The following is a 115,343-nucleotide window of genomic DNA, read 5'->3' on the forward strand; positions in this document are numbered from 1 at the left end:
CGCCATGACCACGCCGCACTCCCCTCCCCCGCGCCCCATCCAGGAAGCGCCCTCGGGCGCCCCGGCCCTGGACCCCAACAGCCTCATCGCCATCCTGCACGCCATCGGCGCGGGCGCTGCGGCTGACGGTCAGCCCTGGCCCGAGCGCCATCACCTGCGCAGCCGGCAGATGCAGTTGTCCGACGCCGACTGCGCGCTCACCGGCCAGCGCATCGTGCAGGAAATCCTGCTGGCGGCCGAACGCACGCGCCAGAACGGCGAGCCCGAGCAGTACGTGGGCGACCGGGTGATGGAGGGGCTGGTGATGGCCGACCTGGCACTTACCGCTTTCATCCACGAGCGGGTTCGGCCACAGGACTGAGGACGCGCTTGTGGATGTGACGTTCTGCTTTTGTGCGGGGTGACGAATGAAGAAGCATGGCCTTGCCGCTGCGACGGTGTGTGCCTCGATCATGGGGGCGGTGTGGGTGGGATGGCCCGAGCCTGCGGGCGATCAGGTGTGGGCCTACCAGAAGCTGCAACCGGTCGATTACCGGTTGCTGCACAGTGATGCGCTGGGCTTCGTTACTGCGAAGGCGCAGGAAGGCTTTGAACTGCGCACGCGCTATGCCGGAACCACGTCCTTCGAGATCCGCTGCAAGGGCGTTGTGGTGCTGGACGTGGAGAACGCGCCCTCGCGCGTGCTGATCCGCATGCCTGCCGATGCCCGCTGGCGGGCGCCGGACATCGAGCGTCTACGTGCCAGCTTCGAGCGGTGGCTGGATCTGCACCAGAGTGAGGGCCGGTTGTTGGTGGAGCGTGCGGAGCCTTCGTGGGTCGAGGCACGGCTTGGGCGCCTTGACAGGTCGGTGCCTGATGACCAGCGATGCACGTTCAGGGACCCAGGCCGCCCTTGGCCGGAACCTCCCTCGTCATTCCGTCCGTCCAGCAGACCATTGCAGGCAGTGGAAGGAATGGCAGCATCATCCTCGGCATTGTTCCGACGTCCCCGAAGAATCGCGTGAATCACGTGCCGCCGGCACCGTTTCGGCGCAACTTGTGGCTGCGCTGAAGCCCCGCTAGCATCGGCTCAACGGCTTTTCCCGTTCTACCCCCGCATCCATGATGGAAGCCCCCGTGACCGAATCGACCGCCACCGAAGTTTCAGCCGAAGCCGCATCTCACAAGGGCGAATTCTTCCTGATTGACGCAGGCTTGCTGAGCAACGGCGGGGTTCCCGGTATAGAGATCGCCAACGAAGAGAAGCTGATCGATCCGGGGATGAATGTCATCTCGCGTCCTGATGGAACGCCAGGCCAGTATCCCGAGCGCCCCCACCTGGTTCATGTACCTGAGAAGGGCGGAATGCCACGCGATCTGGAAGAGCTCGCTGGCATCTGGATTGTGTCGGAGCCGTTGAAGCAGCTGTTTGAGCAGTTGGACGCCGCGGCGTTTGCCTTTGTGGCCTGCGACTTCAGCCTTGCCGACGGCAGCCCCGGCCCTCAGTACTACCTGGGCAATGTGCTGCGCAGGCTCGATGCCCTGGACGAAGCCGCTTCCCGCGTGAGGATCAAGCTCGACCACAACTATCAGACCGGCGAGGACGAGAAGCTTTACAGCCTTGTCGGCGGGGCGAGCCTGGTGTTTAAACAGGATGTTGTGGGGGATGCCCATATCTTCCGCCAGGAGCGCATGGGCGCACCGCCCATCTGCGACCGCGTGATGTTTGATGCGTTGAGTGCCACCAGCTTTTCCGGCGTACGGCTGCGCGATGTAGCCGATATTTAAGACGAGCTCTTTCAAACGGATTCTTGAATGAGGTGGTGCGCATGGCCGACACACCGGTTTTTCAGGGACACCATCTGATCGAACAGATTGCGTTCGAGCAAAGCCAGCTACTGAAGTCGCTTGCCAGGAGCGGTCATTTCGCGCTCCACGGACCCAACAACATTCTCAACCTGCCCGCGAACCCTGCGCTGGCGACCAGGTTGAGTATTTCGCCACACTCGGGCGGCCCGTTGAGTGCGTACTCGGATCAACTGAAGTTCGTTCTCGACGACCTCGCGGAAACATCCGATGGCCGAGCCTTGCTGTCGAAGGAGACCCCGCCGGATGTGCGGGCCGCCGCCGCCGAGCGTATGGGTGCCCGCATCCAGAACCTGGAATTCACGCTTCGCGCCGGCATCCTCAACGGCGACCTGGTCACCAACACGCCCGAGAACATGACCCCGGCGGAAGCCAACGCCAAGGTCCGCACCTTCTTCTCTGATCTGGACGGCTACCAGCGCACCCACGCCACGCAGATCGCGGAACTGAAGACGCTCAATCCGTCCGAGTTACGCTGGCGCGGCGTCACCCAGTCCGAGGCCAATGTGAGGTTGGCTCTGGATGCCATCGACGAACCCGGCAACTCCACCCTGAGCGAGCGCTGGGGTGGCCGCGCATCGTTGGGCACCGCCATTCAAGAGGCCAACCAGGGCGGCCGCCTGCCGTTGAGCGAGCAGACCGCCGCCCGGGTACGCACTGCGTTCAACCCGGAGATGCCACTGACCCTCGTGCGCCCTGGCCCGGCAACCACGGCTCCGGAACTGGCTGGCTCTGCTGGGCGAACGGGCGCTGCGGAAGGTGCCGCCGAAGCTGCCACCGGGCGCGGACAGATTACCGGCGCGCGCGTACTCGGTGCCGCTGGCGTCGCCGCTCTGGCCGTGGACTTCGCCATCACCGGCCACCGCGTGGCCGAGTTGCGCAGCGAGGGCAACGACGCCGGCGCAAAATCTGCTGCCACCCACTTCGTGGGGCGTACCGCGGGCGGCTTTGGCGGCGGCTTCCTGTTGGGCGCGGGGTACGGCCTGGTTACCGGCTCGTGGACCGGGCCAGGTGCGCTGGCTACCGGGCTGTTGGGCGGGGTGGCCGGTGGCTTTGCCGGTGAGTACTGGGCCCAGTACCAGGACAAGAAAGCCGTTTACACCCAGGTGGACCGCAACGGCAACGAATGGAGCCGCGATCCGGAAGATGCAAAGGGCACCTGGAGCCGCAGCGTGCGCACGCCGCAGCCCGACGGAAGCTACCGCGAGACCACCATGGTCGCCGGTGGCCGGCTGCTGGATGAACTGAACTACAAAGCCGCCAACGACTCCTATTCACTGGGCATGGCCAACCTGCCCAAGCCGCAGAACCCCTTCAAGCTCGATGCAGGCGGCGAGAGCACGCCGCCGCGCGAGCCGTTTGAAACCAACCGCCACTACGTGCGCAATCCGCACAACGGCGAATGGAACCTCTCCATCCACTCGATGATTGATGGGCGCGTCCCTTTCGACTACACCGTGCCCGTAAGCCCGGAAAAATCCGGCCAACTGGAACGGGAATCGCAGCGCATCATTGCCCAGAACGCCTTGAACACGCCGGAGGCGCTCGCCGCCCGTTACCAGGTGGCGTTCAACCAGTACAACTGGCACGAGTTCGCCACCATTGAGCCGGTACCGGAGGTGATCACGAACGCGCTGACCCAGGCGCAGCCCCTGCACGCTTCCAACGGCGAGAAGTACACGCAGGACGCCAACGGGCAGTGGCAAACGCCGGGTTGGGTGTACGGCACCAACCCGGCCGAGGGCAGCATCATCGAGGAGCTCAATCGTACGCGACAGAGCCAGCAGGCCGGCGTACAGGAGCTGACGTCCATGGCCGACATCGCCCGGGCCAACCCCACGCCAACCGAGTACAGCCTGCGCAGCCAGGTGGTGGACGCCTACCGTAGTGCCGGCATTGTGCACAGTGCCGAAGAGATTGATGACGCCGTAGCCGCCGTTGCACAGGATCACGCACGCGCCGTGCCCGACTTCGGCACGTTCACGCTGCAGGTACAGAAGGATGGCTCGCTGGCCACACTGGCTGGGAAAGATGACGAGCGCATGCAGATCGTTTGCATCACCACGCCAGAGGAGATTGCTCAGGCACACGTGCAGCACTCGACTGCCGAACAGCAGCCCGCGGATGCCTTGCCGCGCGCGCCAACTTCACCTGAGCCCGCACCGAATGCATCGCCGCCACACACCTCCAGGCCTGCCACGCAGCACGACGCTGACGTAGAACGGCACCACAGCACAGCCCTGCGCCCAGATGGCAGCGGGCTGCTGGAACAGCTGCGCTCGTCGGTAGCGATGCTGGATGAGAAGAACAACAAGCCGTGGGACCAGAGCAGCGACCGCCTGCTGGCCAGCGCCTACCGGCTTGCGGCAGACGCCGGGTTCAAGCCCGGCGACAAAGTAGACGCGGCATTGAGTGAAGCCACCGATACCCGTGCTGCGGGCACCACGCTGTTCGTGACACGCTCCGGACCGGGCGCGTCATCGGACCCCGCCGCCAACCGGGCGCAGATGCCAACACAGGACGCCCTGGCGGTCGCACCGGAGCAGCAGTATGCAGCGGCCAACCGGAGCCTCGGCGGCCAGGACCGGGAGCGGTCGCAGCAGCTGGCGCAAGCCCAGGAGCGGCAGCAGGAAGAGAGCCGGCCGGGGCCGCGGATGGGTTGATGGCAGCAGTTCTGGCTGATCAACGCCGATCCACTTGATACCGGGCGATCTCCGGCGCTCACGTTGTAGAGACGGGTTTCCGCACAGGAACAAGGCACGCTCCAGGCACCTGTCGGAATCCTCCTAGCTGCGCCACCAGCAAATCCCGATATCCCTGCGCAGAGCACCTGCCGCACGATCAAGCGCCTCTCTGCAGGAATCCACACATGAGCCTGGCACTGGTCCACAGCCGCGCCCGCGCCGGGGTCGATGCCCCGTTGGTGCGGGTGGAAGTGCATCTCTCTGGCGGCCTTCCTGTCACCCAGATCGTTGGCCTGGCCGAAACCAGCGTGCGTGAGTCCCGTGAGCGCGTGCGTGCTGCCCTTCTTTGCGCCCGCTTCGACTTTCCGCAGCGGCGCATCACCTTGAACCTCGCGCCTGCCGACTTGCCCAAGGAAGGTGGGCGCTACGACCTGGCCATCGCGCCGGGCATTCTGGCGGCCAATGGCCAGGTCGATCCGCAGTCGCTGCTGCAGTACGAATTCCTGGGCGAGCTTGGCCTGACCGGTGAACTGCGGCCGGTGGTGGGCGCACTGCCGGCCGCGATTGTGGCGGCCGAGGCCGGCGCAACCTGATGGATTGGACCCAAGACGATGGCGGCAGCCTCCACTCCGGGCACCACAGCGCCAGTGCGGCGGCGCCGGCGGCAAGTGGCAAGTGGCAAGTGGCAAGTGGAAATCCACCATGCAGACGCGCTTGTCACATTCCTCAATATGACCATGCTCTGAAACACCGCCTAACTGCTCTGCAAAGTCTATCCTGCCGGCGCACAAGGCCAGAGCTCGACACCTCTCAATCCTGCAGCTCTGATGGCGTTCGCTACTGTCGCACTCACAATCATTGCGTTCGCCGACTGATGCTCGACCCCGAAACGCTGCGAACTACGGAAGATCGGCACATCTGGAGGGTTCTTGATTGACGGGAAAAAGCCGCGGTCATGCCATTGGTAGCGTTCCCTGCCGCATTTCTCGCAACGAACTCCATCCAGCTCGCCCATACACAGCGGAACCACAGGCCCAAGATCGAGTTGAACAACCTCATCCAAGAGGCTTCCTTTGGTGTCCTCAACCGGAAGCACTCCGATACCCAGGGGGCGAAGATGTTCTGACCAAACGGAAGTCTGCATGAAGCAAGCTTCCTCTACCCAATTCAGCTTCAGAAAGGCATTCCGCCCCCACTTCAACGTCTTCTTGATCCGGAACGGCGCCACCTGAACTGCGCCTTCGCCACATTTTGGACATCGCGCGCTCAGGTCGTACGCCTGCTCAAGATACAGAAAATCTCTTTCTGGCTGTGGGTAGCCGCTGGCGTGGACAACCTGAAGCGCGCAGTGTGCGGCTTCCGAAATCTCCGCAGCAGTAAACTCCGTGGTCACAGAAGTTGCACCATTCCACGAGCGAATCAAGCTACAAGCTTCACTCCACCCTGGCGCACCTTCCAAAGCAAAGCTCACAGCAATACCACCGACTTCAGGACGAGGATCAGCCGGGGGCTGAACCTTCAAACCTAGAGCACGGAGCTGCAAAGCACGTGCCTCACTCCAAGTGAAAGCAAATCGATACTTGATCTTCATGTCACGATGCTATCAGAGTCCCAAAGATTTAAGGATGGCGGGATGATTGGCATAAATTGACCTTGCGGCGTCCATTATCTGGGCTTGGCTCGGTGGCGGCCTGCCATACGGAAACATCGATCGCCACTGATTGGTAAAGACCTGATGCTCCGTTCTAGTCACCACAACCGAAAGCATTTCACCCTCCTTCACTTGCATAACACCTGCAAACCGCTTCTCAATAAGATGGTGAACTTGTAACCCAGACCCTGTACCTACCATTCTCTTCAGAGAGTTGTAGGATGCAATGCCAAACTCACCCGCACGCGAGAGATTCCCAAAGCCTCTCGCTGCATTGCCCCCACGCAGCACTACCATGATGGAGGCGAGCTTGAGGCCACCAGCAGCCGTTGATCCCGTTGGAGAGTTCATCAACGGAACGACGATCGCCTCCGACACGGCATCGAAATCGGTCAAGCTCCCCTGTCCGATGAAGAAATTCCGTTCAGAAAAGTACTCCTCAATGGCACCCAGGCCTGTAGCCTTGACGGTCTCTGCAGGCGCGGGGGCGTTGGGATCGTGCTGGGGCACTCCGCCAGGTGTCGGCGACGGCGCACCGGTCAGGTTTGCCCCGGCGAACCAGCTGCCATTGCACATATGTGACCCGGTTGCCTGGTCACACGCGCCCGTGGGATCAGAGAATCGGAATGGGTTGTTGCTGGCGTACCGATAGCGATTGAAATTTGGCCCTCCGGAGGTGCTAGCAGCTAACGGATCGGGAGAAATGAACCTCGCCAGTTGTGGGTCGTAGTAGCGCCGCCCCATGTAGACCAGTCCCGTGTCGGGATCCGCAAGATGGCCTGAGTAGCCTGGAATCTTCGCAGCAGGCGCCGCGTCTGCCTCTCCATATGGTGACCAGAAGTGACGCGTCAGCACCTCTCCATTAGCCCTGCTCGTTGCCACAAGCGTATTGAGTGCATCGTGATGAAGATAGGTGAGCGTTGCCCCCGTGGCAGAGCTGGTGCGAATAGCCAGCAGTCTCTTGCCGAGGTAGATGTAGTCGGACGTTTCCCCACCTTGGGTGGATTCGATCAGCTCCCCACCCACGAGATACTGCCAGGAGCGATCCAGATCACTCGCCAAGAAACCAAGTTCACCGCCACCGCGCTCTGGAATGGATACATCCCAGTTGTGGCTACCCGTGATGGGCGCCTGGCCCAAGATGGGTGAATTTTCTGATGTCGGTGCCGACGTTGATGCTGTTGCGTAAGCACGCAGTCCGGCTCCGTCGTAGAAGTATTTCTGTACATCTCCGGCGGAACGGAGCTGGCCACCCATGTCGTAGGTGAACGTCTGGCCGTTACGCACCGCCAGATTGCCTGCCGCGTCGTAGGAGAACCCAGAGACGCCGTTACCGCTGGGGTCCCGCAGCAGTTCCAGGCGATTGCGGGTGTCGTAATGGAACGTGCGCTCCCGCTTCCCTGGCAATCGCATCGAGACGATGTTGTCCAACGTGTCATAGCCGAACGTGTACTGCCCATTCCCACCAAATGCCGGCGCGCGGGCCTGAATCAATCGATCAAGGCGATCGTAGCCCAAGCTGATCTTCCAGGAGTCGCCGCGTACGGCATCGCTGATCTGGCTGATGTTTCCCGTCGCGTCATAGCTGTAGTTCAGATCGACCATGCCACTGTCAACGATGCGGCTGGTCAACTGTCGCGCATTCTCGGTTACGCCACGTACGATGCCATTGCCGTAGGTCAGCGCGGCGGTTTCACCACTGGGGAAGTAGGCGATGTTGCTGGCGAGTACGGCGCCAGTGCCATCCTGTAGCCGCACGGGCTGGCCCAGAGCATTCAAGGATTGCTGGACGGAGTAGCCATCGGGGTAGTCCGTACGAACATGCTGACCCATGTGGTCATAGCCAAATGCCAGCGTTCGGGCGCCCGCGCTGCCTATGACACGGCTCTGACTGACCACCGACCCGAGAGAGTTGTAGGTACGGGTGGTCACCACTGGCACACGGTCCTGATTGAAGACCCTCTCAGTCTTCAGCTGGCCCGTAGGTGTGTACTCAAGCTGCTGATCACCCAGACCATCGGGATAGACCACCGTCTGCAGGCGATTGCTGGCATCGTAGTTGCGTGAAACGCGGCGCGCTGCAATCTGCGGCGCCTCACGGTTGCATTCGGTCAGGCTGGGCAACTCCAGCCCGCTCGCACTCCAGGCAAGATTGCCGGCCGCATCGTAGCCAAACACGGTCGCCCCGGTTTCTGGCTCGATGACCTTGCACAACCGAAGGTTGTCGTCGTAGACGTATCGCCGGGCCACGGTCGGGGCCGGATTGTCTGGATTGACTGGCAAGGTAGGAGCGGCTTTGGCAGTGGCCGCCGCCTGGGCAATTGCATCGCCGGCGACCGAAAGCGTGAATCGATTCGTGCCGGAGCCAATCGGCACCACGATGGAACCGCTCGCTCCGCTGCCGACCACAGAACCGCCATCACGCTTGAGTTCTGCACGGGAGTCCGTGGCCGACCAGGTCAGGGTGACGTTGCAGGTCTGCGCACCAGCTGCAATCTGGCACATCGCAGGGGACACAGACAGAGTGCCACTGGGCGCTGCGGGAACGACGAACGCACCGGAACCATCAATGGTGTTGTTGGGTTGTCCAACGGGAGAAATTCCATGGACATAGATCGGTTGCCCAGCCCGCTGGCGGCGCTGCTCGTTGCTCATTGGAAGCGAGAAGCGATGATTGCCTCCGGCCTTGCAGGACGTAGCTACGGCCGGCTCACTCGCCAAGTCGGCCTTACCGGTCAGGAAGATCGTCCCGCCACTGCCGGCGGCTCCACCGGTGTAGACATGAATGTCGATCGACGAATCAATGCCCGTCGAACACGCCCATCCTCGGATCTGACCGTCGCTGGTGACGCCATCGATATTGCCAATTACCTTGGACGGCGGCCCATTGACGGTGACCTGGACATTGTCACTTTCCCGACCAAACCACTCTTTGCCCTCTTCCAGCAATCGCCATTGGAAGCTGTAGACGCCCGGCAATGAAGGAGCTACCACATCGAATTCAAAGAACGCAGGCAGCTGTGGACTGACTTCATTCGGCATTGGAACCCGCGCCCTGCCCCACCGGACATTATCATTGGGATTCCAGGAACCCAATGCATAGCCCGCAGACGCCGACCACGTGGTATTGCCCGTATTGACGAACTTCAGCTTGACGCGATAGGTCCGCCCGGCCTCCATGCTGGTCGGAACCTCTTGCTCATACATGACGCCGCGATTGAGCCTTCCGGTCGTCTCAAAGGTCTGCTCGCTGCTGGTGCTACCAAAGCGAGCACCATTCCGGTTCATTTGCCATTGGAGCGTTGTCGGCCCGTTCTCACTGGCCGCTACTCCGTTGAACGTAAACGTCGCTGTGCCACCCGGAGCCACGTCATGAGGTACAGCAACCTCGGCAATTCCTAGCTTCGTAGCGCCGGAAACGTAGCGCTCGGCCTGCCCCAGTCGATAGCCTTCCACTGCTCGCCACGTTGTGTTGCCCGTGTTCCGGAAGGTGACGGTACCGCTGAATGGGGTTCCTCTATCGGCCGAGTTAGGCCAGCTTGCAGAGACGTACTCCGCGCCGTCGAAAGGGGTTGGCGGTGCCGCCACCGTGACCGTGATCGTGGGTGAGATTAGTTGTCGGGAAGACTCATTGCCGTTGAAGTTGCGCACGCCAAATGCCTTGTAGACATACTGATACGTGCCCGCCGACAGACCGTTCTCGGTATAGGTCCCGTTCGGAAGTCGGGAGATCACTTGGCCATTGCGCGTGAGCTGTATGTCTTCCAGATACTCCGCTTTGGGGCCGGTACTTGTGACGCCACTTTTGAGCTGCAACTGATAGGTTGCTGGTGCCGTGTAGGAGGTTTGGGCTGGCCCCGTAAGTTCAATCCAAGCGTCAGCGTGTGCCACTTGGCATAGGAAGATGATCATCAGCCCCAGCAGAACCGCCGCGGCCATGCGCAGTTTTTCAGCGTTCACGCTTGCCATCCTTGACATGCCTTTTAGTTGGCGGACTGGGCTACTTCGGTGGTAAGGCCAAAAGCATTTCGTTTGATGCTGACTTTGCTGCCATCGGCACGAATGATCTGCGCAGGCCTCCCGTAGTCCGGGCCTTCAAACGCATCGAATCGGGTGATGGTCTGATGGCCGAGTGGATCCACGACTGTGGTGGTGGCATTGCTGCTGTAGCCAATGGTTGTAATCAGCAGGCCCTGCTCGCTGTCCTGGGACGAAGAGGTCTTCCGCCCCAGCGCGTCGTACTCGGTCCAGGTACCGGTCGCCACCGTGCTATCGCTTGAAGGATAAGAGGTGAACGTCAGGCGACCTTCGCTGTCGTATGCGTTCCTGACCCACCGCTGCGTGCCGGCGACGTTGTTTGCATCGTATTCGCGCACCAGGAGCGGCTGCCAGAGTGCGTCGAGATAGGTTTCCTGGCGCCGTGCCCCTTGGGCGTTATCGACTCGCCAGTGCCCCGGCGAAAGGCCGTACTCATCGGCCGCGACCTGACGGAATGAGATGGTAGTCTTGGCCCACTGGTTCTCATCGACCGGCGGTTGGACTTCGCGCACGCGACCCATCGGATCGTGCAGATAGGAAGTAGTCCTTTGTAGCGCGTCCGTGGTGGAAGTGATCCACCCGTTTCCATCTGCCGACATGCGATTGGTGGTGCCATCGGGATTGATGACCAATCGCGGCACGCCGCGATACCAGTCCTGGATCTGCGTTTCGTTCCCCTTTCCATCGCGCACTGCACTGATCGTGCCATCCGCCGCATAAGTAACACTCTGCAGCAAAGCCCCGGCCCGATAGACGGCATTCGGCTTGGCCATACCGTCATAGGCATACTGTGTGGTGATCTTTCCCGACGCAGCCTCCTTGACACTCAGCACCTGATCCAAGACCCAAGGGCTGGCCGTATCCAGATGCTCTCGTATCTCAGCCTTGGTACCAGAAGGACCGGTATAGCTCACGCGTGCCGGACGGGCCTTGCGATCGAAATCGCTGTAGACCACGCGGTAGGTATCGCCATCTTGAGAGAATGTGCTTTCACTGAGAGCGCTCAGCATGCCCGCCAAGAACTGACCCGCTTGCACCCCGATGGAATGCCCGACCCGCGTACTGAACGGACCGGTCTCGGAACCGAACGTATAGGTGTAGAGCTCGTCACGCTCCACTTGGCCAGCTGCGTCCAGAACCTGCTTTTGCATGAGCTTTCGCTCGTTCAGAGCTGGATTGGCACCGTAGCGCTCGCGAATCTGCGTTCCATCCGGCTTGGTCAGGCTGGACCAGCGGCCGCTTCCCGGCAACTGCAGGTTGTAGCTTCGCGTAGTGACCATCGGAGACAGTCCGGGCCCGGTGATGGTGCGCTTCTTCAAAGACCACGCTTGGTAGTGCGAGGGTGTCAGTCCATTGCAAGGATCGGAGCGAATGAACAACTCCATTTCAAAGTCGAATATGCCTTGCGCACCCGAGGGGGCGACCACCGTCATCTGCGTAGGAGGGGGCTCACTACCGGCCCGTATTTCGCACCCGCCCTCATCGTCGGCTTTACGGATAGGGAAACTGGACTGGAGGCGTCCGCGATGACTGTAAGCCCACGCCGAGCCATCCGGAAGCGTGACCTGGGACAAGCCACCGTCGTTCCCGTCCGTGTCGCCAACATACGAATACCGCCATATGCGCCCATTGGCTTGCACGCTGGTCACCCGACCGTCGCCGTCATAGCTCAGGTCAATCCGGCGACCGTCGCTGGACTGAATGCTAGTGAGTTTGTCTCCGTTGTAACTATAGGACACCCAATTCCCATAACGGTCCTCCACACGCGACGCCAGAAGATAGACCCGCTTACGCCCCACCGAACGATTGGCAGCGCCATCACTGAACTGAGCTGTTGCATAGGGCCTTTCCACACCCCAGTCGAAGAAGTACTTCTTCCCATCCGGGGTGTGTCCAATAAACGCCTCGCCCGGATATCCGTTTCGTGTTGCAGCCAAACAGGTGAACCGTGCTCTCGAAGCCGTCATCCACTTGGGCGCCTCCAAGCCTGGTGCCGTGGCATGGGACGGATCGTCGGCAATCAGAAGCTCCTCGCCATTTCCGCCATGCCACTTCACGTCAATGCCGAAGCCGATATTGGTATAGCCCCAGGTCTCCAATAGGTAGGGCGCCTTATTGACCGAACAACGCTGTGTGGTCTGCGCCCCTGGATCGCCCGTAATCCATCCAGCCCCCTTGGTCCATACGCCCGACATGTGGGGAACGACGATTTCCCAATCGTCAAACAGCGTCAGCCCTTTGGCCTCGCTATAGCGAGATCCTCGGTTGACGGCCTCAACTCCAAAGCGGCGGGCGATGCTGACCGGAAGGTCGAAATTGCCAGGTATGGACACGTCTTCAACGAGGAACTCGGTGCTGCCGTCGAAGCCGGAAGTTCGATCCCCGAATACCTCATCTGCGGATATGGCGGCAAGCGACTGCGCGCTTTTTACCTTCTTCTCATACTCTTGGTAGTTGAAGAGTCCATCCTGGGCTGAGACGTGGAACCCGACTCCCAGCGCAAGTGCCAAGCCAACGATGAGCGAGCAAAGCGGCGAGCCCGGATAAACATTGCAGGGAGCATTTTCCCCCCGCCGGTCCTTGGCAGAAATCATGTCCGTTACATCCTTGGATGAAGGGCGACAAACGACTCAGCTTCCGTTCATGCGGATGATTACTCGAACTGAAGCATCCCTGTCAAGGCCTGATCTTCATGTTCGGACTTCCTCAGTTCAATCAGCAGTCGTCCTGTTGGGTAGCCAGCATGATCGATGCAGTCTGGCGAGTGCCGGATACCGAACGCGCGCGCATCAGCTTCGAGCGTTGGATGAACTCTCAGCGGAAACTGGGACGGTTGCTCTAGGAAGACGCAGAGCCACTGTTGGTCGAGGCGTGCTCTGGGTGCTCTGGCGAGTGTGCACCAGGCGAACACCGGCCAGAATCCTCCTAGCCACTTCACCAGCAATTCCCGATAGCTCCCCGCAGCGCACCTGCCGCACGATCAAGCGCCCCTCTGCAGGAAACCACACATGAGCCTGGCGCTGGTCCACAGCCGTGCCCGCGCCGGGGTCGATGCCCCGCTGGTGCGGGTGGAAGTGCATCTCTCTGGCGGCCTGCCTGTCACTCAGATCGTGGGCTTGGCCGAAACCAGCGTGCGCGAGTCCCGCGAACGCGTGCGTGCCGCCCTGCTCTGTGCACGCTTCGACTTTCCCCAGCGGCGCATCACGCTCAACCTCGCCCCCGCCGACCTGCCCAAGGAAGGTGGGCGCTACGACCTGGCCATCGCGCTGGGCATTCTGGCGGCCAGCGGCCAGGTCGATCCGCAGTCGCTGCTGCAGTATGAGTTTCTGGGCGAGCTTGGCCTGACCGGTGAGCTGCGGCCGGTAGCAGGTGCACTGCCCGCCGCAATTGCCGCCGCCGAGGCTGGGCGCATCCTAGTGGTGCCTCCGGGGAATGCCGCAGAGGCTGCGTTGGCCGAGCACGCCGATGTGCGAGTAGCGCGTACGTTGCTGGAATGCTGCGCCGGACTGGGCGATCCGCGCCTGTTGCCAACCGTGGAGCGCGCAGACACGACACCGTTGCCACTGCCCGATCTGGCCGACGTGCGCGGGCAGGCGCACGCACGGCGCGCGTTGGAAGTGGCCGCAGCGGGTGGGCACCATCTGTTGTTGATCGGCAGTCCTGGCTGCGGCAAGACACTTCTGGCCTCGCGTCTGCCCAGTCTGCTGCCGGATACCGAGGAAGCCGAAGCACTGCAGCTGGCCGCCATTGCATCGGTGAGTGGCGAAGGGCTGGACCCAAGACGATGGCGGCAGCGGCCCTTTCGGGCGCCACATCACAGTGCCAGTGCGGCGGCGCTGGTGGGCGGCGGCAACCCGCCCTGCCCCGGCGAAATCTCGCTGGCTCATCACGGCGTGCTGTTCCTGGACGAGCTTCCGGAATGGAACCGCAGTGCGTTGGAGACTCTGCGAGAGCCGCTGGAATCCGGTCACATCCGCATCGCCCGCGCGGCACGCAGCGTGCAGTATCCCGCGCGGTTCCAACTGGTGGCAGCGATGAACCCTTGCCCGTGTGGCTGGGCCGGTGACCGCAGCAACCGTTGCCTGTGCAGCGATGAACGGATCAACCGCTATCGTGCGCGCGTCTCTGGCCCACTGCTGGACCGTATTGACCTGCATATCAGCGTGGCGCGCATGGACGCGGTGGAGCTGCGGGAGAGCACGCCGCTGGGTGAACCGAGTGCTGCAGTACGTGCGCGGGTGGAAGCCGCCCATGCCCGGCAGCAGGCGCGTGGAGGGCTCAATGCGCATCTGCCGCCGGCAGCGCTGCGGGCGTGTACCCTACTGAGCGAGGGCGATCAGGACATGCTTGAACAGGCCATCGAGCGTCTGCAGCTTTCCGCACGGGCGATGCACCGGATTCTGCGCGTGGCGCGCACGATTGCGGATCTGGCGGGTTGCGAGGACATCCAGACCGCGCATCTGGCTGAGGCGATCGGGTACCGGCAGCTGGACCGGGGAAAGCCTTAGAAGCACCCGTTGGAGAGGACGTTGGTAGAGTCGACTGTTAGTCGACTCGCGCGCGAAGCGCAGATTTCCGCGGAGCCGATGAGTAGAGCAGTCGACTAACAGTCGACTCTACCCAGAGAAGGTCATGACAGCGGTTGGGACAATGCCATAGCAGGTCATGGCAGCGGATGGTGCGAGGGCGCCAGGGCGGTTCATGGCAATCCGGCGTCGCCAGGAGCATCCCTGCAAATCAAGCCGCAGTACCCATCCGCCCACGCCTCGCCAGCAGCGCCACCCGACGGCTGACCAGCGCGTGCAGCTCCGCCAGCTCCGACGCCCGGTCAGCCGTCATGTTCCCGCCAAACACCACCCTCGACAACGCCGCCTCGTCGCTGTCGTCCGGGTGCTGCCAACGGTCGCGATACACCTTCTGGCACACAAGCCAGGCCTTCCGCAGCCCACCGCCGGGCAGCGGGCGGACTACGCGTTCGTAGACGTGCCAGAACTGGTACTCGGCACGCAGGTCGATTTCAGGCGCTACGGACAGCGCCTGCCGGGGCCGTCCTGGGCCCCGGATGCCGAACAGCGGGGTTCGCGGGTTGTGCTGTGCCATGCCAACAGGATGACCCATCAACATTGTGGGAACCTTGCGTCGCCGCCAGAAAATCCCTGTTGATTGCGCAAGGGGGGGGTCTTGGCGGGTTTGGGTCAACTATCCACGCATGGCGTGGATCTACCTAGAAGGTTAGCGACGTGCTGAACATCAGCTGCCGGGGCGCACTCCGCTGCAGGGTCTGGTAATCCCCCGAGAACGACGAGCCGGCGATGGTGGCGGTGCCGATGTTGTGGCGGTTGAACAGGTTGCTCACGTCCAGCCGCAGCTCCAGCCCGGGTACTGCACTGTCCGCACGGAAACGATACGCCGCATAGGTATTGACCTGCCAGAACGTGGGCACGCGGATGTCGTTCTCGTAGGTGAAGGGCTGGCGCAGGTAGGAGGTGCTGGTGGCACCAAAGCGCCAGTCGCCGAAGTGGGCGGACAGGTCGCTGACCAGCGAGATCTGTGGGTAGCCCGGCTGGGCATTGCCCTTGATCGGGTACACCGTATCGCCCACCACGAAATCGCTGTCGTAGTACGAACGAGCCACGGCCACGCCCTGGTAGAACTGCAGGTGGTCGGTCAAGTCGGCGGTGATGCCGAGGTCGGCACCGATCACGTGCATCTTCGGCATCAGCCGCACGGTATTGATCTGCGTGAACTGGGTGCCGATGGCGGCCGACAGCAGGCGGTTGCGGATGTCGTTGTAGAACACATCACCGGTGATCGTCAGCCGGTCGAAGCGGTGTGATGCGCCCACGGTGAGGTTCCAGTTCTTCTCCGGGCGCAGCGTACCGGCCACGCGGTCGAACTCCTCCTGGTCGGTGATGGTCCATGCCGAGGCGGTGTAACCGATGTTGCCGCGCTGGGCCACGCGGTAGCCGTTCATGGTGTTGGCCAGGTCGATGAACGCATCGGTGGATTCAGTCGGGCTCCAGAACAGCGAGACATGTGGCAGGAAGTTGCTCTTCGCGCGCAGCGTGCCGCTCACCGGACGGTCCTTGGCATCACCGAGGCCGCCACCGCTGGTGCGGAAGTCCACGGCCTTGAAGCCGACACCCAGCTTCAGCGTGTCGTTCAGCACGATGTCGTCCTGCAGGTAGAACTGGCGCGAGCGGGTCACCCAGCTCGATGCGTTGTCGGTCTTGAACGCGGGGCCGTACACGTCGAACGGGCCGGTGGCCTTCAGCGGCGGGCCCTCGCCCAGCAGTGGCTGCTGGTACCACTCGGTCTTGGCCGCGGCCTTGCTCTTCTCCTGCCAGAAACCGGCAGTGAAGGTGTGCGCGCCGGTCTCGAACTGCAGGTTGACCATGCCGCCCAGGCGGTTGAGGCGCGGCGTCTGGACCTGTTCGGAGAACGGTGCGCCGTTGGGCGACGGTACGGTCGGGTCAGTCAGCGTGGCCTGGGTGTGGCTGTTGGCGTTGTACAGCTGCACGTTGCCACGCAGTGCCGGGGTGATCTGGAAGCGGTGGTTGATCGAGGACACGCGGTCGCGGGTGATCTGGCCGGTGTCGTACGGAATCAGTTCGGACAGCTCACCGCAGGTGTAGGCGCCGCAGGACTTGTCTGCGTTCTCCGGCGAGGCCACGTACCAGGCCCACGCGTAATCCGGGTAGAAGATGTCGGCCTTCCAGCCGAGCTTGCGGATCATGTCGAAGGAGATGTTGTTGTAGCCCCAGACCTTGGCCTTGCTGTCGGACAGGAACACGGTGACATCTCCCCAGGCGACGTCCTGCTGCAGCTTCAGGTCGCCGCGCAGGAAGTTCTGCGTGCCTTCGCCCTGGTACTTGTCGGCGGACACGCGCTGCAGGTCGACCAGCACTTTCGGGCCGTGCTCACCGAGCTGGCCGCTCTGCCCGGACACGGTGGTGACCAGCGTGCTGTTGCTGCCCACGCCCTGCTTCACGCGCAGGCTGGGCGTGTCCTGCAGCTCGCGCAGGCGGTATTCCAGGCTGCCGCCGTTGACGCTGCTGGAGAACACGCTGACCGGTGCGCCACCGGGACTGACCGTGATCGCGCCGATGCCATCGGGCACGCCCACGTTCACCACGCTGGTGCCCGTGAGCGAGAGGAAGCCGTTGTCGTTCAGCGGCACGCCCTCGAAGGTGATGCCCATTTCATTCATGCGGAAGCCACGCACGAACAGGCTGGTGGCCGAGATGTCCAGGCCCAGGCCGTCGGTGGCGGTGTAGCTGGCGCCGGGCACCTGCTTGAGCATGGCCAGGCCATTGTTGCCGCTGACCATCGCGTCGAGGTCTTCGGCCTTGATGATGTAGCGGTTCGGGCCAACCACCTGGGTCGGTGCAACGGCGGCGCCGCGCGGTGTGGCGATCACCTGCAGGGCATTCAAGGTGGTGGGCGTGTCGTGCGCGGTCTCGGCCGAGTCGGCGGCATACGCAGGGGCGGCAATGGCCGTGATGATCGCCAGGGCGAGGCGCGTCGTGGGCGGGGTGTTCATGAGCAGATCCAAGGTGCAGGGAGAGTGCGGCGCAGGCGCACGCCCAGCGCGTTGCAGCGCCGGTGTCGGCGCCTGGCTGGCGGTGCGATTGCGTTGAGGGTGTGACGGCGCTGTCCGCGCCGGTCAGTGGCAGAGGAAAACGATCCTCTGCCTCAGAATTCGATGGCGTGATTTCGACGTGCGAAAGTCTTGCATCGCACTGCCGCATCCGCCATTGCACCGTGGTACAGCGCCGATAGCGGTGGGGATGGGTGGGCTATACGCAGGTATAGACCCTGGTCGGCGCTTGACGTTTACGTGTGCCAACCAAGGTTGGCACCTACCAGAGCATGGGGACCCGCGGTTACTGCAGAACGAAGCGCTCAATCGCGCGCGCCACGCCTTCATCAGCATTGCTGCTGGTCTCGAACCGCGCCACCGCCTTCACCGCGTCGATGGCATTGCCCATTGCCACGCTGGTACCGGCGTACTGCAGCATGGTCAGGTCGTTCTCCTGGTCACCGATGGCCATCACGTTGGCGCGGTCGATGCCCAGGTGCTCGGCCAGCTTCTGCAGGCTCGGTCCCTTGCCTGCACGGTGGTCGAACACTTCCAGGAAGAACGGTGCGCTCTTCAGCACCGCGAAGCGCTCGGTCAGTTCGCCGGGCAGGCGCGCGATGGCGGCGTCCAGCACCTCGGGCTCGTCGATCATCATCAGCTTGATGAAGGACATCGACGGGTCCATGTCGGCCACGCGGCGGTACGACAGCGGCATCCGCGAAAGATGCGAGTCGGCCACGGTGTAGTAGCTGATGTCCTGGTGGGGTGTGTAGATGCGCTGGCTGTCCAGCGCCTGGAAGTGCACGCCCAGTTCGCGCGCCACCTGCTCGCAGAACAGGAAGTCGGCGAAGCTGAGCGGGTACTCGACCACGGTTTCACGGGTGCCGATGCGCTGCACCAGGCCGCCGTTGCAGGCGATGCAGTAGTCATCGTCGCCATCGATGCCGAGTTCGTGCAGGAATGGCGCCAGGCCCGGCACCGGGCGGCCGCTGGTCAGCACGATGTGCACGCCCAGCGCGCGTGCCTGCGCAATCGCCTGCGTGGCCCGGGCGGTGAGCCGATGGGCTGGGTCCAGCAGGGTGCCATCCATGTCGATGGCGACCAGTTCGATGGTCGATTGCCTGCGGCCCATATCCATTGCGTTCAACTCGTGCGGGGCACGCCAGTTTACCCCCTCATGCCCGGTTCACCTCTTTGCCCACGCTGGCCGGGATACTGCAGGAGCCTGTGCGTCCCCCACCGCAGGACGGCCCACTGACCGCCCTTCCCTGGAGAACCTTGCGACGCATGACCTACCGTGCCCCCGAAACCAACGACAGCGCGCCCCTGGCCCAGCAGATCGAGCAGATGATCGACGAGCTGCCCGGCGAACAGGTCAGCGTCGGTACCCTGCTCAGCGCGCTGGGCGATGAAGGCCTGCTGCTGATCGTGATCCTGCTCTCGGCCATCTTCATCATTCCCGTATCGATTCCCGGGCTGAGCACCGTGTTCGGCGCCTCGATCCTGCTGATCGGCCTGAGCCGGGTACGCAACCGCCCGCTGTGGGTGCCGCAGAAACTGGCGCGCCGCGAGATCGCCACCGACAAGCTGAAGGCCAACCTTGGCCGTGCACTGAAGTGGGTGCACCGCATGGAGCGGCTGTCGCGGCCGATGCGCCTGGCGGTGATGGTGCGTTCGAAGAAGATGATGCGCCTGAACAATCTGGCGCTGGTCGTGGCCACCCTGCTGCTGATGGCGCCGGCCGGCCCGATTCCCTTCAGCAACACGCTGCCCGCACTGGCACTGATGTCCTTCGCCATCGGCTTCATCCAGCGCGATGGCGCAGCGGTGGCGGCCGGTTACGCCTTCGTGGTGGCCACGATGGTGTATTTCGGCGTGCTGCTGGGTGGCGTCGGGTTTGCCGCCGAGTCGGTGTTCAGCGGGTTCCGCAGCGGTACTGCGGAACTGTAGAGCCGAGCCCATGCTCGGCTTACGCGCGCACCGCGCGGGTTTCCGTGCACCGAACGAAGAGCAGCCGAGCATGGGCTCGGCTCTACAGAACTACTTGGCCGACACCCGCCACACCACGTCACCCACGTCGTCGGCCACCAGCAGCGCGCCTTCGGCGTCCATCGCCATGCCCACCGGCGCGCCCATCAGGGTCTTCTCGTCCTTCGAGGCGAAGCCGCTGACCACGGTCTGCGGCCGTCCGGTCGGCTTGCCGTCCTTGAACGCTACGTAGACCACTTCATAGCCGCTCAGCGGCGAACGATCCCAGCTGCCGTGCTCGCCGATGAAGGCACCGCCGTGGTACTGCGCCGGCAGCGCCTGGCCGGTGTAGAAAAGCAGGCCCAGCGGTGCCACGTGCGAGCCGATGGCATAGTCCGGCACGATTGCCTTGGCCACCAGGTCCGGCCGCTGCGGCTGCACGCGTTCGTCCACGTGCTGCCCGTAGTAGCTGTAGGGCCAGCCGTAGAAGCCATCTTCCTTCACCGAGGTGAGGTAGTCCGGCACCAGGTCTGCACCGATCTCATCGCGTTCGTTCGCAACTGCCCACAGCTTGCCGGTGCTCGGCTCCCAGTCCAGCCCGGTCGGGTTGCGGATGCCCGACGCAAAGATGCGACTGCCACGGGTGGCCACGTCCACTTCCAGCACCACCGCACGGCGGTATTCGACGGCCAGGCCGTTCTCGGTGATGTTGCTGTTGGAGCCCACACCCACATACAGCTTGCGGCCATCGCGGCTGGCCAGCAGTTCCTTGGTCCAGTGGTGGTTGATGGTGCTGGGCAGATCGGTGAACTCGCGGCCCTTGTCGGACATGCGGGTTTCACCGGGTACGTAGTGGTACTGCATGATGTTGCCGGTGTTGGCCACGTACAGCGTGTCGCCGATCAGCTGGATGCCGAACGGCGAGTGCAGGCCCTCGATGTAGACGTGCTGGGTCCAGGTGTTCGTTCCCGGCGAGCGGCGCAGCAGGGTGACCCGGTTGCCGCCCTTGCCGGCCTTGCCCGAGCGCGCTTTGACCTTGCCGGCAATCCACTGCTTGGGCGTGGTGACCGGTTCTTCGCCGGGGCCGTTGCCTTCCACCACCAGTACATCGCCATTGGGCAGGGTCAGCAGCCGCCTCGGATGCTGCAGGTTGGCGGCGATGCGTTCGATCTTCAGGCCCTCTGCCACCGTGGGGGTCTGTCCATCAGCCCAGCCGACGCCCTTGGGCACCTGCATCGGCGGCATCAGGAAGTTCTTCGGCGCCGGCAGCGGCGGCTTTGCGCCGGACTGGTCGGCGGGATGGTATTCAGCCTTGCCGGCGCAGGCCGACAGGGTGACGGCCAGTGCCAGCGCGGCGACGGTGGGCAGGATGTGCTTAGCCATGACGACCTCCCTGCAGCACCGGCGGCTGCAACGACAGCAGGATCAGGCCCAGGGCGATCAGGGCCACGGTCAACGCCGACAGGATCGTGCCCGGCACCGCCACGGCATAGGCATCGCGGCTGTGCACGAAGGCGTTCCAGATGGCCAGCACCACCGCGACCAGGTTGAGGAAGAAGTCGATGCGGTCGATGCGGGTGGCGGTACCGCTGCGGCGCCAGACCGCGAACAGGTTGATCAGGCGCGGAATGATGGCGATCAGCAGGCCGAAGGTGATCAGCCAGGCGGCCGCCTTGCCCCACATCACCTCGGCGCTGTTGAGATAGATCGCGTCGAAGATCAGCGCGCCGACGAAGAAGCCGAAGGGTATCGGGTTCAACAGGCTGAACAGCGTGGTGCCGAGGCCGCGATGGGCCTGGGCGAGCGGATTGACCATCATCGTGCTCCGACGCGGAAGGGGTGCTCTGGGTTTAGTAGCACAGCGGGATGTGAAGCAGCGCGATGACACCACTTCTGTAGAGCCGAGTCATGCTCGGCTGATCGGACAGGCACATGTACAAAGCAGCCGAGCATGGCTCGGCTCTACAGAGCTCTATAGAAATGTGCAGTTGTCATTACCCCGCGGAATGAGTGTTTGTGACGCAATTGGCACATCTGCAGATTGGGTGTGTGAAGAGGTAGGGGGTTCTTCGTTGTGTCGCGTTTGGCTCGTTGCGATGGGGCAGTTCCGCCCCGCCGTCCTGCCATGCCGATTCACAACAGAAGGATTCGTGTATGAAGCGACACACGCAACGCAACGCGCCACCGCGCTCCGCGCGCCTGGCCCTCGCCACTGCCCTGGTACTGGGCAGCCTGGCCGCCACCGCCCACGCCCAGCAGGCCGATCCGCTGGCCGGACGGCAGTGGCATCTGCTCAACACCGGGCAGGCCGTACTGGGCGATACCCTGCCGGTGGCCGGCAACGATCTCAACGTGGATGGCCTGTTCCGCAATGGCATCCGTGGCCAGGGCGTCACCATCGCCATCGTCGATGACGGCCTGCAGATCGCCCACCCGGACCTGGCCGCCAACGTCGCGGCAGTCGCGGGCAAGAACTTCGCCAACCAGAGCAACAATCCTTCACCGTCCAATCCGGACCGCGACAATCACGGCACCATGGTCGGCGGCATCGCCGGTGCGGTGGGCGCCAACAACCTGGGCGTGCGCGGCGTTGCCTCGGCGGCCACACTCAAGGGCTTCAATTTCCTGGCATCCAATGCCCAGGGCAATTCGAACTCCAACATCGAGTACTCGTGGTGGGACGGCGCCGAAGTGGCCGACGTGGGGGTCTTCAACAACAGCTGGGGCTCCAGCCCGGGCAACCCCAACCTGCCGCTGGCCTACAGCCAGAACGACATCACCGCCTATGAGCAGGCCATGTCCGGCACCCGTGGCGGGCGCGGTGGCATCTACGTGAAAGCCGCCGGCAACAACCACAACAACGGCGCACGCTCGGATGGCACCGACATCTGCTCGGCAGACACCAAGAACCGCAACACCGGTTGCATTCCAGCCGGCCGCGATCCACGCAACAACCTGTTCAACGTGATCACCGTTGCCGCCGTGCGCGCCGATGGCGTGCGCTCGTCCTACTCGTCCACCGGCTCGGCGCTGTGGGTGTCCGGCTTCGGCGGCGAGAATGGCTGGCAGCGGCAGGTCGTGCCGGGGCAGCTGGCGATCCGCTACGATCCGGCCATTCTCACCACCGACGTCACCGGCTGCGCACAGGGCAGCAACAAGAACACGAGCCTGCGCAATACACTGGACGGCGATCAGTCCGCCATCGACAGCACCTGCAACTACACCGGCAAGATGAACGGTACCTCGGCGGCCACGCCGATGGTGTCGGGCGTGGCGGCACTGCTGCTGGAGACAAATCCGAACCTGTCCTACCGCGATGTGAAGTACATCCTGGCCACCACCGCCACCCGCAATGACCCGAACCGGGCGGCGGTCACGCACTCCGATGGCCGCGTGCTGGTGCCGGGTTGGACGGTGAATGCCGCCGGCCGCGCCTACAGCAACTGGTACGGCTTCGGCGTGGTCAACGCCGCCCGTGCAGTTGAGGTCGCCGAGAACTTCCAGTCGCTGGGTGCACTGGTGGACAGCGGCTGGCGCAACACGACACGCACCGTGGCTATCGGCAACACCTCGGCCGCCGCTGCACGCCTGACCTTCCAGCTGGCCAATGGCGCGCGCAACATCGAAAGCGTGCAGCTGGGCTTCCGGGTCAACCACAGCAACACCCGCCAGCTGCAGTTCGTGCTGGTCTCGCCCAGTGGCACGCGCAGCGTGGTGCAGCCGGCATTCACCGCGATCGGCTCTGGCCTCAATGGTGTCCAGCGCAACTTCACCAACTGGGACCTGCTGTCCAGCAATGCCTTCCTGGATGAGAACGCCACGGGCACCTGGACGCTGGAAGTCACCGACCTGGGGCAGGCCGCGAACGCTGCATCGCGTGGCAACCTCGAATTCTTCAAGATCCGCGTTCTGGGGCACTGATGATGAAGACGACCATTCTGTTGAGCACCCTCGCCCTCGCGGCGATGACCACCACCACCTGGGCACAGAGCTCGGGCCAGACACCTGCGGCGAAGACCTTGTCGACCGTAGACACGCAGCAGTTGAAGGCGGAGGCCACCGGCCGTTCGTTCAATGTGGGCGGCGCGCGCTTCCAGCTGGCGCCGTCGGCAACCGTGCAGCAGGCCAGCGGCGGCCAGTTCCGGATCACCACCGGGGCTGATGCCAGCGCGGCGGCCGTCGGCACCCGCAGCAAGCGGTCCACCGATGCGTCTACCGGTGTGGCCGCACGTGCGGATGCCGGTGCCAGCAAGTTTGCGGCCGCTGTCTCCAACGATGGTGCGCCAGTGGTGGCGACCTCGCGGGTCAAGGTGTTCTTCACCGATGCGGCCTCGGCCCAGCGTGCGGCCGCCGCCACCGGCGGCACCGTGGTGAAGGTGTCCAAGGCCTCGGGCCGCGCGATTGTGGAGTACCCGTCGGTGAACGCGGCGCTGGATGCGACCACCAAGCTGCTGTCGACCGCCGGCATCAAGGCGGCCGAGCCGGACGTGGTGCAGTGGGAAGAAACCAAGTAAGGCGTTGAGTGGTGCCCCCGGCCGGTTGGCTCTCCTGGCCGGCCGGGGGATTGGTGTGGGAGTGTGCCGACCAACGGTCGGCACTCACCGAGCGGCGAGCATGTAGAGCCGAGCCTATGCTCGGCTGCTGTTTGCAGGGTGCACGGTGAGCCCGGAGCCGAGCATCGGCTCGGCTCTACACCTGTGCCAACCAAGGTTGGCACACACCAGCGTCAGCGGGCGGCGAGCGTGTCGCTGTGCTTGAGGCTGCAGCTGGCCAGCGCGTCATTGCCCGCCGCCGGATGTGCCGGCTCCAGCAGCAGGCGCTGCACGTCGGAGAACAGCTTGTCCACCGGCATGCCGTAGGGCGCGAACAGGCGCAGGCGGCCCTGGCGGTCGAACACGTAGCCACCGGCGATGTGGCTCATCGTGTACGTGTCCGGCACCTGGCCGGGCTCTTTTTCGTAGAACGCCTTGAAGTCACTGGCCATCGTGGCCAGCTGCGCTTCGTTGCCAACCAGGGCGATCGCCTTGGGGTCGAAGGCTTCCACATAGGTGCGCGCAACCTCCGGCGTATCACGCGCCGGGTCGACGCTGACGAACACCACCTGCAGCTGGTCGGCATCCTTGCCCATCAGGTGCTTCACCTGGCTCAGTTCGACCATCGTGGTCGGGCACACATCCGGGCAGCTGGTGAAGCCGAAGAACAGGTAGGTCACCTGCCCCTGCAGGTGCTTCGGACCGCGCATGGTGCCGTGGCTGTCGGGCATCGACCAGTGCTGGCCGAGCTCTTCGCAGGCGATGTCCTTGGAATAGAAGTCCATGCGCGACTGCGCACTGCAGCCGGCCAGCAGGCCGGCAGCCAGGCCGGCCAGCAGCGGCAGGCGGAAACGGGGAGAGAGCAACGAACGGGCAACAATGGCAAGACGCATCACGGGTACCACCAACGCAGGCGCGGGCGGGGTCTCGGTCAGGCCTGCCCTTGTGGGGAAAAGAAGGCTGAGGTGCCGGGGTGATCGTGCGGTCCGTGCCGATCACCCCGGCCACGGTCAGTTGATCATCATGTGGTAGTGCATGCTCCAGATGATCCACACAGACAGCGCGACGATGATGAACAGGATCACCAGGGTGAACACGAAGCTGGCCAGGTTCCAGCCACCTTCGGACTTGCGGTCCATGTGCAGGAAATAGACCAGCTGCACCAGGATCTGCGCCACCGCGAAGCCGACCAGCAGGAACAGCGTGAGCGGCCGCGACAGCACCGGGTTCATCACCAGCGCGAACGGCACCACGGTCAGCAGCGCGCACAGCACGAAGCCGATCAGGTAGGACTTGGTGGAGCCGTGCGCATTGCCGGCGCGCGAGGTTTCGACGTGGGCCATGTCAGAAGGCTCCGATCAGGTAGACGAAGGTGAAGACGCAGATCCACACCAGGTCCAGGAAGTGCCAGAACAGGCTCAGGCATGACACGCGGGTGATGTTGGTCGGGGTCAGGCCACGGCGGTAGACCTGGTGCATCACCACGGCCATCCAGATCAGGCCACTGGCTACGTGCAGGCCGTGGGTGGCAACCAGGGCAAAGAACGCCGACAGGTAGGCACTGGTGCTCGGGCCGGCACCTTCGTGGATCAGGTGCGAGAACTCGTAGATCTCCATGCCGATGAACGAGGCACCGAGCACGAAGGTCACGCCCAGCCAGCGCAGCACCGCCGATGCATCGTGACGATGCATCGCCAGCACGGCCTGGCCGTAGGTGATGCTGGACACCAGCAGCAGGAAGGTCTCGGCCATCACGAACGGCAGCGAGAACAGGTCCTTGCCGGTGGGGCCGCCGGCGTAGGCGGTGCTGAGCACCGCATACGAGGCGAACAGCGAACCGAACAGCACCAGGTCGGACATGAGGTAGACCCACATGCCGAACACCTTCATGCCGCCCTGCTCGTGGCTGTGGTCGTGCTCGTGGTGGTCCTCGTGCGCCTGCGTGTCGCTGGCCAGCTCGGGGCGGGTCAACAGGTTCATGCGCGTACCTCCTTCAGCTTGGCCAGGTTGGCCGCTTCAGTGCGCGCCACCTCTTCGGAACTGACGTAGTAGTCCACGTCCTCGTCGTAGGACCGCACGATCAGGGTCACGATCATCGCAATGAAGCTGGCCGCGGCCATCCACCAGATGTGCCAGACCAGGGCGAAGCACAGCACCAGGATCCAGATGTTGAGGATCAGCGGCACGCCGGTGTTCTTCGGCATGTGGATCGGCGCGTACTTCTTCGGCGGCGGTGGCAGGCCACGCTTTTTCGCTTCGTGGAAGGCGTCCAGCTCATCAGCCTTGGGCACCACGGCGAAGTTGTAGAACGGCGGCGGCGACGGCGTGGCCCATTCCAGCGTGCGTGCGTTCCACGGGTCGCCGGTCAGGTCCAGGTTGCGCTTGCGGTCGCGCACGCTCACGTAGATCTGCACCAGCATCAGGATGATGCCCGCGAACACGAACAGCGCACCGATGAAGGCGGCGATCAGGTACGGCGTCCACGCCGGGTTGTCGTACTGGTTCATGCGGCGGGTCATGCCCATGAAGCCCAGCATGTACAGCGGCATGAAGGCCAGGTAGAAGCCGATCACCCAGCACGCGAACGACCACTTGCCCAGGCGCTCGTTGAGGGTGAATCCGAACACCTTCGGGAACCAGTAGGCGAAGCCGGCCAGGTAGCCGAACAGCGCGCCGCCGATGATGGTGTTATGGAAGTGCGCGACCAGGAACAGGCTGTTGTGCAGCAGGAAGTCCGCGCCCGGGATGGCCAGCAGCACGCCGGTCATGCCACCGATGGTGAAGGTGACCAGGAAGGCAATGGTCCACAGCATCGGCACGCTGAACTCGACGCGGCCGCCGTACATGGTGAACAGCCAGGTGAAGATCTTCACGCCTGTGGGAATGGCGATGATCATCGTCATGATGCCGAAGAAGGCATTGACGCTGGCACCGGAGCCCATGGTGAAGAAGTGGTGCAGCCAGACGATGAACGACAGGATGCCGATCGCCAGCGTGGCGCCGACCATCGACTTGTAGCCGAACAGCTTCTTGCGCGCGAACGTGGCGGTTACTTCGGAGAAGATGCCGAACGCCGGCAGCACCAGGATGTACACCTCCGGATGGCCCCAGGCCCACACCAGGTTCACGTACATCATCGGGTTGCCACCCAACGTGTTGGTGTAGAAGTTGAAGTCCAGGTAGCGGTCCAGGGTGAGCGCACCCAGCGCCACGGTCAGGATCGGGAAGGCGGCGATGATGATCACGCTGGTGACCAGCACGGTCCAGGTGAACACCGGCATCTTCATCAGGGTCATGCCCGGCGCACGCATGCGCAGGATGGTGATGAACAGGTTGACGCCGGTCAGCAAGGTGCCGATGCCGGAGGCCTGCAACGCCCAGATGTAGTAATCGACACCCACGCCTGGACTGAACTCGATGCCCGACAGCGGCGGATAAGCCACCCAGCCGGTCATGGCGAATTCGCCAACGCCCAGCGAGATCATCATCAGCGCGGCACCGACCACGAAGATCCAGAAGCTGAAGGCGTTGAGGAACGGGAACGCCATGTCGCGCGCGCCGATCTGCAGCGGCACGATGATGTTCATCAGGCCGACCACGAACGGGGTGGCCACGAAGAAGATCATGATCACGCCGTGCGCGGTGAAGATCTGGTCGTAGTGCTCGGGCGGCAGGAATCCGTCGCTGCCTGGGCCGGCCGCGGCCAGCTGCGCGCGCATCATCAGTGCATCGGCGAAGCCGCGCACCAGCATGACCAGCGCCACCACCACGTACATGATGCCGATCTTCTTGTGGTCCACGGTGGTGAACCAGTCACGCCACAGCGGGCCCCACAGCTTGAAGTACGTCACCGCGCCAAGCAGCGCGAGGCCACCCAGCACCATGGCCGCCAATGTGACCGCGACGATCGGCTCGTGCAGCGGCACGGCCTCCCACGTCAATTTACCCAACATGTTCGTTACTCCTGGGAAACCTGGGCACCGCCGGCAGCGCCCGCCGGGGTGGCGGCAGCGGTGTTTTCACCAACGCCGATGAACTGGTCGATGACCTTCTTGAACAGCAGTGGTTCAACACTGGAGAAGTGCTGCACCGGTGCGTTCTTCGACGGCGCGGCCAGCGCCTTGAACTGCGTGAAGCTGAGCGCGTCCGGCGCGCTGCGCACCTCGGCCACCCAGCGCTCGAAGTCTTCGTTGCTGCTGGCGGTGGCGATGAACTTCATGTTCGAGAAGCCATGCCCGCTGTAGTTGCCGGACATGCCACGGAACTGGCCGGGCTCGTTGGCGATCAGGTGCAGCTGCGTGCGCATGCCGGCCATCGCGTAGATCTGCCCACCCAGCTGCGGGATGAAGAAGGTATTCATCGTCGAGTTGGAGGTGATGTTGAATGCCAGCGGGCGGTTGGCCGGGAAGTTGAGCTGGTTGACCGTGGCGATGCCCAGGTCCGGATAGACGAACACCCACTTCCAGTCGGTGGCGATCACGTCCACGTGCAGCGGTTCGCCAGCCACGTCCAGCGGCTTGTACGGGTCGAGCTCGTGGGTGGACTTCCACACGATCACCGCCAGTACCGCGATGATGATCAGCGGCACGCCCCAGACCACGATTTCCACCTTGGTGGAGTGCGACCAGTCCGGCGTGTATTTCGCTTTGGTGTTGCCGGCGCGGTAGCGCCACGCGAACACGAAGGTCAGCACGATGGCCGGTATCACCACGATCAGCATCAGGCCGATGCAGATCAGGATCAGGTCGCGCTGGGCGAGCCCGACCATGCCCTTCGAATCCAGCAGCACCCAGTCACAGCCCGACAGGCCGACGCAGGCCAGGGCGACCAGCGCCAGGCGGATGCGGTTCCAGCAGATATTCATTGGAGGTCAACCCTGTTGAAGAAGCGCGCTTGACCGGCTCGCCTGCGCGCAGCGCCCGGGCGTGGAGCGGCTACACTGTGGGTACGAGGTCGCCTACAAGCAGGCGAACCACTCCAATCAAGCCCATACAAGATACAGCATTGTATGGACTTGTGCATCTGCACGTATGGAAAAATCTGACCGATGACGCCACCTGCCGCCGGCCGCCGCCTGAAACACCCCAATCGCACCTGGGTCCGCCCCTTCCGCGAGGGCGCCGGCCCGCTGTACCTGCAGATTGCCCAGCAGGTGCGCGAGGCAGTGGATGACGGCGTGCTGCGCCCGGGCGACCGCCTGCCGCCGCAGCGCGACCTGGCCCAGCAGGTGGGCGTGGACCTGACCACGGTCACCCGCGCCTTTGCCGAACTGCGCCAGGCCGGGCTGCTGGATGCACAGGGGGCCGGCGGCACCTTCATCGCGCTGTCGGCCGGCAACCGCAGCACCTCGGTCGACCTGAGCATGAACATCCCGCCGCTGCTGGGCAGCGCGCCGTTCGCGCAGGGCATGGAGGCCGGTTTCCAGCACGTGGGCCAGCAGCTGGGCCAGGGCGAACTGATGAGCTACCACGTCGGCGCAGGTACCCGCGAGGACCGCGCCGCCGCCGTACAGTGGCTGGCACCGATGCTGGGTACGGTCGGCGCCGACCAGGTAGTGATCTGCCCAGGTGCGCAGACCGCGCTGTGCGCATTGATCCTGGCCCGCACCCAGCCAGGCGAGCTGATCGCCGCCGAGCAGCTGACCTACCCGGGCCTGCTGGCCGCCGCGCGCGTGCTGCAGCGGGGCGTGGTGCCGGTGGCGATGGACGCCGAAGGCATGCTGCCCGAAGCTCTGGAAGAAGCCTGCCAGCTGCGCCGCCCGCGCCTGCTGTATCTGGTGCCGACCATCCAGAACCCCACCACGGCAACGATGTCGGCGCAGCGCCGGCAGGCCCTGCTGGATGTCGCCAAGCGCCACGATCTGACCGTGATCGAAGACGATCCCTACTGGTTGCTGGCCGGGGACGCCGCGCCGCCGCTGGCCGCGCATCGCGACGCCGGCTGCCCGGTCTACTACATCTCCACCCTGTCCAAGTGCCTGGCCCCGGGCCTGCGCACCGCCTACCTGGTGGTGCCGGCCGGCGAACCGATGGAACCGGTGCTGGACGCGCTGCGCGCGATCGCCCTGATGCCGACCCAGTCAATGGTGGCGGTGGCTTCGCAGTGGATCCGCAGTGGCCAGGCCCAGGACATGGTGCAGCGCTTCCAGCAGGAGCTGCGCGAGCGCCAGGCCATTGCCGCCCGGTATCTGCCCGCCCGTGCCCAGGCCCATCCGGCCGGCCTGCATGTGTGGCTGCCGTTGCCGCCACGGCTGGACCAGTACCGGCTGATCCAGGCCGCCCAGGAACAAGGGCTGGGCATCGCCAGCTCCGACGCCTTCAGCGTGGAGGAGCCGCCACCGGGCAACGCGATCCGCCTGTCGCTGGGCGGCGCGGTTGACCAGGGCGCGCTGGCCGGAGCGCTGGCGAAGCTGAATGAGATCCTGTCTGAAGCGCCCGAGGCCCGGCATAACGCCATCGTCTGAACCGGGTAGATGGCACTCCATCCATACAAGATGATATTTTGTATGCAATGTATGGATGAAGGAACGTGCATCGATGCGCGCCGAGAAACTGAAGTTCCACCTGGTGATGGCGGGGTGCGGTGGCTTTGTGGTGCTGATGCTGGCCGCACTGGCCTGGGTCTGCCTGCAGCCGCAGACCGTGGATGTGCAGGCCGCCGAACGCCACGCCATCGAGCAATGCGTGCAGCGCAGCGAGGATCCGTCACGTAGCGAGATCCAGCGCCGCGCGCAGGCAGATTCCTGCCGCGAGATGCGCAAGCAATATGTGCACAAGTTCGGCCGGGAAGACTCCTGATGGGCGCAGCCGCGCCGCGCCGCCGCTGGCTGCTGCCGACGATGATCGCCCTCGCCTGCCTGTTCATGGCAGGCGTGGCGGCTGCACTGTGGCAGTACTTCGGCTACAGCGCGCAATCCACGTTCACCGAACAGGCCATCGTCTTCGACGACTCGCAACTGCGCCTGCCAGCCGATCTGGCCGGTGATACCGGCCGCATCCGCGTGGTGCATTTCTGGGACCCGGCATGTGCGGTCTGCAACCGGGAGACCGGTGCACACCTGAGCTACCTGATCAGCATGTACCGCCGCGCCGGCATCGACTTCTACGCGATCCGCCGCCCTGGCACGCAGGGCGAACTGCCCGAGCCGCTGCGCAACAAGGTGATCAACCTGCCGACCATCGATGGCATCGAGCACATCCCGGCCAGCCCTGCGGTGGCGATCTGGGACCGGCAGGGCCATCTGGCCTACGCCGGGCCGTACAGCATCGGCATGGTCTGCAACTCGGCCAACAGCTTCGTCGAACCGCTGCTGGACAGACTGGTGCGCGGTGAAACCGTGCGCCCCAAAGGACTGCTTGCCGTGGGCTGCTACTGCCCGTGGCAGGCCAAGCGCTGAGGACGCGCAATGACATCACTGGCTCTGGGTGGCGCGACCGCCGCAAACAACAACGGCGGTCACCTGTCCGAACCGACCGATGGTTATGGACAGGCTCCCGCCGTTGGAAGCAACGATACGCCCCGACATGCTCCGTACATGCCGCGACCGGATGTCGCAGCGCGCGAGTGGGTGCAGGACGTGCTCGCGCACAGCGGGCCGATCTACCTGCGCATCGTCAACTCACTGGAACGCACGGTGCGTCGCGGTGGCCTCGCCCCCGGCCAGCGCCTGCCCTCGCAGCGTGCGTTGGCGCAGCAACTGGGCATTGACCTGACCACGGTCACCCGCGCCTTCGATGAAGCACGCAAGCGTGGCCTGATCGAAGCGCGCGGACCGCAGGGCAGCTTCATCGCACCGCCCAAGGCCGGCTTCGACCAGGTGGTGGACCTGAGCATGAACGTGCCGCCGGTGCCTGATGCCGACGCGCTGGCGGAGACGCTGCGCCGTGGTGCCGCCGCCGTGCTTGCGCGCAGCAACGCACCGAACCTGATGACCTATCACCTGGGTGGCGGCAACCCCACTGATCGCCATGCCGCGGCGCGCTGGCTGCAACCGATGCTCGGCACCGTGGATGACAACTGCCTGCTGCTGACCGAGGGCGCGCAGGTGGCGCTGGCCGCGATCCTGGTCAGCCAGGGCCGCGATGGCGATACGATACTGTGCGATGCGCTGGTCTATCCGGGGCTGCTGCAGGCCGCAGCGGCGCTGGGGCGTCGGCTGCTGCCGGTGGACGGCGACGAGCACGGCATGTGCCCTGAAGCGCTGGCGCGGCGGGCACGCGACAGCGGCGCGCGGCTGGTCTATCTCAACCCCACCTGCCAGAACCCGACCGCCCTGACACTGCCCTTGCAGCGGCGTGAGGCGCTGGTGCAGGTGCTGGAGCGCGAAGGCCTGCTGGCGATCGAGGATGATCCGTACTGGCACCTTGCCGAGGACGCGCCAACACCGCTGGCGACACTGGCGCCGCACCATGTGTTCTACGTGGCAACGCTGTCGAAGGTGATCAGCCCCGGCCTGCGCACCGCGTTCGTGCACTGCCCCAGTGCCGCACACGCCGAAGCGATGACAGCCGCGCTGCGGGCAACACGGTTGATGGGCCATCCGCTGGTGTCGGCGCTGGCCAGCCAGCTGCTGCTGGATGGCTCGGCGCAATCGTTGCTTGCGCAGGTGCGCAGCGAAGCACGCGAGCGCGTGCGCATGGCGCGCTATCTGCTGGCACCGTCGCTGCTGCAGCGTGCCGAGGGCCTGCATGCCTGGTGCCGGATACCGGCGCCGTGGACCGATGCCACCCTGGTGCGTACCGCGCAGCTGCAGGGGCTGGCGATCGCACCGTCATCGGCGTTCTGCCCGCCCGGGGTACAGCATCAGAACGGCGTGCGGCTGTCGCTGGGGCTGGCAGCGGACCGCCGGCAGCTGGAAGGCGCGTTGCGGCGGATTGACCGGCTGCTGTTGTCGGATGCGTTGCCGGCGATTGATCGGTAGGCGAAGAGCATCCACGCATGGCGTGGATCTACGGGACCCGCTTCGGTAGATGCCAACCTTGGTTGGCACCTACCAGCGCAGGGTCAGGCCAAGGCAGAGAGGGCCCGCGCCAGCGCATCCATCTGCTCCGGCCGGGTGAACACCGACGGCGTCACCCGTACACAGGCACCCGATTCCAGGCCATCGCGATACGTGGTGAGAATCCGATGTTCATCCAACAGGCGCTTCTGCAGTGCCTGGTTCTGTTCCACCGAGGTGTGGCCGCGCAGACGGAAACTGGCCAATGCACTGGCCAGCGCCGGGTCCGGCGAAGACAGCACTTCGATATGCGCCATCTGCCGCGCAGGTACCGTCCAGCGCTCGCGCAGGTAGCGCAGGCGCGCCTGCTTGTTGGCCACGCCGATGCGCTGGTGCAATGCGATCGCTTCCGGCAGCGCCAGGTATGCCGCGAAGTTGACCGTGCCGGTGTGCACGCGGCTGCCGACACGGCCATCGTCGGTCTCGCCCATGTAGGGATCCAGGTCCGCCACGCGCCCCTTGCGCACGTACAGCGCGCCGACACCGACCGGTGCGCCGATCCACTTGTGCAGGTTGATGCCGACGAAATCAGACTTCAGCTGCGGTACCGCATAGTCGATCTGGCCGAACCCGTGCGCGGCATCGACGATCACATCGATACCACGCACACGTGCACGCTCGGCAATCTCCGCCACCGGCAGCACCAGCCCGTGGCGATGGCTGACCTGGGTCAACAGCACCAGCTTCAGCTGCGGCAATCGCGCGAATGCAGTCTCGTAGGCCTGCACGATCTGTGCGTGGTCGGGCACCGATGGCAGCGCGATGCGCTCGACCTGCACGCCACGACGCTGCTGCAGCCAGCGCATCGCGCCGATCATGCTGTCGTAGTCGATGTCGGCATACAGCACCTGGTCGCCGGGCTGCAGGCGGTTGTAGCCGCCAATCAACGCCAGCATCGCCTCGGTGGCCCCCCTCGTCAGTGCGATCTCATCCGCACCCACACCCAGCAGCTCGGCCACCTGCCGCTGTACCGCCATGTACTGCGCCGGAAACGTGCGGCGCCCATACCAGGCATTGCCACGGTTCACCTCGGCGGTATGGCGCTGATAGCTGGCCAGCGTCTCACGCCCCATCGCGCCCCAGTAGCCGTTCTCCAGATGGTTCACTTCGTCGGTGATGTCGAAGTGGCTGGCCACGGCGGCCCAATGGTTTTCATCGCGGGCCAGTACTTCCGGCGCCACGGTCGTCGCGGGAATCTCCATCGGCGAAGCGTAACGCGCAGTGGCGCTGGCCGGCAGTGAAGGCAGCACCGCTGCGGCCGGCAGCAATGCACCGGCGCGCAGCAGGGAACGACGACGAGCGTCCATCAGAAGGTCAACCGGTATTGCGCGTACAGGTTGGCACCGTCGGTGTCGTACGGCGCGTTGCGCGAGTAGACCAGGCCACGGCTGGCCTGGAACGTGGCCTCATCCGGGTAGCGATCGAACACATTGTCGGCACCCACGCGCAGGCTGTGGTGCTCGTTGATGCGATACCCCACGGCCAGGTCGAGGAAGCTCATCGCACCGAAGCGCTGGTAGATGTCGCCCACCGCGTTGCCGCTGGAGTCGGTCCAGGCACCGTAGTAGCGCATGCGCGCCATCAGCGACCAGGCACCGATGTCCCAGCTGCCGGTCAGACTGCCCTTGTGCTCGGGCAGGCGGTCCTCGAACAGCACGCGCTGGGTTTCGTTGGTGGCCACCGAGGTGCTGCCGTTGTCCACGCGGGTGCGGTTGTAGTTGTAGGCCAGGGTCAGCGTCATGCGGCCGGCGCCGAGATCGCGCAGGTAGTTGCCGACCACGTCCACGCCGGTGGTGGTGGTATCGAAGTCGTTGGTGAAGTAGTTCACCGAGGTGTAGCCCAGTGGATTGGGCGTACCGGCCGGAATGGCGAAGCTGGCCGACTGGCTGAAGCGATCGGTGAGCTTGATCTGGTAGACGTCCACCGAGCCGGACAGGCCGAGGTCGGTGCGCCAGGTCAGGCCCAGCGAGGCGGTGCGCGATTCTTCAGGCTTCAACGGCTTGGCCCCAAGCAGCTGCGCCAGCGGATCGTTCGGCGACAGGCGGCCACTGGTGAAGATCTGCAGCGTGCGCGTGTCCAGGCCCTGGCTGGTGCTGGTGGTGTTGAGCTGCGCCGGCGTCGGTGCGCGGAAGCCGGTCGACACGGTGCCGCGCAGGGCCACGTCCGGGGTGATCGCAAAGCGCGCCGACAGCTTGCCATCCAGCGTGCTGCCGAAGCTGGAGAAGTCTTCGTAACGGCTGGCCGCGCCAATGCTCCAGCGCTCGCCCAGCGGCACTTCCATGTCCACGTAGGCGGCCTTGCTGCGCTGGGTCCACTGCCCGGCCTGACTGGCCGAGAAGCCCGGCGCGCCATTGGAATTGGCCTCCAGGCCCGCGGCCGCGCCCGGGCCCACCGCGTACGAGGCCGGATCACCGGCGCGGACCTGGTAGGTTTCCTGGCGGAACTCGCCACCAAAGGCGACGTTGATCGGCTTGGACAGCGCGGCCACGTCCCACTCGTAGTTGAAGTCGGCGTTGGCGTTCTTCTCGGTCTGGGTCAGGCGGCCGAGGTCGAACGCGGTCGGGCTGGCGGGACCCAGCGAGGCGTTGATCGAATTCTTCAAGCTGTAGTCGATGGCGTTGCGGCCATACGAGGCGCTGACATCCCAGCGCAGCTTGGGCGTGATCTCGCCGCGCAGGCCGCCGACCAGCTGCAGATCGTTCTGGACATTGCCGTACTGCGGGCTGAAGCCCACCGGATACAGCGAGCGCAGGTTCCAGCCGGGGAAAATGGTGGTGGTTCGGTAGGCACCGGTGGTGGTATCCGGGTTTCGCCAGTTGAAATCGCTGACGCCGTCGCTGTGGCTGTACAGGCCGAACGCATACAGCTCCAGTGTGTCGCTGGCGTTGGCCTTCACGTTGAAGCCGACGCGGCGGCTTTCCAGTTCCGGCTGGCCCCAGCGCTGCACCGGGTTGGGTACCACCAGCTCGGGATGTGCGGCCTGGAACGCGATGGCATCCGGGCGCTGGCGGGTGCGCGAGGTGGCATCGGAATTGGAGGATTCAGCGAACAGCACCAGGCTGCCATAGTCGCCCAGCGACCAGCCGGTGCGCGCACTGAAGTCGCGCGAGGCACCATCGCCCTGCGCATACTGCGAGTAACCGGCGGTGATCTCGGTGCCGGGGCCGTCTTCGAGAATGATGTTGATGACGCCGGCGATGGCATCCGAGCCGTACTGCGCCGAGGCACCATCACGCAGCACCTCGATGCGCTTGATCGCGCTGGTCGGAATCTGCGCCAGGTCGGCGGCCTGCGCGCCACGGTTGCCGAGCAGCGCACTGCGGTGGAAGCGGCGGCCGTTGACCAGCACCAGGGTCTGGTCCGGCGACAGCCCGCGCAGGGTGGCCGGGCGCACGAACACCTGGCCATCGGCCATCGGCAGGCGCTGCACCACGAACGACGGCACCAGCTGCGCCAGCACGTCCTTCAGGTCGGTGGATTCAACGGACGTGATGTCTTCCTTGGTGAACACATCCACCGGCGCCAGCGTTTCGAACTGGGTGCGGTTGGAGGCCCGGGTGCCGGTGACCAGCATCGCATCGAGCTGGGTGGGCACGGCGCGGCTGCCACTGCTGGCATCGACCGCATCGGCCTCCGCTGCGATCGCGCCTCCTGCGCTGGCCATGGAAAGGGCAAGGAGGATGGAACGCGAAAGCTTCGAACGATGCACGGCAGGGCTCCGGGAGGACGCGACAGGGCCAGCACCTGTTCGGAAACAACAGGGCTGGACAAGCCGCGCAGTCTCGGCGCGATCTGTGAAGGAGCCATGACGTCAGTGCGACAGCTTGATGCGGGGTCGCGCATCAATGCGAAAGGCATCCACGCATGGCGTGGATCTACTGGCAGGTCCCGCATGTGCCGACCCAGGCCGGAGTAGTAGATCCACGCCATGCGTGGATGAGCATTGGCGCCTCGCGGCGTGGGGGCTAGTCCGTGGTCTTGCCGCCGAAGCCAAGACGAGCCGGCCGTGCCGTCCGCAGTGGAAAGAACAGCATGCCAATGGACACCATCTGGAACGGTGTGAACAGGAACCAGATGTTGTCGGTGCCGACCGCCAGGAGGTTGAAGTCCAGATCGCCGATCCACTCCAACCGCAGCAACACCGTAACCACTCCTCCGACGGTCGGAACCGGCAGAACGCCGTGACCGGCCAGCATCAACGTCGGTGTCAGCAGCCCGGCCAGGAGCGCGAAGCCGGCGCGGTATACCCAGGCATTGCCCTTCCAGTACGGCGCGCAGCGCCACATCAGCAGTAGCAATGCGAGGGTCAACAGCCAGGGCAACAGCCACTGTGTAACCACCAAGTCCATCATCGGATCGGTTCCACCGGCCTGGCATCCCACGTCGTTGATCGCATCTCCCTGCCCCCCCAATACGTCCATGAAGCACGCATTGTTGCCGGTACGCGGGCAGACGCGAAGCCCCGGCAGCGCAAGAACTGCTAAACGCCGCGCCTGCCGATCCGCTACTGTGCCTGGCATCGGATTCGGGAACGGCAGGATGAGCGCGGCAGGCAAGGCGTTGTGGTACATCGAAACCCATGCGGACCAGCCATTGGCGCTGGCCGATATCGCCGCCGCAGCGGGGCTGTCGCCGTTCCATCTGTCACGCCTGTTCCAGGCCCGCACTGGCACCTCGGTGGTGCGCTATCTGCGGGGACGGCGCCTGACCGCTGCTGCGCAGCGGCTGGCCAACGGCGCCGGTGACATCCTGCAGGTCGCGCTGGGGGCCGGTTATTCCACCCATGCCGCGTTCACCCGTGCCTTCAGCGAGCAGTTCGGGCAGACACCCGAGCGGGTACGCGAACAGGGCACCGATGGCCTGGCGCTGGTACAGGCGATCCGCGTGGACGATGCGCCGGCGCCCTGCGGTGAAGCGCCACGACTGCTCGACACGCCCGCATTCCAGGTAGTGGGCATCGGCATGCGGCATACCCGCGATAGTGGCGGCGCGATACCCGGGCAGTGGGCGCAGCTCAATCGGGAATGGCCGACGCCGGCGCCGATCAGCTTCGGCGTGTGCTGCAACAGTGATGACGATGGCGGCTTCGATTACATTGCCGCACTGCCCGCCAACGCGCTGCCGACCGTGCCGGCGCACTGGCAACGGATGGACGTGCCGGCGCGCCGCTATCTTGTGGCCTGGCACGGCGGGCACATCTCGGCCATCCGCTCGACCTGGTTCTGGCTGCTGGACCATTACCTGCCAGGATCCGGCCTGAGCCTGGCCGAGGCACCGGACCTGGAACGCTACGACAGCCGCTTTGATGAGCACACCGGCAACGGCGGCGTGGAGATCTGGCTGCCAGTCGACGAGCACCCCAACTGACAAGGAATTGAAGATGCGCATGATGGCCGCTGTGCTGGGAATGATCCTCATGGTCTCCACTGCCATCGCCGAGGGCAGCGAGACGCAGGCGGCCGGCGAGCGCCACGGCGCCACCACCGTGGCCAGCGCAGCTGTACGCGATGCGCAGCACCACGATGGGCTGCGCTACACGGTCTGGTACCCAGCGGTGGCCGGCAGCCGGGAAACCGCCCTGACCATCGGCCCGCCCGACGCGCCGCTGTTCGAGGTCGGACGCGCAGCGATGGATGCTCGCGTCGCGGGGGCTCGCCTGCCGACGCTGCTGCTGTCGCACGGTAACGGCGGCAGCGCACGCATGATGGGCTGGTTGGGCACGGCGCTGGCGCGGGACGGCTATCTGGTGATCGCGGTGGATCATCCCGGCAACAACGGTGCCGACGAGATGACGCTGGCCGGCAGCATGCTGAGCTGGCTGCGCGCGGATGACCTGCGCGCTGCGCTGGCCGCCGTGCAGGCCGATCCGATCCTGGGCCCGCATGTCGATCCTGAACGGCTGGGCGTGGTCGGCTTCTCGGCCGGTGGCTACACCGCGCTGCTGGCCGCCGGTGCACGGCCCAGCCTGCAGCGACTGCTGGCCTTTTGCACCGCACACCCGGATGACGGCGTCTGCCAACCGCAACAGGAGGCGGCCACGCACACGATGCAGGCACGCCGGGCCGCTGCGGCTTCACCCGCGCTTGCCCCCTGGATCGCCGAGGCCGACGCACAGCGCACGATTCCCGGCGTGCGTGCCGTGTTCCTGCTGGCACCCGCCATCGTGCAGGCGTTCGCGCCCGCGCAGCTGTCCGCGTTGCGGCAGCCGGTGTCGATCATATTGGGGACCGCAGACGCTGTCGCGCCACCGGAGACCAATGGTGAGGCCGCACAGGCACAGATTCCGCGCGCAACGCTGCAACGCCTGCCGGACGTGGGTCACTACGACTTCCTGGCGGCCTGTACCGCTGTCGGCGGGCAGAGGCTGCCCGGGCTGTGCAACACGTTGGTCCCCAGGGCGAAAACCCACCAGGAAGCGGTGGATGAAGCGGTGCGGTTCTTCGCAGACGCGTTGCGCTAGTGGCCGCCAGGCACGGCCCGGAGCTACAGTGGTCGCGTCCACGGAGGAACGTTCATGCGCCTTTTGCACCTCACCCTGCCGGTCTCCGACGTCGGTGCCGTGGCCAGCTACTTCCACGATGTGCTGCAGCAGCGCGTGGTCGGCAATCATGTGCACATCGGCTGGAGCACGATCGAACTGCAGCCGGCGGGTGATCATCCGGTCGGGGGCGTGCACCTGGCCTTCAACGTACCGGACAACCGCTTCAGCGAGGCGATGACCTGGTTGCGTGAGCGGACGCCGCTGCAACGTAATCCGGCGGGACTGGACTACTTCGCGCTGGAGAGCAGCTGGCAGTCCCAGTCCGTGTACTTCACTGGCCCTGATGGCCTGATCCTGGAACTGATCGGCCGCCGCCGTTTGCCGGCCAGTCTGCATCAGGGCGCCTTCCACGGCAGCGAACTGACCTGCCTGAGCGAGGTCGGCCTGCCCAGTCACGATGTCGATGCCGTGCGCGAACAGTCCAGCCTGCGGTTCGGCCTGCAACCGATCAGCCCGCCTTCGGCGCAGTTCGCGCCGATGGGCGACGACGAAGGCCTGCTGATCGTGGTGGCGGCCGATCGCCGCTGGTTCCCGGAGCAGAAGGACCTCCCCAATGCGCAGGGACTGCAGGTGCGGGTCGGCGAGGTAGCCGGCCCGGGTGTCGTGGAGGACGCTGCACTCGGCTGGCGCGTACAGGCAGCCTGAACTACCAGCTGCCCGATGCACCGCCTCCCCCGCTGCGGCCACCGCCCCCGGACCAGCTGCTGGAACTGCTCGAAGATGAACTCGACGACGAGGTGCTGGATGCGCTGCGGTGGCCACCGGATGAACTGCGGCCGCCGCGTGCCTTCTCACCTGGCAGCATGGTGAAGACCCAAGCGAAGTACAGCACGAGCGTGCCGGCACCCCATCCGATCGTGGCTGCAAGGCGTGCAACCGGATCGGCCCGATCAATGGCCAGCAGTGCGACGATCGCGTAGCCCGCGGTCAGCAGCAAGAGCACTGCGAACCGCACCCCGAAGCTGCTGCGGTCCTTGTGCCAGCGCGCACGGCAGGCCTGTACGAGGAAGAACACCAGCATCGCGGCAATGCCCACGGCCAGGTCCAGCAGCGTGTGCAGGGCGAGGCTGGGCGGCAACTGTCCACGCAGCAGCATCACCACGCAGAAACCCGCACTGACCCCGAGCATGCCCAGCAACACGACGCGCAGGCCTCGGCTGCGGCGCCAGCACCAGCCGAGCAGGCTCGCCACCGGTACGCACAACGCCAAGACGATGCAGATCGCTGCCAGTGCCTGGCGTGGCGCCCACATGGCCGCCGCCAGCAGGCCCGCGGCCACCAAAGCCGTCACCAGCAGCGGGCGGGCCCAGGCCGGCAATGGCTTCGGGCGCGCCTGCGACGTGGTGACCTCGCGCGGCGCCCCACGCCGGCGCTCGCGACGCCTGCATGCGAAGTCGTCCAGCGTCCTGGGCGCCGGCCGCGAGGGCGGTGAGCGCCACAGACCCGCAAGGAAGCCGGCCAGCAGCGTCAGTGCAACCACCGAGTCCGCGCTGCGCCAATCGGCCGGCAGCACGTTGCGCATCGATGGCTCTCCCCATGCCGGCAGGTCCTCGCCATCGATCAGCGCGACCACGATCTTCGTTCCATCCAGCAGGCCCTGGTCAAGGTCGCCATCGCGGAAACGCGGCACGATCGCCTTGTCGATGATGCGGGCGGCATAGGCATCGGGAATCGCGCCCTCCAGGCCGTAACCGGTCTGGATGCGTACACGGCGATCCTGCACGGCCACAAGCAGCAGAACGCCATCGTCAACGTCTTTGCGGCCCAGCTGCCACTGGTCGAACACCTGCTGTGCGTATGCCTCGATGCCCTCGTCGCCAACATGGTCGACCACCAGCACCTGCAGCTGCGAGCCGGTGCGCGCCTGCAACTGAAGTGCCTGCGTGCGCAGTGTGTCGCGGGTATCCGCCGACAGTGCGTTGGCGGTGTCCACCACTGGATCATCCAGTGCCGGTACTGCGGCTGCGGCCATCGCCATCCCCGGCAACAGGCACAGCAGTACCAGCAGCCATGCCGTGGCCCAGGTGCGCGTCGCCCTGCGCGGCATCCTCATGTGCCCTGCCCTGCCTCGATCTGCACATGCAGCGCCTGCAACTGCGCAACCGCTTGGTTGAACACCTGCAGATCGGCCTCCACCATGGCCGGCCAGTCCGGTGCGTGCCCCAGCAGCTGCGCCACCTGCTCGTTCGGCGCGCGATCAAAGCCTTCGCCAAGCACAGCGAGATAGCGCTGGCGGAAACTCTCCGGGTCGCGCTGGTCCTGCACGTAGAGCTGCACCGCCAGCAGTCCCGCATACAGGTAGTTCACCAGATAGTTCGGGTCGTCATACATCAGGCGCTTGCCGATCCAGCTGTTGCGCAGCTGCGGGTAGCGCTCCGGTTGCTGGCCGAAGCGCGCCAGCACCTGGTCGGTCAGTACATCGAGGTCATCGGCGGTACCCAGCGTGTTGTCGGCCACGCCCCGATAGATCGACTGCTCCAGCTGCGCCTCCTCCGATGAAGTGAACAGCTGCAGCACCAGGTCGTCCAGCAGCGACTTCAGGTAGTAGGCCTTTGCACGCGGGTCCTGTGCCTGCTGGTACAGCTGGTCGCGGAAACGCAGCTCGTTGTAGATGGCGAACGCCTCGGTCAGCCATGGGCTGCCATTGCGCTGCAACGGCGAGGCATGGCCACGCTGCATCCACTCGCCGTGCAGGGCATGGCCGGCTTCATGGGCGATCTCGACATCGCTTTCCAGATCACCGCTGCGCACACCAACGAACAGCATCGCCGGCGCGCCGGGTGCGTTCAACGGGAATGCATCCTGGCTGCGCTCACCACGTTCGGTGGCCAGGTCCATGCGGTGGTTGGCCGGATCAAGCAGCGCACGCAGTTCGGCGACGTACGCCGGCCCGAGCCCCTGCATCGCTTCTGCGGCGTTGTCGCGCAGCTGCGCCAGTGTCAGCACCGGCGGCGTGTACCCGGCGTCGGGTACCGTGGTATCCCAGATCTGCGGTGCATCGATGCCGGAGTGCACCGCGTGGCGCAGCAGCATGTCCTGGTAGGCGCGGCGATCCCCTGCATGCTGTTCGATCGCCCGCAACGTGGCGTCCACCGTCGCTGCATCCAGGCCCATGTGCTGATAGCCCCGCGCCGGCGCGGAGCCCTGCCCCTGCAGACGCGCGGTCGCATCGTTCACCTGCACCAGGCCCAGCAGCACCGAGGCCATCGGCTCGCGGCGCGATTGCAGGCCCTGCCAGTACCCCTTCCATCCCGCCTCGCGCACAACGCGATCTGGATGCCGGGCCAGCGCCTGCCTGTCACGCCCCGCATCCCAATGCCGCCCATCGCGCTCGACCTGCGGGTACTCGGCCGTGCGCAGGATCTGCCCGCGCAGGCGCGCGAAACTGTCCAGCGCCGGATCAGCCAATGCATCCACCGCTTCATCCAGCGTGGCATTGGCTGGGGCGGCGGCCTCCTTCAATGCGCGCGTGCGCAGGAAGGCATACGGTGCGGCCCAGGCCGCGTCCGCAGGCGCCTCGCGCAGCGCGGCGCGACCGGTGCGGGCAATGCGGCTGCACAGCCCCATCACCTGGTCCAGCGCATGTGCCGGTCGATGATCGCGCGCATTGCGGGCAGCCTGCAGGTGCAGGTAGCTGTGGTGACGCAGGCACCGCGCCTCCATGGTTTCGGCCTGCTGGAAACGTTCCGCGGGTGCGATGCCCGCAGCATGCTGCAGGGCCTCCAGCTGCCTGCCCAACGCATCACGCGCGGTCTGTTCGGCCGTGGCGCTGGCGAAGTAGGCGCGATCGTCGGCGTGCAGCGACTGCGCATGCAGACTGGTGAAAGGCACCATCGCCAGCAGTGTGGCAATGGCGGTGGTGGTACGCATCCTGCGAATCTGCATCGGCCTCTCCCTGCCTGGTTCAGACCTCGAGCGTAGCAGCCGCTCCCCCATCCTGCCTGTGCCGGATCGGGTCTCAGATCGACTCATCCTCACGCTTGACCAAGGTCCAGCAAGGTGTCTGCGCGAAGGTATAGGTCTGCTGGTCGCTGCTGTCCGGGGTGCGGATCTGCACCTGGCGCTGCCCATCGGCCAGCGCGTTGACCTGCAGCTCGCGGCCCTGCCCAGCCAGTGCGGCAGGATCCGGCATCACCGGCCACTCGACGTCGGCCAACGCCAGCCGGCTTTCCACCTTGCGTGGTTCCGGCTCGGCCTCGGCATCGATATAGCTGTCCAGCAGCGGGTCGGCGGTGGCCTTTTCCTGCAGCGTGATCTCATTGCCGAAGTGCTTCAGGAAGGCGTCGAATTCCGGGTAAGGGCATTCGCTGCGCGCGGGTGCCGGGGCCAGCGTGATCACCGCAGGCGTAGTGGCCGGCACAGGCTCAGCGGGTGCGGGATCGATGGGCATGGCCTGCGGCGCGGGCTTGCAGGCCGCGACTACCATGCTGCAGGCAAGCATCAGCATGACGGGAGAGGGGTATCGATGCATGGGCTCATCCTGAATCCAGTCCGGTCGCTCCATGCTAGCGCGCACCCTACAATTCCGGCACTCCGCCTGTCCGAGACTGTCCATGCATCGCCTCCTGCTCCTGATCGGCCTGCTGCTGCCCGCCCTGTGGCCGGGCGTGGCGAGGGCCGTCGATGTCCACGAAGGCGACCTGCTGTTTGTCACCGCCGGCCGCAGCGGCCTGAGCGCGGCCATCGACGATGCCACCGGCAAGCAGGGTTCGACCAGCTTCGATCACGTAGCCCTGGTGGCCTCGGCGCCGGAGGGCTGGGAGGTGCTGCACGCGGACGAGAAGGGATCGCGCCGGCAATCGCTGGTCGAGTTTCGCCAGGACACGCGTGCCAAGCAGCGGCAGGTCGTGGTCTATCGCCTGCGCGCGCCGCAGCGGGACGCGATCAAGGACGCCGTCGCCACCGCGCGCACGATGCTGGGCAAGCCGTACAACACGTCGTATGTATTGAACGAGGACAGCTACTACTGCTCGGACTTCATCGAACGCGCCTTCCGCGCGCACCATGTGTTCGCATTGCAGCCGATGAATTTCCGCAACCCGCAGACTGGAGAGATCGCCCAGCACTGGGTCGACCTGTATCGTGGGATGGGCATGGACGTGCCGCAGGACCAGCCTGGCACCAATCCCAACGACATGTCGGCGGCGCCGGTGCTGCAGCGTGTCGGCGTGCTGGAATAAGCGAAGCCCCGCACGAGGCGGGGCTTCACCGGTCACACCGCGTGTGCGGCGAGGTCATTCTTCTTCGTCATGGCCGCCCTGCTGCTGGTTGCGCTCTTTGCGCTGCTGGTCCTGCTGCTGTTGCTGCTGCTGGTCACGACGACCCTGCTGCTGATCCTGCTGGTTCTGCTGACCCGGCTGCTTCTGGTTCGGGTTCTGGTTCTGCTGTGCCATGTCCGTTCTCCGAAAGCCACGCGCGAAATGCGGTGGACGGGGCCATCGTCTGCAGCCATTGGTTAATCACGCGTGGGTGGCCGGCTACATTCGTGTGTACGGCTGTGAATGAACCCGCGCAGACCCTTGCGGCACAAGCGCCTGAAGGATTCATGCGGGTTCGGCATGTGCTCATGCCGTGGTCAGCACGGCGCGCATTCATGGCATTCGCTGACGGAAACACGCGCTGAAGGTGGCTGGCTTACCGGGGCGCGAAGGGAAGCCCGCCCTGCATTCAGGGCATCACCGGCGGCACATAGGCCAGGGTCATGCCCAGCAACCACAACAGGCCCAGCACCAGCGGAATGTGCACCAGCAACTGGATGAAGGTGAAGCCCACGATGTCGCGTGCCTTCAGGCCCAGCACGCCCAGCAGCGGCAGCATCCAGAACGGATTGATCAGGTTCGGCAGTGCTTCGGCGGCGTTGTAGACCTGCACCGCCCAGCCCAGGTGCGCCTTCAGTTCGTTGGCGGCCTGCATCACATACGGTGCCTCGATGATCCACTTGCCACCACCGGACGGCACGAAGAAGCCCAGCACGGCCGAATAGACGCCCATCACCAGCGCGAACGAATCAGTGCTGGCCACGTGCACGAACAGGCTCGACAGCCGGTGCGCCAGCGTCTGTCCATCACCGCCGGCGGCGTGGGTAAGGATCATTGCGATGCCGCCGTACAGCGGGAACTGGATCAGCACGCCAGTGGTGCTGGGCACCGCCTTGGCTACCGCGTTGAGGAAGCTGCGCGGGCGCCAGTGCAACAGCAGGCCCAGCGAAATGAACAGGAAGTTGTAGGTGTTGAGGTTGGCGATGGCGGTGACCACCGGCTTGTTGGCGAACTCGTTGAACAGCCAACCGAACGCCAGCAGCGAGAGCAGCACGGTCAGCAGCGGGCTGTATTCCAGCCACTCGCCCGGGCGCGTGCGCTGCTGAAGTGGCTCCGGTTCGGCCTGCGCGGCACCGGGGAAGTCTTCGGCGGTGCGAGCGCTGCCGGCGGCCGGTGCGGTCAACCAGGCGATCAGCAGCGAAACCAGGATCAGCACCGCAGTCAGCGCGATCGACTGCCACAGGAAGATGGTTTCGGTGAACGGCAGCACGCCAGTGATTTCGACCAGCCCTGGCGGCATGCTGGCCGGGTTGGCCTGCAGCTGTGCGGCCGACGAACTCAGGCCCATTGCCCACACCGCGCCCAGACCCAGGTAGGCCGAAGCACCGGCCGCGCGATAGTCCATGCGCAGCTCGGTACGGCGTGCCAGCGCGCGCACCAGCAGGCCACCGAACACCAGCGAGAAACCCCAGCTGAGCAGCGAGGCGAGCATGCTGACCAGGCCCACGTACACCACCGCGCCACGGCCGGTGCGCGGCACCCGGGCCAGGAAATCGATGAAGCGTGCAACGATCGGCGCGGTCGCCACGGCGTAGCCGCCGATGACCACGAAGGCCATCTGCATGGTGAAGGGAATCAGGCTCCAGAAGCCGTCACCGAAGGCGCTGGCGGTGGCCTGCGGGGTCGAGCCGAAGCTCATCGCGGCCAGCGCGACGATGACCACGCCCAGCACCGCGAACACATACGCGTCGGGGAACCACTTTTCCGCCCAGGCGGCCGAGCGCAGCGCTGCGCGCGCCATCCAGCCGTCCTGTACTGCTGCCGTCGAGGCCATCGCCTACCCTCCCAGGTTCGATGGCCCGATTCTGGGCGGTAGGGTGCGGGCTGTCTGCCACCTATTGGTCGTAGGTGGCGGAAGGCCCGGCGCTGTGCGCCGCCGCCCGAGCATGGGCTCGGGCGCTACAGAAGCACTGTCAGCTGTAGAGCCGAGCCTACGCTCGGCTGCGCGTCTCAACGCAGCGCCAGGTCCACGGCGATGCCGGCAAACAGCGCGGCGCCCACCCAGTTGTTGTGCAGGAACGCCTTGAAGCACGGACCGCGCTCGCGGGTGCGGCAGATCCAGAACTCGTAGACCACCAGCACCGTGGCCACGGCCACGCCAGCCAGGTAGTAACCGCCCAGCCCGCCGCGCACGCCAACCAGCGCCATGGTGGCCAGGAACAGCGCGTACAGCACGCCCTGGATCACCAGATCGAGGTCGCCGAACAGGATCGCGGTGGAGTGCGAGCCCATCTTCAGGTCGTCCTCGCGGTCGACCATGGCGTACCAGGTGTCGTAGGCGGTGGACCACAGGATGTTGCCGGCATACAGCAGCCAGCCCAGCATCGGCACTTCGCCCTGCACGGCGGCAAACGCCATCGGGATGCCCCAGCCGAACGACATGCCCAGGTAGACCTGCGGCAGGTGGGTGTAGCGCTTCAGGTACGGGTAGCTGGCGGCCAGGAACACGCCGATGAAGCTCAGGCCGATGGTCAGGCCGTTCAGGGTCAGCACCAGGCCGAACGCCACCAGCATCAGCACGGCGAACAGCGCCAGCGCGGCGCGGCCGCTGATCGCACCGGTGGCCAGCGGACGCGCCTTGGTCCGCTCCACATGCGGGTCGAGCCAGCGGTCGGCGTAGTCGTTGATGACGCAACCGGCCGAGCGGGTCAGCCACACGCCGGCGGTGAACACGAACAGCGTCCACAACGGCGGCAGGCCGCCCGCGGCCAGCCACAACGCCCACCAGGTGGGCCACAGCAGCAGCAGCGTGCCGATCGGGCGATCAGCGCGCATCAGACTCCAGTAATGCCGCCAACGCGGCGTCGCCGGCGACTGCGGCGAAGTGAGGGGGGTATCAGCCATGGCGATAGGATACTCCGGCGCCTCCGGCAGAGCTTTGCCCGTGGGGGGAGATTTGTTCGGCGAAACTGGATAGAATGCCGGTCCCGCACCGCCTCATGGCGCTGCGATGCCCGCCCCGGCACTGGCCGACGGCGCGGCGGTTCTACAACGCGCCCGTAGCTCAGCCGGATAGAGTAGTGGCTTCCGAAGCCATTGGTCGGGGGTTCGAATCCCTCCGGGCGCGCCATTTCCTTGTCGGCATCGGCCTGCCAATCACCGGGCAGATTCGCCCACGCACGTCCCCGTTCTCATTTCATGAGTCCTGCGGGGCGCAGAATGTGGCTCTGTACTCCAGCTCCATTCGGATTGAGTAGACTCACTGCCATGGGTATCGCCTTGCCAGCACGGGACAGCCTCGGCGTCGGTCTCTATTCCTACGCCGATGCCGCGCGCTTCATTGGTGGCAGCTCATCGGAACTGCGCCGGTGGCTGAAGGGCTACCAGGGCCGGAAGCACGGGAATCCGGAAGCCCACCCTCCCCTGTGGAAGTCGCAATGGGCCGATTCAGAGATCGATGGCATTGGCTTTCGCGATCTGATCGAGCTGCGCTTCGTCCGCACATTCGTCGCATGTGGCGTGCCACTCAACCTGGTACGGCGAACCATCGTAGAGCTGAACGAGCGGCTCGGTAAGGAGTACCCCTTCACCAGCACCAGCTTCAAGACCGATGGGCGCCGCATTTTCATGGAGCTCGTGGGCGACAGCGGCGATGCCGCCTTGGTGGATGTGGTGAAGCGCCAGGACGTGATGCGCAAGGTCATCGCACCTTCACTGCGTGACGGCATCGAACTGGGCATCGATGATCGTGCCGAACGATGGTTTCCACTGAAGGGCTCCCGCGCGGTGGTGTTTGATCCCCAGCGCAGTTTTGGTCAGCCCATCCTTTCCGAATCGGGCGTTCCTACCATCGCCATTGTTGAGGCGCTGCGCGCCGAAGGTGGCGACGAGCGTCGCGTGGCCAAGCTGTATGACCTGCCTCTGACTGCGGTGAAGAAAGCACTGCAGTTCGAGAATCGAGCCGCGCCTTGAAGGCGCAGATCGATGAGAATCTTCCGCCCGCGCTGGCTCGGGCCATCGACGCCATTGCAGGAACGTACCAGCACGAAGTCTGCCACGTAAGGGAGTTCGTGAAGCCCGGCACGACCGACCTCGAACTCTTCGAAGCGGCCACCCAGCGTGGCATCCGCGTGCACGTTACCCAGGATCATCATCATCGCAGGCCTGCAGAGCGCGAGGCCATCGCACGCCTCGGCCTGACTGTATTCGTGCTGGCCAAAGGTTGGAGCACGTTCAACCACTACGAGCGCGCAGCACGTCTTCTGGAGTGGTGGCCAAAGATGATGCAGCAGGCCGAACTCGTGCAACCGGGTGCAATGTTCCGCGTACCGCATGCCAGGGCGTCCGGGGGACGGCTGACGCAGATCAAGGTGTCGCGGTAACGGCTTGCCATTGCAGGGCAGCAACGCCAGGCAGTGCCCGGCGTTGCCTTCACGCCAGTCGAGCATAGCTCGACTCTATAAGTACGGGTCAGTACCTGCCGTCAAACGCAAAGATCGGCTTGCGCTGCTTCCACGCACCCGCAGTGAAGTCCGGGAACTCCAGCGTCTGGAAGCTGTTGGCGATCGACTGCTCGCTCAGCGGGGTGATCGCGCTCCAGGTCACTGCGTCGTAGATGTCGATCGGCATCGGCGCCTTGGCCTTCAGCGCTTCAACAAACGCATGGATGACGAACCAGTCCATGCCACCGTGGCCGGCACTGGCGGCGGTATCGGCATTCTGCTTCCACAGCGGGTGCTCGTACTCGTCCTGGTACTTCTTGAACTCTTCCCACTGGTGCGGCGGGCTGCGGCCTTCGATGTGGATCGAGTGGTTCACATCCATCCACAGGCCCTTGGTGCCCTGCACGCGGAAGCCCATCGAGTACGGGCGCGGCAGCGAAGTGTCGTGCTGCAGCAGGATGGTCTCGCCGTTCTCGCAGGCCAGCGTGGTGGTGACGATGTCGCCCAGCTTGAACTTGACCTTGGTGCTGGGGTGGGTGGTGCCGCCACTCTTGGCCACGGTGTATTCGTGCAGGCCGCGGGCCTTGGTCGCGAATGCATTGATGTGGGTGAAGCGGTTGCCACGGTTGATGCCGGTGTACATCGCGCACGGGCCAATGCCGTGGCTGGGGTACAGTTCGCCATTGCGCTGCACCGAATGCTCGGTGCGCCAGCGTGCTTCGCTCCAGCCCTTGGGACCGAATTCCACGCCACTGTCGTAGGGCTGGTTCGGGTCGCCGGAATTGAACTTCACGCCGCGCAGGTCGTGCTGGTAACCGGCCTGCAGGTGCACCAGTTCGCCAAACAGGCCCTGGCGCACCATCTGCAGCGCGGCCATCACGTCGCGGCGGTAGCAGACGTTCTCCAGCAGCATGTACGGGGTGCCCGTGCTCAGCTGGGTCTTCAGTACATCCCAGTGGTCCTGCAGGGTGATGCCGGCCACCACTTCGCAGCCCACGGCCACGCCGGCCTGCATCGCGGCAATCGCCATCGGCGCGTGGTATTCCCACGGCGTGGCGATGATCACGCCATCGATGCCCTTCTGTTCCAGCAGGCGCTTCCAGGCATTGGTATCGCGGTCCTGGCCGTAGGTCTTCGGAGCCGGCTTGCCGGCCTTGGCCACCATGTCCATGGCACGGCCGAGCATGATCGGTTCGATGTCGCACAGCGCGACCACCTCGACGTCGTCGCGGCGCACCAGCTCCTTCAGCAGCACCAGGCCACGCATGCCGGTACCGATCATGGCCAGGCGCACCTTTCGGCCACGCGCCCAGGCCGGGGTCTGCGGCAGCAGGCTGCTGGCGGCGACAGCGGCACTGGCCGCGATGAATTCCCTACGCTTCATGGCAAACATCTCTCCTCTTGGCAGCGTGCCGGCCGCAGCCGGCACGCCAGGTCACGCAAACGGAATTACTTGAAACGGTAGCCGATGGTCACACTGTAACCACGGCCGAAGATGGTTGCGTAGTCACTGGAGTCACCCAGGAAGCTGTTCGGATCGTAGAACGGCAGCCGATTGAACAGGTTCTTGACGGTGAAGCTCAGGTTCCAGGCATCATCCGGGCGCCAGGTGACGCTCATGTTGGCGGTCCACCACGACGGCGCACCATCACACTTGCTCTTCTGCAGGGCCAGGTAGCCGCCGGTGCAGGTTTCCTTGTTGTTGCTCACTTCATCGACCTGGTCGGTGGCCCACTTGGTGCCGCCCACGTAGTTGACGAACATGCTGGTGGTGACCTGCTTGTAGGTCCAGTCGGCATTGAGCGTGGCACGCAGGCGCGGGTTGTTGTAGTAGCCCACTACGTCGCCGTAGTACCAGCCATTCTCCGCATCCATGTAGAAGCGGTTGCGGTTGGCAATGGTGGCGGCCAGGCCGATGTTCAGGTTGCCCCAGTCACCCAGCGAGAAGCGGCTGCGCGCATCGATGTCGAAACCGTCGATCAGCGTCTTGCCACGGTTCTTGTACTGGCCCACCACGCTGGCCACGTTGCCGGCCGAGTAGCCCGGCAGCACCGACGGGCAGCTCACGCCACTGGCCGGATCGGCACACATCGCCGCCAGCTGGGCCAGGTTGGCACGGTCACTGTCGGTGATCGGCGAGCGCGACATCGAGATGATGTCTTCCATGCGGCGATAGTCCGGCGCGACGATTTCGTTGTTGCGGTAGATGAACCAGTAGTCGGCCGACACCGACAGCCAGCTCGCCGGCTCGTACACGAAGCCGAGGGTGGCGATCTTCGCCTTCTCCGGCTTCAGGTCCTTGTTCGGCTGGGTCATGCGGGCCACGGTGCGGCTGCAGTCGACGTTCAGCATGTTCTTGCCCAGGTCGACATCACCCGGCCGCTGCGACTTCAGCAACAGGTTGGCGATGGCGTTGGTCTCGTTGCAGCGCAGCTCGTCGCGGAAGCCACCCAGCTGCGCGAATACACCACCATTGCCGGACTCGGCCAGGCTGGGTGCGCGGAAGCCGGTGGAATAGGTACCGCGCAGCATCAGCTGGTCGAACGCCTGGTACTTGAAGCCGATCTTCGGCGCCACGTTGGCGCTGAAGTTCGGGTACTTGTCCACGCGCACCGCAGCATCCAGCTCCAGCTTGTCGGTGATCGGTGCCACGGTTTCGGCGAACAGCGCGTAGGTGTTGCGCTTACCGTCGAACCACGAGCCGCCCTGCTGTGTGATCAGGCCGTTGGCTGCATCGGCGTTACCCGGCGTGTAGAAGGTTTCGCGGCTGGCGTTGAAGCCGAATGCCGCACGCATCTCACCGGCCGGCAGCTGGAACAGCGGGCCTTCGATCTTGCCGTCGAGGGTGTGCAGGCGAGTCCACGACTGGATGTCAAAGGTCGGGAACGCTTCACGGATCAGTGCGGCGTTGGCTTCGCTGATCTCGCCGAACTTGTACGCCGGATGGTCGGAGATGATCACGCGGCCGGTGCCCGGATCGATCGTGTACGGGCCGAAGGCCTTCTCGAAGCCCTTGGTGTTGACGTTGATCGTCTGGTAGGTGGTGGAGTGGGTGCCGGCGCTGGCGAACGCGGTTTCCCAGTTCCAGTCGCCCCGATTGCCACGCGCACCGGCCAGCACGCGGTAGCTCTTGTCGGTATTGCGCTGGCCGAAATAGTTCGGGCCGGCATCCTGCAGCAGGTAGTTCAGGCCGACCACACCGCCCATCATCGCCTTCATCTGCGGGCTGGCGTGGTTGTACTCGTTGTTCGGGCCCAGGAACGGGTACAGGAACTGGTTGACGGTGTTGCCGGTATTGCGCGAGAACCAGCTGGTCGGGTTGCCGGTGGTGGTGCCGTAGGTGCGCGGCGTACCGCCGTTGGCGCGCAGGTCGATGTCGGTGTAGGTCGCCTCGGCGAAGATCTCGGTGCTGTCGCCGACCAGGAAGGTGCCGTTGAGGTAGGCGGTGTTGCGCTCGGACTTGGCACCGGCGTCGATCTCGTTGTTCATCCAGGTTTCCCAGACGCAACGCGGACCGGCCGCTTCACTGGTCAGCACGTTCCTGCAACCCGGCGCAGCTTCCTGCACACGGCGGCCGGTGACCGGATCGAAGGCGAAGTAAGTACCCGGATTGAATTCACCCGGCTTGCTGCCCACGCCCAGGCGCAGGTTGTTGAGGTAGTTCGGATTGTTGACGTAGTACTGGTCGGGCCGCTTGTCGTAGAAATCGCTCAGCGGGATCGCGTCGCGGCGGTACATGTTCACCGCGCCGTAGATGTTGAAGCGGTTCTCGGCCAGGTCACCGAAGCCGGCGGTGATGCTGGCCTGGCGTTCGCCGTAGGAGTCGATGCGCGAAGAGGTGTCGTTGGTGAAGCTGACCTCGGCACCCTGGAAGTTGCGCTTGGTGATCACGTTGATCACGCCGGCCACCGCGTCGGTGCCGTACACCGCCGAGGCGCCGTCGGTCAGCACTTCCATGCGCTCGATGGCCGCAGCCGGAATCGCATCGATGTTGACGAACTGGGTCTGGAAGCCGGCCGGTGCACCGTAGTACGACAGGCGACGACCGTTCAGCAGCACCAGCGTGCCCTGCGCGCCGAGGCCACGCAGGTTGGCCTGCGAGGCACCGTCGGAGCCGGTGAACAGCGAGCGCGCGTCCTGCTGCGCCGGGCGGGCGGCCGGCAGGTTGTCCAGCACCTGCAGCAGCGTGCGCGCACCCATGTTCTGGATGTCCTGCTTGCTGATCACCTGCACCGGCGAGGCGGTTTCAACGTCGGTGCGGCGGATGTTCGAGCCGGTGACCTCGATGCGGGCCAGGTCGGTGGCCTTGTCCTTGCTCTCCTGGGCGAAGGCAGGAACGGCGACCGACAGCAGCACGCCGGCGATGGCCAGCGACAGCGGAGCGATCGAACGACAGGGGGGGCGGTGGTGGCGTGCGGGCAACATCGGGGTTCTCTCCTGGCAGGGGTGCAGCGCAATAAGTGAGCGCGTGGGCGTTCGGCGGGCAAAACGCTCCCGGGCCACGGCCATGAGGGCCGTAGTCGGAATGGGCGGGGGGAGGAGCGGTGTTACGAGGGGGTCATGGGGCGACGATGCTGGCGGAGTCGCCCTCCTGGCCGATCAGCACGGCGTTGGCCCAGTTGGCGCAGACCTGGGCGGGTTGGCTGCCCTGCGCACCCAGCGTGCGCAGGCTCAGGGTGGAAAGGCCACGGATGTCCAGCTCCGGCTTGACCACGCCGGGTGCCTTCACCAGGCCGCTGTCGTACAGCAGGCGGTTGTCACCCCAGACCTGGAACTGCAGGCCGCCGGCGCTGCGGCACGCGTCGTCAATGCCGAGGTCGGCGCGCAGCAGGTGCCAGCCGCCCTGCAGGCGCAGGTCAATGCGGCTGTTGGCGCCGACGCCCAGGCCACGGCGGAACTGCAGGCCGTTCATGCGCATGCCGGCATCGCCACGGAACGGCTGGTCGGCGCGCACCTGGCTGGCCAGCGCGGCCGGCACCGGCAGCTCGGAGAGATAGCGCTGCCGGGCCGGTCGCTCCGGTTCCTGGTGTTCGAGGATGTGGAAGGTGGACAATGCGATCGGGCCGACGTCGCGCGGCTGCAGCGCATCGAAGGCACGGGCGCTGCCCTGCGCGGCGGTGACCATCGGGTCGGTGCTGCTGGCGCCGTCGCCTTCGGGGTTCTGCACACTCAGCACGCGGAAGCGCAGCAGGCGGCCGGCATGGGCCGGGAAGTCGATGCGCTGCACGCCCTCCTTCAACTGCAGGCGGCCACGTGCGATCGGCTCACCCCACTCGCCATTGCTGTCGCCCAGGTACACCTCGTAGTCACGCACCTGGCCGTGCTTCCAGTTCTTGTCGTTGCGCGGCGCGATGTCGATGCCATCGATCATCTTCCGCTCACCGAACCCGATCACCCACTCATGCGCACCGGTGCGCACGGCCTGGTTGCGCACGCTGCGGAACCAGGTGTTGGGATCATCGTCGAAGGCATTTTCCAGCGCGTGGCCGGGTTCTTCGGCCGGGCGGTTGACCACCAGCAGGCTGTCGGCCGGCAGTTCGCGGCCGAGCACCGGTGCCGCCGGATAGGCATCGTCGGCAGCGGCGGCGGCGACCGCGAAGTCCAGCTGCAGCTGCAGCGGCTGGCGGATGTCCTGGCTGGCGGTCCGCACACGCAGGGTGCCGCGACGCTCGGCAGCATCGAAGTACCAGCCTTCAGCCGCAGCGTTGAACGCAGCGGCATCAGCCAGCGCCGGCAGCACGCGGCCACCGGCCTGCACCGCACGCGGTGCCTGGCGGCTGAGCACACGCAGGCCGTAGCGGCGCTGCGCCAGCTGACCGTTGTAACTGCCCTGCACCGCGTCGATCTGCACCTGCACCGGGCCACTGCCCTGCGCCGGCGCCTGCACGCGGATCCGCTGCGTGCTCGACTCGCCCTGCTGGTAGCGGCGGGTGTTGCCGTCGTCTTCGTACAGCGTGTACTGCGAGTCGCCCTGCGGGTACAGGTCGAACGTCACTTCATCAAGCGGTTTCTCGCCGTCGAACAGCATCGACGGGTACATCGGCAGGATCGCACCGGCACGCACGAATACCGGCAGCGTGGCCAGGTCCACCTGGCGGTCGAGCTGGCGGCCGTCGGCGCCGGCCTGCACGCGGCGGCCATCCCAGTAGTCGATCCAGCCTCCGGCCGGCAGGTGGATGTCGCGACGCCAGCCACGACTGGCGGCCTGGCTGCGGTACACCGGCGCCACCAGCAGGTCGCGGCCGAGCAGGAACTGGTACTTGTAGGTTTCATCCTGCGCGTGCGGGTCGCGCGGGTTGTCCCACATCAGGCCACGCACTGGCGGCGCGCCGGTCTGCGCGGCCTCGTGCACCAGCCCGTACATGTACGGGGTCAGGCGCATCTTCAACTTCAGGTAATCGCGGTTGATGCTGCGATAGGGCTCGTCGTACCACCACGGGTGCTTGCGTGCGTTCGACGACCAGCCGCTCATGCCCATCAGCACCGGGGTGAACGCCTTCCACTGCAGGTCGCGGGTGAAGGTCTCGGCGCTGCCGCCGAAGATCGCATCCACATCACCGCTGGCATAGGCCATGCCGGACAGGCCCGAACCGACCAGGGTCGGCACGTGCCAGCGGATGTAGTCCCAGCTGCTGCTCTGGTCGCCGGTCCAGGCCACAGCGTAGCGCTGGATGCCGGCCCAGCCCATCACCGTCCACAGGAACGGGCGCGAATCGGAATTGTCGAGGATGCCGTTGAACGCCTGGCGGTTGGCGTCCATCGCGAACTGGTAGCCCTTGCCGGTCCAGGCCACGTCCAGCTTCTGCACGCGGCTGCCGGCCTTGCCCACTTCCCAGGCGATCTTGTCGACACCGTTCTCGGTCCACAGGCCGGTGCGGAAACCGTAGCCGGCGAGCCCCTTCACCGTTTCCGGCAGCTGCTTGTAACCGCAGCCGTAACCATCGTTGGGCAGGATCCAGCCACCGGGCATGTCGTGCTCGCGGTACTGCTTGGCCACCGAGTCGATCACATCCGGCGTGGTGCCGGTCGGGCCGTCACTCCAGACTTCGGGCACGGTGCCGGGCTTCTTGGCATTGTCACCGTCGTTGTAGCAATCGGCATCGCCATAGGACAGCGCCCAGCGCGCCACCATGTTCGGGCGGCCGGTCAGCTGGGTGTAGCGCTCGATCAGCTTGGGCAGGTCGGCGCCGACGAAGTAGTACGCGTCGAAACGGTCTTCGCGGTGCAGCAGCGTGGCCTGGTCGGGCTGGCGCAGGTCGTAGCTGCCATCGCTCCAGGTATTGCGCAGCATGCCCCAGCCCCGGCTGCTCAGCAGCATGGGTGCCGGGCTGGGACGGTCGCCCTCTTCCCAGCCGCCGGAGTAGGACACGTCCAGCTCGCGGCCCTTGAACTGGTAACGGCCGTTCTGCTGGCCGCCACCGAAATAGCCTTCGTCAGCCTGCGAGGACAGCACCTGCACGCTCTGCGCGGCATCCAGGTCCAGCGGCTGCAGTTCCTGCCACAGCGCGGTGGGCTGGCCGTTGTCCAGACGTTCCAGGCGCATGCGCAGCGGCTGCCGCTGCACATGCAGCACCAGCGCATCGGTACGCACGCGGATTTCCTGCGCGTCTTCTTCCAGCTGCGCCTGCACGTTCGTCTTGGGCTGCGGCAGCACGATCGGCGCGGCCTTGTCGCCGGCGCCGGTCAGCTTGCCGTTGCGGCCGGCCTGCACGCGGATGATGTCGGTGGCCGGCAGTTCGATACGGATGCGCGCGCCCTTGTCGGTCTGCAGGTCCCAGCCGCGCACGCCATCGCGGCTGTCGCTGGCGCTGACCGAACGCAGGTTGCCGACCGGCTCGGCCCGGGCCGGCATGGACGCCAGCATCAATGCCGGCAACAGGGCCAGCATCAGCGGCGAGCGACGAACGCAGTTTTCCACGCGGACTCCCAACCCGTTCACCGGGCGTTTCGAAAGCGATTGGGCCGACTCTAGGGCAGCGATTCGAAAGATGTCAACAAATTGAAAGGAAAAAGGAAGATATATTCCATTGAAACGAAAGTTGTTGCGTCGCAATACTTTGTGTAAGCGCTTGCAGCCGCCTGTTAAGCATTGTGCGATACGGCATCCGGCGGATTCTTGCGTTTTCCGACGTGCTCTGGTCAGAGCGAAGCCGTAGTCACATTTTCTTTCTTTTTGCTTTCGCTATTTGACATTTCGAAAGAAAACGCAGATGGTGCGCTGGCCCAACTGGAACCTCCGAATGGACGTCACCCTGCTTTCCGATGTGTCCGCCTGGCAGCGCCTGGGCGGAGCCGATACCGCTACCGAAATCGCCCAGCAGCCTGCCCTGTGGGAATCCCTCGCCCAGGACCTGTCGCGTGCCCGCGACCGCCTGCAGGCCTTCCTCGGCGACAGCCTCAATGACCCGAACCAGCGCGTGCTGTTCACCGGCGCCGGCAGCTCCGGCTTCATCGCTGAAATGGTGGCCGACGCGATCAATGCACAGTGGCCGGCCGAGGTGCGCGTGGTGCACACCACCAGCCTGCTGACCCACCCGGCGCTGTACCTGCAGCGCGACCGCCCGACCCTGCTGGTGTCGTTTGGCCGCAGTGGTTCCAGCCCGGAAAGCGTGGCTGCGGTGGACCGCGTGCGCGCCGATGTGGATGACGCACGCTTCCTCGACATCACCTGCAACGCCGATGGCGAACTCGCCCGCCGCGGCGCCGGCCGCGCAGATACCTGCACCCTGCTGATGCCCTCGGCCAGCTGCGACCGCGCGTTCGCGATGACCAGCAGCCTGACCTGCATGCTGCTGGCTGCGCTGACTGTGTTCGACCGCTCGTCGTGGGATGCCCGCGTGGCACGCCTGAAGCAGGTCGCCGCGCTGGCCCGTGAAGGCCAAGCGCAGTGGGATGCACCGGTGGCAACGCTTGCGCAGGGCCCGTTCAACCGCGTGATCTATCTTGGCAGCGGGCCGCTGGAAGCGCTGGCCCGCGAGTGTGCACTGAAGGTGCTGGAGCTGACCGCCGGCCGCGTGCTGGCACTGGCCAACACGCCGCTGGGCTTCCGCCACGGCCCGAAGTCGACGCTGGACGGCAATACGCTGGTGGTGGTGCTGCGCAGCGTGCAGCCACTGGCGCGCCGCTACGAACAGGACCTGCTGGAAGAACTGCGCCGCGACGGCGTGGCCGGCCAGGTGCTGGCGATCGGCCCGCACTCGGATATCGGCGCCGATGACGAGTACACCCTTGTGGTGCCGCCGCTTCACACTGCATTCGACGACCCCTGGCTGGCGCCGGTGTGGCTGGGCTTCGCGCAGCTGTTCGCATTGCAGCGCTCGGCCGCACTCGGCCTGACCCCGGACAACCCGTTCCCGGACGGCACCGTCAACCGCGTCGTCAAGGGCGTCACCATCCACCATGGCTGAGCTGATCGCCCACGCCTGCTACGGCATCGACATCGGCGGCACCAAGATCGAGCTGGTGGCGTGCGATGCGGCGATGCAGGTCACCTGGCGCCGTCGGGTCAGCACGCCGCAGGGCGACTACGACGGTTTCCTGCAGGCGGTGGTGACCCTGGTCGCCGAGGCCGATGCCGCGCTGGGTCGCAGTGATGCGGCCATCGGCATCGCCCTGCCCGGCGTGCGCGATCACCGCAGCGGCCGCCAGCTGAGCGCGAATGTGCCGGCATTGACCGGCCATAGCGTGGCCGCCGACCTGCAGGCACGCCTGCAGCGCCCGCTGCACTTCGGCAACGATCTGCAGTGCTTTGCCCTGTCGGAAGCACACGGCGGTGCCGCCGACGGCTATCCCAGCATGTTCGGCGCCATCCTCGGCACCGGCGCCGGCGGCGGCTTCTGCCTGCAGGGTCGCCTGCTGTCCGGCTTCAACGGCCTGGCCGGCGAATGGGGCCACTGGAGCGTGCCCGGCCACCTGCTGCAGCGCCATGGCCTGCCACTGATCGACTGCGCCTGCGGCCTGCAGGGCTGCGTGGAGCGCTACGTGTCCGGCAGCGGGCTGGCGATGATCGAGCGCCATCTGGGTGGAAGTGCGGTGGATGCCAGCGCGGTGATCGCCCTGGCCGAGGCCGGCGACGCGCGTGCGCGCCAGGCGCTCGACATCCACCGCGATCTGCTTGGCCACAGCCTGGCCGCGCTGGTGCTGGCGCTGGACCCGCACGTGATCGTGCTGGGCGGCGGCCTGTCGCAGTACGCACCGCTGTACCAGCAGCTGCCAACCGCCGTCTCGGCGCATCTGTTCAACGGCGTGCAGGTTCCGCCGATCGTGCCGCCGCGCTTCGGCGATGCCGGTGGCGCCCGTGGTGCCGCCCTGCTCGCCTGCCAACCCTCGTTTTCCTGATTGACCGGAGCCTGACCATGTCCCCGTTGCAGACCCTGCTTGCCTCCCACCGCGCCGGTGCCAACGTCGGCCTGTACAGCGTCTGCTGCAGCAACGAGCAGGTGCTGCGTGCGGCCATGCACGTGGCGCTGGCGCACGGCACCGTGCTGCTGGTCGAGGCCACCTCCAACCAGGTCGACCAGTTCGGCGGCTACACCGGGATGACTCCGCCGCAGTACCGCGATTACGTCAGCACGCTGGCCGATGAGGAAGGTTTCCCGCGCGAGCGGCTGATCCTGGGTGGCGACCACCTCGGCCCGAATGCCTGGCAGAAGCGCCCGGCTGCCGAAGCGATGACCCACGCGCGCGTGCTGATCGAAGCCTACGTCGCCGCCGGTTTCCACAAGATCCACCTCGATTGCAGCATGTCCTGCGCCGATGACCCGGTGCCGCTGCCGGACGCCATCGTCGCAGCGCGTTCGGCCGAGCTGGCTGAAATCGCTGAGCGCACCGCTGCGGATCATGGCCTGCCGCCGCCGGTCTACGTGATCGGTACCGAGGTGCCGATTCCCGGTGGCGAAGCCTCGCTGGCCGAGGGCCTGCAGGTGACCACGCCGGCCGCCGCCGCGCAGACCCTGGCCATCCACCAGCAGGCGTTCGACACGCCGCTGCTGCGCGACGCGTGGCAGCGCGTGATCGCGATGGTCGTGCAGCCGGGCGTGGACTTCGACCACAGCAGCGTGCACGAGTACGACGCGGCCGCTGCCAGCGCGCTGGCTGACTTCCTCGAACAGCAGCCACGCATCGTGTTCGAAGCGCATTCCACCGATTACCAGCGCGAAAGCGGCCTGCACGCGTTGGTGCGCGACCACTTCGCCATCCTCAAGGTCGGCCCGGCGGCGACCTTCGCCTACCGCGAAGCGCTGTTCGCGCTGGCCGCGATCGAGGCCGAACTATTGCCGGCGGCGCAGTGCTCGCGCCTGCCGCAGGTGCTGGATGAAGTGATGGTGGCGCAGCCGAAGTACTGGCAGTCCTACTACCAGGGCGATGAGGCAGCGCTGCGCCTGCTGCGCAGCTATTCCTTCAGCGACCGCTGCCGCTACTACTGGGGCGAGCCCGCGCTGGTGCAGGCGGTGCAGACCCTGTTCGCCAACCTGGAACGGCACGCGCCGCCGCTGGTACTGCTCAGCCAGTACCTGCCGGAGCAGTACCGTGCCGTGCGCGAGGGCACCCTCGCCAACACCCCCACCGCACTGGTGCAGCACCGTATCGGCCTGTGCCTGGGCGAGTACGCCCGTGCGTGCAGCGCCAACCAGGCCGGAACCCGCACGCAGAACGCAGGCTCGGCTGCTGCCGCTGCTGCGAACGGCTAATCTCTACCTTTCCCCGCGACACCGAGAATGGCCATGCGCAACACCCGCTCCCGCCGACAACAGATCCTGCAGCTGCTGATCGAGCACGGCGCGGTGCAGGTGGCCGATCTGGTCGAGCGCTTCGGCGTGTCGGCGGTGACCATCCGTGCCGACCTGACCCACTTCGAATCGCAGGGCCTGGCCAACCGTACCCACGGTGGCGCCACGCTGGTGCGCACGCCGCCGCAGGAACAGGACATCCACGAAAAGGACGCACTGAACCTGCCGCTGAAGGAATCGATCGGTGCGTGTGCCGCGCGCCTGGTGCGGCCCGGCGACAACATCATCATCGACTCCGGCTCGACCACGATGACCCTGGCCCGCCACCTGCGCACGCAGCGCGACGTGACGGTGATGACCAACGGGCTGAACATCGCCTGGGAACTGGCCAACGCGCCGGGCATCAACGTGCTGCTGACTGGTGGCCTGCTGCGCCAGCAGTCGTTGTCGCTGCAGGGCAGCCAGGCCGAAGCCAGCCTCAACTCCTACAGCTTCGACACGCTGTTCCTGGGCGTGGACGGCCTGGACCTGCAGTTCGGCCTGACCACCCATGACGAAGCCGAAGCCCGCCTCAACCATCGCATGGTCGAGCGTGCACGCCGCATCGTGGTGCTGACCGACGCCTCCAAGTTCGGGCGCGTCAGCCTGCACCGCATCGCTCTGCTGGATCAGATCCACACCATCATCACCGATGCCGGCATCGACGACGCCTCCCGCGAGGGACTGCAGCGGCTGGGCATTGAAGTGATCATCGCCGAGCCCGCCGCATGACCGACACCCGCTCCCTGCATGGCCGCATCCTCACCCCGCTGGGCTGGCGGCGTGGCCAGGTCCACTTCGATTCGGACGTGCGCCAGCTGCAGGTGGACGACCACAGCGGCGCCGGCGATCTGCAGCTGCCGGTGATCCTGCCCGGCTTCATCGACCTGCATGTGCATGGCGCCGCCGGCGTGGACCTGATGCAGGGCGGCGACGTGGCACGCACCATCGCCCGTACGCACCTGCGCTTCGGTACCACCACGCTGCTGGCGACCACCATGACCGCTGGCCTGGATGAGATCGAGCACGCGCTGCAGGGCGTGGCCGCGACCATGGCGGCACCCGACGCCGAGGCCGCCTGTATTGCCGGCGTGCATCTGGAGGGGCCGTTCATCAGCCCGCAGCGGCTGGGTGCGCAGCCCAACCGCACCATCGAAGCAACACTGGCGCTGGTGCAGCAGCTGCACGCGCTGGCACCGATCCGGGTGATGACGCTGGCGCCGGAGATCGGCGAGCACACCGCGCTGATTCCCGCGCTTTCGACAATGGGCATCCGCGTGCAGCTCGGTCACAGCGCCGGTACCTACGAAGAAGGTGTTGCTGCGCTGCAGGCCGGCGCCTCCGGCTTCACCCATCTGTTCAACGGCATGACCGGCGTCGATCACTATCGCCCGGGCATTGCGACGGCGGCACTGGCACATGCGCAGTACGCCGAGATCATTCCCGACCTGCAGCACATCCATCCCGGCGTGATCCGCCTGGCCGCGCGCGCGATCCCGCGCCTGTACGCGGTGACCGACGCCACCGCCGCCACCGGCATGCCCGATGGCGAATACGCGCTGGGCGAGCAACGCGTGCACAAGTGCGGCGGCTGCGTGCGCCTGGCGACCGGTTCACTGGCAGGAAGTGCACTGACCATGGACCAGGCGCTGCGCAACCTGGTGCAGGTGGGCCTGGAGCTGGCCGATGCCTCGCAACGCGTTTCCACCTTCCCGGCCGACTACCTGGGCCTGGGCGATCGCGGCCGCATCGCGCCCGACGCCCGCGCCGACCTGGTGGTGCTGGACGCCGAACTGCGCCTGCAGCAGGTCGTGGTCGGTGGCCGCGTGATCGACCTGCACTAGGCGACGCACGTCTGTAGAGCCGAGCCATGCTCGGCTGCTTTTCGCACCGACATCGACGACGTCCGCGCCGCGCTTCGCGCGGCAAGCCGAGCATGGCTCGGCTCTACATGAAGCGCGCAAGCGCCTTGCATCAGCCACGCACCATCCCCGTTATTCCAGGAATACGCCGATGACCGCAGCCGCCGCACCTGCCGTACCCGCTTCCACCGCTCCGCGCTGGCCCGTACGCTACCTGCTCTTCATCGGCGGCCTGGGTGGCCTGCTGTACGGCGTCGACATCGGCATCATCGCCGGCGCCCTGCCCTATCTTGAAGCAACTGCCAGCCACGCCTGGCAGCTCAGCAGCCAGCAGCTCGGCTTCGTGGTGGCGGCGGTGCTGCTGGGCAGCGTGCTGTCCTCGCTGTTCGCCGGCATGGTTGCCGACCTGATCGGCCGCCGCGGTGCGATGCTGCTGGCCGGCCTGCTGTTCACCGCCTCGATTCCGATCATGGCACTGGCCTCCGGCTACACGCCGCTGCTGCTGGGACGCCTGCTGCAGGGCATCAGTGGCGGTTTGATCGGCGTCGTGATTCCGCTGTACCTGGCTGAAGTGCTCAGCCCCGAGCGACGCGGGCGCGGCGCGGCGATGTTCCAGCTGCTGCTGACCGTTGGCCTGGTGCTGGCAGCCCTGATCGGCCTGTACCACGCCCACGCCGTGGATGCCGCCGCCGAAGCCGTGCGTTCGCTGCCGGTCGCGCAGCAGGCGCAGGAACTGTTCACGGTGAAGGACCACGCCTGGCGCACCATCTTCTGGACCTGCCTGGCGCCGGGCCTGCTGTTCTGTGCCGGCATCTTCTGGCTGTCCGAATCACCACGCTGGCTGGTGCGCCGCGGTCGCATCGATGAAGCCCGCCGCAGCCTCCAGCGCGTCCTGCCCGCCGCAGATGTCGAGCCCACGCTGGCCCAGATCCAAGCGCCGGAATCGAGCAGCAGCGAAGGCAAGCGCGATCCGCTGCTCAGCCGCCGCTATGTGGTGCCGTTCCTGCTCGCCTGCGTGGTGCTGGCCTGCACCCAGGCCACCGGCATCAATTCGGTGCTGGCCTACGCGGTGAACATCCTCAACCAGGCCGGCCTGTCCGGTTCAGTGGCCAACGGCGCCGACGTGGCGATCAAGCTGCTCAACGCGGTGATGACCGTGGTCGCGTTGCTGCTGGTCGACCGCAAGGGCCGCAAATTCCTGCTGATGCTGGGCAGCGGCGGTATCTGCGTCGCCCTGCTGGCGGCGGCCACGCTGTTCTTCCAGGCCGAACGCGGTCGCGCCGATGTGCAGCCGCAGCTGCAGGCGGCGGTCAGCGGCGACGGCCTGCAGCTGGTGCTGGATGATGCGCAGTGGCAGCGCCTGAGCAATGGCACCGACAGCCAGGGCCGGCCGATGCAGCTGACCGTGTCCTACGCCTACGGTGATTTCACCAATGTGCGCGCCCTGCGCAGCGACAACCTGGCCGATCGCGAGCTGCGCATCGAGCGCGCTGGCACCGTGCAGCCCGACAGCGTGATTGGTGCGTTCTTCCGCAAACTGCATCTGAACCCGTTCGCCGACCCGGCCAGTGCCGGCCAGGCGCCATTGCGCATCGAACAGGCCCGCATCGGCCCGGTGCCGCCGCCTGCACATGGCTGGGCGGTGGCCGCCTGCATCCTGGTATTCGTCGCGTTCTTCGCGGTCGGCCCCGGCGTATGCGTGTGGCTGGCACTGTCGGAACTGATGCCGAACCGCATCCGTTCCAATGGCATGAGCATCGCACTGCTGATCAACCAGTTTGTATCCACCACCATCGCCGCCATCTTCCTGCCCACGGTGGGCCACTACGGCTACGCCAGCATGTTCGTGTTCTGGGCAGCCTGCACCTTCGTGTTCTTCCTGGTAGCCGCGTTCTGGCTGCCGGAGACCAAGGGCAAGTCACTGGAAGAAATCGAGGCACGGTTCGCCCGGTAGCGGTCGACCTTGGTCGACCTCGCGCGTAACGCGGTGGTGTTGGCGCGCCCGTCACTGACCGGTGATGTGCTTCGCCAACGCCTGTGCCTCGGCAATGCTCGGCAGCCCGCTCAGCATCATCGATTCACCGAACGGGCCTTTCACCGTCGCCACCATCAGCACGCGGCCATCCACACTGATCGCTGCTCGCTGGCCCACCAGTGCTGCCGTGCCATCGTGGATGCGCTGGTGCGCTTCGGGTCGATAGCGGATCTGCAGGCCGGGCTGCTGGCCCTCGTCCAGCACGTAGCGCACATCGGCGATATCGGCGCTGCCGGCAATCGGCGGCTCGCGCAGCGCCAGGGTCTCGCCCTGCCACTGCGCTTGCGTGCCCTTGCCATCCGCATCGACCGCGCTCAGGCGCACATCCACACCGGGGCGCGGTGCATGGCGCTCGACTGTCTGCACTGCGGGCGTGGCGCCCGGCATGCAGCCGGCCAGGGTCAAGGCCACGCCCAGCAACAGCGGAAGCGCCGTTCTCACTTCAGCTTCCGCAGCTTGAATGCCACCAGCACCTGCAGCAGGCCGTACAGCAGGCTGCCGATACCGATCCACAGCGTGGTGACCGCCACGCCGGCATACGGGTTGGCCGCAAACAACAGGCCCAGCACCACGGCCAGCACGCCGCTGAGGATCAGCAACCATTCGCCCTGGATCTGCTTGCGCACGCGGATCGCGAACACGATGCGATAGATGCCGGCCACCAGCAGCCACGCCGCCAGGAACAGCACCAGCACGCTGGCGGTGGCCAGCGGATTGATCACCGCCAGGATACCGAAGCCCAGCGAGGCGAGGGCGTACAGCGCCAGCCAGCCGCGGGACGCGCCGCTGCCGCCATTGATCAATGCGAACAGACTGATGACGCCCTCGATGATGGCCATCACGCCCAGCGTCCAGGCCAGTGCCATCGCTGCGGACAGCGGCCAGCCGATGGCAACGATGCCGAAACCCAGTGCGACGAGCCCGTACAACAGCAGGATCCACCAGCTGCGCCCAACCGCCGATAACAAGGGAGACAAGGGGGAATTCATGGCCACTCCTCCGATCCGGAACCGGCCTCATCCTAGACCCTGTGGATGAAGAGGGCGATCACGGCGCCCGCGCACAGACCCACACGCGCACCTCCCCAGCGCCGACCAGGCGCAGCGTCTCGGCGACCTCCATCACCGTGCTGCCGGTGGTCATCACGTCATCGACCACGGTCAGCCGCGAGGGCACCGGACCACGAACAGCAAACGCATCGAACAGATTCTCCCTGCGCTGTTCGGCCGTGCGTTCGGACTGCGGTGCGGTATGCCGCCGCCGGTACAGCCCCTGCCAGACGGGCATCGGCAGCAACCGGCACAGTTCGGCGGCCTGGTTGTAGCCGCGCTGGCGCAGGCGCCGCCCATGCAGCGGCACCGGCACCAGCGGCGCGCACGACCAGGGCGGTGGTGCGCGCTGCATCAGCTGGGCAAGCAAGCGCCCGGCCGCCAGATCCTGGTGGAACTTGTAGCGCACCAACAGCTGATCGACGGGGGGAAGTACGCACGTCCCAAATTGTTGTCGCCCATGACAAACATTCATCACATATTCGAAATTTGTGTCGCTGAATTCGTGTACGTCATTGATCCATGAATCTCACGTACACTGCGCAACGCAGGCGACAAGAATTCATGCTCAAGCGCGGGGTTGCAGCACGTGCATGAACTGCAATGTGTCTGGACGTCCACTCCCAAGTTCACAGCGTGGGGATCGTGCCAAATAGGCCTGTGGTGTTTGTAATCTCAGTGGCCGCAGATCTCAGTCAAGATCGGCTCTCGGCCATCATGTGCTACGCGTCGGAACAGCACACATAGAACAGGTCGCGGCTCCTTTCGAACCTATGCAGTTCAATCGTCTCTCCATCGACGTTGATCAGATGTGCGCACGGGGCTATCAGAGGCTGTTCGGGGCAGACGCCTGATGACTGATGGCGCAGCCAGATGCCATAATTTTCGGCTTCCGAACGAAAATTCCCACATGGACGTTGGCCGCTCCGCAAAGCAATCTTCCGCGCTCTTTCGCGAGGCTGTCCGGCTGGATGATCTGCGCCGCCAGAACGCTCCGCTCGACCGCCTGGGCTTTGGCTGGCGCTCTACCGCCTTGTTCTTTCTCCTGCTGGCCGCGGCAGTCGTTGCTGTCGCAGCTACAGCACGCTTTCCAAGGAAAGAACGCGCCCAGGGGGAGATATCTACCGAGATGGGAACAAAGCGCGTAACTGCGACCCGACAGGGCGTGGTTTCGGCAATACACGTCAAGCCGAATGAGGCAGTTCGGAAGGGGCAGAGTCTGCTGAGCCTTTCCTATGACCGGACAGTTGACGGCATAAGTATCGGGAATCGTAGCCTCGAAGCTGCTCGTAGGCAGATGCAATCGCGCGTGGACTCACTGGGAGACACGGCAGAAGTCATTAGGCAGAAGATCTTTGAGGTAGAGCTTGAGTCGGCAGAGAACCGCGAGCAAGTTGAATTCCTCAATGAGCTTGTCGCTCTGAAAGAGATGCAGATCGCGGATAAGCAGCGGACGGTTGACGCCATGGAGCAGCTAACCAAGGAGAAGATCGTCTCGGAACTGCAGTTCCGCGCCGCTCGTGGTGAACTTTTGGATCAGCAGCAGCAACTGGTAGGCCTCAAACGAGAGCGTGGCCAGCTGCTATCCAAGATAGGAACGTCGGAAAGCTCGAGGCGCCAGCTGGAGCACCAAGTCTCTTCATCCGAGTCGATGATTACGGCTGAGACGGCCGCGTTCGATGAGAAGGAGATCTCATTGCGAGCCAGTAGCGCCGAGACACTGACGGCTCCAATGGATGGGCGCGTATCAAGTCGGATTGCATCTTTGGGCGAGTCAGTCCAACCAGGTGCATCACTCATGATCATCGCTGCGACGGACGAGCCTGCGATTGGGCGTGCATGGGTGAAATCATCAGCCATCGGATTTCTGAAGCTTGGAGGTGAAGCGCGTTTGAAGGTCTCGGCATTCCCGTATCGCAAGTTTGGCACGATCTCGGGAACAGTACGGGAAGTCGCCAAGGCGCCCACGCCCGTTGCTGATTTGCCCAGAGATCTGAATGCATCCGAGGCGATGTATGCAATCACCATCTCCCTGTCGTCCACCAATCACGAGATGTCCCGCAATCAAAAGATTGATCCATCCATGCTCGAAGACGGAATGAAGTTTGATGTGGATCTTATGATGGAGCGGAGAACACTTCTCGAGATGCTATTTGATCCTGCAAGGACGGCACTTTCCGGCCTGGAATGATCTGCTCAGGCGTCACACGCTTCACGCTTGTTATCGAGCCGCCAGCACATGTGGCAAGGAGCGTCGCCAGACTCGCGATCTGTGGCCGATGAGTAACGGCAATGATCGTGATGCCGATCGATCGCAGCGAGAGGAAAATTTCCCTTTCCTTATCTAGATCAACGTTCGCTGTCGCCTCATCAAGAAGAAGAACGCGGGGGCGGCGGTACAGGGCGCGAGCAATCAGGAGCCGCTGACGCTGGCCTGCAGACAATGTGCTTCCAATCTCACCAATGCGCGTCTGCAACTGGAGCGGCATAGCTCTGACCTCTGTGGCGAGCCCAGCCAGTGCCAGGCATCGCCAGATACTCTCTGGCTCGGCATCCTCAGAAAAGAACGCTACGTTCTCACCGATGCTCCCTCCAAGCAGCTCGTCTCCTTGCATTACCACGCCAATCTGCGACCTTATGGAGCGCGAAAATGGCGTAGACAATGCCGTGCCGTCATACCGGATCTCACCTTGCTGCGGGGTATACAAACCAGCGAGCAGCTTCATGATGGTGCTCTTGCCACAACCGGACGGACCATTGAGGAGTACGAAGTCTCCTGCATGAACGGCGATATTGAGTGCCTTTACCGAAAACTCGTCCGATTGACCGTAGCGATAGTACACATTCTGGGCGTATATGCGCCCCTCAAGCGAAGGGTGATCCATTGCCTCAGGACCCATCAACTCGCTCTCACTTAGAACAATATCGGCCAATCGATCTGAGTGAAGGACAGTCTGGCGGAAGGCGGTGATCTGCTGGACGAACGTATGGATTCTTGCGGACAGTTGGCGCTTGAGTGCAAAGAAGGCAAATAGGGCGCCAACCGTCAGTGCTTGATCCAGCAGCAAATGAACGCCCAGGTAGACGGCGCCGGCCGTCGCGAGATTGTCCAGCAAGGTGCGGCTAGCAGACAAGGATGCTAGCAATAAACTTAGTCGATTCCCCGCGTTGGTTGCGTCTGCAAGTCGGGCCGACCATTCCGCCTCACGATTCAGCTCGGCGCCGGCGGATTTGATGGATGCGATTGAACGAATCGTCTCAATCCTGGCAGTCTTCTCACGCAGTGATGCCTGGAAGGCCTCACCGCCCAGCTTGTTTCGCACCGGCGATGAAGCCCAAGAAAGGCCCAAGTAGAGTGCCGCGGCCGAACTGCCAACAAGCGCAAGTGCCGGTGAGACGAAGAACATTGTCGCCACAAGTAGAAGCGACAGAATCCCGTCCATAACAGCGGACACAAGGCCGCCCGTTAATGCCTGCTTGAGAGAATCCATGGTGTCGAATCGCGACGACACGTCGGCAAGGCGTCTCCGTTCGAACCATGCCAATGGAAGGAGGATCATATGCCGGAACAGTCGGCGCGTTGCATTCCACGACAAAGCGCTTGCAGCCCTCGACATTGCTCGTGAACGAAGTACCTCAGCTATGAAGTTGAAGATCGCAAGCAGTGCAAAGCCAAGCCCTAGGAGAACCAGTAGGTCTGTGTCTGTATGGGTTGCTGCCTCGTCTACCGATATCTGGATGAAGAACGGCGAACTGACGAGGAAGAGCTGAAGGAACACGGAGTAGACGGCCCCAAGCCCCAGCGACTGCTTCACTTCGGCCGTGATCGTTGCAAACCGCCGAATGCTAAACTGAAGATCACTTCTGCTAGCGACGAAGCCTGGAAGCCGAGTCAGCTCGAGCGCAACTCCGGTAAAATGTTCCGAAATCTGCGTTCCACTTAGTCTCATATGGCCGGACGCGGGATCAAAGATGTGGAATCGCCCGCGTGGGCACTTAATGAGCACGACAAAGTGCGAAAGCTTCCAATGCAGTACCGCGGGCAACGAAATGTGCTGGAGGTCTTCCACTTCGCAACGGATCGCGCGAGCATGGATGCCGAGGCTGGTGAACGCTGAGATCAGCGCCGCCGCATTCGTGCCTTGAGAGGACGAAGGATGCCTAATTCGAAGAGAGGATAGAGTTGTCTCTCTGCCCATCAGAGAGGCGGATGTGGCCACACAGGCTAATCCGCACTCAGAATGCTCACTTTGATACTGGAAGTGTTGCCGTGACATTACTGCTTGCTCGTTCCATCTTCTGGGCGCGCCATACGAAGTGCGTTGGCGTAGCTCATCGCCACACGCCTGTTATCGGGTCGCTGAGGGAAAGCGATCCATACTGTTAGACGTAGAGGTTGCGTACTGACGCCTGATCAGGTATTTGGCGCGTGCACTGCACGCTCCCATGCGCACGCTGATCAAAAGGAGGCTTATCTGGGAGAAGTCCACCTGGTCAGGTGCGATGACTAGAATTCCTCAAGAGGAACTCATCATGCGCGGTGATGGGCGTGCGCCTCGACTCGCCTCAACAGCTGTCGGCTAGTTCTTGTACTTGAAGACAACGCTACCCAGACAATCGCTTCCAGGAGATCTGCCGATAGCATCGATGCTCACTTGAGAGTTCTCATGAAAAGCGTGCTTCCGCTGTCCTTCGGTCTTCCATACCGGAGTCGGTTCGGGCGGTTGCACAAACAGACCGAGTGCATGACTGACCTCAGCCAGTTTCAAGCAGTGTGCATCATCTATGGTCGCCTTCTGCGTCACTGTCAACTGTCTTACGCTTCCTGAGAATCGATCGCGGATAAGTACAGCAGGACCCATGGCGGAGTAGGACCGCGGTTCAAGTTCAGAGAACCGCACGTTGCCGGTGGTGCCGATCCTGTTTGCGGTCACCTCGAACGTGCGCAAGATGCTGGCGTCATCAGGTCGTTGCTGGAACTGAATCAGATCCTCGACATCGAACGTAGAGTGCTCAGGTTGAGCGGATTGATGTGCCTGCGCAGTCAGCACGATGCCCAGCAAGCATGCGAGAGCGCACGCGGCGGTAAAGGTATACCCGCCAAAGCTGGGCACGCGAGTTCCATTCGACATCCGATCTCCTTCGCTTGATCTAGAACTGAGCCGGCCTGTAAGGTCGGGCAGGAATGTTCGTCATGTGCCGAATGAAAGTCAAGGAAATCTATGGCGATCCACCTGGTCTCACCAGTTTCGTACGCCGCGTTCGTTGCGGGAGTCGCTGGCCATGCTCGAGAGATTGTCGAGATTGAGGTGAATCGAACGGCACTTCTGCAACAGAGGTCAGTCGACAGCACGGATGATCTCTGCCACGGGATTCTGCACTTCTGGGCTGCACACCAATCTAAGCTCGTTCATCCACTCTCAGAACATGTGACGCACCGTAAAGGTCTCAGGCGCTGTCACACTTCGCGTGTCGAGCATGAAGTGCTCTGCGAGGTGGTTGATCAGTGCAGGGCACTTTTGGATACTTCGGCTCCAGCTGCTCTGCAGTCGGCTATCAAGCTCATCGCGAGCCGCCTTGGCGTGGATGGAGAGCTGCGCTGTGGCCCCAACGTTACGTCGGCCGATGAGGCGGGAAATCGCTGGGGCTACATGCCGCACCCACTACTTGCCAAGAGGCTTGACTGGCTGGCTGCAGGTGCCCGTGACAGAGGCTGGTCGCCCTTCGTGCGCGCGACTTGGTTCTATGTCGGCCTGCTCAACTGCCACCCACTTCAGGATGGGAATGGTCGAACCGCTAGAGTGCTTTTCAACGCGCTGCTTTGGCAGGGTAAAGATTTCTATCTTCCAATCTATGAAGCCAGCGGCTCTCTCGGTTCGAGCTTGGAGATCTGTCTGCGTCGAGCTGCCAACTCGGATGATTGGTCAGACATCATTAGGTTCTTACATGACCTTCTAAGCGCGCACTTGAGTGCATTGGAACTGCGGATTCGGTCCGCCCGGACGCTGTAGAAGATTGGAAGCCAGAGAGCCTGATCTGCTTCGGTTCGAGAGTCGATAGGAAGGTCGGGCGGAGTCCTCCCCCCGACCTTCTGGCTGGCTTTCAGGGAGAGCGGTGTTGCCTCTACTGTGATCGTCAGCCTTTCCTAAGCTTGGCAGTCCCGTGTGTCAATGCGTTGATGAGATCACTCCTCTTCCCATGTTTCGCGACCACCGGTAGTGCCGCCGCTGCCGTTGCCGCCTATGCCAATTGTCCAGCCACCGCTTCCCCAGGTCCAACTCCCACCTGTCCAGGGAACGCCCCCAGCTCCGCCAGTGCCTCCCCAACCTCCGGCTCCTGAACCGCCCTTTGCCCCGAATGTTTCATCCCACGGTTCGGCCAAGTAGTCAGCTTGGGTCTTATTTGGATCGGTGGGATGCTTCATGCTGCCGTAGATATCGCCCATAGCCTTGATTGCTTGGTCGACTGTGTACTCAGATCCAATCTTGTTCTTGATCTCAATGAATCGAGAGTCCCAAGTGTAGGCGGCCGCTTCCGGGTACTTTGCTGCTAGGACGTCGTTGGCTTTCATCGCTGCGAGAACTCCACGTCCCTCTTCCTTGAGGTAGGTGGCGACGTATTCCTCTCTAGTTGGCTTGTGGTCCCAAGTTACCCGATTCTCCACGTGGGCCAACTCATGGGCGATAGTCCTCGCCATCTGCAGGGCATCACCCTTGATGTTCGGATTCAAATAGATGCTACCCAGCTCAACATATCCGTTGGCCGCGCCCATCTCGCGGAACTGGATGGACAGTCCGCTGTCCAGGTAGTTCTTCAGCGACTGCTGCACATCGGGGATGTTGCTAAGAACTTCATCCAGCTCACTTGTTACGCCGGAAGTGAAGCTGCCTTTTGCAGCGAGTGCGAACATTCCCGCGGCGCTGATGTCAAACTGGACGTTCTCCACACCATCCCAGCGAGTCTCGTCGAAGTAGTGTTCGACCATTCCTTGATCGATCTCCCCGTCCCAAACGCCGCTGGAGGCCGCTTGGAAGTCCGTCTGACTGCCACCCGAAACCAGCAGTAGTTCTTCGGCGGTGAGTTCGCGTGCGGCACGCATTCCTGTTGCCATGTTTCTTCCTTTCAAGTCGTTCGTTTGTCCCGCGCGATGCGAAGCGCGGCGGACGATGTTGAAAGCAGCTTGAATGGAAGTCAACAAGATCGCTTGCTGGACGCAACAACTTGACACCACCTCCAATGATCTGAGTTCCGAGAGATACCGTTGTTGCTGGAAACACCAGTTAGGCTGTGGGTGGCCGAGGTCCCGCCAGACGTCCCGCAACGTCGCACGTCAAAAGGATGACTGATACCGAGGGTCGGACAACCACTAAGCGGCTTTCCGCTACACCGTTTTGGTCAGCGTCCTCTTCCGGCCAGAAGCGGTCATCGCCGCCGAACGACGCCGTTGACCCTAGCGCGGATAGGCAAGAAGTGGGCACGGTGGAACTCTCGAATCGCGCACCTGTGAGCTATCCATCCCATGAGCCTCAACGAGAGTCGCCACGATCGCATGGAGGCATTCGAAAGTGATCGCAACGCTGCGGGCTATCTCGCGCGCTTGGCGTTGACCGAAGCTGCGTTGCGCCTGGAGCAGTACACCGGTGCGGACGAGGCAAAGTCATTCCGTACAATGCCGCCGCGAGTCGCTTAGCGGCCGTAAGCCATTTTCCAGGACGCTCGAGGTCGATCGCCAGAAGACGCAGGCATCTTCGGGTAGCGCCTCGTCTTGAAACCAGTCGCCGGTCTGGTCCCCGTCCGGGGATGGGCGACGCCAAGCGGTAGTTATCATGGCGCAAGCAGTGTTCATATGGGCGCGCGTCGGCTCCTTCTAATCGGTACGAGCCGGCAATACGTTGCGGCAACGAAGCTTCAAGTATTCTGCGACAGTGGGTAGCGTTGACTATGGCACGTCGACATAGCGCTCGTGGGTGATGGATGTGGTTGGATCGCCTTTGATTGCCGACCTCGCCTGCTCTTGAAGTGAGAGTGGAACGCCTCCCGCAACGCATTCCATTGTCACGACCTGGCCTGCCCAATCTCTTTCGTCCGCGGCATAGAGGGGTACGACACGTGCGCGCAAACCATCAATGAATCGCTTCATCTGCGGTGGAGATGCAAAGTAGCCTGGAGCTCGCTCTTCAGCCTCAGCGGCATTTGAGTAGAACCGGGTCTTAAAGCGCTTTGAGGAAGCCGGATCGCCCGGCTGATAGGCTATGTCCTCTAGTTCGCCGTCCAAAAAACGGCCAAGAATTTGCTCGTCGATGACAGGCACTGTCAGTGCGGCAATGCCCACATGGGTGCTGGTGCTCACTATGACCAAGGGCTCAACCTTGAAGTCTTCGCTTAGGTTCATTCCGAACCGACTCGCATCCTCAATGAACTGTATGCGATTGTCTTCAACCGCTTTAGCCTTGCGTAATGCCTGCTCGGCAGCGCCTAGCACGGTCTTGCGGTGCATAGCGAGGCCCTTAGCATCGGTGGGCTCAAGGATGCACTTGGCTTCGGCAACGAACACCGTGTTGCCGATGGAGAAGATCAGATCGATTTGCTCGTCGCGGCTGCCCGAGGGCCTGAACGTATAGTCGCCAGTGATGCAAGCGGCGACAGGTGACAGCACCTCCGAGCTCTGAATGGCATCTATGACAAGCTCTTGGATGTGGGTTTCGAACGCAGGTCCTCGCCTGGCTAGGTCCACGCCGGTTTGTCGCATCCATACATCGACCAGCCGACGCAGATTGGGCGATGCGACCGCTGCAAAGACAGGCACCACCTTGTCTGGCCCAACTGGTACGAGTGGCTGCGCCCAGAGCTCCTGTCCAGCCATGCCCCGAAACGTGAAGAAATCCACGATGCTCCGGGCCTCCGCCTTGTTGATCCCCGCCGCAATCGCCAAGGCATCCTCCAGAGCCCCAGTCTGCAGCGTGGGGGCATACTCGGGCATCCAGGCATGGACACGATCTTCCCCAACATTTTGGGTATGCTTCTCGCCGATGGATTTTGCCAGCATTTGCGCGGCGCGCGAAACGAAGGTCCAGGCGTCCATGAGCGTGGACAGAGTTAATCCGTGGAGAGCCTCAAGACGCTCCTCTAGCAGCTCTCCGTAGTATGGCTCGGCGGCATGGGTGCGTAGGATGCTGAGTTGCTCTAGGATGCCGGTCGAGACGCCTTGTTTGGCGACCTTGATCACTTGACGTTTGCCACGACGCTCGATGCCGCAGACATCGCGAAATTTCAGCCTCATACCTTGAGCGAACGCTTCGCGTTGGAACTGCGTCGCCTGAATGTTGAAGCCCATCGAGAGAGATGCTCGGCGCGCCAAACCTGTTCGATAGGCACGGAGCACATCGATTTCTCGCGGCAGGAAGACCTTGACCGGTCCCGTGTCGATCATCTTGTAGCTGTTCCAAAGGCAGTCATCCCACAGGTCGACAGCGAAGCGGTAAAGGACGCCCAGGTTCAGTTCGCGGATAGCTTCGTCCCACTGGATCCGATTCATTCGAGGATTGCCGGCCAGATCGGGTTTGGCTTGCATAACAACCCTAATAGGTAGTTCTATGCCATCGACAATGCCTTCCACAACCTCGTTGGGCATCCAGGCGGCCCCCCCAGGCAAGCTGAGTTTCACCGCCGCCATTTCCTCCATGTCGTAAAGCTCCTGCGATACAGCCGCTCTCTCGGTCATGAACCGCTCCATCGCAAGACCGGTCTTGTCGCGTGTTACGAAAAAATCGTAGTTGGCGAGCGCCAGAAAGGCGCGCAGCTTGGTCGTCGCGGAGATCTCGTCTGACGAAGAGAGCTTAAGGATGCTACGGATCGTCCCTAGCTTTTCATGTAACACCAGCCCGGCGGCATGAATGTCTTGATCCTCGGCATCAGGTGCCGGCAGGTCACCGAATGCACGGTTCCATCTGTCCGGGGTGAATGCGCGCCTCAACGGCCCGGCGATAGCATCACTGCGGACCCGCTTCGTAAACTCTCCCATCTTCATCCCCCTATCCCTGGCGCCAGTCCATCCAATTTACAGAAGGCCGAACACTGCGCGCAATGTTCGCTTGGGGCGCATGGCGTCCTTCGGACATAAGCTGATCTGATATGCCCCCTGATCGAATGATGGCGCTGGATGGGGGGTACCCTCTGGCTGCATGACAGGACCTAATGGCGTACCCGCAGACGCTTCGCCTGGCGCACCGTACAGTTCTCCGATCGTGTATCCATGTCACGAACGTACTTATTGATCTTGGCGCGCATTGCAGGAGCTTTCGGGCGGGTCAGTACTTTGGTCTGCTGCACTTCTGCTCTGGAAGTCAGGAAACGAAGTTCCTTTGCGGAAAGCTCGGTCAGATCTACGTTTATGGGTAGGATCCTAGTGGAGACGAATCATCGTAGCCGCCCGGGGCACCCAGCACCAGTTGCTGGGACGTGCGCGCAAAGATAGGTATTATTCCGATAAGTTCTGTCAACGTTTGACTCGAATTACTTCGGTGCCAAGTCTCCGGTGCCCATTTGAACGATCAGGGGAGCGGACATGAGATATGCCGCGGTAGCTTTAGAGTTTGTTAGTCTCGCTATACGCGACATCATTCGCCGAGAGATGCTGATTTCAAGCTATCCGGAGGATCGGTACTGGGCGGCTAGGCAGCTGAAAGTCGCGCTGGATAGCGTGGACGATGACAGCTGGTCAGCCGCGCTACCCAAAGGAGGCGATTCTGTTCGCTTCTACAACAAGCAGGTGAAGCATTTGCTTCGGCAGGGCCCAATGACTGCCTTCCGATTTCATCGTGTGGCTTTAAGCCTGCTGGACAAGAGGAGTAAGGGAGCGAACTTCAGCCTAGCCAGGATCGAAGCATTGACCGGTTGGCAGGAGTGGCCAGTTCCCGGTAAAGACAGGCAGTGGAGGCTGTTGAGGTGGCTAGATTGGAAGGGCGCCGTACACACTGAGTACGGACAGCCGGCGGCCGAACCAAGCTTGTACTTTGCTTTTTTGGAAGAGAAGAACTCCATCGAGCCAGGTCGAGACGTGTACGGAGGCGACGGTCGAGTACTGGCCCGGACTGAGGACGGAGGCAAGCTGACGCAGATCAGGTTCGCTGCAATTCCATGTACGCAGTTCTTTGATGCGGCAGATCAGATTGATGACCTGGAGCCCGGGCTCGTCTCCGATGAAGCAAGGAGGGTGCGGCTCCTGCAGCTTCAAGAGAACTTGAGTGGGGCTGATCTTCCGGTTATTGATCTCCTGATCCGCTCGCGACCGCCATGGGCCGTCAGACTTCCGGTCGGGACTTGGTGGGTGCTCGGATTGGGCGGCGGTGTGCCCACATTGGCGGATGCTCGTCTATTCTTGACTGATACTAGTGATCCTAGGAAGCAGTCCGACACGGGGCCCTTGCCATTGGGGATCTTCGGGGCCGTTCCGCAGTACTGGTTGCGTCGCCTTCGGGATATCTTTTCGCTGGCTCATGTAGCTGATGCCGATATCGGTGGAAGACCTGGCCCGGGCTAGGCCTCCAGATAGTCCAGCTATGTAAGCAGTTCGTCAATCGTTCCCATCGGAAAAGGTAGTTCGCATGCCTAAGGCGCGAAAGAGAGAGTGGATTCAAGCAGTGGATCTGGACTCGATATCGGGTCTACATCCGACTTGTGGGGTGTCTGCCATTGGTGGAGTTCGGGTTCATGACATCGGCCAAGGGGACGCCATCAGCATTCTTGATGAGAATCTGGAGCCGTTCTTGCAGATTGACTACGGCGGAAAAGTTGGAAACATCTTTCGCAATCAGATCGACCAGCATGTCCCTGTCAAAAACGACTCCCTGGTTATGCTTTCGCACTGGGATGAGGACCATTGGTATTCAGCCCCAATGGGAGTCTCTGCAAAGGCCGCGACATGGCTAGTGCCTAGACAGATCACTTCGCCTCGAGCGGTCATGTTCTCAACAACATTGCCTAAGATCTACTGCGTACCGGAGGCAATGGTAGGACAGACCTGGATCTTCACCACGACGTCCGGAGATCAGGTTTGCTGGGAAAAGATAGCGAGCGCTCCTCCGGCAAATGCCGAAGACGAGGATTGCAATCGTACGGGCATAGCCTTCTCGGTAGTTAAGAAAAATCCAGGCGGAGGAGCGCCACAGGTAGTACTTCTTCCAGGCGATGCCGCCTTTGGAAAAGTGAAACACTACGAAGGTCAACGTAAAAAGGGGTACGTGCTGCGAGGAATGGTGGCCTTCCATCATGGCTCCAAGCTACACATTTGCAAGGCTACCCAGAGCCTTCTTAGTGGGTGGACGTCAACGGCAAACTCTGTTGACATCGTCTTTTCCTGCGCCTCGAACAACAGCTTTGGCCACCCGGACTTTGCCTTCTATGCGGGTCTCCCGTACGCTAATGTGGTTACCACCACTACTCCAAACATTCGCGTGCTGGGCAATCCTCATCATGACGTGCTCTTCTAATGGGCGAAGCAGATGGGGAGAGAGGCGAGTCACATCACGGGCAACCACAGCGTCGCGCGCAACCGCGGCTCGGCGTTCTCCATCACCAGCTTCCCGCCGTAGCTGGCGGCGATGTCTCCCACAGGCCTAGCCCGCTGCTGCCTTCGCGCTCATCCAGGCGCACGCCGCGCTGGGTGACCTGCGCCAGCGCATTGGCGGCCAGGCCGGGGCCGTCGTCGCGCACATCAATGCGCAGCTGCCCTTCGCCACTTGCCGCGCTGATCGACACGCGCTGCCGCGCCCACTTGCCGGCGTTGTCCAGCAGGTTGCCCAGCATTTCCTCCAGGTCCGCACGCGCACCGGCAAACTGCAGCGCCTCGTCGATACGGCTATGAAACTACTGCTGCAGGGCATGGCCGAGCCGACATCTGCAGCGTAGGTGTCCACCTGCCTCGGGGCGTCCCATGCGTCGGCGAGTCATCGTGGTTATGACTGCCACACCGACGGTGGCAACTGGGGGTTCTATCCCGCCATCCGTGGAATGCAACGTCGGTGTCCGCGTGGGCTGGCCACTCAGGTTGATTCTGCCTTGTGACCGCTCGATGCGCTCTACGCCAGGTAAACGCCGGGCTACTGAACGATGCATTCCCCCTCAGCGCTGGCTGCGGGGATGGGAGAACGGGACCATTCTCAATGTCCGCTTTCGGCCAGGAGCGGACATCCGTGCGGAGTTGCCCGTATGTGACAGACAACAACCTGATTGCGCGAAATCTAGAGACTTGGTCGTGGAGTGCAGAAGAACTCAGCCAGTACGTCCGGCATTGGAGCAGGACCCGAGTTGCTGATTCAAACGGCACCGAAGCCGTGCACGGACGCTTGTGCTTTGCGAAGCGACACGGCCAACAGCCTGCCTCCTGCAATCTGCCGATCGCTTCACCTGTTCATCCACTCTGGCTGAAGGCGACCCGCCTGCACTACATCTTCCGGATGAAAGCCGTGCCTCCTGCCCTGCAACGGTTCTCCCAGCAAAACCAGGCAGCCAACCAGCAGTTGCACTCGCGCGGGCTTCCCGCCGACGCATTTGGCATATGCGGTGGTCATCATCCGCCCCCCTTTGGGGACCACCCAGCCAAGACGAGGTCAGTTCCTGCTGCCTATGAAGCCATCCCGGCGTCACGGGCTGCCTTTTCGTAAGCCGGCCAAAGCTGGTCAACTGCGCCTCGTCGTGACTGCTGTAGATCCTCCGCTTGATCCGCTCGAGTATCAGCAGCTGGAAGAAGCTTTCCTTGGTCCTTTAAGCTGCTCGCCTCACGATGCTTGTCAGAACCCCTTAGGGCCCCGTGGATAGATCTCTTTCCTCTCATGAACCCTCTCAAAATACTCTTCGAGAGGGACGAAGCGCGCTTCCGTCTCCGTGGTCGAAATGGCCTCGTTGATGTCGGATGTCATTTGCCACAAGAACGCATCAACCGAATCTGGATCATTCAAGACGCCAACAGAGAACCAACTCGGGTCCGCGATCAAGAAGAACTCCCTATCGGGCGATATTCGATTGAATTCGTACATGCCTTGAATCGACCTCTCAAGAAAAGCGGCATTCGAAGTTACCCAAAGCGCGCGCAGCTGAAGGCGCGCCGCAGACGACGTTCCATGAAGCTCCTCGATGCGTCGGGTTGGGTCCAACGATCTTCCAATCTTGATTTTGTTGATGTGGAGCGGATCCTGGAGAATGTAGACATAGCCCGCACCACCCGAATAGCTTTCCGAACTATTCTTCATTCAACCCCCTGTATATACATGCTCAGCGCGTTAGCCTTTTAGAATCATGCCTTAATCGCGGCCTCCATTTGGAGGCCAGCATTCAGTTGATGCCCGTCTACGGCCACTCTCCAGGCATCTGTCCAAATGATGATCGTGACACCCCGACTACTGGTGTCATTCCGAAGACCACAACAGGCAACTCACCCTAGACCTGTCACTTATTGATTATAGCTTAGATCCAGGCGCTCGTGCCCCAGAATAAGCGCCGCAGGCAATACCGCAGCAAATACTAACCATGCTCTGGCTTTACGTGGCTTGCAGGCTGCTGGGTGTGACGTGTCAGGCTTCCAAGCAGCCTTGTACCTATTCGCGCCCCAGCGCTCCCCGCTACGAACGTCGACGTCGCGGGAACGTGGCGGTGGGCTTCCCGTCCAACGCTGTCGCTGGGCTCCAAAGAGTTGACGTTCTGCAGAAGCTTGAGGCGGCTACGCAGGAAATGGAGCGTGGTGCAGTCGCGGGAATGACCGCTGGAGAACGGTCACTTGGAGATGTAACGGCCGCCCGAATCGAGTCGCAGAGTGCCGCAATCAACACCCGCATCGAGCAGCTTCGAGCCGCATCGCTTCGGATTCAGCTATGGAAACTGACGTGCGAACTGAACCGCGAGAAGGTTCCAATCATCTCCAACGGCTTGCGACTAGAGCACATCTGATTCTGCTCGCTGTCCGGCGAGGAGTTCTGCGTCGCTATGCTCTACGCACGATCGCGAGTGTTCGTGTCCCAGCACTCTAATAAGACTGTTCCATATGGCAGCCATGCACTCATTGAGTGCATCCTGTGGAAGAAACGGGCGCGACATCATTTTCTATGTATCACCGTTCGTGCTCGTCATCGTCTCGACTTCCAAGCGTCGGTCCACGCCAGACGCTGTGGTCTTGCTGCTCAGAAGGAGATCGGGCACGTTGTTGAAGAGGTTCCAGAAGTTGCTCCAGCGAAGAACTCGTCCGGATCTTGAAGCTATCGCCGCTTTTGGCCACGGCAAGCCAGGTCGCATCCCTTCCACCTCCGCCTTGTCTGCGGTACGAGGCAAGTTTGCGCAGGTACGCCTCAAGCTCGCGGGGCGGCAGGCCAATCTTCTTTTTGGCTTCTGGAGATTTGTCGCCGACCAGATGCACGAGAGCTTGGATAAGACGATGGCACTCCATCTCAACCTTGGACTTACCCAAGCCCAACGCGGATGCGTAGACCATAGCGAACAGATCAACTCCATCGGACGTTGGCCGGCTGAAACACAGCATGTGGGCCCTGCGGGAGGCGACCTTAAGCAGCGTGTCGCCCTCAAAGGCCTGCAGCGCTTCCTTGCTCCATTTCTCTTTCTCCGAGTCGATGGTTCCTTCCTCTCGTTTGAACTCCAAGGCCAGGCACCAGTCCGCGCCGACCACGAGGTCACCGAACGTCCCGTCCAACGGGGTTTGCTGGAATAAATTGGCCGGCATGAACACACCGGCCTTTCCGCATTCAACACCCAGGGCGAAGACGAACGCGCCCAGGATCTGGTTTTCATAAGGTGTACCCATGCAGTCGCACTTTCCTGTTCCAGAGTGAGTCTCTGATGGTAGAGATTCGGGCATTCAGAGACCGTAGGGCGATTCCCCACAGGCGCAGCCCACCGGCTGGCCACTTCCTAAGGTTGATGCCTCGGATGGGGGTCGATCTTTTGTTGGCATGGCATCGAGGAAGCTCCGTGCGCCTTGCACTCTCTGCCGGCGGATGGTCAACCTGGACTGACGATCCTGATGCCGGTCCAATCTCACGCTGTGCGACGCCTGATGCTGATGATCGCTCAGTCAACCACGAGATAGGCTGGGATCATGGAACGAGGAAACTGGATGGTGGTGCGAGCGTACGGTCTATCTGCGTCGCTGCTGGTGCTGGCTGCGCTATGTGTAGCCATGCTGTCAGCTTGGCCTCAGAACCCTCTGCTGGCTGGCCTGAAGTCCATGGCCAGCTTGGTGCCTGTCGGCCTTGTGGCCGCAAGCCTGGTGCTGATGGGGATGGCCACTTACCGGCTGCACAGGTTGCAGCGTGGTGCGGGCCATGACTGCTCTCATTGCGGTGGGCCGCTCGGCGCCGAGCGTGCCGGCCGTGCCCGGATGGGAGGTGCCTATCGGCGTTGCTATGCCTGTGGCTCCAACGTCAACCATCGACACTACCATTAGACGGCAATGACCGGGCCGGTCGGGTGTTGTCCAGGTTCAGCCACTTGAGCGCAGTGGTTTGAGTCGCGAGGATGGCGTACTCCAGCATGGTGCCGCCCGCGGCAACCTTGGCGCGATAGAAGCCGATCAATCGAGATCGTTGCCAGAAAGTCTAAGCCCGCAGGAAGAAGGCCATTGCCAAGCAGGGCTAGTGGATCCCACCCAAGCGGTGGGTTGGAACAGCGCCTTCACATCGAGACGGCACTACTGAAAGAGATAGCCTTGAATCGATTGTGCTGGAAGGGGCTCCCTGACGGGAAAATTACCAGATTCACTCCGCCTGGGTGGGCCGCACTTGGGAAGATTAGTCCGTCGATGGAAACGCCATCGTCTCGAGAAAAAGACTGAGCTACGTACTCACAAACGATCTGCGAGGGGACATAGTCAATATGTTCTCTGCCATCCTTGTCGACAGGCTGTGTGATTGCCGTCACGAAGCCGGTCAAGAACAGCGCCCTGATGCGCTCAGACCTTAGGTCAGTTGCAAAGACGGAGGGCGCTCGGGGAAGCTCCACCAGGTCCACAACGTTAAGCAGTCGATCGGTACGGAAGACCGCGGTCGCGGGCAACGTGCCTTCGGGGGCCGCGCCGATCTCCGCAAGGGCGGTTTTCGCATCGAACGCGGCATAGAAGTATGGGATCCCTGCAGGGTTCATACGGCCGGCCGTGGCCCGCTCTTTCGGAGGCGGCCCTAGGGTCGACCCTGATACCTCAATGGATCCGTCAGCCGGGAGATACCTTGCCCTGTACAGTTCCGTTCCGGTATCGAGCGGCCTGATCAAGGAGCTTATTTCCACACCGACGACTTCCAGCATGTCGGCGACGGGTATCTCCTGCGAGTCCGTATCCGTACGAACATTTCGGAAGTTGAATCGAGTCTGATGCTTCACCGCATAGGAGAAGCTCTTCCAGGAGTGGAGCATGAGTTCCTCGTCCTGGACATCCGCCCAATGCCCGCGCGCAGCTTCAACCCAGTATCCAGTGACATCAGCCTCGACAATATCCGCACGCAGCGCGTCGGCCGGATAGAAGCCGAGCACGTCCAGAACATCGTCCGTGTCCAGGGTGGGAACGATCCACCCTCCGTCCACCCAGGGAGTACCCGCATTTGCAGGCTCGGCGTAGTACTTTCCCACCACTTCGTAGAGGTGTTCTTGAACGTGTTCGACAGCAAGAACAGGGATGCTGCTCTTGTCACAGTAGTCGCACTCGCCTTGGCAAATGTTGGCCTTCGACAGTCGCCAGATATCTGCCTGATTCAGGCAATCCTCGCAGGTGCTCCCCTCGATGGAGCTCCAGCCTCTCTCCTGATCCTCCATCCATTCGTGCTTTGCCCGTCCCATTGTTACGCCCCCGAGCGACCCATGCTGGCGCGAGTATAGCTACAGAGAGCGATGTCTTTGATCGAGGCGGCCGGTCCTTGGGGCGGCTTCCAAAAGGGGCGCCAGATCCTACGCCGGTCCCAGGTACTGGGTAGCCGCTACTCATATCGGAGGCAATACAGTTCTAGAGGGCAAGCCCAGGGCGCCTAAGTGCTTAAAACTATAGAGGGGGGCTCGGGGTTTGGTATGCGCAATCTAACTGCCAGTCGCGCAACTAGTTATTGCCGGAATTGGCGCAGTGGATCGCTTCGGAGCAAGGTCTCATGTCGAGATGGATGAGTGCAGCGTCACTTGGGCGAGAGTAGAGCCGGTGTTGTCGACTCCGATTATCGATGTTCTGCGTGTCCGCACGCGCTCCGTGGCGCGCCTCGGACAGATGCGCATCGCGAGTGAGGCCGCACTCCCTTGGAGGGAGTGCGGCCAGGACGAGCATCCGCGTCATCTCGCAGTACACCAACGTCTTCTGAGGTCAACAAGAAGAAATCTGTCACCTGACGAAGCCGATTCATTCGCCGAAGTTGAGATCTGGAACCGCTGCCCAGCAAGGCTGAGTCCGCATTCCACTCAAGTTGACCCCATCTCGCTCTATCTCTGCAGGCGCCGTCACGCCACGCTAGCCGAACTTGGCCGACTGCGGCAGATCATCAGCGAAAGATGGTAGATGACATACCCGTTCAAAGCTGATCGGAACCCAGCTTGGACTGTCCTCCAGCGCACCACCACCGAAACGGTAGCCTACAGGTTTCAGCGCGTGCGGGCCGGAAGCAGTGCAGCAAGATGCTTGGCAAAGAGCTTGGGCCGGCCAGCGCAGCTGCTCCGCCCTCAGCTGGCCCGTTTGCGCAACCGCGTGGCTTTGAGCATTGCCATAGGGCTGACTGTCGGGAGGCTGGCAATCGAGTTCAGCTGATGCTCCAAGCCGAGAGCTTTGAGCACACAGATCAGGGTGCGCACAGTCGATCCTTGTCCTCCTTCAAGTTGCACCAAGGCTCTGCGGGAGATCCCCGCTTTGTCGGCTAGGTCGGCTTGTGAGATGTTGATTCTGAGGCGGCGCTCCTTGATTCGCTGCCCGAGAGCCTCAGTTATCTCTTCTGGTGACTGGATAGGCGTGTGCTTCATTTGCGCGCAATTCTGCTCACTAGTGCGGAATCTAGTCGAAGTGCGCGGAAAAGCGCGCAATCTATGACCCATCCAAGAAGATGACGCTGGGTGCCGCCGACGCCCCCTCCCCCGCCGTGAGTATTGGTCGGGTTTAGAGTCCGGGGTTGATGATATCGATGTTGACCAGATGTTTCGCGTAGGCGGCCGGTGTCATGCCGCCGATGGCGTCCTTGGGGCGTTCTTCGTTGTATTCTCGGCGCCATCGCTCGATCTCGGTGGGCACTTGCACAGCTCCGTGGCTCTATGCTTGCGAAATGAATGCCTTGGATTCCGTTATGGCAAGCGAGTCAGCCTTTCTCCGTGGATCGCAATTCTGTCGAAGTCGGCTTCGGTCAGCTTGATGAGGCTTGTGGGGAACGTGGCTACGAACCTTGCCTCTTCCTGATCTGCAGAGTCCATACCGGCAGGACTACCGATGTAGATCATTGCTCCCCTATTAGGACCCTTAGAAAGGTAGTGGTGAAAGGTACGAACCCTTAGGGCGTGTGACTGGTCAGACATGATGTCGGCCACGCGCCTGATCCGGAATGGATTCAGAGAGTATTTGCTAAAGCCCATATCCAAGGGCTTTCCTGCATCTGACACCAGGATGAAGTGGCCGTTCGGCTCCTTCGGCTCTCCACTACCCGCATCAAAGAAGGGCTCGAGTCCAAGGTTGTCGTATACGCCACCGTCGTAGAGATGGATCACAGAGCCTGGCTGGGAGTCTACGGTTTCGTGTGCAGGACCGCTCCAGCTCGCTCGACGCTTCCACCTGAATTTGTCCGCCCTGAGGCGAAGCGGACCAAAGCCGCCTGGGAAGGCGGCCGAGACAGCCATTGCGCTGGCCAGGGGGAAGTTGCCCGTCGCTGCGTAACCCGTGAGGTAGTCTCCCAAGTTTGCACGCTTGAACCGGAAGCGGCGTCCGTTCTCAGCGTTGGTCCCGTTGATTGACCAATCAGGTGTCGCGGGAAGATCGCTAAGCTTGTTCTCAATGCCCCACCGACGCCGCAGGGCAGCGGCCAAGAGATTTGAGCGGCTTAATAAGAAGCGGAGATTCGAGATGCTCGACAGTTCGCGGAGGGCATCCCACTGGAGACTGCGTGAAGTGAGCTCATCGCGGAGTGCCGGGTAGATCTCTCCCAGAAATCGCTCTGAAGTCGGCCATTTCATGCCAGAGCGATGTAGCACGAGTCCGGTGACAAGGCTCCCTCCCGACACGCTGGATATCCTAGACACTGACTCCAAACAACCAGCATTTGCCAGCGCCCGCATGACCCCCAAGTGGAAGGTCATTGCTCTGATCCCTCCACCGGAAAGCACTAGATCGATCTGGCGATCTTTCAAGGCTGAACCTCCGCCTGGACAACACGAATGTCATGGCTCCCAACGATGACTTGGATTACCGGAAGGCCTTCTTCGTGCATTCCCATAGCGAGCTCGACCAGCTGCACAAGATCAGCTCGGCTTGGCTCTGGCGGACAGCCGTCTGGGTGGCTGTGCCACTCTCCAACGTATCCAACGATTCCAGCAGTGCGGTTCTGTGCCTCTGCAACGGCCTCTGGCATTCCTGCAACACCGCGCTCGAACGAAGCGGGCGTACCCTTACTGTCAGTTGGCGCCGACAGCGCATCTACAACGACGAGGAGGTTCTGCGTGAAGTCGTGGTAGCCGAGGAGGATACCGCCCGTCTCGTTGGGAAGACTCGTTGTGCGCAGAGCATGCAGGTGTTCGTGTAGGCCTTCATCCATGTAGATGCTGAGGCCATTAGTTGCCTGGTGTATCCGCCTATCAAACAGTGGGACCTCTATCGCTTCCGTTTGGCCACTCACATCTCGCTGCCAGATCAACGCGGCAGCCTGGGGATCGGCAATATGGGCTGGGATGCTCTCGGCAAACTGACAGGCATGAATCATCACACTGGAGTACGGTAGGACCATTGAGATGTCACGGCACGATGCTCCGCTCCAGAACGCTCCGCGATGGCCCTCAAGATGGACTCTTCCCCAATCGGAATTGATGATGGCGCGGTAGTACTGAGCTTCAATCGTACGCAGGCACCGCTCCTTGGCGACGTCCTCAAGCATCATAACTCCCGACCGACCGTTGGGAGTTACGAACACGCTCACATGCCGTGATCGATCATCCACGACTGCTGACGCCCGCGGGTAGCTCAGGTCCGCAGTTGCATCTACGACTAGGTCTGCACTCCGAAGGGCCTGCTCCAGCTCCGGCAAGGTGCTGGTAAGGACGTCTTCCTCGAGAGGAGTCACAGCCGAACCGTTGCGCGTGACCTCCCTGGCATTTGCGGAGACTGCCAGAACCTTGGGTAGCCCAATCTGTCTATTGAATGCAGTGTGGCGTGACAGATTGTGCGGTCGGACATGATCCTTATCCACTACAGTCCACCGACCCCAGCCAGATCGAACCCATAGGTCCAGCAGAGCACTTCCCAAAGATCCAACGCCGATCAACACGCCTTGCGGCCCCGCATCGCTGAAGCCCGACTGGCTTCGTGCACGTTCAGGGCTGTTCTCCCAAAGAACGGTGACTGGATCAAGCCCGATAGACTCCCATCCTTCCTGCGGCTGATTTCCAACAACACCAACTGAGCTGAAGTATCGACCGTCATGCGGAATAAGGGCACCGAGCATAGTGCCGATCTTCAGTGTCCCACCATCAAGGAAGAAGGCGCGATAGGTGATTCCTTCTACCTCGCCGGTCGACGCACGCTTGATGGGAACAGAGAGCAGCACAAGCGTGCTCGGAACCTCATCCTGGCGAGTGAGTCCGCATGAAGGCGTAGCTGCCTGGATAGCCGCTGTTACAAGCGGAACCAGGTCCGCTCCTCGCCGTGCCAAGAGTTCATTCAGCTGTCCGAGAGTATGCGGATCCCATTCAATCATCCCGCTTTCAATAGGCTCAAGATCTACCTTGACCAGAGTAGCGTGGAGAGATTTGTTGGCAGGCAGTTGATCAACGATGCGCAGTGTCCAGCCATCGCTCTTGCGCGCTGCTGCAGCGATGACGCTGAGCTTTCCCCCTGCCGCCAGTTGATCAAGATCCCAGGGGATCAGCAGTTCATTCCGAGACTCAAAGAACAGCATGTCCAAAGGCTGATCGGCCAGATGCAGCTCGCCCTTAGCATTCTTCTCCATCCACCACTGGATCCGAGCGAGAAATGACGAAGGAGTCCAGGTGCGGGCGACAACCGAGGGCGGCTCGAAATACAAGCAGAGCTGAGCTGGGCCCTGCGACGTTACGCTGTTCTGGTGTGCAAGCCTCGGAAAGTCCTTCCGCATGGACCAAACGACCGTTGCCTTCGCATCGTCCTGAGGCACATGTATGAGCATGCGCTCCCGAAAGCGGAGCCCGTATTCATTGTGGGTTGGCACACCATGGCATTCGACGTCCACCATTAGGTAGACGGTGTCCAGCTCATCTACCTTGGCGCTACGCATCACCTCGATGAGTTTGAAGTCACGGTGAGCATTGACAGCGGCGATCATCGCGCTTGTACGCGGTGTGACTGCCGCTAGCTCGTCGAGAGCAGTCAATGTATGCGCAAAGTACTCCGAGCTCATGCTCCTGCCCTGGCAGGGCGGGAGGCAACGATAGCCGCAGAGCCAAATGACGACGCTGCTTTCGTCCAGGTGACGCCTGCGGCAGCCACCTCAAAGACAATCGGCTTAGGCTTGTTCGCGTTGGGCTCTTCCATAGTTACGAGGAAGGATCGTCCACCAACCTTCTCAAGATAGGACTCGTAGGTCCTGCGGGCTTGGATGTGGGGTGGTTGGACCCGCTCGTAGGACTCTTTGATGTCGGGCAGCGGTATGCAGCAGGCTACGATGTACGAGTCCTTCTTCCCCTTCATGAGAAGCTCAGCGACCTTCTCGGAGGGAACAGTGTCCTTGTCTCCCTTCTCTTTCCCAAGCGCCTTGTAGCTGCAGTGATGGGGAATGTTGAAGAGATCCCAGGCAAGGCGGTCTTCATTGCCGTGGTACTTCGTAATGTCGACAATTCTCTCCAGGTCGCGGTAGTCGGCATCACCAACTTCCAGGTAGTCGTAGGTGCGGCCGTCTGCCTGGAGCCTCACGTTGAACACCAAGGCTGCCGAGTTTCTGATGATGTCGCCGTCTTCGCAATGGTCGATAAAGGGCGAGTGGCAGAAGAACTCCACGTTGTCTTCTTGCAAGGTAAAACCCGGAACGATAGTGCCAGCATCGACAAACAGGTGATCCCGGGCCGTCGATGCTTCATCACGAGCCTTCAGCTTGGGCTCCAGCCACTCCATCAATTCGGGTGGCTTGGAGAAGACCAGAATACCTTCGCCTTCGAGAAGACGGTGGCGCGCCTCTTGCCTCAGAAGCACGAACTCTTCGCTCAGCTGTTCTTGGGTAGCCTTCTCCACGAGCATCGCTGCAGGGACCCAGAGCTGGTCGATCTTGATCCGACCCTCGCCGTGATAGATCTTTGCATGCTCAAGCCAGAAGAAGTCAGCGCTTCCCTCGATGTGATCGTTGTCTGCGTGGGTGAATGCAACGACATCGAAACTTTCCTTGCCTGCGTCGGCAAGGTCTTTCTTGAGAGTTGCTTTCAGATCAATCTCTGGTGTCGACTCTTCTTCCGCGCACTGTTTGTGACGGAAGTCGAAGAGAATTCGTTTTCCATTATCAAGAATGATCTGCGTCGTGTCCCCGTTACCAACCGGGTAGAAAATCACTTCGTGCTTGGTCGCCATCTCGACATCCCCCTGAAGGTTGGTCCATCAATCTCAGATTGCCGCTCTGCCGTCTCGAGCAATGAGACCGCCTGCAGCCGGCTGTTCTTGTTCAGCCAACTGTCAATTTTGTGATGCACATCAACTTTTTCAAGGGGGCGAGCGGAAACTTCTTTCTTGTTCTGGAAGGAGGGCCTGGGCCCTTTAAAATCAATCACATAACAGGCCATTGAATCGTTCGTCGGCTTGTTTGAAGGAGAGGTATCCCGACTGAGACACGATCCCATCTGGATCTTCTCGTCCTGGGTCATCCGCGCAACCAGCTCATGTGCCCGGCTGTCTGCCAAGGCACCATCAGTGGCCGCTGGCTCTGCCGCAACAGCCAACGGCAGTCCCAGAGCAATAGCCATCGAAAGTCCCAGCACGCGCTTGCTCAGCGTACGGGACGCTCCAATCTGAAATCTCTTCAAAACCACTCCCTCACCTTGGTTGTCCGCCCAACCCCCGGAAATGACGGATGGTTGAGTCCGACTGTGATATGAGCGATTTAGGGCTAAAGCTCTAGCTGTCTGCTTGATTGGAGAGGCGCAGGCGCTAGTCGAGCCACGTGCCAGTGTTGTTAGCGGGAATTCGTCGCCCTAAGATCGGGCTGCGCCAGTTGGACGACCTCTCGATTCAGCTCGCAACGCAAGCCAAGCAACCGGGCCCGGGGATCGGCCTATCGGATATCCTGCCCAAGGAGAATTATGCGCAAGCTGATTGTTCCACCAGCACTCAAAGAAGAGTTCAGTACGGTTGAGGCACTCTGGCAGTGCAATGGCAGTACTCGCAGGGTAGACGCGTTGGTAGTGAGCTGGGTGAAGTACGAAAAGCAACTACGGCGGCTCTTCAGCTTCTTCGTTTTTCAGCATCCCGCGATCACTGAGAAGACTCTGGACGCGGTTATCGAGGCGTTTGTCGCTAACAGGAACTTGAATCCAGAGACCTTCATTTCTGGAATCAAAGCGCTTGGCGTAACGCCAATACCGAAGCTACTAGGTTCTTCGCATGCTCCCCTGTGGAAAGAGATCAAGCGAATAAAGATCTATCGCAACAAGATCATGCACGGACAACAGACTGGCCAAGGAATTCAGTCTGCTCAGCTGGAGAAGGACGTCATACACATCATCAACTGGATGTCTGCGCTAGCAGAGGCATCGAACTCCGCGTACGGATATGACGGACTCAGGCGGGGCGCATATCGGATAGCGAAGGCAAGTGCCGACGTCCCTGTTCAGCGATATCCTTTTAGCAACCCTGCGGAGCTCAAGAGCTGGCTCTCACGGCTCAAGGCGGATGCCAATGGCTGAAACCCAATTCGCTGCGCCGAGAGCCTGACTACAGTTGGCCTAGCTTAGAGGGCGTACAGATCGGCGGTGTACCAGCTCCACGGGGATTACGATCTTCCGTGCCGCTCATTTGTCACCGCGCATTCTCGCTTGCAACGACTGGAAGGCCCACTTGGCCTGTTCCCGCATGTCCTGGCGCAGGGTCGTCAGGGAAAGGGTGTCAGTTGCAGCTGCCGGGATGTCATCGAAGCCGGTGACGGAGACGTCGCCGGGAACAGTCAGACCGAGTCCCCCTTGCTTCACCAAGAGTCCCCTGGACCCGTACCAGAGGGCTCACACCCGTGCGTACCACTAGGCTCACGCGATAGACAGCCGTCCGCCTAAGGAGCAAGGTGGGCATAAGCTCCTATGGCGGAGGCAGCGGGTGAGCCCATTAGCCTGATCGCAGGGTCTCCTCCAAAGAGCGGATTGAGGTTCGCACGGTGAATCCATGCGTCCGCCTGTGCTGGGTTTGCAAAGATGGTATGCAGGCTTCGGTAGATCGAGATAATGATGCCAATGCGAAGCAGGAGATCTGGGCCGGCCGGTCCTTTCAGATCTTCGGGCACAGGCAGAGCAGGCACAGCGAGGATCTGACACTGTTCCTCCTCAGTCAGTGCCCATGCCACTGCGATCTTTCTGTAGACCCTAAGAACAGCTACTTCAAGGTCCGCTGGCCGGCTGCTGGACCCTTGGTGCATCGACGTCAGACATGTTGGACTGTTCGAATGGTAGCGCTAGATGGAAGCACTTCTATCGACAGCTCGCAAAATCACAATGATTGGCGCCCGGAAATTCAGCCAGTATGTGGCGCAAAAGGATCGAACTCGGGGGCGTGGGCAAACGCACCTCGAGGGCATCTAATCATCACACCCCAGCGGCCTGACAGGTGCACGCACCAGATCCAGGCGGTGTGTGCCATCGCGAGGTTCAACCTAGCAAGAGAGCGTCATGACGCTCGGCTACTCACACTTCGACGTTTCAACTATTCGTCTACATCCGGGCCATAGCCATGCCAAGCGGGCAGCCTAATTGGATTGAGTTCGACACCGATCTTCATACCCTTGAGCAAATCGAAGAACTTCTTCTGAAGATCCCCTTGACCATTATCGAGATGAACGGCAAGCATCAAACTGCAGTACAACGCTCTTGCCGCTAACGCTTCGGCTTTTATCAGAAGCGAACGTTCAACGCTAGTTGCACCGGTATGCACAATGCTTGATCGAGCATCGTAGATATTTCCAAGATCCACATGGACGCGCCTCCGGTCCTTGCCCTTGAAGCAAAGTAGTGACGCGTAGTCAGCCAGTGTAACCTTGATGGGTGCGTGCTTATCGCGAGAGAAGATTGCCTCCATTGATATGACAAAGAAAATGAATCGCGCCACGCTATCTTTCTCGTTCACGGCTCGACCAAAGAATTCCAGCGCATTCCTAAGCTGTGCATTCAAGGTTTTCTCCTCACCCGAGGAGAGCAGCTTGAGGGCAATTGGTACGTCCGGACGCCTCATTACCTGAACAAGCTTTCTCTCTAGCGAAATGGACACAGTCAACGGGCGCATTGTCATAACCCGATCAAGCCACCCCGTACGCTTGTTGATCAGGAACAAGTAGTTTGGTGTGACTTCCTTCCCCAGCGCTGGCTTCTTTACGCCGAAAACTCGACCAAGCAATTCAATCAACCCGATCACTCGGCGAGCAGATGCACGTGTCTGGTGACGCAGGGAATCCGACGAGCCATGGGTTGGCAGGAACAACAAAGGAGTGCTGCTCAGTGCTTGGTCAGTCTGCCGTTGCTGATGTTCGAACAAGTCGTCCGGTACAGCTTTGGAGTCAAAGACCTGGATGCGCTTGTTTAGCGCCGCGCTTGTGACTGCAGGTGGCACCAGTGTGAATGGACCAACTTGGAATGGACGAAAAAATGCCCTCTGCCTCTTCGAGGCGAAAGCCATTGGCTGAAAGAACCCCAGAGGGACGACGGCAATGTAGTCGAGATGCTGCGCCGTTTGTTTCAGCGCAGCATCAAGCCGCGTTGCAAACGAACGGGCATCGTCGAGATCGCCAGAATTCAGCACTGCATAGACTAATTCGAGCGCGTGTTCCCAACCTATGTGACTACGTGTGTACTCCGATTTATAGAAGGCATTCCACAATTTCTGGTTCGCGTAGATGAGCTTGGCTTTCTCATCCTCATCCAACTCATCTCTCTTTTGCAGCGCCTTCAACTGGGGCAGAACGGATCTCATGACCCGCTCAACCGCACCAATGTCGATTCCAGGCATTGTACTCAGTGACATGTTGGCTACGCGTCCGTGTGGTCAGATGGTGTGGATGAGTTCTTAGACCTCCACTATAGCGTCTCCGTGCTTTTGCGATGCCGCTCCAGGAGATGGCAAGGGAGATGGTCGGCGGCGACTCCCCATTTGAAGCAAAGTCACTAGCAGCTGCAGGTGACCGTTCGCTCTTCCTAAGGTGGTCTTCTGCCTGATGGCTGCGCACCACAGCATCTAAGCTGGCTACCCAGCGGTGCGCATTGATGCGCCGGAGAGATCGCTCGGCCAGAGAGAGGACTCCTCGGCCGCAAAGTGGCGCCGTCGCTCGCTCGGCGAACGTGGGGGCTACTCTGGGTCTGAATGATCAGGAGTATTGACTGCAAGACCAAGCAGTTCACTGTCCTCGTCACTCATCGGATTCTTGATTGCATCCTCGACCCGGCGTGCGCACCAGTCGTAGAACGCCGGGTGCTCAATCATGAGCCGCGCTTGACCGATCTCGTTGAGCCTAACTTGGTAGCGATAACGAACAGGCCCTATGGTAAGAGTCGAGTAGAAGGACGCCGGCGCGAGCGAGTCCCGATCTCCTGTGATAGCAAGTCCACCGTGGGCGGCGTACGGCATCTCGGGGAGATGAATTCGTAGCCGCTCAAACGCGACATCCGCATCAACCGTCAAAAGGATGAAGTTGTCGTCATTCGCTCCGATGGCAAAGCCTGCAACATCTTCAAATGATGGCGCGCTCATCTCCGCAAGATGACAGCACATCAGCTTCGCAAAGTATCTGAAAACGTCCAGATACAGAGGTCCGTCTTGTATGAATCGTGGATCTTTAAAGACATCGGCAGGATTCGAGCCGAGCGCCATAAGCTCTAGAGCTCGCGCGTTGAACTGGTCGAATGCCAGATCGGCCGGCTGAGTCCTTGAGTTGTTGCAAACTTCGCAGACACGGGCGGAGAAATGGAGCGCTTTGGAGCTTGGACTTTGTGCGAAGCGATAAGGGCCACCGTGTTTGGCGATCACCATTCCCTGCTTGCCAAACACGGCTCTGAGAGCGGATGCCTTGATCTTGTGCTCACCGGAAAGCGCTTCCTTCGATCCACACAAGCAGCATTCTGAAGTAAGCGGTGGAGCGAAAGTTTCCATCTCTTTGCTCTTAGGACAAGGTCGGAGGGAGGGCGCTACATCACACCAGTGCCTCAGAATACACCTGGTGGAGATATCGGGTCTCGGCGGCGTTCATGATCATCAGTCCAGCGCGGGCTAGAACATTGCCGCGTCGTCTGTGGATAGGAGATGGATACCCATTTTTGGCGACGACCCAAACATGTCTCCTGGCTCGGAAGTGCTCACCCGTTGTGACTCAGCGCATGCTCTGAGTACCGCTTCCGCCTGGCCCGACGCATTAGCCTACCCAGTTATGCCAAGTTAGATCTGCTGCGGTCTGCGCACAGCCTGATCGGTGCAACGACCATGCTCAACGACTTCCAGTAGGCTTCGGAGCGCACTATGGAGGCCGTCATCGCCTTCAGGATATGGATATCCGAATAGAGGAACCTGAATCCAGAGATGTTCCTGGCCAGAGTGAACGTAGGGGCCGTAGTCGTCGAGCAAAAGGGTATCGCCCAGAGTCGGCGAGGCAAGTCGCAAGTCCTTGGTTTGACCGGACCAGATGATGTATTCCAGATCTGCGAACCACTCGGGCGCGCAACCCTCCCTGACTAGTAGCGTAGCGATGCTACGAAAACGTTGCTCTGGGACCGTCGTGAACATCACCAGACGGTCAAACCGCGCATGGATCTCCTCAAGGAACCGGTAGAGTCCAGGCCTTGGTATCTGGCTGATCGCATTGGAAATGAGGGTGCCCTCAAGGTCCAGTGCCAAGATGGTCGGTCTCATGTGTCACCTATTTATTCTCAGGGTACATCACTCTGTCTGCAGGATCGTGGCGACGGGTCCGATCGCGATACATGTCTGAGTGATTCCGATCCGTCGAGCATTTGCCACCGAAGCCCGAGCCATCTGAAGCCAATGACACCGTGGCGAATCACAGGTCAGGCTAACAGGCAGCGGTTGCGTACGGAACGCCAGACATTGCGATTTTTTCCCTGCCAATCATTTTGGCGGCGCACAGGAAGGTACAGCAGGCTGGCATGCGTGGCGGCCTGCGGCGGTACCTCGTCGCGGCATGTACCGCAGACGATCAGGGCGTTGTCCGGCAACGGCAGTGCACAGCGCAGGCAGGCACGACCGGCCCAGGGCAGATGGGCCAGGCAGGCGCTGCACAGGTCAAGTTCATCGTGGCCCGGCTCGCCACAGACCAGGCAGCGCAGTGGCAGCAGCACGCGAAGCGCTGCCTGCAGAAGACGAGTGGGCGTGGACAGGGCCGGCATGCGCTACAGCGTGATCGCGCCGCGGCCCCGGGGCCATCAGGCGCACCCCCTTCAACCCGTAGGCATCCTTACCCGTTTACGGGGCACTTCACCGCGTCGGCGCAGGTGCGGCATCCACACGCGTGCGATACACCATGTAGGGCTTCTGCCGGCGATCCACGCCGCCATTGAAGCCGGCCTGTCGATGCAGCTGGTTGGCGGTGAAATACAGATAGCCGTCCGGCCCCATCGACAGCGTATCCGGCCACAGGATGCGCGGGTCGTGCACCACCGTCGTCCACCGCCCCTGCGCGTCGCGGGCATGGATGGCATTGTGCTCGTAGTCGCTGGTATACAGCCGGCCGTTGGCATCCATTTCCATGCCGTCGGACGCTCCCTTGTCGCCGAGGTCGACCACGGCTGCCGCCAGCGTCGCCTCATTCACCGTGGAGTCGCGCAACAAGGCGGTGGGCACGCTGTACAGATGGCGGCTGGACAAGGGCGTATAGAACAGGGTGCCGCCATCGGGCGACAGGGCGATGCCATCGGCGGCCACGGTGAAGGACGCCGACGAACCATCGGTGTTACGCAGTCGCATCTGCTGCCCTTCCACGATCGGCACGAAGGCGGGATCGGCCGAGGTGGACACGTGGCCGACCAGGCGCTTGGACGCGGCGCCAGTGGCGAGGTCGATCACGATGATGCCGCCGATACCGCTCAGCGACGAATCGGTCACGTAGGCCACGCCCTCGCGGCCGACCCGGAAGTCGAAGCGCACATCGTTGACGTAGGTGCGCGCATCGATGACGTCGGCCGGGAACACCAGTGTCCTGGCCACGCTGTCGGTGGCAAGGTCGATCGCCACCAGCTTGGCGCCGCCGGCCTGCGGCGCTGAAAAGCTCGGTGCGGCGGTGTCCAGTACCCAAAGCCGGCCCTGGCCATCGGCCACCACGCTCTGCACGCTGATGAAGTGTGCTGCCGGGTCGGGATCGTCCTTGCGGTTGATGCGCGCATCCGGATAGGGCACGGCGCGGCCGTCGCGCCATTCGGCCACGCTGTAGGCCACCTCATCGCCCCAGCGCGGGAAGTTGACGAAGATGCGCCCGGTTTCAGATACCGCCACGCTGGTGGGCATGGCGCCTTCGAAACGCGCCACCGGTTCGAGGGTGCCGATGCTGCGCTCGCTGGGCAGCAATGGGGTGCCCGCCAACGCCAGCGCGGGGGAACTGGCCAGGGCCAGGACGGCAGCCGCCAGGCTGCGGATACGGCAGTTGATCATGGTCGCGCTCTCGATGCAGGTCCGGGTGCAGCCCCGGCGTGGACGCATCTTCTGCGTCGCACGTGGCATCGGGTAGACGGTGCAACGCGGAATCAGCTTCACCGCTGGAGTGAAGATGGAGGGCTGATTGATCGCGTTGATTGAAGCAATGATCGCTGTCTATCGGCGCGACCCAGAGGTATTCGTCATTGCGTTGCATGGCCGACGATCACATGCCTTTCGCCGCTTCACAATCGCGCAGGAGGATCCGCAGCAGCTACATCTCCAACCGCTTTCGGCACCATCAACAGCTCCGCCAACCCGCGATAGATCGGTACCCTGCACACCAGCCCGGACACACCACGGGCGATCAGCACCGTCGCCAGGATCGGCAACAGCAGGTCGCCACTGTCGGTCAGCTCCAGCGAGATCACCGCCGACGTCAGGGGGGCCTGGGTAACGCCGGTCAGGTAGGCACACATGCCCAGCAGCACAAAGGCACGCGGGTCCACGCCCGGCATCAGCACTGCCAGGTTGTGGCCGAGTCCCGCGCCGACCGCCAGCGCGGGCGAGAACAGGCCGCCGGGAATGCCCGCCACATACGAGGCCAGATTGGCCAGCAGCTTCATCAACCCGAACTCGTGGCCGACCACCGCCTGGCCCTGCACCAGGCTGCGCGCCTGCTCGTAGCCGGTGCCGAACGCGCCTTCGCCGAAGACCAGGGCGAGCAGTACCACCACCAGACCACAGCCTGCGGCCAACAGCACCGGATGCCGCTGCCGCAGTTGCCCGAGCCAGCGCGGGCGGCCCGCCGCACTGGCCAGCACCGCACGCGCGAACAGGCCTCCCAGCAGGCCCGCCACCACGCCGCACAGCAGGATTGCCAGCCAGCCCTGGCCCAGCGGCAGACGCGCACTCACATGGCCGAAATAGGTGTAGTTGCCCAACAGACCGAGCGATACCACACCACCGACGATCACCGCGGTCAACAAGGTGCCGGAGAAGCGATGTTCGAAACGGCCGCTGAGCTCCTCGATGGCGAAGACGATGCCGGCCAGCGGCGTGTTGAACGCCGCCGCAATACCGGCAGCGCCACCGGCCAACAGGAAGTGCGAGAGCTCGCGGGGATCCTTGAAGCCGAACCAGCGGCCGAACAGGTACATCAGGCTGGCACCCACGTGCACGGTCGGGCCCTCGCGGCCAACGGACGCGCCACCGAGCAGCGACAACGAGGTCAGCAGCAGCTTGCCGGCTGAGACCGCAGGCGAAAGATTGGTCTTCCGGAATGGCTCATCGGGCTTGTCCAACGCAGCGATGACCTGCGGAATGCCGCTGCCCCGCGTGGGTTTCAGCACGCCGGAGGTCAGCCAGGCCAGCAGCGCGAAGATGCCCGGCGTGAGCAGCAGGGCCCACCACGGCGAGTGCGAGGTGATGCGCTGGAACAGATGGAAGGCCGCATCGCTGGCCTTGGCGAACAGGATCGCCACCAGCGCCACGGCCACGGCACCGCCCCAGAGCGCGGCGCGGCGGCGCCAGGCCTCGCTGAGGACCAGCGCGCTGATGCGGCCGCGGAGACGATGGAGATCGGTCATGGGAAAGAGTCTGCGCGCCAGCACTTCCGTTGGGCAGCGGCCACTTTGGCCGAAGCCCTTGCAGGATGCGGTGAAATGCGGCGTTTCCGCCAAGCTTGATGGGAGTGGCCACCCGTAAACCACAATAACATCATCGCGGTTGACAGCATTCATCAACCCACCCACACTGCCGCCCTCGCTCCATTCGTACCCAAGGTCCCGCCATGGCTGCTGCCATCCGCCACGACTGGCAACACGACGAACTGCAGGCGCTGTTCGATCTGCCGTTCCCCGAGCTGCTGTTTCGCGCCGCAGCGGTCCATCGCGAGCACTTCGACCCTTCGCAGGTGCAGGTGTCCACGCTGCTGTCGGTGAAGACCGGCGGCTGCCCGGAAGACTGCGCGTACTGCCCGCAGGCGCAGCGCTACAGCACCGGGGTGAACGCGCAGAAGCTGATGGAGACCGACGCGGTGCTGGCCAAGGCACGCCAGGCCAAGGCCGCCGGTGCATCGCGCTTCTGCATGGGTGCCGCATGGCGTTCGCCGAAGGATCGAGACATTCCGAAGGTCGCGGCGATGATCGCCGGGGTGAAGGCACTGGGTCTGGAGACCTGCGCCACGCTGGGCATGCTCAGCGGCGAGCAGGCGCGTGCGCTGAAGGACGCCGGCCTGGACTACTACAACCACAACATCGACACCGCGCCGGACTACTACGATTCGATCATCCACACGCGCCAGTACCAGGACCGCCTGGATACGCTGGAACACGTGCGCGATGCCGGCCTGAAGACCTGCTGCGGCGGCATCGTCGGCATGGGCGAGACGCGCGCGCAGCGCGTCGGCCTGCTGCTGGCGCTGGCCACGCTGCCGGCGCATCCGGATTCGGTGCCGATCAACAAGCTGGTGCAGGTGGCGGGTACGCCGCTGCATGGCAGCGCCGAACTGGACCCATTCGAGTTCGTGCGCATGATCGCGGTGGCGCGCATCGCCATGCCGCGCTCGATGGTGCGGCTGTCGGCCGGGCGCGAGGCGATGAGTGACGAACTGCAGGCGCTGTGTTTCCTGGCCGGCGCCAACTCCATCTTCTACGGCGACAAGCTGCTGACCACCGGCAACCCGGAAAGCGAACGCGACCTGGCCCTGTTCGCCCGGCTCGGGCTGCAGCCGATGGCGGTGCAGGTGGATGCCGAAGGCCACGACCACGGCGGCACCGTGCACGCCGATATCAGCGCCGATGCACCCGGCTGCGGCTGCGCTCACGCCGCCTGAGACGGGCCGCAAGCAGGCGCCGCGGCAACGCGCTACCCTAGCCGCCCCGTCGACGCATTCAGCCACCATGGCCCGCCCCGACCTGACCGCCCGCCTCCACGCCCAGCGCGCTCTGCGCGATGTCCAAGGCCGTCGCCGCCCGCGACGTACGGTCACCCGTCGCGATGGCGTGCGCCTTGAGGTGGACGGCCAGTGGCTGACCGGCTTCTGCAGCAACGATTATCTGGGCCTGGCGCAGCAGTTCAGCGTGGTCAATGCGCTGCAGGACGCCGCTGCGCGCGAAGGTGCCGGTGCCGGTGCCTCGCACCTGGTCTGCGGCCACCACGCGATGCACGACGCCCTCGAACGCGAAGTGGCCGAATGGCTGGGTTACCCGCGTGCATTGCTGTTCGGCAGTGGCTTCGCCGCCAACCTGGCGGTGCAGCAGGCGCTGCTGAGCGAAGAGAACGACGTATGCGTGCAGGACAAGCTCAACCACGCCAGCCTGCTCGATGCGACGCGGCTGGCCGGTGCGCGCCTGCGCCGCTACCCGCACCTGGATGCGGAAGGCGCGATGCGCCAGCTCAAGCACGCGCCCGACGGCGCGGCGATGCTCGCCACCGACGGTGTCTTCAGCATGGATGGCGACATCGCGCCGCTGCGTGCGTTGTCGCTGGTCGCGCGCCTGCAGCAGGCGTTGTTCTACGTCGATGACGCGCATGGCGTGGGCGTGGTGGGTGATGGCCGTGGCGCCGTTGCTGCCGCCGGCCTGGGCGTGGACGACGTACCGCTGCAGCTGGTAACGCTGGGCAAGGCCTTGGGCGGTTCCGGTGCGCTGGTGCTGGGCCGCGACGATCTGATCGAGCACCTGGCCGAAACCGCGCGCCCGTACATCTACACCACCGCCGTGCCACCGGCGATGGCCGCCGCTGCACTCGAGGCGGTGCGCCTGGCGCGCCGGGACAACTGGCGCCGTTCCAAGCTGGCCGACCTGATCGCGCTGTTCCGCAGCGAAGCACGCCGCCACGGGCTGGACCTGATGGCCTCGGAAACGCCGATCCAGCCGCTGCTGTGCGGCGATGACCACAGCGCCATGGCGATGTCCAAGGCGCTGGAACAGGCCGGCTGGCTGGTCGGCGCGATCCGCCCGCCGACGGTGCCGGAAGGCAAGGCGCGCCTGCGCGTTACGCTGTCCGCACTGCATGCGCCGGAACAGGTGCGGGGCCTGGTCGAGGCCATCGCCAACGCGCGGGATCGCCTCGACCTGGCCGTACGCGAAGCCGCCCCGCCGCCGCTGCCCGCTTTTGCCTGAGTTCCGCTTCGTTGCCCATGCATATTGAAGTCACCGGCCGTGGGCCGGACCTGGTGTTGATCCACGGTTGGGCCCTGCAGGGCGGCGTGTTCGCGCCGCTGGTACAGCGGCTGGCGGACCAGTTCACCCTGCATCTGGTCGACCTGCCCGGCCATGGGCACAGCCGCGAGGACACCACGCCGCTGCGCCTGCCGTTCGTGGTCAGCGCCATTGCTGCGGCCACGCCACCGGCGGTGTGGTGCGGCTGGTCGCTGGGCGGCCTGTTTGCGTTGCACGCGGCGGCAACGCTGCCGAAGGTACGCGGCCTGGCAATGATCGCCGCCACGCCGCGTTTCGTGCGTGGCGAGGATTGGCCGCACGCGGTGGAACCGGCAGTGTTCGAGCAGTTCGGGCGCGAGCTGGCCAACGATTTCGGCGGTACCCTGGAGCGCTTCCTGGCGCTGGACGTGATGGGCTCGGCGCACGCCCGCGAGGAGCTGCGCACGCTGCGCCAGCGCCTGGTCGAGCGCGGTGCCCCCACTGAACGCGCCCTGCTGGAAGGCCTGCGCCTGCTCGAAAGCACCGACCTGCGCGGTGCACTGCCAACGCTGGGCAAACCCAGCCTGTGGATCGCCGGCCAGCGCGACCGCCTCGTGTCACCGGTCGCCATGCAGGCCGCTGCGGCGCTGACCCCGGGCGCGCAGTCACTGACCGTCGCCCACGGCGGCCATGCGCCCTTCCTCGGCCATGCCGATGAGGTGGCCGCCGCCCTGCAACACTTCGTTGCCCGCCTGTCACCGGCCGATGGCGGACAATGAGCGCCTACCGAATTCCGCAGGACTGACGCATGGATCTGGGTATCACTGGTCGCTGGGCACTGGTCTGCGGCGCAAGCAAGGGGTTGGGCCTGGGCTGCGCGCGCGCGCTGGTGCGTGAGGGCGTGAACGTGGTGGTCGTAGCGCGTGGCGAGGCTGCACTGCAGGTCGCCGCCGACGAACTGCGTGCACTGCCCGGTGCTGGTGAGGTACGCGCCGTCGCCGCCGACGTCACCACCGAGGCCGGCCGTACGGCGGCGCTGGCCGCCTGCCCGCAGGTGGACATCCTGGTCAACAACGCCGGTGGCCCACCGCCGGGTGATTTCCGCACCTTCGAGCGCGACGACTGGATTGCCGCACTGGATGCCAACATGCTGGCGCCGATCGCGCTGATTCGCGCCACCGTGGATGCAATGATCGAGCGCGGCTTCGGCCGCATCGTCAACATCACCTCGTCGGCGGTGAAGGCACCGATCGACATCCTGGCACTGTCCAACGGCGCGCGCAGCGGCCTGACCGGTTTCGTCGCCGGCCTGTCGCGCCGCACCGTGGCCCACAACGTCACGATCAACAACCTGCTGCCCGGCCAGTTCGACACCGATCGCCTGCGCGCCAACTTCGCCCACAGTGCGGGCAAGGACGGCGACGCCGCGGAAGTGGCCGAGCGCCGCCGCCAGCAGATTCCCGCCGGCCGCTTCGGCACGCCGGACGAGTTCGGCGCCGCCTGCGCCTTCCTGTGCAGTGCACAGGCCGGTTACCTCACCGGGCAGAACCTGCTGATCGACGGCGGCGCCTACCCCGGTACGTTCTAAGAGACTTTCGCAATGCCGTCCCACTTCGATGCCCGCCATGTCCGTCGCGCATTCGCGCGTGCCGCCACCAGTTACGACGCTGCCGCCGCCCTGCAGCGCGAGGTGCAGTCGCGGCTGATCGAATCGCTGGACTACCTGGAGGCACGCAAGCCCGAGGTGGTGCTGGACATTGGTTCCGGCACCGGCCATGCCAGCGCGCTGATGAAGAAGCGCTGGCCGAAGGCGCAGGTGATCGCGCTGGACGTGGCGCTGCCGATGCTGGACCAGGCCAAGCGCCAGGCCGGCTGGTGGAAGCCGTTCCAGCGCCTGTGCGGCGATGCCAGTGCGCTGCCGCTGGCCGACAACAGCGTGGACGTGATCTTCAGCAACCTGTGCCTGCAATGGGTGGATGACCTGCCGGCGGTGTTCGCCGGGTTCCGCCGCGTGCTCAAGCCGGGTGGCCTGCTGCTGTGCTCGACGTTCGGCCCGGAAACGCTGATCGAACTCAACGAAGCCTTCGCCGCCGCCGACGACCGCCCGCACGTGAGCCGCTTCGCGCAGATCGCGCAGTTCGGCGATGCACTGATGATGGCTGGCTTCCGCGACCCGGTGCTGGACCGCGATCTGTTCACCCTGACCTACGACGACCTGCCATCGCTGATGCGCGAGCTGCGCGCGATGGGCGCGACCAATGCGCGGGTAGACCGCCGCCATACCCTGACCGGGCGCGGACGTTTCGCTGCCGCCGCGGCCGCGTACGAACCGATGCGTGGCGCCGACGGCAAGCTGCCCAGCAGCTGGGAAGTGATCTACGCCCACGCCTGGGCACCGGACCCCGGTGCGCCGATCCGCGAAGGCGGGCATGACGTGGCCTCGGTGCCGGTGTCGGCAATTCCGATCCGGCGCAAGCAGACCTGACTGCCTGGTAGTGCCGGCGGCATCGCGATCTGGCAGGTTGTGCCGACCAAGGTCGGCAGCCACCCAAAGCAGGCGGCCACCGCTCAGGTATTGGCCGGCGAACTCAGCGGCGGGCGCACCAGGTCGCGGTGGAAGAAGTAGATTTCCTGCACCAGGAAGCGCCAGCTGGTATGGAAGCTGCGGAAGCGCGTGCTGGGTGTGGACGAGGCCAGCGCATCGATGCCCAGCGCCTTGCTCAGGCGCAGCGCGCGCGCCATGTGCAGCGGGTCGCTGACAATGATCACCCGGTGCAGGTTGCGCTGGTCCATCAAGCGTTTGGCTTCCACCAGGTTCTGCACGGTATTGCGCGACGCGGTCTCGATCAGGATCGCGTCATCCGGCACGCCATGCTTCAGCGCGTAGCGCCGCGCCACCTGCGATTCGGAGAAGCGCGCGCCGGTGCCACCATAGCCACCGGTGAAGATCAGCAGCGGCGCGTAGCGTGCTTCATACAGGTCCAGCCCGTGGCGGATGCGCTCCTCGAACACCGGTGACGGCTTGGCGTCATAGGCCGCGGCACCCAGCACGATGATGGCGTCGGCCTTGGCGGCCTGGTCGCGTTCACCGATCCAGACGATCCAGGCGGTCACGCCCAGCAGCCAGATCACCAGCAGCACGAACAGCCGCCACAACCAGCCCAGCAGGCCGGTGCGTTCGCGGTGCCGCCCGCGGCTCACGCCGCCTCCCAGCGCAGGGCTGGCAGGTCGACGTTGCCGCCGGACAGCACCAGGCCCACGCGCAGGCCGGCGAAGCGCTGCGGCTGCGCCAGCACCGCAGCCAGCACGGTGGCCGAAGAGGGTTCCACCACCTGCTTGAGCACCTCCCACAGCAGGCGCATCGCCACCAGCGTCGCGGCGTCATCGACCACGATCACCTCGGCACCCGCGGCGCGCAGCAACTCGAAATTGGGCGCGCCGATCAGGGTACGCAGGCCATCGCAGATGGTGTCCGGGGTAAACGCGCCATGGCGCTCGCCGGTGGCCAGCGAGCGCGCGGTGTCATCGGCACCGGCCGGCTCGGCCAGAATCAGCCGCGTGTGCGGACTGGCGTGCTGCAGGGCCAGCGCGGTACCGCTGGCCAGGCCACCGCCGCCCACCGGCACCACCAGCACATCGAACGGGCCGTCGCTGTGCAGCAGTTCCAGGGCCGCAGTGCCCTGCCCGGCCATCACCGCCGGGTCCGTATACGGATGCACCAGGGTCGCGCCGGTATCGGCCTGCACCCTGGCACAGGTGGCCTCGCGGTCGGCGATGGTCGGCGGGCAGCGCCAGAGCGTGGCGCCGTGGCGGGCGATGTTGGCCAGCTTGGCGGCCACCGCCCCTTCCGGCACCACCACATGGCAGGGGATGCCGCGGGTGCGTGCGGCCAGGGCCAGCGCGGCACCGTGGTTGCCGGAGGAATGGGTCACCACGCCAGCACTGGCGCGATCAGCATCGAGCGACCACACGGCATTGCAGGCACCGCGGAACTTGAATGCGCCGCCGCGCTGCAGGTGCTCGGCCTTGAACGCCAACTGTGCGCCGGTCATTGCATCGAGCGTGCGCGAGCGCAGCACCGGGGTCACGCTGGCATGCGAGGCGATCCTCGCAGCAGCAAGCAGGAGGTCATCGGCGCGGGGGAACAGTGAATCGCTCATGACGCAAGATTAACGTATGCCCCTGCGCTGGCGACCGGGGCACAGGTCATGCCAGCATGCGGGCCTACGCCTCCATTCATCCTGGCCAGCCGAATTAAGGGCCGATTCAATGCCCGCGCACGAAGCTGGCTGCACACCCGTCCTCTGGGGGGACCCACCATGAAAATGCGCCTGTTGCTTGCCGGTGGCCTGTTGCTGGGCCTGACTGGCTGCACCACCTACGACTATGTAGGCGGTGGCCGCGGTGGCGGCTACTACCACGGCGCGCCGTCGGTGGAGTACCGCTACCCGGCCGGCTATCCCTACAACTACGGCTACCCGTACTACGGTGGCTATGGCGGCTATTACGGCGGCTATGGCAACCCGTACTACTCGCGCCCGATCTACCGTCCGCCGCACAACCACCGCCCGCCGCCGCGCCCGCCCGGCAACGGTGGCGAGAACCGGCCGCCGCCGCCGCCGCGGCCGTCGTACAACGGCGGTTCCCCGTGGCGGAACATGGATTCGATGCGCCGCCCGCCGCAGTCGAACATGCAGCCGCCGGCGCCCGCGCCGCAGGCCCGTCCGGCCCCGGCACCGAGTGCGCCGAGGATGAATGGTTCCCCCTGGCGCAACATGGATCGTGCGACGCAGCGCACAGTTGAGCGCTGAACCGTCTTGCATTTCACACGGTCTAAGCCGCAATCTACGCGGACAGTGACGGCCCGCGTCACAAAGTGACAAAAACGACACGGGCCGCCGCAAAAAGCTCTACGTCGATATCCGACAGGAACATCTGGATCCCCCCTGTTCCGGCCCTGTCGGATGTCGGCACCTCTGAAGGCAGACGGCCCCGCATTGCGGGGCCGTTTGTTTTGGGGACAGTCCAAGCGCCATTCGCGCAGGCCCGGTTTCAGTAGATCCACGCCATGCGTGGATGAAGCTCTCCCTACAGCCCCAAAAAAAACAGGGCCGGACAGTCCCCCGACTGCCGGCCCTCTGCTCCCCCATCGTGCGCCTGTACCGGCCCCTGTTCCAATTCCGGTCACGGGCGCCTTCGGCGCCAGCCACGATGGGTGCTATTGGGTTATCTGCAAAAATCCTGCCAACTTTAGGGCCGATTTCGCCGCCAACGGGCCGGCGCCGGCGTCCGGGCCCCGAATGGCGCTAAAATCGCCACCCCGGCGCCCCCCCGGGCCGCGCCTGCCCCAAGCTGAACAGCCCCCATGAACCCGTCCTTCCATCGTTACGACGTCATCGTCATCGGCGGTGGCCACGCCGGCACCGAAGCCGCGCTGGCCGCAGCCCGCACCGGCGTGCGCACCCTGCTGCTGACCCACAACATCGAAACCGTGGGCGCGATGAGCTGCAACCCGGCCATCGGCGGCATCGGCAAGGGCCATCTGGTCAAGGAAATCGACGCCCTGGGCGGGGCGATGGCGCATGCCGCCGACCGTGCCGGCATCCAGTGGCGCACGCTCAACGCGTCGAAGGGCCCGGCCGTGCGTGCCACCCGCTGCCAGGCCGACCGCAACCTGTACCGCATGGCGATCCGTGCCATAGTCGAAGGCCAGGCCAACCTGACGGTGTTCCAGGCCGCGGTCGATGACCTGGTGATCGAGGGCGACGCCGTGCGCGGCGTCATCACCCAGACCGGCCTGCGTTTTGACGCCGGGGCCGTGGTGCTGACCGCCGGCACCTTCCTGGCCGGCAAGATCCACGTCGGCCCGACCCAGTACGCCGCCGGCCGCATGGGCGACCCGCCGGCCACCACGCTGGCCGCGCGCCTGCGCGAGCGTCCGTTCCAGGTGGACCGCCTGAAGACCGGCACGCCGCCGCGCATCGATGGCCGCTCGCTGGACTACAGCGTGATGGACGAGCAGCCAGGCGATTCGCCGCGGCCGGTGATGTCCTTCCTCGGCTCGGTGGACGAGCATCCGCAGCAGGTCAGCTGCTGGATCACCCATACCACCGAGCAGACCCACCAGATCATCCGCGACGCGCTGCACCGCTCGCCGCTGTACAGCGGCCAGATCGAGGGCATCGGCCCGCGCTACTGCCCGTCCATCGAAGACAAGGTGGTGCGCTTCGCCGAGAAGGCCAGCCACCAGATCTTCGTCGAACCCGAAGGCCTGGGCATCGTCGAGATCTACCCCAACGGCATTTCCACCTCGCTGCCGTTCGACGTGCAGCTGGAGATGGTGCGCAGCATCCGCGGTTTCGGGAACGCGCACATCACCCGCCCCGGCTATGCGATCGAGTACGACTTCTTCGACCCGCGCGGGCTGAAGGCCTCGCTGGAAACCAAGCTGGTCAACGGCCTGTTCTTCGCCGGCCAGATCAACGGCACCACCGGCTATGAAGAAGCCGCCGCGCAGGGCCTGCTGGCCGGCCTCAACGCCGCACGCCAGGTGCGCGGGCTGGACGGCTGGTGCCCGCGCCGCGACGAGGCGTACCTGGGCGTGCTGGTGGATGACCTGATCACCCACGGCACCAACGAGCCGTACCGCATGTTCACCAGCCGCGCCGAGTACCGCCTGCAGCTGCGCGAGGACAACGCCGACCAGCGCCTGACCCCGGCCGGCCGCGAGATGGGCCTGGTGGATGACCGCCGCTGGAGCGCGTTCGAAACCAAGCAGGCTGCGGTTGCCGCCGAGCGCGCGCGACTGGGCGCACTGTGGGCGACCCCGGCCAATGCGCTGGGCCGTGAAGTGCAGGACACGCTGGGCGTGGCGGTCAGCCGCGAAACCAACGTGCTGGACCTGATCAAGCGCCCCGAGCTGGATTACGCGCAGCTGATGCAGGTGCCGTCTCTGGGCCCAGCCGTGGCCGACGGCAAGGTGGCCGAGCAGGTGGAGATCGGCGTGAAGTACGCCGGCTACCTGGATCGCCAGCGCGAGGAAATCGAGCGCCAGCAGCGGCATGAGGCCACGCCGATCGCCGAGGCGTTCGACTACGCGACCGTGCGCGGGCTGTCGGCCGAAGCGCTGCAGAAACTGGAGCGCGTGCGCCCGCAGACCATCGGCCAGGCGCAGCGGATTCCCGGCATGACCCCGGCGGCGATCTCGCTGCTGCTGGTGCACCTGGAGCGGGCGCGCCGCGGCCGCGTGGCGTAACGCGCCGCTGCGCTCGCCGGGCATGGCCCGGCGCTACCGTGCATTGGCGGGGATTCATCCACGCATGGCGTGGATCTACTGCCTCCCGCCCTGGTAGATCCACGCCATGCGTGGATGAAGGCCTCCGTGCCGACCAAGGTCGGCAGCTACCGGAACGAACGCGCTACCGTGCGTCCGCGCCGCCGCCCAATACCTTGAACAACGTCACCCGGTTGCCCGCTTCCTGCTGCTGCAGCGAGATCAGGTCCTGCTGCGCGGCATACAGGCTGCGCTGTGCATCCAGCGACTGCAGGTAGCCATCCAGCCCGGTGCGGTAACGTGCATCGGCCAGCGTGTAGCTGCGCTGGCTGGCGGCCACCAGCGCGCGCTGCGCGTCCATCTGCGCGGTCAGGTGGTCACGCGTGGCCAGCGCATCGGCCACTTCGCTGAAGGCCTGCTGGATCACCTTCTCGTACTGCGCGATGCCGATGTCCTTGCCGATCTTCGAGGCATCCAGCGATGCCTTCAGTGCGCCGGCATGGAAGATCGGCGCGGTGATGCTGGGCGCGAACGACCAGCCACGGGTGCCGGCCGAGAACAGCGTCGACAACGCGGTGGAGCTGTGGCCGTAGTTGGCAGTCAATGTCAGCGTCGGGAAGAATGCAGCGCGCGCGGCACCGACATCGGCGTTGGCGGCCTGCAACGCATGCTCAGCGGACAGCACATCCGGGCGCTGCAGCAGCACGCTTGAAGGAAGATTGGCAGGCAGCGGCGCCAGTGCCACGCTGCCCTCCAGCACCTGCACGGTCGGCAGCAGTGCCGGATCCAGCGGCGACCCCACCAACAGCTGCAATGCATCGCGATCCTGCGCCTGCTGTGTCTGCAGCTTGGCGAGCGCGCCGCGCGCGGCTTCCACGCTGGTCTGTACCTGCGACAGATCCAGCCCCGAGGCGAGCCCCTGCGCATGGCGGGCCTCGGTGCGCTGCAGGGTCTGCTGCTGGCTGTCCAGGGTCTGTTGCGTGAATGCCAGCGACTGCCCATCGGCCGCCAGCGCCAGCCACGCCGTCGCCACTTCGGCGACCAGGCTGGTGCGCGCCGCACGCTGGTTCTCGGCACTGGCCAACCAGTTCTGCAGGGCCTCGTTCTTCAGGCTGCGGATGCGTCCGAACAGATCCAGTTCCCAGCTGCTGATGCCGACCTGCACGGCATCGGATTCGGTTACCTGGGTGGCCCCGGTTTCACTGTTCGCATCGCTCACGCGCGAGCGGGTGACGCTGCCACTGGCATCCACCGACGGCAGCAGCGCCGCACGCTGGATGCGGTACTGCGCGCGTTCCTTCTCCACCTGCAGCACGGCCACGCGCAGGTCGCGGTTGTTCTGCAGCGCCAGCGCGATCACCTGCTGCAGGCGCGGTTCGAGGAACACCTCGCGCCATGCCGGCATCGCCAGCGCAGGATCAGCCTCGCCGGTGGCCGCATTGCCGAACTGTACCGGCACCGGTGCCCCGGGTCGCTGGTAATGCGGCGCCATGCTCACGCAGCCACCGAGCACGGTGGTCATCGTCGCGGCCGCCAGGGCGCGCAGCAGCATCAGCTTCATGGGCTCACCTCCGGGGCAGTGGCTTCGGTCGCTGCGCGCCCCGGGAACAGGCGGCGCACCAGCAGGTAGAACAACGGCACGAAGAACATGCCCAGCACCATCGAGGCGACCGTGCCGCCGGCCACGCCGGTACCCAGCGATCGGCGCGCGGCTGAACCGGCACCGGTGGCGAACACCAGCGGCAGCACGCCCATCAGGAAGGCCAGCGAGGTCATCACGATCGGCCGCAGCCGCAGGTAGACCGCCTGCAGGATCGCCTCGCGGGTGCTCTTGCCCTGCTGTTCGAGGATGCGCGCGAACTCGACGATCAGGATGCCGTTCTTGGCCGCCAGGCCAATCGTGGTCAGCAGGCCGACCTGGAAGTACACGTCGTTGTTGAGGCCACGCAGGTTCATCATCAGCACCGCGCCGAACACGCCCACAGGCACGGCCAGCATCACCGCGAACGGCACCGCCCAGCTTTCATACAGCGCGGCCAGGCACAGGAACACGAACAGCAGCGAGATGGCGTACAGCATCGGTGCCTGGTTGCCCGACAGCTGTTCCTGGTAGGCCATGTCCGACCAGGCGTGGCTGAAGCCCTCCGGCAGCGTATCGGCCAGGCGCGCGATCTCGGCCATCGCCTCACCGGAGCTGACGCCGGGCGCCGGCTGGCCGGTGATCTCCATCGCCGAGATGCCGTTGTAGCGTTGCAGCGCGGCCGGTGCGCTGGACCAGTGCGCGCTGACCAGCGATGACAGCGGCACCATCTGTCCGGCCTGGTTGCGCACGCTCCAGCGCTCGATGTCCTGCGGCTGCATGCGCGCTTCGGCGGTGCCCTGGATGAAGACCTTCTTGATGCGGCCCTTGTAGATGAAGTTGTTGACGAAGTCGCCGCCCAGCGCCGCGTTCAAGGTGTCATTGATGTCCTGCGGATTCACGCCCATCGCCTGCGCCTTGGCGTCGTCCACCTTCACCGCATACACCGGTGCATCTTCCAGGCTGGCATAGCGCACGTTGACCAGCTTCGGATCCTTGGCAGCTTCCTTCAGCAGGGTGTTGCGCGCGGCCACGGCGGCGGCATGGCCGGCACCGCCTTCGTCCTGCAGTTCCAGAGTGAATCCGCCCGCATCACCCAGGCCGAGGATGGCCGGCGGCGAGGTGATGAACACCTGCGCATCGGGCACGCTGGCCATGGCCTTGGTCAACCGCGCGGCGATGGTATCGGCATCATCCTTGCGGTCGTCCCAGTCCTTCAGGCGGATGAAGGCCTGCCCGACGTTCTGGCCGCTGCCGGTCACGCTGAAGCCGGCCGTCGCCTGGATCGACAGCACGCTGTCGTCCTTCACCGCGGCGGCACTGAGGCGGTCCATCACCGCCCGGGTCTGTTCAAGCGTGGCGCCGGCCGGCAGCTTCACCAGCGCGTTGAGCATGCCTTGGTCTTCATCCGGCAGGAACGCGCCGGGCAGGTGCCACAGCAGCAGGCCGGTGACCACGCTCAACAGCAGGTAGAACACCACGCCCAGCGTGCGCCGGCCAAGGAAGCCATCCACCCGACGACGCAGGCCGTTGGAGGTGCGTTCGAAACGGTGGTTGAACCAGATGAAGAACTTGCCCAGCAGGCTCGGCTCGCCGCCGTGGTCGCCGTGCGGATGCCCGCCCTTGGGAATCTGGTGCAGGATGCTGCCGCACAGTGCCGGGGTGATGGTCATCGCGACCAGGACCGACAGGATCATTGCTGCAGCAATCGTCACCGAGAACTGGCGGTAGATCACCCCGGTGACACCACTGAAGAACGCCATCGGCAGGAACACCGCGGTCAGCACCAGCACGATGCCGACCAGCGCGCCGGTGATCTGGCCCATCGCCTTCAGCGTGGCCGGCTTCGGCGCCAGCCCTTCGAAGGTCATCACCCGTTCCACGTTCTCCACCACCACGATGGCATCGTCCACCAGCAGGCCGATGGCCAATACCAGCGCGAACATGGTCAGCGTGTTGATCGAATAGCCGAACGCGGCCAGCACGCCGAACGTGCCCAGCAGCACCACCGGCACCGCGATGGTCGGGATCAGGGTGGCGCGCCAGTTCTGCAGGAACAGGTACATCACCAGCACCACCAGGATGATCGCCTCGACCAGGGTTATCACCACTTCCTTCAGCGAGATGGTCACGAACGGCGTGGTGGTGAACGCCACGTGGGCGGTGTAGCCATGCGGCCAGTACTTCTGCAGCTGCTGAAGCCGCGCATCGATGGCCTTGGACACGGCGATCGCGTTCGCACCGGCATTGAGTTCAATGCCCAGCGAGGCCGACGGCTTGCCGTTGAAGGTGCTGATGCTGTCGTAGCTCTCCGGGCCCAGGCCGATCGTCGCCACGTCGCCCAGATGCACCACGCTGCCGTTGGCATCGGCCTTGAGCACCACCTGCGCGAACTGCTCGGGCGTGTGCAGGCGGCTGCGCGCGGTCACCGTGGCGTCGAGCTGCTGGCCCTTCAGCGCCGGCTGGCCGCCGAGTTCACCGGCCGAGACGTCGGTGTTCTGTGCCTGCAGCGCGGTCTCGATGTCCGACGGCATCAACGCGTACTGGCGCATCTTCTCCGGGTCCAGCCAGATGCGCATGGCGTACTCCTGGCCGATCGGCTGGATGTTGCCGACACCACTGACGCGGCTGATCTGGTCATCGATGCGCGCTTCCATGAAGTTGGCGACATCGAAGTTGTCCATGCTGCCGTCTTCGCTGGTGAACGACAGCACCTCGAAGATCGAACCACTGGACTTGGTGATGGTCAGGCCGTTCTGCTGCACCGCCTGCGGCAGCGTGGCCATGGCGGCCTGCAGCTGGTTCTGCACCTGCACCTGCGCGGTGTCCGGGTTGGTGCCGGTGGCGAACACCAGGTTGACCTGCGCCGAGCCGTCGGAGGCGCTGGTGGAGGTCATGTACATCAGGTGGTCCAGGCTCTGCTGGGACTGCTCGATGACCTGGGTGACCGCGTTTTCCACGGTCTGCGACGAGGCGCCGGTGTAGGTGGCGCGGATGGTGATGGTGGGCGGGGCGATCTGCGGATAGCGGTCCACCGGCAGGATCAGGATCGCGAGCAGGCCGAGCAGGCTGACCGCAATGGCGATCACCCAGGCGAAGATCGGCCGGTCGATGAAGAAACGAACCATGCGCGGCAGGCCTCAGTGCGACTTTTCGTCGGTGTTGCCGTTCGGGTCGACCGCCGGCATCGCTGCCAGCTGCGCCGTCGTGGCCGCCACCGCCTTCACCTGCTGGCCCAGTGATACCGCACTGCCGTTGCTGACGATCACCCGTTCGCCGGCTTTGAGGCCGTCGGTGATCTGCCACTGGTTGCCGACCACCTGGCCGGTGCTGACGCGGCGCTCGACCACGTGGTCCCGGGCATCGAGCAGGCGCAGCAACGGCTCGCCGCGCTCGTTGCGCACCACTGCCTTCTGCGGCACCAGCAGCGCGCGCGCGTCGGTGGCCATCGGCAGCACCGCCTTCAGGTACATGCCGGGCAGCAGCAGGCCGTCCGGGTTCGGGATGACCGCACGCAGCACCACATTGCCGGTGCCCGGATCCACCGCGCTGCCGACGAACTCCAGGGTGCCCTCATGCGCATAGGTGCTGCCGTCCTCCAGCAGCACCTTCACCTGTGCCTTGCCATCGATGGCCTTCACCAGGCCGGCATCGAGCTGCTTGCGCAGCGCCAGCATCTGCGTGCTGGACTGGGTGACATCCAGGTACACCGGGTCCAGCCGCTGGATGGTGGTCAGCGCGGCGTCCTGCCCGGCCGCGACCAGCGCACCCGCGGTCACGCTGGAGGTGCCGATGCGACCGTCGATGGGCGCGGTCACCCGGGTGTAGTCGAGGTTGATGCGGGCGGCCTGCAATGCAGCGCGCGCAGCAATCACATTGGCCTGCGCCTGCTTCAGCGCCGAGGTGGCGTCGTCGGCATCCTGCTTGCTGGCCGCATCCATGTTCACCAGCGCGCGGGTGCGCTCGGCCTTCGGCTGGGCCGACAGCACGGTGGCCTCGGCCTGCGCCAGCTGGCCGCGGGCGGTATCGAAGGCCGCCTGGTATGGCGCCGGATCGACCTGGTACAGCAGCTGCCCTGCCTTGACCTGTTGGCCTTCGGTGAACAACCGCTGGCGGATCAGGCCGCCGATCTGCGGCCGCACCTCGGAGATCTCGAACGGCACGGCGCGGCCGGGCAGGGTCTGCTGTAGTGCCAGCGGCCGCGCGCTGGCCGTGATGACGCCCACTTCGGGCATGGCCGGTGCTTCAGTCCTGCCCGCCGAACAGGCCGCCAGGGCCAGCAGCAGGGGCAGCAGCAGGGGACGCGGGGAACGGGACAGCGGGCGCAGGAGGGACATGGGGGGCGTAGGGGCCTTGCGTAGACCCGTGCACGCTGCCGTGGAACTGTGCAGAGAATATGGAGATTGTGCGACCGGCTCAGCTGGCGCTTGCTTTCGGCGCCGCATGCGCCGCTAATGGCCTCCGCGATGGCGAAGATTCGACTCAAATTCGGCCTGACCGCGAAGACCTTCCTCGCGATCTTCACCGCCTGCCTGCTGGTGCTGGCAGTGAACGGTATTGCCAGCCGCGTGGCCTTCCAGACCGGCTTCCTGGACTACCTCAACGACCAGGGCGACCTGCGCATGCAGCGGCTGATGCCCCACCTGCAGCGCGAGTACCGTGAGCACGGTGGCTGGGGACATCTGCACGGTGATGGCGACCGCTGGGCGCGGCTGCTGCGCCCGGACCTGGCCCATGGGCACGAAGGACCGGTGCCGCCGCTGTCCGACCAGACCGGCGTGCCGTCGCGTCTGGGCCTGTTCGATGCACGGCACCACTTCGTGGCCGGCAACCCCGACGCCACCAGCGATGACGAGCCGCATGCGGTGCAGGTGGACGGGCAGACCGTCGGTTGGCTGGGCATGGTGCCGTTCCAGACCGTCATCGCCACCAACGACCTGAATTTCTACAACACCCAGGTGCGCGCCTGGTGGGTGATCGGCATTTCGCTGCTGCTGGTGACGGTGCTGCTGGCCTGGCTGGTGTCGCGCGCGCTGCGCCAGCGCCTGGCCAAGCTGGCCGCGGCCACCCACCGGTTGGCCGCCGGTGACTACGGC

The 115,343-nt window shown here is 63.8% G+C and carries 88 protein-coding genes, 1 tRNA gene and 6 pseudogenes (1 of these 95 running past the window's edge); 39 read left to right on the plus strand and 56 right to left on the minus strand.

Annotated elements, in window-relative coordinates; translation table 11 throughout:
- The first annotated feature begins 4 nt into the window (after positions 1 to 4).
- The 5 genes and pseudogenes from QRO91_RS00005 to QRO91_RS00025 all read left to right on the plus strand — a co-directional run.
- On the plus strand, positions 5 to 361 hold the full coding sequence (locus QRO91_RS00005; protein WP_197650206.1) for a hypothetical protein: 357 nt from the start codon (positions 5 to 7) through the stop codon (positions 359 to 361).
- A 46-nt stretch (positions 362 to 407) separates the two neighbouring features.
- A complete protein-coding gene (locus tag QRO91_RS00010; RefSeq protein ID WP_197650205.1) occupies positions 408 to 1,004 on the plus strand; it encodes a cold-shock protein in 597 nt (198 codons plus the stop codon).
- Positions 1,005 to 1,104: 100 nt separating this feature from the next.
- Entirely contained in the window at positions 1,105 to 1,767 is a 663-nt protein-coding gene (locus QRO91_RS00015; protein ID WP_197632391.1) for an imm11 family protein, read from the plus strand.
- A gap of 41 nt (positions 1,768 to 1,808) precedes the next feature.
- Positions 1,809 to 4,508, plus strand: coding sequence for an XVIPCD domain-containing protein (locus QRO91_RS00020; protein WP_285310172.1), 2,700 nt, complete (start codon positions 1,809 to 1,811; stop codon positions 4,506 to 4,508).
- A gap of 206 nt (positions 4,509 to 4,714) precedes the next feature.
- Positions 4,715 to 5,113: pseudogene (locus QRO91_RS00025) on the plus strand (magnesium chelatase domain-containing protein); the annotation flags it as partial.
- 188 nt (positions 5,114 to 5,301) lie between these two features.
- On the opposite strand, the gene QRO91_RS00030 reads toward QRO91_RS00025, so the two are convergent.
- The 3 genes from QRO91_RS00030 to QRO91_RS00040 are packed head-to-tail and all read right to left on the minus strand — an operon-like array spanning position 5,302 to position 12,812.
- Positions 5,302 to 6,120 carry a hypothetical protein gene (locus QRO91_RS00030; protein WP_152906612.1) on the minus strand — a complete coding sequence of 273 codons (819 nt, stop codon included), beginning with the start codon at positions 6,118 to 6,120 and terminating at the stop codon, positions 5,302 to 5,304.
- Between the two features lie 12 nt (positions 6,121 to 6,132).
- Positions 6,133 to 10,149, minus strand: coding sequence for an RHS repeat domain-containing protein (locus tag QRO91_RS00035; protein ID WP_370671966.1), 4,017 nt, complete (start codon positions 10,147 to 10,149; stop codon positions 6,133 to 6,135).
- A 14-nt stretch (positions 10,150 to 10,163) separates the two neighbouring features.
- Positions 10,164 to 12,812: an RHS repeat domain-containing protein gene (locus QRO91_RS00040; protein WP_197632390.1), complete on the minus strand. Its 2,649-nt coding sequence runs from the start codon at positions 12,810 to 12,812 to the stop codon at positions 10,164 to 10,166.
- 414 nt (positions 12,813 to 13,226) lie between these two features.
- Between QRO91_RS00040 and QRO91_RS00045 the strand changes: the two genes are divergently transcribed.
- Complete coding sequence (locus QRO91_RS00045) at positions 13,227 to 14,726, plus strand: YifB family Mg chelatase-like AAA ATPase (protein WP_197650201.1); 1,500 nt, start codon at positions 13,227 to 13,229, stop codon at positions 14,724 to 14,726.
- Between the two features lie 229 nt (positions 14,727 to 14,955).
- Here the strand turns inward: QRO91_RS00045 and QRO91_RS00050 are convergent, their stop codons facing one another.
- The 3 genes from QRO91_RS00050 to yidA all read right to left on the minus strand — a co-directional run bounded on the left by QRO91_RS00050 (position 14,956) and on the right by yidA (position 18,938).
- A complete protein-coding gene (locus tag QRO91_RS00050; RefSeq protein WP_049431970.1) occupies positions 14,956 to 15,342 on the minus strand; it encodes a hypothetical protein in 387 nt (128 codons plus the stop codon).
- Positions 15,343 to 15,442: 100 nt separating this feature from the next.
- Positions 15,443 to 17,761, minus strand: coding sequence for a TonB-dependent receptor (locus QRO91_RS00055; protein ID WP_197650200.1), 2,319 nt, complete (start codon positions 17,759 to 17,761; stop codon positions 15,443 to 15,445).
- Between the two features lie 343 nt (positions 17,762 to 18,104).
- Entirely contained in the window at positions 18,105 to 18,938 is an 834-nt protein-coding gene (gene yidA, locus QRO91_RS00060) for a sugar-phosphatase (protein ID WP_197650199.1), read from the minus strand.
- A 149-nt stretch (positions 18,939 to 19,087) separates the two neighbouring features.
- Here yidA and QRO91_RS00065 point away from each other — a divergent pair, with 149 nt between their 5' ends.
- Entirely contained in the window at positions 19,088 to 19,750 is a 663-nt protein-coding gene (locus tag QRO91_RS00065; protein WP_049431964.1) for an exopolysaccharide biosynthesis protein, read from the plus strand.
- A gap of 90 nt (positions 19,751 to 19,840) precedes the next feature.
- Here QRO91_RS00065 and QRO91_RS00070 read toward each other — a convergent pair whose 3' ends face one another.
- Positions 19,841 to 21,151 carry a sorbosone dehydrogenase family protein gene (locus QRO91_RS00070; protein WP_197650198.1) on the minus strand — a complete coding sequence of 437 codons (1,311 nt, stop codon included), beginning with the start codon at positions 21,149 to 21,151 and terminating at the stop codon, positions 19,841 to 19,843.
- Positions 21,144 to 21,584 (minus strand): DUF2231 domain-containing protein, encoded by a 441-nt coding sequence (locus QRO91_RS00075; protein WP_049431961.1) that lies wholly within the window; start codon positions 21,582 to 21,584, stop codon positions 21,144 to 21,146. The genes QRO91_RS00070 and QRO91_RS00075 overlap by 8 nt, the downstream gene beginning before the upstream one ends.
- 338 nt (positions 21,585 to 21,922) lie before the next feature.
- Between QRO91_RS00075 and QRO91_RS00080 the strand changes: the two genes are divergently transcribed.
- Together QRO91_RS00080 and QRO91_RS00085 are read left to right on the plus strand one after the other, a co-directional pair.
- Positions 21,923 to 23,689: a S8 family serine peptidase gene (locus tag QRO91_RS00080; RefSeq protein WP_197619483.1), complete on the plus strand. Its 1,767-nt coding sequence runs from the start codon at positions 21,923 to 21,925 to the stop codon at positions 23,687 to 23,689.
- On the plus strand, positions 23,689 to 24,282 hold the full coding sequence (locus QRO91_RS00085) for a S8 family serine peptidase (protein WP_049431953.1): 594 nt from the start codon (positions 23,689 to 23,691) through the stop codon (positions 24,280 to 24,282). Before QRO91_RS00080 ends, QRO91_RS00085 begins: the two co-directional genes overlap by 1 nt.
- A 212-nt stretch (positions 24,283 to 24,494) precedes the next feature.
- Here QRO91_RS00085 and QRO91_RS00090 read toward each other — a convergent pair whose 3' ends face one another.
- From QRO91_RS00090 to cyoA, 5 genes are all read right to left on the minus strand, one after another.
- Positions 24,495 to 25,193, minus strand: a complete 699-nt coding sequence (locus tag QRO91_RS00090) for an SCO family protein (RefSeq protein ID WP_285310173.1) — start codon at positions 25,191 to 25,193, stop codon at positions 24,495 to 24,497.
- A 117-nt stretch (positions 25,194 to 25,310) separates the two neighbouring features.
- The gene (gene cyoD, locus QRO91_RS00095) at positions 25,311 to 25,643 is read right to left on the minus strand and encodes a cytochrome o ubiquinol oxidase subunit IV (RefSeq protein ID WP_005411473.1); all 333 of its coding nucleotides are present in this window, start codon (positions 25,641 to 25,643) and stop codon (positions 25,311 to 25,313) included.
- Position 25,644: 1 nt separating this feature from the next.
- The gene (gene cyoC / locus QRO91_RS00100) at positions 25,645 to 26,280 is read right to left on the minus strand and encodes a cytochrome o ubiquinol oxidase subunit III (RefSeq protein ID WP_197619477.1); all 636 of its coding nucleotides are present in this window, start codon (positions 26,278 to 26,280) and stop codon (positions 25,645 to 25,647) included.
- Complete coding sequence (gene cyoB, locus QRO91_RS00105; protein ID WP_197619475.1) at positions 26,277 to 28,253, minus strand: cytochrome o ubiquinol oxidase subunit I; 1,977 nt, start codon at positions 28,251 to 28,253, stop codon at positions 26,277 to 26,279. The genes cyoC and cyoB overlap by 4 nt, the downstream gene beginning before the upstream one ends.
- 5 nt (positions 28,254 to 28,258) lie before the next feature.
- The gene (gene cyoA / locus QRO91_RS00110) at positions 28,259 to 29,164 is read right to left on the minus strand and encodes a ubiquinol oxidase subunit II (RefSeq protein ID WP_010482114.1); all 906 of its coding nucleotides are present in this window, start codon (positions 29,162 to 29,164) and stop codon (positions 28,259 to 28,261) included.
- A gap of 183 nt (positions 29,165 to 29,347) precedes the next feature.
- Here cyoA and QRO91_RS00115 point away from each other — a divergent pair, with 183 nt between their 5' ends.
- From QRO91_RS00115 to QRO91_RS00130, 4 genes are read left to right on the plus strand one after another with little or no spacing between them, the layout of a single operon-like run.
- Positions 29,348 to 30,763, plus strand: a complete 1,416-nt coding sequence (locus QRO91_RS00115) for a PLP-dependent aminotransferase family protein (RefSeq protein ID WP_197650197.1) — start codon at positions 29,348 to 29,350, stop codon at positions 30,761 to 30,763.
- A gap of 55 nt (positions 30,764 to 30,818) precedes the next feature.
- Complete coding sequence (locus QRO91_RS00120) at positions 30,819 to 31,097, plus strand: hypothetical protein (RefSeq protein ID WP_238378652.1); 279 nt, start codon at positions 30,819 to 30,821, stop codon at positions 31,095 to 31,097.
- Positions 31,097 to 31,696 (plus strand): DUF6436 domain-containing protein, encoded by a 600-nt coding sequence (locus QRO91_RS00125; protein WP_032127099.1) that lies wholly within the window; start codon positions 31,097 to 31,099, stop codon positions 31,694 to 31,696. Before QRO91_RS00120 ends, QRO91_RS00125 begins: the two co-directional genes overlap by 1 nt.
- A 9-nt stretch (positions 31,697 to 31,705) precedes the next feature.
- Positions 31,706 to 33,220 carry a PLP-dependent aminotransferase family protein gene (locus QRO91_RS00130; protein ID WP_285310174.1) on the plus strand — a complete coding sequence of 505 codons (1,515 nt, stop codon included), beginning with the start codon at positions 31,706 to 31,708 and terminating at the stop codon, positions 33,218 to 33,220.
- An 83-nt stretch (positions 33,221 to 33,303) separates the two neighbouring features.
- On the opposite strand, the gene QRO91_RS00135 is transcribed toward QRO91_RS00130, so the two are convergent.
- The 3 genes from QRO91_RS00135 to QRO91_RS00145 form a co-directional block, all read right to left on the minus strand.
- A complete protein-coding gene (locus QRO91_RS00135) occupies positions 33,304 to 34,605 on the minus strand; it encodes an aminotransferase class V-fold PLP-dependent enzyme (protein WP_197650195.1) in 1,302 nt (433 codons plus the stop codon).
- On the minus strand, positions 34,605 to 37,007 hold the full coding sequence (locus QRO91_RS00140) for a TonB-dependent siderophore receptor (RefSeq protein WP_080355083.1): 2,403 nt from the start codon (positions 37,005 to 37,007) through the stop codon (positions 34,605 to 34,607). Before QRO91_RS00140 ends, QRO91_RS00135 begins: the two co-directional genes overlap by 1 nt.
- Positions 37,008 to 37,263: 256 nt before the next feature.
- Positions 37,264 to 37,869, minus strand: coding sequence for a hypothetical protein (locus QRO91_RS00145; protein ID WP_285310175.1), 606 nt, complete (start codon positions 37,867 to 37,869; stop codon positions 37,264 to 37,266).
- Here QRO91_RS00145 and QRO91_RS00150 point away from each other — a divergent pair.
- The 3 genes from QRO91_RS00150 to QRO91_RS00160 are packed head-to-tail and all read left to right on the plus strand — an operon-like array spanning position 37,838 to position 40,484.
- Positions 37,838 to 38,665 carry an AraC family transcriptional regulator gene (locus tag QRO91_RS00150; protein WP_049431936.1) on the plus strand — a complete coding sequence of 276 codons (828 nt, stop codon included), beginning with the start codon at positions 37,838 to 37,840 and terminating at the stop codon, positions 38,663 to 38,665. The genes QRO91_RS00145 and QRO91_RS00150 overlap by 32 nt on opposite strands.
- Positions 38,666 to 38,678: 13 nt before the next feature.
- Positions 38,679 to 39,758, plus strand: coding sequence for an alpha/beta fold hydrolase (locus QRO91_RS00155; RefSeq protein WP_049431934.1), 1,080 nt, complete (start codon positions 38,679 to 38,681; stop codon positions 39,756 to 39,758).
- Positions 39,759 to 39,812: 54 nt separating this feature from the next.
- On the plus strand, positions 39,813 to 40,484 hold the full coding sequence (locus QRO91_RS00160) for a VOC family protein (protein ID WP_049431932.1): 672 nt from the start codon (positions 39,813 to 39,815) through the stop codon (positions 40,482 to 40,484).
- Between the two features lies 1 nt (position 40,485).
- Here the strand turns inward: QRO91_RS00160 and QRO91_RS00165 are convergent, their stop codons facing one another.
- From QRO91_RS00165 to QRO91_RS00175, 3 genes are all read right to left on the minus strand, one after another.
- A complete protein-coding gene (locus tag QRO91_RS00165) occupies positions 40,486 to 41,886 on the minus strand; it encodes a TPM domain-containing protein (RefSeq protein WP_336621498.1) in 1,401 nt (466 codons plus the stop codon).
- 2 nt (positions 41,887 to 41,888) lie between these two features.
- Positions 41,889 to 43,724, minus strand: coding sequence for a M3 family metallopeptidase (locus QRO91_RS00170; RefSeq protein ID WP_285310177.1), 1,836 nt, complete (start codon positions 43,722 to 43,724; stop codon positions 41,889 to 41,891).
- 73 nt (positions 43,725 to 43,797) lie between these two features.
- Entirely contained in the window at positions 43,798 to 44,310 is a 513-nt protein-coding gene (locus QRO91_RS00175; protein WP_197650193.1) for a hypothetical protein, read from the minus strand.
- An 82-nt stretch (positions 44,311 to 44,392) separates the two neighbouring features.
- Here QRO91_RS00175 and QRO91_RS00180 point away from each other — a divergent pair, with 82 nt between their 5' ends.
- A complete protein-coding gene (locus QRO91_RS00180) occupies positions 44,393 to 45,019 on the plus strand; it encodes a YiiX/YebB-like N1pC/P60 family cysteine hydrolase (RefSeq protein WP_197650192.1) in 627 nt (208 codons plus the stop codon).
- 54 nt (positions 45,020 to 45,073) lie between these two features.
- Here the strand turns inward: QRO91_RS00180 and QRO91_RS00185 are convergent, their stop codons facing one another.
- From QRO91_RS00185 to ubiA, 3 genes are all read right to left on the minus strand, one after another.
- On the minus strand, positions 45,074 to 45,232 hold the full coding sequence (locus tag QRO91_RS00185; protein WP_014038817.1) for a hypothetical protein: 159 nt from the start codon (positions 45,230 to 45,232) through the stop codon (positions 45,074 to 45,076).
- 274 nt (positions 45,233 to 45,506) lie between these two features.
- Entirely contained in the window at positions 45,507 to 46,931 is a 1,425-nt protein-coding gene (locus tag QRO91_RS00190) for a short-chain fatty acid transporter (protein ID WP_197650191.1), read from the minus strand.
- Between the two features lie 176 nt (positions 46,932 to 47,107).
- Positions 47,108 to 48,001 carry a 4-hydroxybenzoate octaprenyltransferase gene (gene ubiA, locus QRO91_RS00195; protein ID WP_100441780.1) on the minus strand — a complete coding sequence of 298 codons (894 nt, stop codon included), beginning with the start codon at positions 47,999 to 48,001 and terminating at the stop codon, positions 47,108 to 47,110.
- A 149-nt stretch (positions 48,002 to 48,150) separates the two neighbouring features.
- Between ubiA and QRO91_RS00200 the strand changes: the two genes are divergently transcribed.
- The 3 genes from QRO91_RS00200 (at position 48,151) to QRO91_RS00210 (ending at position 49,479) form a co-directional block, all read left to right on the plus strand.
- A tRNA-Arg gene (locus QRO91_RS00200) sits at positions 48,151 to 48,227 on the plus strand.
- 137 nt (positions 48,228 to 48,364) lie between these two features.
- Positions 48,365 to 49,069, plus strand: a complete 705-nt coding sequence (locus QRO91_RS00205) for a DUF433 domain-containing protein (protein WP_049431914.1) — start codon at positions 48,365 to 48,367, stop codon at positions 49,067 to 49,069.
- Positions 49,066 to 49,479, plus strand: coding sequence for a DUF5615 family PIN-like protein (locus tag QRO91_RS00210; RefSeq protein ID WP_049431911.1), 414 nt, complete (start codon positions 49,066 to 49,068; stop codon positions 49,477 to 49,479). Before QRO91_RS00205 ends, QRO91_RS00210 begins: the two co-directional genes overlap by 4 nt.
- Positions 49,480 to 49,567: 88 nt before the next feature.
- Here QRO91_RS00210 and QRO91_RS00215 read toward each other — a convergent pair whose 3' ends face one another.
- From QRO91_RS00215 to QRO91_RS00225, 3 genes are all read right to left on the minus strand, one after another.
- Positions 49,568 to 50,923 (minus strand): Gfo/Idh/MocA family protein, encoded by a 1,356-nt coding sequence (locus tag QRO91_RS00215; protein WP_197650190.1) that lies wholly within the window; start codon positions 50,921 to 50,923, stop codon positions 49,568 to 49,570.
- A gap of 65 nt (positions 50,924 to 50,988) precedes the next feature.
- A complete protein-coding gene (locus QRO91_RS00220) occupies positions 50,989 to 53,964 on the minus strand; it encodes a TonB-dependent receptor (RefSeq protein WP_005414779.1) in 2,976 nt (991 codons plus the stop codon).
- A gap of 133 nt (positions 53,965 to 54,097) precedes the next feature.
- A complete protein-coding gene (locus tag QRO91_RS00225) occupies positions 54,098 to 57,457 on the minus strand; it encodes a TIM-barrel domain-containing protein (RefSeq protein ID WP_197650189.1) in 3,360 nt (1,119 codons plus the stop codon).
- Between the two features lie 322 nt (positions 57,458 to 57,779).
- On the opposite strand from QRO91_RS00225, the gene QRO91_RS00230 reads away from it, so the two are divergent.
- From QRO91_RS00230 to QRO91_RS00255, 6 genes are all read left to right on the plus strand, one after another.
- Positions 57,780 to 58,946, plus strand: coding sequence for an SIS domain-containing protein (locus QRO91_RS00230; RefSeq protein ID WP_049431904.1), 1,167 nt, complete (start codon positions 57,780 to 57,782; stop codon positions 58,944 to 58,946).
- Positions 58,939 to 59,877 carry an ROK family protein gene (locus tag QRO91_RS00235; protein WP_049431901.1) on the plus strand — a complete coding sequence of 313 codons (939 nt, stop codon included), beginning with the start codon at positions 58,939 to 58,941 and terminating at the stop codon, positions 59,875 to 59,877. Before QRO91_RS00230 ends, QRO91_RS00235 begins: the two co-directional genes overlap by 8 nt.
- Before the next feature lie 17 nt (positions 59,878 to 59,894).
- A complete protein-coding gene (locus QRO91_RS00240; RefSeq protein ID WP_049431898.1) occupies positions 59,895 to 61,229 on the plus strand; it encodes a D-tagatose-bisphosphate aldolase, class II, non-catalytic subunit in 1,335 nt (444 codons plus the stop codon).
- Between the two features lie 33 nt (positions 61,230 to 61,262).
- Complete coding sequence (locus tag QRO91_RS00245; RefSeq protein ID WP_049432038.1) at positions 61,263 to 62,039, plus strand: DeoR family transcriptional regulator; 777 nt, start codon at positions 61,263 to 61,265, stop codon at positions 62,037 to 62,039.
- Positions 62,036 to 63,151 (plus strand): N-acetylglucosamine-6-phosphate deacetylase, encoded by a 1,116-nt coding sequence (gene nagA, locus QRO91_RS00250; protein ID WP_197619449.1) that lies wholly within the window; start codon positions 62,036 to 62,038, stop codon positions 63,149 to 63,151. The genes QRO91_RS00245 and nagA overlap by 4 nt, the downstream gene beginning before the upstream one ends.
- A 169-nt stretch (positions 63,152 to 63,320) precedes the next feature.
- Positions 63,321 to 65,123: an MFS transporter gene (locus QRO91_RS00255; protein ID WP_049431892.1), complete on the plus strand. Its 1,803-nt coding sequence runs from the start codon at positions 63,321 to 63,323 to the stop codon at positions 65,121 to 65,123.
- 51 nt (positions 65,124 to 65,174) lie between these two features.
- Here the strand turns inward: QRO91_RS00255 and QRO91_RS00260 are convergent, their stop codons facing one another.
- The 3 genes and pseudogenes from QRO91_RS00260 to QRO91_RS00270 all read right to left on the minus strand — a co-directional run.
- Positions 65,175 to 65,645: a SecDF P1 head subdomain-containing protein gene (locus QRO91_RS00260; protein ID WP_049431889.1), complete on the minus strand. Its 471-nt coding sequence runs from the start codon at positions 65,643 to 65,645 to the stop codon at positions 65,175 to 65,177.
- Positions 65,642 to 66,193 (minus strand): HdeD family acid-resistance protein, encoded by a 552-nt coding sequence (locus QRO91_RS00265; RefSeq protein ID WP_049431885.1) that lies wholly within the window; start codon positions 66,191 to 66,193, stop codon positions 65,642 to 65,644. The genes QRO91_RS00260 and QRO91_RS00265 overlap by 4 nt, the downstream gene beginning before the upstream one ends.
- A gap of 58 nt (positions 66,194 to 66,251) precedes the next feature.
- Positions 66,252 to 66,686, minus strand: a pseudogene (locus QRO91_RS00270) (ComF family protein); the annotation flags it as partial.
- 477 nt (positions 66,687 to 67,163) lie between these two features.
- On the opposite strand from QRO91_RS00270, the gene QRO91_RS00275 reads away from it, so the two are divergent.
- Positions 67,164 to 68,444, plus strand: coding sequence for an HlyD family secretion protein (locus QRO91_RS00275; RefSeq protein ID WP_197650188.1), 1,281 nt, complete (start codon positions 67,164 to 67,166; stop codon positions 68,442 to 68,444).
- On the opposite strand, the gene QRO91_RS00280 is transcribed toward QRO91_RS00275, so the two are convergent.
- From QRO91_RS00280 to QRO91_RS00285, 3 genes and pseudogenes are all read right to left on the minus strand, one after another.
- On the minus strand, positions 68,371 to 70,068 hold the full coding sequence (locus tag QRO91_RS00280; RefSeq protein WP_285310178.1) for a peptidase domain-containing ABC transporter: 1,698 nt from the start codon (positions 70,066 to 70,068) through the stop codon (positions 68,371 to 68,373). The genes QRO91_RS00275 and QRO91_RS00280 overlap by 74 nt on opposite strands.
- 87 nt (positions 70,069 to 70,155) lie before the next feature.
- Positions 70,156 to 70,530: pseudogene (locus QRO91_RS22525) on the minus strand (cysteine peptidase family C39 domain-containing protein); the annotation flags it as partial.
- A 303-nt stretch (positions 70,531 to 70,833) separates the two neighbouring features.
- On the minus strand, positions 70,834 to 71,385 hold the full coding sequence (locus QRO91_RS00285; protein WP_197650186.1) for a hypothetical protein: 552 nt from the start codon (positions 71,383 to 71,385) through the stop codon (positions 70,834 to 70,836).
- Between the two features lie 90 nt (positions 71,386 to 71,475).
- On the opposite strand from QRO91_RS00285, the gene QRO91_RS00290 reads away from it, so the two are divergent.
- Positions 71,476 to 72,264, plus strand: a complete 789-nt coding sequence (locus QRO91_RS00290) for a Fic family protein (protein ID WP_197650185.1) — start codon at positions 71,476 to 71,478, stop codon at positions 72,262 to 72,264.
- Between the two features lie 173 nt (positions 72,265 to 72,437).
- Here QRO91_RS00290 and QRO91_RS00295 read toward each other — a convergent pair whose 3' ends face one another.
- Positions 72,438 to 73,451: a hypothetical protein gene (locus QRO91_RS00295; RefSeq protein WP_197650184.1), complete on the minus strand. Its 1,014-nt coding sequence runs from the start codon at positions 73,449 to 73,451 to the stop codon at positions 72,438 to 72,440.
- A gap of 741 nt (positions 73,452 to 74,192) precedes the next feature.
- Positions 74,193 to 76,280 (minus strand): hypothetical protein, encoded by a 2,088-nt coding sequence (locus QRO91_RS00300; RefSeq protein ID WP_285310179.1) that lies wholly within the window; start codon positions 76,278 to 76,280, stop codon positions 74,193 to 74,195.
- 537 nt (positions 76,281 to 76,817) lie between these two features.
- On the opposite strand from QRO91_RS00300, the gene QRO91_RS00305 reads away from it, so the two are divergent.
- The gene (locus tag QRO91_RS00305; protein WP_197650182.1) at positions 76,818 to 77,792 is read left to right on the plus strand and encodes a hypothetical protein; all 975 of its coding nucleotides are present in this window, start codon (positions 76,818 to 76,820) and stop codon (positions 77,790 to 77,792) included.
- A gap of 64 nt (positions 77,793 to 77,856) precedes the next feature.
- The gene (locus QRO91_RS00310; protein ID WP_285310180.1) at positions 77,857 to 78,741 is read left to right on the plus strand and encodes a hypothetical protein; all 885 of its coding nucleotides are present in this window, start codon (positions 77,857 to 77,859) and stop codon (positions 78,739 to 78,741) included.
- Positions 78,742 to 78,770: 29 nt separating this feature from the next.
- Here the strand turns inward: QRO91_RS00310 and QRO91_RS00315 are convergent.
- The 11 genes and pseudogenes from QRO91_RS00315 to QRO91_RS00365 all read right to left on the minus strand — a co-directional run.
- Positions 78,771 to 79,105 (minus strand): annotated as a pseudogene (locus QRO91_RS00315) (ATP-binding protein); the annotation flags it as partial.
- A gap of 935 nt (positions 79,106 to 80,040) precedes the next feature.
- The gene (locus QRO91_RS00320; RefSeq protein ID WP_197650180.1) at positions 80,041 to 80,499 is read right to left on the minus strand and encodes a GIY-YIG nuclease family protein; all 459 of its coding nucleotides are present in this window, start codon (positions 80,497 to 80,499) and stop codon (positions 80,041 to 80,043) included.
- 854 nt (positions 80,500 to 81,353) lie between these two features.
- Complete coding sequence (locus tag QRO91_RS00325; RefSeq protein WP_197650179.1) at positions 81,354 to 82,058, minus strand: hypothetical protein; 705 nt, start codon at positions 82,056 to 82,058, stop codon at positions 81,354 to 81,356.
- Between the two features lie 619 nt (positions 82,059 to 82,677).
- Complete coding sequence (locus QRO91_RS00330; protein ID WP_197650788.1) at positions 82,678 to 82,830, minus strand: hypothetical protein; 153 nt, start codon at positions 82,828 to 82,830, stop codon at positions 82,678 to 82,680.
- 97 nt (positions 82,831 to 82,927) lie between these two features.
- Positions 82,928 to 84,058 (minus strand): HEPN-associated N-terminal domain-containing protein, encoded by a 1,131-nt coding sequence (locus tag QRO91_RS00335; RefSeq protein ID WP_197650787.1) that lies wholly within the window; start codon positions 84,056 to 84,058, stop codon positions 82,928 to 82,930.
- 885 nt (positions 84,059 to 84,943) lie between these two features.
- Positions 84,944 to 85,237, minus strand: a complete 294-nt coding sequence (locus QRO91_RS00340; protein WP_197650786.1) for a helix-turn-helix domain-containing protein — start codon at positions 85,235 to 85,237, stop codon at positions 84,944 to 84,946.
- Positions 85,238 to 85,370: 133 nt separating this feature from the next.
- Positions 85,371 to 85,496: pseudogene (locus tag QRO91_RS00345) on the minus strand (integrase core domain-containing protein); the annotation flags it as partial.
- A gap of 56 nt (positions 85,497 to 85,552) precedes the next feature.
- Entirely contained in the window at positions 85,553 to 86,581 is a 1,029-nt protein-coding gene (locus QRO91_RS00350) for a patatin-like phospholipase family protein (RefSeq protein WP_285310186.1), read from the minus strand.
- Positions 86,582 to 86,601: 20 nt separating this feature from the next.
- A complete protein-coding gene (locus QRO91_RS00355) occupies positions 86,602 to 88,842 on the minus strand; it encodes a ThiF family adenylyltransferase (protein WP_197650784.1) in 2,241 nt (746 codons plus the stop codon).
- Complete coding sequence (locus tag QRO91_RS00360; RefSeq protein WP_197650783.1) at positions 88,839 to 89,999, minus strand: MBL fold metallo-hydrolase; 1,161 nt, start codon at positions 89,997 to 89,999, stop codon at positions 88,839 to 88,841. Before QRO91_RS00360 ends, QRO91_RS00355 begins: the two co-directional genes overlap by 4 nt.
- Positions 89,978 to 90,388 (minus strand): hypothetical protein, encoded by a 411-nt coding sequence (locus QRO91_RS00365; RefSeq protein ID WP_197650782.1) that lies wholly within the window; start codon positions 90,386 to 90,388, stop codon positions 89,978 to 89,980. Before QRO91_RS00365 ends, QRO91_RS00360 begins: the two co-directional genes overlap by 22 nt.
- 336 nt (positions 90,389 to 90,724) lie before the next feature.
- Between QRO91_RS00365 and QRO91_RS00370 the strand changes: the two genes are divergently transcribed.
- On the plus strand, positions 90,725 to 91,327 hold the full coding sequence (locus QRO91_RS00370) for a hypothetical protein (RefSeq protein WP_197650781.1): 603 nt from the start codon (positions 90,725 to 90,727) through the stop codon (positions 91,325 to 91,327).
- Between the two features lie 105 nt (positions 91,328 to 91,432).
- On the opposite strand, the gene QRO91_RS00375 is transcribed toward QRO91_RS00370, so the two are convergent.
- From QRO91_RS00375 to QRO91_RS00405, 7 genes and pseudogenes are all read right to left on the minus strand, one after another.
- Positions 91,433 to 91,609 (minus strand): substrate-binding domain-containing protein, encoded by a 177-nt coding sequence (locus tag QRO91_RS00375; RefSeq protein WP_285310181.1) that lies wholly within the window; start codon positions 91,607 to 91,609, stop codon positions 91,433 to 91,435.
- 721 nt (positions 91,610 to 92,330) lie between these two features.
- Positions 92,331 to 93,626 carry a HEPN domain-containing protein gene (locus tag QRO91_RS00380; RefSeq protein WP_285310182.1) on the minus strand — a complete coding sequence of 432 codons (1,296 nt, stop codon included), beginning with the start codon at positions 93,624 to 93,626 and terminating at the stop codon, positions 92,331 to 92,333.
- Between the two features lie 336 nt (positions 93,627 to 93,962).
- Entirely contained in the window at positions 93,963 to 94,763 is an 801-nt protein-coding gene (locus tag QRO91_RS00385; RefSeq protein WP_197650778.1) for a hypothetical protein, read from the minus strand.
- Positions 94,764 to 95,045: 282 nt separating this feature from the next.
- Entirely contained in the window at positions 95,046 to 95,516 is a 471-nt protein-coding gene (locus QRO91_RS00390) for an NIF family HAD-type phosphatase (protein ID WP_197650777.1), read from the minus strand.
- Positions 95,517 to 95,749: 233 nt separating this feature from the next.
- Positions 95,750 to 96,010: pseudogene (locus tag QRO91_RS00395) on the minus strand (double zinc ribbon domain-containing protein); the annotation flags it as partial.
- An 88-nt stretch (positions 96,011 to 96,098) separates the two neighbouring features.
- Positions 96,099 to 97,268, minus strand: a complete 1,170-nt coding sequence (locus QRO91_RS00400; RefSeq protein WP_197632375.1) for an L-dopachrome tautomerase-related protein — start codon at positions 97,266 to 97,268, stop codon at positions 96,099 to 96,101.
- 227 nt (positions 97,269 to 97,495) lie between these two features.
- Positions 97,496 to 98,839, minus strand: a complete 1,344-nt coding sequence (locus QRO91_RS00405) for a chloride channel protein (RefSeq protein WP_197619439.1) — start codon at positions 98,837 to 98,839, stop codon at positions 97,496 to 97,498.
- Between the two features lie 203 nt (positions 98,840 to 99,042).
- Between QRO91_RS00405 and bioB the strand changes: the two genes are divergently transcribed.
- From bioB to bioC, 5 genes are all read left to right on the plus strand, one after another.
- Positions 99,043 to 100,086: a biotin synthase BioB gene (gene bioB / locus QRO91_RS00410; RefSeq protein WP_049431874.1), complete on the plus strand. Its 1,044-nt coding sequence runs from the start codon at positions 99,043 to 99,045 to the stop codon at positions 100,084 to 100,086.
- A 67-nt stretch (positions 100,087 to 100,153) separates the two neighbouring features.
- Positions 100,154 to 101,377, plus strand: coding sequence for an 8-amino-7-oxononanoate synthase (bioF, locus tag QRO91_RS00415; protein ID WP_049431871.1), 1,224 nt, complete (start codon positions 100,154 to 100,156; stop codon positions 101,375 to 101,377).
- Positions 101,378 to 101,394: 17 nt separating this feature from the next.
- Entirely contained in the window at positions 101,395 to 102,174 is a 780-nt protein-coding gene (bioH, locus tag QRO91_RS00420) for a pimeloyl-ACP methyl ester esterase BioH (protein WP_197650776.1), read from the plus strand.
- Positions 102,175 to 102,203: 29 nt separating this feature from the next.
- On the plus strand, positions 102,204 to 102,983 hold the full coding sequence (locus QRO91_RS00425; RefSeq protein ID WP_049431869.1) for an SDR family oxidoreductase: 780 nt from the start codon (positions 102,204 to 102,206) through the stop codon (positions 102,981 to 102,983).
- 12 nt (positions 102,984 to 102,995) lie between these two features.
- Positions 102,996 to 103,880, plus strand: coding sequence for a malonyl-ACP O-methyltransferase BioC (gene bioC / locus QRO91_RS00430; protein ID WP_197650775.1), 885 nt, complete (start codon positions 102,996 to 102,998; stop codon positions 103,878 to 103,880).
- Positions 103,881 to 103,963: 83 nt separating this feature from the next.
- Here the strand turns inward: bioC and QRO91_RS00435 are convergent, their stop codons facing one another.
- Both QRO91_RS00435 and QRO91_RS00440 read right to left on the minus strand, forming a co-directional pair.
- On the minus strand, positions 103,964 to 104,608 hold the full coding sequence (locus QRO91_RS00435; protein ID WP_049432036.1) for a YdcF family protein: 645 nt from the start codon (positions 104,606 to 104,608) through the stop codon (positions 103,964 to 103,966).
- Positions 104,593 to 105,555: a pyridoxal-phosphate dependent enzyme gene (locus QRO91_RS00440; protein ID WP_285310183.1), complete on the minus strand. Its 963-nt coding sequence runs from the start codon at positions 105,553 to 105,555 to the stop codon at positions 104,593 to 104,595. The genes QRO91_RS00435 and QRO91_RS00440 overlap by 16 nt, the downstream gene beginning before the upstream one ends.
- Positions 105,556 to 105,714: 159 nt before the next feature.
- On the opposite strand from QRO91_RS00440, the gene QRO91_RS00445 reads away from it, so the two are divergent.
- Together QRO91_RS00445 and mnmG are read left to right on the plus strand one after the other, a co-directional pair.
- Entirely contained in the window at positions 105,715 to 106,206 is a 492-nt protein-coding gene (locus QRO91_RS00445) for a hypothetical protein (RefSeq protein WP_100443712.1), read from the plus strand.
- Between the two features lie 554 nt (positions 106,207 to 106,760).
- On the plus strand, positions 106,761 to 108,650 hold the full coding sequence (gene mnmG / locus QRO91_RS00450; protein ID WP_197650772.1) for a tRNA uridine-5-carboxymethylaminomethyl(34) synthesis enzyme MnmG: 1,890 nt from the start codon (positions 106,761 to 106,763) through the stop codon (positions 108,648 to 108,650).
- A 163-nt stretch (positions 108,651 to 108,813) separates the two neighbouring features.
- On the opposite strand, the gene smeC is transcribed toward mnmG, so the two are convergent.
- The 3 genes from smeC to smeA are packed head-to-tail and all read right to left on the minus strand — an operon-like array spanning position 108,814 to position 114,584.
- On the minus strand, positions 108,814 to 110,229 hold the full coding sequence (gene smeC / locus QRO91_RS00455; RefSeq protein ID WP_197650771.1) for a multidrug efflux transporter outer membrane subunit SmeC: 1,416 nt from the start codon (positions 110,227 to 110,229) through the stop codon (positions 108,814 to 108,816).
- Entirely contained in the window at positions 110,226 to 113,375 is a 3,150-nt protein-coding gene (smeB, locus tag QRO91_RS00460) for a multidrug efflux RND transporter permease subunit SmeB (protein ID WP_197650770.1), read from the minus strand. The genes smeC and smeB overlap by 4 nt, the downstream gene beginning before the upstream one ends.
- Before the next feature lie 12 nt (positions 113,376 to 113,387).
- Positions 113,388 to 114,584, minus strand: coding sequence for a multidrug efflux RND transporter periplasmic adaptor subunit SmeA (gene smeA, locus QRO91_RS00465; protein WP_197650769.1), 1,197 nt, complete (start codon positions 114,582 to 114,584; stop codon positions 113,388 to 113,390).
- 117 nt (positions 114,585 to 114,701) lie between these two features.
- On the opposite strand from smeA, the gene baeS reads away from it, so the two are divergent.
- Positions 114,702 to 115,343, plus strand: partial view of a sensor histidine kinase efflux regulator BaeS gene (gene baeS / locus QRO91_RS00470; protein ID WP_285310184.1) — the 5' portion only. The gene runs 762 nt beyond the window's last position; the window shows 642 of its 1,404 coding nt (coding positions 1-642); it begins with the start codon at positions 114,702 to 114,704; the stop codon falls past the right edge of the window.

It is taken from the genome of Stenotrophomonas maltophilia group sp. Smal32, from assembly GCF_030237085.1.
In the GTDB taxonomy this organism is placed as follows: domain Bacteria; phylum Pseudomonadota; class Gammaproteobacteria; order Xanthomonadales; family Xanthomonadaceae; genus Stenotrophomonas; species Stenotrophomonas maltophilia_Q.

Bases quoted from the DNA above. Each gene is read 5' to 3' on its own strand.
- QRO91_RS00005 (WP_197650206.1), top strand. From the start codon at position 5: ATGACCACGCCGCACTCCCCTCCCCCGCGCCCCATCCAGGAAGCGCCC.
- QRO91_RS00010 (WP_197650205.1), top strand. From the start codon at position 408: ATGAAGAAGCATGGCCTTGCCGCTGCGACGGTGTGTGCCTCGATCATG.
- QRO91_RS00015 (WP_197632391.1), top strand. From the start codon at position 1,105: ATGGAAGCCCCCGTGACCGAATCGACCGCCACCGAAGTTTCAGCCGAA.
- QRO91_RS00020 (WP_285310172.1), top strand. From the start codon at position 1,809: ATGGCCGACACACCGGTTTTTCAGGGACACCATCTGATCGAACAGATT.
- QRO91_RS00030 (WP_152906612.1), bottom strand. From the start codon at position 6,120: ATGAAGATCAAGTATCGATTTGCTTTCACTTGGAGTGAGGCACGTGCT.
- QRO91_RS00035 (WP_370671966.1), bottom strand. From the start codon at position 10,149: ATGGCAAGCGTGAACGCTGAAAAACTGCGCATGGCCGCGGCGGTTCTG.
- QRO91_RS00040 (WP_197632390.1), bottom strand. From the start codon at position 12,812: ATGATTTCTGCCAAGGACCGGCGGGGGGAAAATGCTCCCTGCAATGTT.
- QRO91_RS00045 (WP_197650201.1), top strand. From the start codon at position 13,227: ATGAGCCTGGCGCTGGTCCACAGCCGTGCCCGCGCCGGGGTCGATGCC.
- QRO91_RS00050 (WP_049431970.1), bottom strand. From the start codon at position 15,342: ATGTTGATGGGTCATCCTGTTGGCATGGCACAGCACAACCCGCGAACC.
- QRO91_RS00055 (WP_197650200.1), bottom strand. From the start codon at position 17,761: ATGAACACCCCGCCCACGACGCGCCTCGCCCTGGCGATCATCACGGCC.
- yidA (WP_197650199.1), bottom strand. From the start codon at position 18,938: ATGGATATGGGCCGCAGGCAATCGACCATCGAACTGGTCGCCATCGAC.
- QRO91_RS00065 (WP_049431964.1), top strand. From the start codon at position 19,088: ATGACCTACCGTGCCCCCGAAACCAACGACAGCGCGCCCCTGGCCCAG.
- QRO91_RS00070 (WP_197650198.1), bottom strand. From the start codon at position 21,151: ATGGCTAAGCACATCCTGCCCACCGTCGCCGCGCTGGCACTGGCCGTC.
- QRO91_RS00075 (WP_049431961.1), bottom strand. From the start codon at position 21,584: ATGGTCAATCCGCTCGCCCAGGCCCATCGCGGCCTCGGCACCACGCTG.
- QRO91_RS00080 (WP_197619483.1), top strand. From the start codon at position 21,923: ATGAAGCGACACACGCAACGCAACGCGCCACCGCGCTCCGCGCGCCTG.
- QRO91_RS00085 (WP_049431953.1), top strand. From the start codon at position 23,689: ATGATGAAGACGACCATTCTGTTGAGCACCCTCGCCCTCGCGGCGATG.
- QRO91_RS00090 (WP_285310173.1), bottom strand. From the start codon at position 25,193: ATGCGTCTTGCCATTGTTGCCCGTTCGTTGCTCTCTCCCCGTTTCCGC.
- cyoD (WP_005411473.1), bottom strand. From the start codon at position 25,643: ATGGCCCACGTCGAAACCTCGCGCGCCGGCAATGCGCACGGCTCCACC.
- cyoC (WP_197619477.1), bottom strand. From the start codon at position 26,280: ATGAACCTGTTGACCCGCCCCGAGCTGGCCAGCGACACGCAGGCGCAC.
- cyoB (WP_197619475.1), bottom strand. From the start codon at position 28,253: ATGTTGGGTAAATTGACGTGGGAGGCCGTGCCGCTGCACGAGCCGATC.
- cyoA (WP_010482114.1), bottom strand. From the start codon at position 29,164: ATGAATATCTGCTGGAACCGCATCCGCCTGGCGCTGGTCGCCCTGGCC.
- QRO91_RS00115 (WP_197650197.1), top strand. From the start codon at position 29,348: ATGACGCCACCTGCCGCCGGCCGCCGCCTGAAACACCCCAATCGCACC.
- QRO91_RS00120 (WP_238378652.1), top strand. From the start codon at position 30,819: ATGAAGGAACGTGCATCGATGCGCGCCGAGAAACTGAAGTTCCACCTG.
- QRO91_RS00125 (WP_032127099.1), top strand. From the start codon at position 31,097: ATGGGCGCAGCCGCGCCGCGCCGCCGCTGGCTGCTGCCGACGATGATC.
- QRO91_RS00130 (WP_285310174.1), top strand. From the start codon at position 31,706: ATGACATCACTGGCTCTGGGTGGCGCGACCGCCGCAAACAACAACGGC.
- QRO91_RS00135 (WP_197650195.1), bottom strand. From the start codon at position 34,605: ATGGACGCTCGTCGTCGTTCCCTGCTGCGCGCCGGTGCATTGCTGCCG.
- QRO91_RS00150 (WP_049431936.1), top strand. From the start codon at position 37,838: ATGAGCGCGGCAGGCAAGGCGTTGTGGTACATCGAAACCCATGCGGAC.
- QRO91_RS00145 (WP_285310175.1), bottom strand. From the start codon at position 37,869: ATGTACCACAACGCCTTGCCTGCCGCGCTCATCCTGCCGTTCCCGAAT.
- QRO91_RS00155 (WP_049431934.1), top strand. From the start codon at position 38,679: ATGCGCATGATGGCCGCTGTGCTGGGAATGATCCTCATGGTCTCCACT.
- QRO91_RS00160 (WP_049431932.1), top strand. From the start codon at position 39,813: ATGCGCCTTTTGCACCTCACCCTGCCGGTCTCCGACGTCGGTGCCGTG.
- QRO91_RS00165 (WP_336621498.1), bottom strand. From the start codon at position 41,886: ATGCCGCGCAGGGCGACGCGCACCTGGGCCACGGCATGGCTGCTGGTA.
- QRO91_RS00170 (WP_285310177.1), bottom strand. From the start codon at position 43,724: ATGCAGATTCGCAGGATGCGTACCACCACCGCCATTGCCACACTGCTG.
- QRO91_RS00175 (WP_197650193.1), bottom strand. From the start codon at position 44,310: ATGCATCGATACCCCTCTCCCGTCATGCTGATGCTTGCCTGCAGCATG.
- QRO91_RS00180 (WP_197650192.1), top strand. From the start codon at position 44,393: ATGCATCGCCTCCTGCTCCTGATCGGCCTGCTGCTGCCCGCCCTGTGG.
- QRO91_RS00185 (WP_014038817.1), bottom strand. From the start codon at position 45,232: ATGGCACAGCAGAACCAGAACCCGAACCAGAAGCAGCCGGGTCAGCAG.
- QRO91_RS00190 (WP_197650191.1), bottom strand. From the start codon at position 46,931: ATGGCCTCGACGGCAGCAGTACAGGACGGCTGGATGGCGCGCGCAGCG.
- ubiA (WP_100441780.1), bottom strand. From the start codon at position 48,001: ATGGCTGATACCCCCCTCACTTCGCCGCAGTCGCCGGCGACGCCGCGT.
- QRO91_RS00205 (WP_049431914.1), top strand. From the start codon at position 48,365: ATGGGTATCGCCTTGCCAGCACGGGACAGCCTCGGCGTCGGTCTCTAT.
- QRO91_RS00215 (WP_197650190.1), bottom strand. From the start codon at position 50,923: ATGAAGCGTAGGGAATTCATCGCGGCCAGTGCCGCTGTCGCCGCCAGC.
- QRO91_RS00220 (WP_005414779.1), bottom strand. From the start codon at position 53,964: ATGTTGCCCGCACGCCACCACCGCCCCCCCTGTCGTTCGATCGCTCCG.
- QRO91_RS00230 (WP_049431904.1), top strand. From the start codon at position 57,780: ATGGACGTCACCCTGCTTTCCGATGTGTCCGCCTGGCAGCGCCTGGGC.
- QRO91_RS00235 (WP_049431901.1), top strand. From the start codon at position 58,939: ATGGCTGAGCTGATCGCCCACGCCTGCTACGGCATCGACATCGGCGGC.
- QRO91_RS00240 (WP_049431898.1), top strand. From the start codon at position 59,895: ATGTCCCCGTTGCAGACCCTGCTTGCCTCCCACCGCGCCGGTGCCAAC.
- QRO91_RS00245 (WP_049432038.1), top strand. From the start codon at position 61,263: ATGCGCAACACCCGCTCCCGCCGACAACAGATCCTGCAGCTGCTGATC.
- nagA (WP_197619449.1), top strand. From the start codon at position 62,036: ATGACCGACACCCGCTCCCTGCATGGCCGCATCCTCACCCCGCTGGGC.
- QRO91_RS00255 (WP_049431892.1), top strand. From the start codon at position 63,321: ATGACCGCAGCCGCCGCACCTGCCGTACCCGCTTCCACCGCTCCGCGC.
- QRO91_RS00265 (WP_049431885.1), bottom strand. From the start codon at position 66,193: ATGAATTCCCCCTTGTCTCCCTTGTTATCGGCGGTTGGGCGCAGCTGG.
- QRO91_RS00275 (WP_197650188.1), top strand. From the start codon at position 67,164: ATGGACGTTGGCCGCTCCGCAAAGCAATCTTCCGCGCTCTTTCGCGAG.
- QRO91_RS00285 (WP_197650186.1), bottom strand. From the start codon at position 71,385: ATGTCGAATGGAACTCGCGTGCCCAGCTTTGGCGGGTATACCTTTACC.
- QRO91_RS00290 (WP_197650185.1), top strand. From the start codon at position 71,476: ATGGCGATCCACCTGGTCTCACCAGTTTCGTACGCCGCGTTCGTTGCG.
- QRO91_RS00300 (WP_285310179.1), bottom strand. From the start codon at position 76,280: ATGAAGATGGGAGAGTTTACGAAGCGGGTCCGCAGTGATGCTATCGCC.
- QRO91_RS00305 (WP_197650182.1), top strand. From the start codon at position 76,818: ATGAGATATGCCGCGGTAGCTTTAGAGTTTGTTAGTCTCGCTATACGC.
- QRO91_RS00310 (WP_285310180.1), top strand. From the start codon at position 77,857: ATGCCTAAGGCGCGAAAGAGAGAGTGGATTCAAGCAGTGGATCTGGAC.
- QRO91_RS00320 (WP_197650180.1), bottom strand. From the start codon at position 80,499: ATGAAGAATAGTTCGGAAAGCTATTCGGGTGGTGCGGGCTATGTCTAC.
- QRO91_RS00325 (WP_197650179.1), bottom strand. From the start codon at position 82,058: ATGGGTACACCTTATGAAAACCAGATCCTGGGCGCGTTCGTCTTCGCC.
- QRO91_RS00335 (WP_197650787.1), bottom strand. From the start codon at position 84,058: ATGGAGGATCAGGAGAGAGGCTGGAGCTCCATCGAGGGGAGCACCTGC.
- QRO91_RS00340 (WP_197650786.1), bottom strand. From the start codon at position 85,237: ATGAAGCACACGCCTATCCAGTCACCAGAAGAGATAACTGAGGCTCTC.
- QRO91_RS00355 (WP_197650784.1), bottom strand. From the start codon at position 88,842: ATGAGCTCGGAGTACTTTGCGCATACATTGACTGCTCTCGACGAGCTA.
- QRO91_RS00360 (WP_197650783.1), bottom strand. From the start codon at position 89,999: ATGGCGACCAAGCACGAAGTGATTTTCTACCCGGTTGGTAACGGGGAC.
- QRO91_RS00365 (WP_197650782.1), bottom strand. From the start codon at position 90,388: ATGGCTATTGCTCTGGGACTGCCGTTGGCTGTTGCGGCAGAGCCAGCG.
- QRO91_RS00370 (WP_197650781.1), top strand. From the start codon at position 90,725: ATGCGCAAGCTGATTGTTCCACCAGCACTCAAAGAAGAGTTCAGTACG.
- QRO91_RS00380 (WP_285310182.1), bottom strand. From the start codon at position 93,626: ATGCCTGGAATCGACATTGGTGCGGTTGAGCGGGTCATGAGATCCGTT.
- QRO91_RS00385 (WP_197650778.1), bottom strand. From the start codon at position 94,763: ATGGAAACTTTCGCTCCACCGCTTACTTCAGAATGCTGCTTGTGTGGA.
- QRO91_RS00390 (WP_197650777.1), bottom strand. From the start codon at position 95,516: ATGAGACCGACCATCTTGGCACTGGACCTTGAGGGCACCCTCATTTCC.
- QRO91_RS00400 (WP_197632375.1), bottom strand. From the start codon at position 97,268: ATGATCAACTGCCGTATCCGCAGCCTGGCGGCTGCCGTCCTGGCCCTG.
- QRO91_RS00405 (WP_197619439.1), bottom strand. From the start codon at position 98,839: ATGACCGATCTCCATCGTCTCCGCGGCCGCATCAGCGCGCTGGTCCTC.
- bioB (WP_049431874.1), top strand. From the start codon at position 99,043: ATGGCTGCTGCCATCCGCCACGACTGGCAACACGACGAACTGCAGGCG.
- bioF (WP_049431871.1), top strand. From the start codon at position 100,154: ATGGCCCGCCCCGACCTGACCGCCCGCCTCCACGCCCAGCGCGCTCTG.
- bioH (WP_197650776.1), top strand. From the start codon at position 101,395: ATGCATATTGAAGTCACCGGCCGTGGGCCGGACCTGGTGTTGATCCAC.
- QRO91_RS00425 (WP_049431869.1), top strand. From the start codon at position 102,204: ATGGATCTGGGTATCACTGGTCGCTGGGCACTGGTCTGCGGCGCAAGC.
- bioC (WP_197650775.1), top strand. From the start codon at position 102,996: ATGCCGTCCCACTTCGATGCCCGCCATGTCCGTCGCGCATTCGCGCGT.
- QRO91_RS00440 (WP_285310183.1), bottom strand. From the start codon at position 105,555: ATGAGCGATTCACTGTTCCCCCGCGCCGATGACCTCCTGCTTGCTGCT.
- QRO91_RS00445 (WP_100443712.1), top strand. From the start codon at position 105,715: ATGAAAATGCGCCTGTTGCTTGCCGGTGGCCTGTTGCTGGGCCTGACT.
- mnmG (WP_197650772.1), top strand. From the start codon at position 106,761: ATGAACCCGTCCTTCCATCGTTACGACGTCATCGTCATCGGCGGTGGC.
- smeC (WP_197650771.1), bottom strand. From the start codon at position 110,229: ATGAAGCTGATGCTGCTGCGCGCCCTGGCGGCCGCGACGATGACCACC.
- smeB (WP_197650770.1), bottom strand. From the start codon at position 113,375: ATGGTTCGTTTCTTCATCGACCGGCCGATCTTCGCCTGGGTGATCGCC.
- smeA (WP_197650769.1), bottom strand. From the start codon at position 114,584: ATGTCCCTCCTGCGCCCGCTGTCCCGTTCCCCGCGTCCCCTGCTGCTG.